We start from the raw sequence: 110318 nt of genomic DNA, 5'->3' as shown, positions 1-110318 counted from the left end.
GTGCGCTGGGCCGGCGGCTCGACGATCGGGTCGGCCGCCACGTACCCGGGCAGGTAGGGGCCGTCGTACCCGCTCCGCTCGACGAGCGTGTGCCGGGTCTCGCCGTACGTGGCGATCGCCGCGATCACCACCGTGCCGTGCTCGTCCTTCAGTTCGTACGGCTCGGCGACCGAGGTGGCGCCGTGCGCGACGGCGTACGCGTGCGCGGCCCGCGCGTCCGGGACGGTCAGGGCGAGGTCGACGACGCCGTCGCCGTGGTCGTCCACGTGCCGGCCGAGGAAGTGGCCCCAGGGGGAGGTCGGCTTGATGACGGAGGTGAAGACGAACCGGGCGGAGCCGTTCTCCAGCACGTAGCTCGCGGTCTCCCGGCTGCCGTTCTCCGGTCCGGAGTAGGCGACCAGCCGCATGCCGAAGGCGGTCGAGTAGTAGTGCGCGGCCTGCTTGGCGTTGCCCACGGCGAAGACGACCGCGTCCATACCCTTGACCGGGAAGGGATCTGCCTGCCGTGCGGTGTCGGGAGTGTGGTGTGTGGTCTGCGTCATACTCGCAGGCTCTCCCGCATCCGCAAGGTGCGCAATAGTTTGCGTTTTGGCTGGGCACTCTGCCCAGTGAGAGGCCGGTACCGGCCCCCGATCTGTACAGGATGCCCATGCCCGGGAGGCGGATGTGACGATCGACCGGCTGGACGCCCGGCTCATCGCGCTGCTGGCACGCGAGCCGCGCATCGGCGTACTGGAGATGTCACGCAGGCTGGGCGTGGCCCGCGGCACGGCCCAGGCCCGCCTCGACCGGTTGCGGGAGCGGGGTGTCGTCCGCGGCTTCGGCCCCGAGGTCGACCCGGCCGCGCTCGGCTACCCGGTCACCGCGTTCGCCACGCTGGAGATCCGCCAGGGCCAGGGCGCCGACGTCCGCGCCCACCTGGCCGGCGTCCCCGAGGTACTCGAACTGCACACCACGACGGGCCGCGGCGACATGCTCTGCCGCCTGGTCGCCCGCTCGAACGCGGACCTCCAGCGCGTCATCGACCGCGTGGTAGCCCTGGACGGCATAGTCCGCGCCTCCACAGCCATCGTCATGGAGAACCCGGTCCCGTTGCGGATCATCCCCCTGGTGGAACAGGCGGCAGAGGACGCCCCGTAAGGGGCGCGTGTCAGGGGCGCGGGGAACTGCGCAATCTTTCGGGGGTCCGGGGGCCTGCCCCCCGGGGGGTCGGGATCGGGAAGGGGCGGCGGGGGCGAAAAAACCAGCCGAACCCCCCACCCACCCGTCTTCCCACCCCCACCCCCCGATGCCACCCTCGACCCATGAGCCGCACCGAAGCCGAACCCCACGAGGCCGAAGCGACCACGACCACCACCCTCCTCGCCCGCCTCCGCACCGCCCTCCCGCCGGAGGCGATCCTCACCGACCCTGACATCACCACCACCTACGCCCACGACATGGCGAGCTTCTGCCCCTCCGGCACCCCCGCCGCCGTCGTCCTCCCCCGCACCGTCGAACACGTCCAGCACATCCTGCGCACCGCCACCGAGTTGCGCGTCCCCGTCGTCCCGCAGGGCGCCCGTACCGGCCTGTCCGGCGCGGCCAACGCCACCGACGGCTGCCTCGTCCTGTCACTCGTGCGGATGGACCGCATCCTGGAGATCGACCCCGTCGACCGCATCGCCGTCGTCGAACCCGGCGTCGTCAACGCCGCACTCTCCCGCGCGGTCGGCGCGCACGGCCTGCACTACCCCCCGGACCCCTCCAGCTGGGAGACCTGCACCATCGGCGGCAACATCGGCACCGCCTCCGGCGGCCTGTGCTGCGTCAAGTACGGGGTGACCGCCGAGTACGTCCTCGGCCTGGACGTCGTCCTCGCCGACGGCCGTCTGCTGCGCACCGGCCGCCGCACCGCGAAGGGCGTTGCCGGCTACGACCTCACCCGCCTCTTCGTCGGCTCGGAGGGCTCGCTCGGCGTCGTCGTACGGGCCGTGCTGGCGCTGAAGCCGAAGCCGCCCGAGCAGCTCGCGCTCGCCGCCGAGTTCCCCTCCTCGGCCGCCGCGAGCGACGCGGTGTGCCGGATCATGGAGAGCGGCCACGTCCCGTCGCTCCTCGAACTGATGGACGCCACGACGGTCCGGGCGGTCAACGCGATGACCCGCATGGGCCTGCCGGAGTCGACGCGCGCACTGCTGCTCGCCGCGTTCGACACCCCCGACCCGGCGGCCGACCTCGCCGCCGTCGGCGCGCTGTGCGAGGCGGCGGGCGCGACCGCCGTGGTCCCGGCGGAGGACGCCGCCGAGTCCGAACTCCTGCTCCAGGCGCGGCGCCTGGCGCTCCCCGCGCTGGAGGCGGCGACGGGCCGGACGATGATCGACGACGTGTGCGTGCCCCGCTCCCGGCTCGGCGACATGATCGAGGGCGTCGAACGCATCGCGGAACGGCACCGCCTGACCATCGGCGTCTGCGCCCACGCGGGCGACGGAAACACCCACCCCGTGGTCTGCTTCGACGCCCGCGACCCCGACGAGACACGGCGGGCCCGCGCCTCGTTCGACGAGATCATGGCGCTCGGCCTGGAACTCGGCGGCACGATCACCGGGGAGCACGGGGTGGGCGTCCTGAAGAAGGAATGGCTGGCCCGCGAACTGGGGCCGGTCGGACTGGAGATGCAGCGCGGTATCAAGCAGGTCTTCGACCCGCTGGGCATCCTCAACCCCGGCAAACTGTTCTGACCACCACGCGCCGTTCGAGCTCCCCGCTCGCGTTCAAGCGGGCAGCTGGGACAGATCGTCGTCCAGCCCCGGCCGGTCGCCCTCGGAACCCGGCGGCACGATCCGCAGCGTCCGCTCCGGCCAGGCGGCCACCGGATCCGCCGGGGCCCGGAGCAGGGCGTCGCCGTCGGGGGAGGTGAGCGCGAACATCGGGGAACGGGACGCGGGGCGGCCGCCAGCCTCCGCCCGCGCGGGCCACACCCGCACATCGCCGTGGCCGGAGGGGCGGAAGATCCCGTCGACGAGGAGGTCCCGGGCGAAGGTCCGGCGGATCGGAGGAACGGAGCCGATGTGGAAGGTCAGGTGGACGGCGTACGGGTCCTCGCCGCGGTACGCGAACAGCGTGGCCACGGGGACGCTCCGCTCGGGGGAGAGGACCGGCCTCAGTGTCAACTCCCGCTCGATCCCGGTGAGATGCTCGTGCTGCCCCATGTATCGCTTCCCTTCTCCCCGTCGCGCCCGGCGCGTGCCTGCCGTACGCCCGTCTCACGCCTGCCCCGACCGGGGCCGCGCACGGGGGAGAGCGCCCGGAGGTGACGAGCATGACGCGGGTCGGGGGAGGAATATCCGACCGATGTGGTCCAGGTGTGGAAAGGGCGTGCGCGGTGTCGTCCGTTAAGGGCCGGGTCCAGCCGGACCGGGGTGTCATGTGCGTCGATTCTGATAGAGATGTGGAGGCCCCGATGACCCCCCGAGCAGATACCGGACCACGGACATGAGCGCCCCAACCCCGGCACCCGGCGACGACAGGCCCCGCGAGGGGTACTACCCGGACCCGTCCATCCCCGGCTACGTCCGGTACTGGAACGGTGCGACGTGGGTGCCGGGCACCAGCCGCCCGGCCCCGACGGACGGCGGCCCGCTCGCCCCGCCACCAGGCGCCGCGCCGGCGGTACCGGCTCAGGGGCCGGCTCCGACGCCGACTCCGGCCTCGGTGGAGGAGACGGGCCCGCACTTCTTCGACGAGGAGGACGCGGTCGGCGGCGGCCCCGCGGCCGGGCCGGCAGCCCTCTCCGCGCAGCCGCAGCCGAGTGCGCAGCCGCAGTCGCAGTCCGCCGACGGTCCCGCCGACGCGCGGCACGGGCGCCGTCCCGAGCCGGCCTCGGCGTGGGGGGCCGACCGGACCCACCAGTCAGGCTTCGGCGGCGACCGGGACCGCCAGGTCTCGTGGGGCGCCCCGGGGGCCGCCGATCCCCGTGTCCCGCACGCGTCCGCGCCCCCGGCCCAGCCGGGCGGCCGGTCGACCCGGGCGGACGGTACGGCGACGATCCCGCCCGCGGAACCCGAGCCGCAGCAGGGCACGATGGTGTTCCGTCGGCAGGCCGGCGGGGAGGGGCCGTCCGCCGAGTCGCCGGGGACCATGCGCTTCCGGCCGGTCCCCCCGCAGGCGGTGGCGGGGGAGGCGACGGGGCGACGGCCCCGACGCCGGCTCGGCCGCGGCGCGCCAGGCCCTCGGCCCGGACCCGAGCGCCCCGGCCGGACGAGTACCGCAGCAGGGCCAGGTGGCCGCGCCGACACCGGCCTTGCCTCCGGCCCCCACACCGGCCGCACCCGCCGCGGCCGTCCCCGCGCAGGGCCAGAACGCGCAGTCGACCTCTCAGTCTCCTCAGCCTTCTCAGCCCTCTTCGACCTCCCCGGTCACCACGGGCCCCGGCGGCGGACAACCCTCCTGGGCACAGCAGGTGCACCAACTGGCCGGCGGATCCGGCGGCCCGGCCGCCTCGGGCGGCACCGACGGCGAGCGGGTGACCCCCTGGAAACCGGTGGTCGAGGACCCCTTCCAGGCACTCGTCCGCGACCGCTCCCAGGCCCGCCCGGCGGCCCTGGGCAGACGACTGCTGGCCCGGCTGCTCGACACGGTGGTCGTCGGCGCGGTCACGGGCGCGGCGGCGGTACCCCTCGGAACGAAGGGGCTCGACCACGTCAACGACAAGATCGACGCGGCGAAGCAGTCCGGCGAGACGGTCACGGTCTGGCTGCTGGACGGCACGACGTCGGTGTACGCCGGGATCGTGCTGGCGGTACTCCTGGTGTTCGGCGCGCTGTACGAGGCGCTGCCGACGGCCAAGTGGGGCCGCACGCTGGGCAAGAAGCTGTGCGGGCTGCAGGTCCGGGACATCGAGGAACTCGAGCCCCCGACCTTCGGCGCGGCACTGCGCCGCTGGCTCGTCTACAGCGTTCTCGGCCTGCTGGTGGTCGGCATCGTGGGGGTCCTGTGGGGCCTGTTCGACCGCCCCTGGCGTCAGTGCTGGCACGACAAGGCCGCGCACACGTTCGTGGCGGGCTGACGGTCGCCCGCCCGTGGACGAGGTCGAAGTCGTCGTCGCCCATGCGGAGCGTGCGACGCTGCGCGTCGGTGACGTGTTCCTGAAGGTGGACGCCGATCAGGAGCGCATCGACGTCGAGGTCGAGGCAATGGCCCTGGCCCCGGTCCCGACCCCGGAGGTCCTGTGGCGCGAGCCGCCCGTGCTCGCGCTCGCCGCCGTTCCGGCTCCCGGAGCGCGAACGCCTGCCGCCGGGACGACAACTCGCCGCCGACCTCGGCCTGGCTCCCGGAACGGTGGCAAGGGCCTACCGCGAACTGGAGGCAGCATCGCTGATCACGAGCCGTCGCGGTGCGGGCACGCGGGTGGCGGCCACGCTTCCCGCCCCCGCCCCGAGCCCAGTCGCACCCCCCGAACTGGCCGAACTGGCAGGGCGTTTCATCGCCGAGGCACAGCGGCTCGGCGCGGACGGTAAAACCATGCTGGACGCGGTACGGGAAGCACTGGACCAACGGCCGCAGGACGGCGCAACGGTTGTCCGCGGCGCACGGCCTTCGTCGAGGAACTTCGAGGGAAAGACATGAGCCTCAAGCCATCCAGCGGAAAAAGCGCCGAGCTGGAGTGGATGACGAGCAGCCACAGCACACCTGACGGACCCGACTGCGTCGAGGTCGCCCCCCACGCCCTTCGCCGTTCTCGTCCGCGACTCCAAGAACCCCACCGGCCCCGCCTCCCCCTCACTTCCGCCGCCTGGGCGGTCTTCCCGCCGTATGCCGCCGGGCGCTGACAGGGCGAACGGCCGCCTGTTCCGGCGGGGCGGGAAGGCTGCGTGGTGCAGGGCGTGCCACCCGGTGGGGCGGGGGTGCGGGAGAATGGTGGGTATGGACCAACTCGGTGACGCGTTGCGGACGTGGCGGGACCGGCTGGATCCCGCGGCGGTGGGGTTCGCGCACGGTTCGCCCCGTCGGGTCCCCGGTCTGCGGCGGGCGGAGCTGGCGACGCTGGCCGGCATCTCGGTCGAGTACGTCGTCCGGCTGGAGCAGGGGCGGGTGGCGACGCCGTCGGCGCAGGTCTGCTCGGCCCTGGCGCGTGCCCTGCGACTGTCCGACGACGAGCACGCTCACCTCTTGCGCATGGCGGGGCACGCGGCGAGTTCGAGCCGGGTTCCGCGCATGGTCCCGGAAAGCCTGTACCGGATCGTGGACCAGCTCGCCGGCAACCCGCTGGCGATCTATGACGCCACCTGGCAGCTGCTGCACTGGAATCCCCTGTTCGCGGCCACGTTCGGCGATCCCACGGTCCGCGGTGTGGGCGACCGCAACGTCCTGGTCTGGCAGTTCCTGGGCGAGCTGCCCCGGATCCGGCAGACGGCGGCCGAGCGGACGGCGTTCGAGGAGTCCCTCGTCGCCGACCTGCGCGCGACGACGAGCAGGTACCCCGACGATCCCGACCTCGCGGCGCTGGTGTCGAGGCTGAACCTCAGTCCGCGGTTCCGTGAGCTGTGGAGCCGGCGAGAAGTGGGCGGTCACCAGAGTGCGCACAAACTCGTCGAGCACCCGGATGTCGGAGACATCGCCCTGACCTCCGACATCCTCAACACCCAGGACACGAACCTCCGCCTCGTGGTGTTCACGCCGCAGCCGGACACCGATGCCCGCGGCAAGCTCGAGTTCCTCGCGGCCATCGGGGTCCAGAAAATGTCTTCTCAGGCGTCCCCGTAGGGGTCCCGGACGGTCCCCGTAGGGGCCCGGCCGGCCGGGCCGCCGGGTGGTACGCGCGGTACCAGCACGTTCCGTGGCTCCCGCCCGCCCTCCCCGAGACCCAGCATGGAGTGCGTGAACAGCGCACGACCGTGCTGTCCGGAGCAGGAGGAGCCGCAATGACCACCACCTTCGTCACCGGGGCGAACAAGTCCCTCGGTTTCGAGACCGCCCGTCGCCTCGTCGAGGCGGGACACACCGTCCTCCTCGGGGCCCGCGACCCCGAGCGCGGCCGGGCCGCGGCCGAGTCGCTCGGCGCCCGGTTCGTCCGGATCGACGTGACCGACGACGCCTCGGTCCGGGCCGCGGCCGCGGATGTCGCCGCGCGGGAGGGAGCGATCGACGTCCTGGTCAACAACGCCGGCGTTCTCGGCAAGGTCGGCCCCGTCGAGGAGTACACCGCGTCCGACATGAGCGCCGTGCTCGACGTGAACGTCGTCGGGGTCGTGCGCGTCACGCACGCCTTCCTCCCGCTGCTGCGCAAGTCCCCGCACCCCGTCATCGTCAACGTGTCCAGCGGGATGGGCTCCTTCGGCCTGACCCAGGACCCGGCGCGGGTCGAGTCGCAGTACGCGCTGCCCCTCTACTCCGCCTCGAAGGCCGCGGTCACGATGCTGACGACGCAGTACGCCAGGGAACTGAAGGACGTGAAGGTCAACGCCGCGGACCCCGGGCAGACCGCGACCGACTTCACCGGCGGTCTCGGACACAGCGTCGCCGACGGCGCGGAGCCCATCGTCACCCTCGCGACGATCGGCCCGGACGGGCCGACGGGACAGTTCATCGACCGGTCCGGCAACCTCCCGTGGTGAGGCCCTGACGAGGACGTTCCCGCCCCGTCCCCCGGACGGGCCCCCGCCGGATGCGTGCCCCCGCCCCGCGCGGTCGACTCGTCCCCATGAGCACCGAACCGCCGCCGCCCCCCGACGACGACCCGCTCCGAAAACGCCCGTACGGCAATCCGCCCCCGTCCGGCGGCAGCCCCTACGACCACCCCGGCGGCACACCGCCCCCATCCGGCGGCAGCCCGTACGACCACCCCGGCGGCAGCCCGTACGACGCGCCCGGGCAAGGGCCCCCGGGTCACCCCGGTTCGCCGTACGGGGCGTACGGGGGTGGTCCCTACGGGCCCGCCCCCGACCCGCTCGCCGGGATGCCGCCCCTCGCCGACAGCGGCAGACGCGTCCTCGCCCGCGTCATCGACCTCGTCCTCGTCGGCGTCGTGGTCTGGCTGCTCTCCTATGCGTTCCACACCACCGAGTACGACTACGACATGGGCGGCGGCACCGTCGACTACGGCAGGTCCGTCGGGCAGTCCGTCATCGCCGCCGTGCTCTACATGGCGTACGACACCGTCATGATCAGCCGCACCGGCCAGACCCTCGGCAAGCGGTGGCTCCACCTCCGGGTCGCCGACCTCGGCACCGGCGCCACGCCGTCGGTGTCCGCCAACCTCGTCCGGGCGGCGGTGCTGTGGCTGCCGTTCGCGTTCTGCTGCGCGTGCGTGTGGACGGCGATCTCCGGTGGCTACAGCTTCTTCGACCGTCCCTACAAGCAGGGACTGCACGACAAGGCGGCGAAGACGGTGGTGGTCAGCACCAGGTGATGCGGGTACGGCGGTGGTGGTCAGTGATGCCGGTCAGTGGTGCCGGTCAGTGATACGGATCGGGAGACGCCGGTCGGGCGACGGCCCGGTGCCACCCCGCCTCACGGCTCGGCGTGCTCCCGTACCGCCCCGGCCCCCGTACGCGCGCCGGCGGCCGAACGCACGGCCTCCGCCTCCGGGGATCGGCCGGCCCTCCTGGCCGACGGCGCCGGTGCCGGCACCGTCACTGCCACCAGCAGCCCGAGGACCAGCGCCGCGGCCGCGATCACGGCGATCCCGAGCACGGAACTCGCCTGCGACAGCAGCAACATGGCGAGCGTGGAGAAGAGCACCGTGCAGGATCCGTAGACGAGTTGTGCTGCGGTCGGACGAGGCATGGTCAGTCCTCGGGGTGGGGTTCTCCCCCCGGTGCCTCTCGCGCTGGGGGAGATGGCGGACAACGGTTGTGGTGGTGAGGCGGCGGAACGGACGAGGACGCACCGCCGGTCACGCTGGGAATCGCAGGGCGACAACGGTGTCGGTCCTGACGATCGGTCACGAGCAAGGCGCTTCGCCCATCGAGTTCCGCCCATCGACTCTCTTCCGCTGGCATGCCCCGGTGGAACGTGCGGTAAGCGTCGCCTTACCCCAGGGGCCGGTGCACAGGGGGCGCACGGAGTCATGGACTATGCCAACACGCCGATGCCACGCGCCCGTCGACAGCGAGCGATCATCCGGCGGACACCTACGGACCACCCGTCCGTATAACGGAAGCAACCTCCGCATAATGCAATTGACCTGTGCAAGTCAAGGTCTGTCTTTTTCGGCCAACGTCCGGTCAAATGTTCGTCACTTGACTACACGCGTATACCGCGCGCGGGCTCTCGACGGGAACCCCCGTCCCCCAAGGCCCCCCTTCCGCGCGCCGGACGCGTCAGGGGAGGACATCAAGTGACACGCAGACCCTGGACGTATCGAGCGGCGACGACACTTGTCGCGCTCGCGACCGCGACGGCGACGTACTCCACGTTCGCCGTCGCCCAGGCCGCCGACAAGGCACCGGCCGCGTCACCGGGCACCACCGTCGACCGGCACGACCCGCAGCCGGTCGACGCCCGTGCGCACGACCTCGACGGACCGCTGAGCAAGACCCAGAAGGCCCAGCGCGCCGAGGCGCTCGACCAGGTCATATCCGGCGACGCCACGGTCAAGGACCGCAACGGCTCGCAGGTCGTGCAGCTCCACGGCCGCAAGGGCGACAGCAAGTACGTCGAACTGGGCCGGGAGAAGACCGACAAGATCTTCACCATCCTGGTCGAGTTCGGCGACAAGGTCGACAGCCGCTACGGCGGCACCGCCGGCCCGCTGCACAACCAGATCGCCGCGCCGGACCGCCGCACGGACAACAGCACCGCCTGGCAGGCCGACTACAACCAGGCGCACTTCCAGGACCTCTACTTCGGCACCGGCAAGAACACCGAGTCGCTGAAGAAGTACTACGAGAAGCAGTCCTCGGGCCGCTACTCGGTCGACGGCGAGGTCACCGACTGGGTCAAGGTCCCCTACAACGAGGCCCGCTACGGCTCCAACTCCTGCGACCAGTGCGCCTGGAACGCGGTCCAGGACGGCGTCAACGCCTGGGTCGCCGACCAGGAGGCCCAGGGCCGCAGCGCCGCCGCGATCAAGACGGACCTGGCCCAGTACGACCAGTGGGACCGTTACGACTACGACGGCGACGGCGACTTCAACGAGCCCGACGGCTACATCGACCACTTCCAGCTCGTGCACGCCGGTGAGGACGAGTCCGCGGGCGGCGGCGCGCAGGGCAAGGACGCCATCTGGGCCCACCGCTGGTACGCCTTCGGCACCGACGCCGGCGCCACCGGTCCGGCCGGCAACCAGCTCGGCGGCACCCAGATCGGCGACACCGGCATCTGGGTCGGCGACTACACCATCCAGCCGGAGAACGGCGGACTCGGCGTCTTCGCCCACGAGTACGGCCACGACCTCGGCCTGCCGGACGAGTACGACACCAGCGGCAGCACCGATGAGAACTCCACCGGCTTCTGGACCCTGATGTCCTCCGGTTCCTGGCTCGGCACCGGCAAGCAGGCCATCGGCGACCTGCCCGGCGACATGAACGCCTGGGACAAGCTGCAGCTCGGCTGGCTGGACTACGCGACCGCCAAGGCGGCCACCAAGTCCCGGCACACCCTGGGCCTGGCCGAGTACAACACCAAGAACAAGCAGGCACTCGTGGTCACGCTGCCCGACCGGGCGGTCAAGACCGAGGTGGTCCCGCCCGCGCAGGGCTCGACCCAGTGGTGGAGCGGCCAGGGCAACGACCTGCACAACTCGCTGACCCGCAGCGTCGACCTCACCGGCAAGTCCGCCGCGTCCCTCACCCTCGACGGCTGGTGGGACATCGAGAGCGGCTACGACTACCTGTACACCGAGGTCTCCACCGACGGCTCCAAGTGGACGCCCATCGACGGCACCCTGGCCGACGGCGCCGCCATCCCGCGTGACGCCAGCGACAAGCCGGCCCTCACCGGCTCCGTCGACGCCTACCAGAAGCTGACCTTCCCGCTGGACGCCTACGCCGGCCAGAAGATCCAGCTCCGCTTCCGCTACCAGACCGACGGCGGCGCGGCCCTGAAGGGCTTCGCGGCCGACGAGATCACGGTCACGGCCGACGGTGCGACCCTCTTCTCCGACAACGCCGAGTCCGCGGACGCCGCCTGGACCGCCGACGGCTTCTCCCGCATCGGCGCGGACTTCACCAAGGACTACGCGCAGTACTACGTCGCCGAGAACCGCCAGTACGTGTCGTACGACACCACGCTGAAGACCGGCCCGTACAACTTCGGCTTCTCGCGCACCCGTCCGGACTGGGTGGAGCACTACCCGTACCAGAACGGCCTGTTGATCTGGAAGTGGGACACCTCCCAGCCCGACAACAACACCACCCAGCACCCGGGCACCGGCCTCATCCTCCCGGTCGACGCCCACCCGAAGGCGCTGAAGTGGAACGACGGCACCCTGATGCGCAACCGCGTCCAGGCGTACGACTCCACCTTCACCACCGAGCGCACCGACGCGATCACGCTGCACTCCGCGGACAAGGCGACGAAGATCGCCTCCCAGAAGGGCGTGCGGGTGTTCGACGACGGGGCGAGCACGTACTACGACACCGCCAACCCGACCGGCGGCGTCAAGATCACTGACACCCACACGACGATCCGGATCGTCCGGGCCCCGCACGACGGCTCGACGATCACGGTCGAGGTGGGCCGCTCCTCCAAGTAAACGAGCGTTAGTGCAGGTCAGAGTATGATCGGCCGTGACCCCTTGGCGGGTCGCGGCCGATCGTGTTTAGGTGCCTGCTGTGAGCCGCTTATTGACGCCGGGTTCCGTGGAGGTGCGACCGCATGGCCGCAGGAGGTTTCTGCAAGCTGCCGAACGGCCATGTGGTCGTGGCCCTGAACCTGCCGGGGGCTTCGGTGGGTGCCGTGCCGGGTGCCCCCGTGCCCGGTGTGCCCGGTGGGGTGCGGGTGCTGGTGCATGCGGTGAACCGGGCGCGGGCGTTGACGCGGTTGCGGAATCTGGGGATGCGGGCGGTGTATCTGCGGGGGAATTCGGCGCCGCCGACGCCGGACGAGATCACGGCGGTGCTGCATCATCCGGATGGGTTGGTGTGGCGTACGACGCCGGGGGTCGGCCTGCCGTCTCCCGAACTCTGGCACCCCATCCGGGCGCTGCTGCGGCAGCCCGCGGTGCGGGTGTAAGGGGGTTCCCCGAGGGTTTTCTCGCCCCCCGGGGACGGGAATGGGTAGGGGCGGCGGGGGCGAAGAAAAACCCGTCAGGCCACCACCGGCTTGCCTGTCAGCGTGACGCCCGCCGCGCGGAGCTCGTCCAGCGCGCGCTCCGTCGTCTCGGCGGCGACCCCCGCCGTCAGGTCCAGCAGCACCTGCGTCCGGAACCCCTCCCGCACCGCGTCCAGCGCCGTCGCCCGCACACAGTGATCCGTGGCGATCCCCACCACGTCCACCTCGTCGACCTCCCGCTCGCGCAACCACTCGGCGAGCCCCGTGCCGTTCTCGTCGGCGCCTTCGAACCCGCTGTACGCCGCCGCGTACGCGCCCTTGTCGAAGACCGTGTCGATCGCCCCCGAGGCGACGGCGGGCGCGAAGTTCGGGTGGAAGCCCACCCCCTCCGTGCCCGCCACGCAGTGCGCGGGCCAGGAGTGGACGAAGTCGGGGTTGTCGGCGAAGTGGCCGCCCGGCGCGATGTGGTGGTCACGGGTGGCCACCACGTGCCGGTACCCGGCCGGGGCCTGGGCGATCAGCTCGGTGATCGCGGCGGCCACATCGGCGCCGCCGGCCACCGCGAGGCTGCCGCCCTCACAGAAGTCGTTCTGCACGTCTACGACGATCAGCGCGCGGCGCATGGTCGGTGTCCTTCGGGTCGACGGGAATGTTCCGAGGGTAGAGACTCCGGGGTCGCGAGGGGAGGGGGCGCGGCCATCTCGCTCACCGCGTCACCCCGTCACCGCCGCACCCCGCCACCTCGTCACACGTATGCGGTCGGGATGACGGCGTCCCCGCGCGAGAGCTGGGTCGCCGACAGCGGCAGCCCCGCCCGCGCGGCCGCGTGCCGGTCCCGTACGGCGTCCAGCGGCTCGCGCCCGACGACCTGCCCGCCCCTGACCAGCTCCACCAGGAGCTGCCGGTCGGCCAGCTCGGGCGGCACCGGCCCGGTGCCGATCACCTCGGCCTCGGCCACCCCGTGCGCGTCCAGGCGCCGGGCGGCCCACTTGCGGCCGCCGATGGAAGTCTTGCCGCCGCTGGACTTCTTCGCCACCGGCACCAGCGGCGCCCTCGCGTCGTCCGACTCGGCGCGCGCCACCAGCTTGTAGACCATCGACGCCGTCGGGTGGCCGGAGCCGGTCACGAGCTGCGTACCGACGCCGTACCCGTCGACGGGGGCGGCGGCCAACGAGGCGATGGCGTACTCGTCCAGGTCCGAGGTGACGATGATCCGCGTGTCGTGGGCGCCCAGCTCGTCGAGCTGCTGCCGCACCCGGTGCGCGACGAGGAGCAGGTCGCCGGAGTCGATGCGCACCGCGCCCAGCTCGGGCCCTGCCACCTCGACCGCCAGCCGTACGGCCTCGGTGACGTCGTAGGTGTCCACGAGCAGCGTGGTGCCCCGGCCGAGGGAGTCGACCTGGGCGCGGAAGGCGTCGCGCTCGTTGTCGTGGAGCAGGGTGAAGGCGTGCGCGGAGGTACCGACGGTCGGGATGTCGTAACGGAAGCCGGCCGCGAGGTCGGAGGTGGTGGCGAAGCCGCCGACGTACGCGGCGCGGGAGGCGGCCACGGCGGCGAGTTCGTGGGTGCGCCGGGCGCCCATCTCGATCAGCGGGCGGTCCCCGGCGGCCGAGGCCATCCGGGAGGCGGCGGCGGCGATCGCGGAGTCGTGGTTGAGGATGGAGAGGATCACGGTCTCGAGGAGCACGCACTCGGCGAAGGAGCCCTCCACCCGCATGATCGGCGAGCCGGGGAAGTACACCTCGCCCTCGGGGTAGCCCCAGATGTCACCGGAGAAGCGGTAGCCGGCCAGCCATTCGAGGGTCTTTTCGTCCACGATCCGGCGCTCGCGCAGGAAACGCAGGACGTCCGCGTCGAAGCGGAAGTTCTCGACCGCGTCCAGTACGCGTCCGGTGCCCGCCACGACGCCGTAGCGGCGCCCTTCGGGCAGCCGCCGGGTGAAGACCTCGAACACCGACCGCCGGTCCGCGGTGCCGGCCTCCAGTGCGGCCTGCAGCATCGTCAGCTCGTAGTGATCCGTGAAGAGCGCCGTCGAGGGGACGTCCACCGGCAGCCCTAGGTCCGCTGTGTTCATGGCAGATGATCGTACCCTCATCTCGTCAGTCTGACGATTTGGGTCGTGGCCGGGCTCCTGTCCGGCTCGTTTATGCGTGTGACCCCCTGTGGTGGCAGCATGGGGCGTGTGACGGCTGCCGCACCCCTAGAGATCGAAAAGACCGAGTCGGCGGAGGAGACGTTCGCCGTACCCGAGCCCGACCTGCCCTGGGTGACGATCGTCCACAACGACCCGGTCAACCTCATGAGCTATGTGACGTACGTCTTCCAGACGTACTTCGGCTACTCCAAGGACAAGGCCACCAAACTCATGCTCGACGTCCACCACAAGGGCCGGGCGGTGGTCTCCAGCGGGTCCCGCGAGGAGATGGAACGCGACGTGCAGGCCATGCACGGCTACGGTCTGTGGGCCACGCTGCAACAGGACCGCAAGTAGCGCGCTCCCTGACTCTCCCGCGTCTCCCCCTCCCCGCCCTGACGACACGCTCCAGTGAACGGACCCTGACGGACTCCATGCCCGGACACTTCGAACCGCTCCCCGGCGGCGGCGCGACCGTCGCGCTCGACGAGGTCGAGATCTCCATCATCCGGTCGCTGGCGGTCCAGCTCCTGGAACTGATCGGGCCCGGTCCGGCCGAGGACGACTCGGCGGACCCGCTCGCCGAACTGTTCGCCGAGGGACCGAGCGAGCCGCCGTCCGACCCCGTGCTCAAGCGGCTCTTCCCGGACGCCTACTCCGACCCGGAGGGCGAGCCGGCCTCGGCCGCCGCGGCGGAGGAGCGACGGGCGTACTCGTCGGAGTTCCGCCGGTTCACCGAGAACGACCTGCGGGCGGGCAAGCGGGACAACGCGCTGGTGGTCGTGCGGACGCTCGACCGGTTGACGGTCGCCGAGGGACGGGCGGTGCTGGAGCTGACGCCGGGCGAGTCGCAGCAGTGGCTGCGCGCGCTCAACGATCTGCGGCTGGCGATCGGGGCGCGGCTGGAGATCACGGACGAGGACGACGCGGACCTGCTCTACCACCTCTCCGACGAGGACCCCCGCAAGCCGATGGTGATGGCCTACCTGTGGCTCGGCGGCCTCCAGGAAACCCTGGTCACGACGCTGCTCCCGTAAGCGTTCCCCCCGCCCCCGCCGGCCACCCTCCGTTCGCTCAGCGGCGCCTCAAATCCGGATAACGATCACGTCAACGCGTGCGCCCGTTTCGCCCGCTCCGCTTCCCTTACGCCCGTTCTCCCTGTGCGCCGCGCCACATCCGCCCTGCTCGATCACAATCGCAACCGTGATAGATCTTCACGACCGCCCGGCAGGCACACCCACGCCCGCCGGGGGCGCAGCCGCCCGGCCGACCGCCGGCACGGCACCGCTCCATCGCATCCGGGGGGATCGAGAACCGACCACGGCCGACGCCAGGCCGAGATCGACATGGAGAAAGGGCGCACCACACATGACTTCCGCGCAGGTCGACAAGAGCCACGGCGAAGGTGATCGCAGTCGCGACGCGACGACAGCGGCGGCAGCGGGGGCGGCACCCGGCGGCGCCCCCGAGGAGGGCTACGAGCGCGGACTCGGCAGCCGCCAGGTCCAGATGATCGCCATCGGCGGAGCGATCGGCGTCGGTCTCTTCCTCAAGGCCGGCGCCAACATCGAGAAGGCCGGCCCCAGCCTCATCCTGATGTACGCGCTCGCCGGCGCGATCATCTTCTTCATCATGCGGGCCCTGGGCGAACTCCTCCTCTACCGCCCCGTCTCCGGCTCCTTCGCCGATTACGCCCGCGAATTCCTGGGCCCCTTCTTCGGCTACTTCACCGGCTGGACGTACTGGCTGATGTGGGTGGTCACCGGCATGGCCGAGCTGACCGCCGCCGCCATCTACGTCAACTACTGGTGGCCCCAGATCCCCCAGTGGGTGACGGCCCTGGTCTTCCTCGTCGTCCTGTTCGTGGCCAACCTGATCTCGGTCAAACTGTTCGGCGAGATCGAGTTCTGGTTCTCGATGGTGAAGGTCACCGCGCTCATCGGCATGATCGTGATCGGCGTGGGCGTGCTCACCTTCGGCTTCAGCTCCGCCGGCGACACCGCCGCCGTCTCCAACCTCTGGGAGTACGACGGCTTCTTCCCCAAGGGCATCGGCTCCTCCCTGATGACCCTGCAGGGCGTGATGTTCGCCTACCTCGCCGTCGAGCTGGTCGGCGTCACCGCGGGTGAGTCGGAGAACCCGGAGAAGACGCTCCCCAAGGCGATCAACACCCTGCCCTGGCGCATCGCCCTGTTCTACGTCGGCGCCCTCGCCGTCATCCTCTCCGTGGTGAAGTGGACCGAGTTCGGGGAAGGCGTCAGCCCCTTCGTGAAGGCGTTCGCGGTCATCGGCATCCCGGCCGGCGCCGGCATCGTCAACTTCGTCGTTCTCACCGCCGCGCTGTCCTCCTGCAACTCCGGCATGTATTCCACCGGCCGCATGCTGCGCACCCTCGCCGACAACGGCGAGGCCCCCCGCGTCTTCCAGCGGCTGTCCGCCACCCGCACCCCCGCCCTCGGCATCACCGTCTCGACCGCCTTCATGGCCATCGGCGTGGTCCTCAACTACGTCGTTCCGGAGAAGGCGTTCGGCTACGTCACCTCCGTCGCCACCGCCGCCGGCATCTGGACCTGGCTGATGATCCTCGTCAGCCACGTCCGCTACCGCCGGGCCGTGGACGCCGGCCGGCTGCCCGCCTCCTCCTTCCCGGCGCCGGGCGGCGCGGTGTTCTCCTACGTCGCCATCGCGTTCCTGCTCTTCGTCACCGGCCTGATCGCCTACGACAAGGACTCCAGGATCTGTCTCTACGTGATGGCCGTCTGGGCCGTCGCCCTCGGCATCGGCTGGGCCGTGCTCAAGGCCCGCCGCCCCGAGGTCACCGCCCGCCGCGAACCGGCGCTCGAGGAGATCGGCTGAGCCGGGACCTCCACGGGACGGAACCCGGATCGGAACAGGTCTGTCCGGCATGCGGGCCGTCGCGTACCACCCCTCGGTACGCGGCGGCCCGTTGCCTATGCTGGCCGCATGCTGACCCTCACCCAGGAGCTCCACGACCGGATCGTGGCCCACGCCCGCCAGGACCACCCCGACGAGGCATGCGGCGTGGTCGCCGGGCCCGCCGGCTCCGGCCGGCCCGAGCGGTTCGTCCCCATGCTGAACGCCGCCCGCTCGCCCACCTTCTACGAGTTCGACTCCGGCGACCTGCTCAAGCTCTACCGCGAGATGGACGACCGCGACGAGGAACCCGTGATCGTCTACCACTCGCACACCGCCACCGAGGCCTACCCCTCGCGCACCGACATCTCCTACGCCAACGAGCCGCACGCGCACTACGTCCTGGTCTCCACCGCGGACACCGACGGCGCCGGCGAGTTCCAGTTCCGCTCGTTCCGCATCGTGGAGGGCGAGGTCACGGAGGAGGAGGTCGAGGTCGTGGCGGCCTACTGAGACCGCCCGCGGACCCGGGCATCCCGGTCGAACCCGACCAGGTCTCACCCCTCGGTCGAATATCGTCCGCACTCCGAGATCACACTCCGGGCACCAGGGCGGGAATCGATACGATGACCCCATGGTTCTGAACGACGTGAGCGACAAGACGCCGAGCCTGCTGCTCGTGGCGCGGCTGCACGTCGATCTGTGCAGGCTGAACAGCGCCATCTGTTGACATTCCCTGCCGCCGTACGGCCGTGAGCCCGCGGCGCGGCACCGCCGCGCGCCCACCGACCCCACTCTCCCGACAGGAGCCGCACCATGGCCATCGAGGTCCGCATCCCGACCATCCTCCGCACGTACACCGACGGCCAGAAGGCCGTGGAGGCCGCCGGGGACACCCTCGCCGCACTCTTCACCGACCTCGACGCCCGCCACCCGGGCATCCAGGCCCGCATCGTGGACGGCGAGCAGCTCCGCCGCTTCGTCAACGTCTATCTCAACGACGAGGACGTCCGCTTCCTCGACGGCATCAACACCAAGGTCACCGACGGCGACAACGTGACGATCCTGCCGGCCGTGGCCGGCGGCATGCGCTGATCGGCCGCCGGTCCCCATGCGCTACGACTCCCCGCTGGCCGCGGTGGGCAACACCCCTCTGGTGCGCCTGCCGCGGCTCTCGCCGTCCGCCGACGTCCGCATCTGGGCCAAGCTCGAGGACCGCAACCCGACGGGTTCGGTCAAGGACCGGCCCGCCCTGCACATGATCGAACAGGCCGAGAAGGACGGCCGGCTCACCCCCGGCTGCACCATCCTCGAGCCGACCTCCGGCAACACCGGCATCTCGCTCGCCATGGCGGCCAAGCTCAAGGGCTACCGCATGGTGTGCGTGATGCCGGAGAACACCTCACAGGAGCGCCGGGACCTGCTCGGCATGTGGGGCGCGGAGATCATCTCCTCCCCGGCGGCCGGCGGCTCCAACACCGCGGTCCGCGTCGCCAAGGAACTCTCCGCCGAGCACCCCGACTGGGTCATGCTCTACCAGTACGGCAACCCCGACAACGCGGGCGCCCACTACGCCACCACCGGCCCCGAGATCCTCGCCGACCTGCCCTCCATCACCCACTTCGTCGCCGGACTCGGCACCACCGGCACGCTGATGGGCGTCGGCCGCTTCCTGCGCGAGCAGAAGCCGGACGTGAGGATCGTCGCCGCCGAACCGCGCTACGACGACCTCGTCTACGGGCTGCGCAACCTCGACGAGGGGTTCGTGCCGGAGCTGTACGACGCGTCGGTGCTCACCACCCGCTACTCGGTCGGCTCCGCCGACGCCGTCACCCGCACCCGCGAGCTGCTCCAGCAGGAGGGCATCTTCGCGGGCGTCTCCACGGGCGCGGCGCTGCACGCGGCGATCGGCGTCGGGAAGAAGGCGATGGCGGCGGGCGAATCCGCCGACATCGCCTTCGTCGTCGCCGACGGCGGCTGGAAGTACCTCTCGACGGGCGTCTACACGGCGGAGACGACCGAGGCGGCGATCGAGACGCTGCACGGCCAGCTCTGGGCGTAACGGCTCGCATCGGGCGGGGGCCGTCCGCCCCCGCCCGTGCACAGCTCGGCGTGTTACGGCGTGCAGACCTTCGTCAGCTCGCCCGCCGCGTCCGTCACCGGGCTGACGTCCGGCGTCTCGTCGCCGTTGCGGACGGCCGTGCGGACGTTCGACACGGCGTCCCGCAGGTCGTCGACCGCCTTGTTGACGTCCGCGTCGTCCGTCTTGTCGCCGATCTTGTCCAGGTTCTTCTCGATCGCGTCGAGCGACGTGTCGGTCTGGGTCGGGTCGTTCGCGGCGTTCTCCACGGCCTGCTGCAGGTCGGTGACACTGTCGGCGATGGCGTCGGCGGTCTGGACACAGTCCAGGGCCTTGTTCACCGCGTCGCAGCCGACCGCCGCCGGGACGGCGACGAGTACGGCGGCGACGGCGAACATTGCGGTACGACGGCGGTGGCGCGCGGCCATGGAGGGTCCTCCCCGTAAGCGTGAGTTCGCACATGCCCGCACATGTGCGAACGGGCGCACGGCCGACGACCGTACGCCCGTACCGTTAAGAACGCACCCGGTCAGTCGGCGGTTGCCTCCAGGACCGCGCGCTGGGCCGCGGCCAGGTCCCCGCACCCCGCGACCGCGAGGTCCAGCAGCGCGTTCAGCTCCTTGCGGTCGAACGGCTCCGCCTCCGCCGTGCCCTGCACCTCGACGAAGCGGCCGTCACCGGTGCAGACCACGTTCATGTCGGTGTCGGCGCGGACGTCCTCCTCGTAGCGGAGGTCGAGGAGCGGGACGCCGCCGACGATGCCGACGGAGACCGCGGAGACGGTGTCGGTCAGGGGCTGCCGGCCGGCCTTGACCAGTTTCCGGCCGCGCGCCCAGGCGACCGCGTCGGCCAGCGCCACGTACGCGCCGGTGATCGCGGCGGTACGGGTGCCGCCGTCGGCCTGGAGGACGTCGCAGTCCAGGACGATGGTGTTCTCGCCGAGCGCCTTGTAGTCGATGACCGCGCGCAGGGAGCGGCCGATGAGCCGGGAGATCTCGTGCGTACGGCCGCCGATCCGGCCGCGGACCGACTCGCGGTCGCCGCGGGTGTTGGTGGCGCGCGGGAGCATCGAGTACTCGGCGGTCACCCAGCCCTCGCCGCTGCCCTTGCGCCAGCGCGGCACGCCCTCCGTGAAGGAGGCGGTGCACAGCACTCTGGTGTCGCCGAAGGCGACGAGTACGGAGCCTTCGGCGTGCTTGCTCCAGCCGCGCTCGAGGGAAACGGGACGGAGCTGTTCGGGCGCACGGCCGTCGATACGAGACATGGGAGGAGCCTAGCGGCAGCCGGGCGGGTGCCCCGGCGCGGTGAGCACCCGGCGGGTGCGGTGGGGGGCAGCCCCCGCCGCCCCTGCCCTCCCCCGAGCTCTCGACTGCGTCCGAGCAGGGGGACTCCCATCGTCCCTCCAAGGGGCTTCGCCCCTTGGACCGCGGGGGTGCGTTGTCGGCCGGCCGTCGGTGGGGGCCGGCCGCGCAGTTCCCCCCAGCGCCCCTTGATGGGGGGCGCCCCTCTGCACGGGGCGTCCCGTACCGCTTACATCAGGTCTTCGATGTCCGCCGCGATCGGGTCCGCGTCCGTGCCGATGACGACCTGGATCGCGGTGCCCATCTTCACCACTCCGTGGGCTCCCGCCGCCTTCAGCGCCGCCTCGTTCACCAGTGACGGGTCGACCACCTCGGTCCGAAGGCGCGTGATGCAGCCCTCGATCTCCTCGATGTTCTCGATACCGCCGAGCCCGGCGACGATCTTCTCAGCCTTGGTGGCCATGTCCACTCCCTGCGTGCGCTGGCACTGATGCGGCGTACTGGTCTACACCACGCGGACCACGGTAGCCGAACCAGGGGGCGGGCGGCGGGCCCCGGGGGCCGCACGGAGCATGACGGAGGGTGACGTCCCGGCAGCGCAAATCGCGGGTTCCTTATGCGGACCTCATCTGCTACAACAGGTCTACACCACTCAGTGGTGTAGACCACCACCGATGGAGGAACGTATGACCACCGCCACCGCGACGGCGGTCCCGGCGAAGAAGCGGGGATCGGGCCTGTTCCAGGGCCTGCAGAAGGTCGGTCGCAGCCTACAGCTTCCGATCGCAGTACTGCCGGCCGCGGGCATCCTGCTGCGTCTGGGTCAACCGGACGTGCACGACAAGTTGCATCTGCCCGACAAGGTGACGGCGGTGTTCGCCACCGCGGGCGGCGCCCTCTTCGACAACCTGCCGATGCTGTTCTGCATCGGCGTCGCGATCGGCTTCGCCAAGAAGTCGGACGGCTCGACCGCGCTCGCCGCCCTCGTCGGCTTCCTGGTCTACAGCAACGTCCTCAAGGCCTTCCCGGTCACCGACGCCAAGGTCACCAAGGGTGCGGACGTCGCGGCGACGTACAACAACCCCGGAGTGCTCGGCGGCATCCTGATGGGTCTGCTGGCCGCCGTGCTGTGGCAGCGCTACCACCGCAAGAAGCTGGTGGACTGGCTCGGCTTCTTCAACGGCCGCCGGCTGGTGCCGATCATCATGGCCTTCGTCGGCACGCTCATGGGCGTCTTCTTCGGCCTGATCTGGAAGCCGATCGGCGAGGGCATCTCCGACTTCGGCGAGTGGATCACCGGCCTCGGCGCCTTCGGCGCGGGCCTGTTCGGTCTGATCAACCGTGCGCTGATCCCGGTGGGCATGCACCAGTTCGTGAACGCCGTCTCCTGGTTCCAGGTCGGCGACTACAAGAACGCGGCCGGCGACGTCGTCCACGGCGACCTCACCCGCTTCTTCGCCGGTGACCCGACCGCCGGGCAGTTCATGTCCGGCTTCTTCCCGATCATGATGTTCGGTCTGCCGGCCGCCGCGCTCGCCATGGCGCACACCGCCCGACCCGAGCGCCGCAAGGCCGTGATGGGCATGATGGTCTCGCTCGCCCTGACCTCGTTCGTGACCGGCGTGACCGAGCCGATCGAGTTCGCGTTCATGTTCATCGCCCCGGTGCTGTACGTGATCCACGCGGTGCTGACCGCCCTGTCGATGGCGATCACCTGGGCGCTGGGGGTCCATGCGGGCTTCACGTTCTCCGCGGGCTTCATCGACTACGCCCTCAACTGGAACCTGGCCACCAAACCATGGCTGATCATCCCGATCGGCCTGGTGTTCGCGGTGATCTACTACGTTGTCTTCCGGTTCGCCATCGTCAAGTTCGACCTCAAGACCCCGGGCCGTGAACCCGAGGAGGAGGTCGAGGATCTCACCAAGGCGTGAGGCCCGGCCGCACGGCACGACGACGCCGTACGCGTACGGCATGACGCGGGCCCCGGAACCCTGTCGCAGGGTTCCGGGGCCCGTCCGTGTGCGGGGTCGGCCGGCCTCGGAACGCGTACGCCGGGCCGTCAGATCTCGTACGTCGCCCCCGGCGCCGCCAGTTCCGCCGGGCCGGCGAAGACCTCGCGGGCGTCGGTGAGATTGACCTGCGGGTCGGTCCACGGGGGGATGTGGGTGAGGACCAGTCTGCGGGCGCCCGCCCGGGCCGCGCTCTCGCCGGCCTCACGGCCGTTGAGGTGCAGGTCCGGGATGCTCTCCTTGCCGTGCGTGAACGCCGCTTCGCACAGGAACAGGTCCGTGTCGCGGGCGAGTTCGTCCAGCGCCTCGCTGACACCGGTGTCCCCGGAGTACGTCAGCGAGTGTCCACCGTGCTCGACCCGGATGCCGTACGCCTCCACGGGGTGCCGCACCCGCTCGGTGTGCACGGTGAAGGGGCCGACGTCGAACGTGCCCGGCTTGACCGTGTGGAAGTCGAACACCTCGCTCATCGAGGAGGCGGACGGGGTGTCGGCGTAGGCCGTGGTCAGCCGCTGCTCGGTGCCCTCGGGGCCGTAGACCGGCAGCGGGGCGCAGCGGCCGCCGTCGTGGCGGTAGTAGCGCGCGACGAAGTACGCGCACATGTCTATGCAGTGGTCGGCGTGCAGATGACTGAGGAAGATCGCGTCGAGGTCGTAGAGACCGCAGTGGCGCTGCAACTCGCCAAGGGCGCCGTTGCCCATGTCGAGGAGCAGCCGGAAGCCGTCGGCCTCTACGAGGTAGCTCGAACAGGCCGAATCCACGGAAGGGAACGACCCCGAGCAGCCGACGACGGTGAGCTTCATGAAGCTGGAACCTCCGCGTGGCGTGGCGTGCGGGAAGGGGGACGGTACGGGGGTCGTGCGGTCCGTCGAGGGTAAGGCGCGAAGGGGCGGGTCGCTCCTCCGCCAGGGGCCGTTGTGGGCGAACTCACCTGTGGTGTCACGCGTTCGGCTGGAACCGAGGCGCGGGGCTGACGACCGGGCGGGGGCGGAGCCGACGACGTACCGTCATGTGCATGGACACGTCCTGGTGGCTGGCGCTCGCGGCGGTGGTGCTGCTGGCCTTCGTCGCGACACTGGTGGACGGGTGGGGGCGCCGGGGCCGGCGCCGTCCGCCCCGGAGCGCGCGGCCCGGCAGCCGCGGGGCGGCCGGGGAACGGCCGCGCCCGGCGGAGATCTGGTGGGCCGACATGCCGTACGACGACGGCGAGGGCGACCGGCCCTGCCTGGTGCTGGCGGTACGCGGGGACCGGGCGGTGGTGGCCCGGATCACGAGCCGGTACCGGGAGGAACGGACCGGGGTCATCCCACTGCCGCCGGGAACGGTGGGGGACCCCCACGAACCCCCGAGCTTCCTGGAGACGGACGACCTGCGCGACGTTCCGCTGTGGGACTTCCGACGCCGGGTCGGAGCCGTCGGCCCCGCGCTCTGGGACCAGGTCCGCTACCTGGCGGGCTGACCGCCCGGCGGGCCGACCGCCCGGAGGTGCCCGGCCGACCGGGCGCCGGGCCCGGCCCGGCCCGGCCCGGCCCCGGAGATACTGGCCCCATGACCCGCCTGATCCTCGCCACCCGCAACGCCGGGAAGATCACCGAGCTGCACGCCATCCTCGCCGATGCCGGACTGCCGCACGAACTGGTCGGCGCCGACGCCTTCCCCGAGATCCCCGACGTCAAGGAGACCGGCGTCACCTTCGCCGAGAACGCGTTGCTCAAGGCGCACGCCCTGGCCCGCGCCACCGGACTCCCGGCGGTCGCCGACGACTCCGGGCTGTGCGTGGACGTCCTCGGCGGCGCCCCCGGCATCTTCTCCGCCCGCTGGGCCGGCCGGCACGGTGACGACAAGGCGAACCTGGACCTCCTCCTGGCCCAGCTCGGCGACATCGACGACCGTCACCGCGGCGCCCACTTCGCGTGCGCGGCCGCCCTCGCCCTCCCCGACGGCACCGAACGCGTGGTCGAGGGCCGACTCCGCGGCACTCTCCGCCACACCCCCGTCGGCACCAACGGCTTCGGCTACGACCCGATCCTCCAGCCCGACGGCGACACCCGCACCTGCGCCGAACTGACCCCCGCCGAGAAGAACACCATCAGCCACCGGGGCCAGGCCTTCCGCGCCCTGGTCCCGGCAGTACGGGAACTGCTGGGCTGACTCTTCCGGAGCTGTCGATATGCACAGGGCCCGGTTCGCCTGAGCGAACCGGGCCCTGCCTGCCGGTGCGGTCGGTGGGATTCGAACCCACATGGGATTACTCCCGCGGGCATCTAAAGCCCGAGCGTATGCCATTTCGCCACGACCGCCCCAAAACGGACATTCATTTTGGCGGGTGTCCGCAGTTCTCAGTGTAGAGCCAAGTCGCCGCGCGTCGTCGGGCGCCCTTTCTTCTGGCGGCACCATGTCGGTGTCAGCGAATGGCAGTTCGGGCACAGGTAACGCAGGTTGCTCGCTCGATTGTCTTTCCAGTCGCCGTTGATGTGATCGATGTGGAGGGTGAGTGGTGTGCCCAGCCACTCACCGGTGTTCTCGCACGAAGCGCACTGGTACGGAACTCCGATCTCCTCCAGTGCCGCGTGCAGACGTACCCGGTTGGTCCGTCCGGCTCCGTCGGGGAGGATCACCAGTACGTTCTCCGCCTTGCGGGCGGGCTTGACGACTACGGACGTGCCCCAGGCTCGACGCCTGAAGTGCCTCGTGTCGAGGTCGAACCGGGCTGCCGCTCGGCGAACGCGGCGGTGGTTGGTGTCGTTCACTTCCAGGTTCAGGGCGCGCATGACGTCGGCGTAGCTGGATGCTTCCCGTACTGCTTCCCGCAGTTGGTCTTGAGGGATCGACAGCCGGGCATTTCGGAAGTGCGACGTTTCCACGTGCCGTTCTCGCAGCGCCCGGCTCAGCGCAGCCCGGGACTGACCGTCATCAGGGATTCCCAGTGTCCTGGCGGCTTCGCGAACGCTTTTCGAGGAAGCGGCTGCTCGGTGCAGTTCGTCGTCGGTGAAGAGCGGTAAGTCTGCCCGCGCGCGGTTGATGTTCGGGAAGTGACTGATGTCGATACCCGCCGCGTCGATGCGGCGGCGGATGTGCGCGAGAGTGCCGGGCGCCGGTGTCGCGCCGAGCTTGAGGGCGGTCTCTCGCAATGTGGTGGACGACGCGGCGGCTCCAGCGATCGCGGTGTCCGCGTACAGACGCCACCGACTGCGTTGCGAGAAGTGGCTGGTATCGATGCCGAGGGCGGCGACCTTGTGCTGGAGTACACGCCGCTGCCCGCCGCTCGTTCCCAGCCCCAGGTGTCGCATGAGTTCGTTCCATGTCCGACATTCGCGTACCGCCGCGCTCAGGGTTTCACGATCGTAGGATCGCTTGACGTTGCTGCCCGTCATGCCCCCTCCGTTTTCGGCTGCGTGTTCATTTCCCGTACGGAGTAACGAGTGAGGAGCCGAGGGGGCACGCGGGTGTCTTGCGGTCGCACGCCGAAGGGGCCGGTGACGGTTGTCGCCGGCCCCTTTTGTGGTTGTCGGGCTACAGGTACAGCCCCGTCGAGTCCTCCGTGCCCTCGAAGCGGTCGGCGGCTACCGCGTGGAGGTCGCGTTCGCGCATGAGGACGTAGGCGGTGCCGCGGACCTCGACCTCGGCGCGGTCCTCGGGGTCGTACAGGACGCGGTCGCCCGCCTCGACGGTGCGCACGTTCTGCCCGACCGCGACGACCTCGGCCCAGGCCAGGCGCCGGCCGACGGCCGCCGTCGCGGGGATCAGGATGCCGCCGCCCGAGCGGCGCTCGCCCTCGGCGGTGTCCTGCCGTACCAGAACCCGGTCGTGCAGCATCCGGATGGGCAGCTTGTCGTGGTTGTCGGGCTGGGTCTTCTCGCTCACGTCCCCGAACCTACCTGTCCCGCGCGCCGAAGTCCGCAGCCGGGTCAGCGTCCCCGGCGCCCGCGCGGCGGCGGGGACTGGTCCCGGCGCAGGCCGAGGACGACGAGGCCGACGACACCGGCCACCACCAGCGCGGCCGGCACGATGCGCTCCAGACGCGGGGCGCCGTCCTCGTCGACGAACTGGGCCTTCACGCCGTCGACGGCGCGGTTCACGCCGACGTAGGCGCGGCCGAGGGTGTGGTCGACCTGTGCGGTGACCTTCGCCTTCGCGTCGCCGACGATCGTCTTCGGGTGGACCCGGACGCCGATCTCGTCGAGCGTCTCGGCCAGGGTTTCGCGGCGGCGCCTGATGTCCGCCTCGATCTGTGCCGGAGTCCTGGTGTCCGGCGTGCTCGGCGTGTCCGCCACCGCGCTTCCTCCGTGGTCGTTGCGACGCCCGCTGGGTCCGCTGGGGTCCGCTGGGTCTGATTGGCCTGATGAGTCTGCTGATCGACAGTCTGTCAGCTTCCGGGCGAACGCACCCCACGGCACCCCCGGTATGCGGGGCGCCGGGGCGATTAGGCTCGGAGCCGCAGCACCCGTCACCCCATCTGCCCCGCCCTTCGTGAGGTACCCATGAGCGAGCGACTCCAGCCCGGCGACACCGCCCCCGCCTTCACCCTGCCGGACGCCGACGGCAACGAGGTCTCCCTCGCGGACCACAAGGGCCGCAAGGTCATCGTCTACTTCTACCCAGCCGCGCTCACCCCCGGCTGCACCAAGCAGGCGTGCGACTTCACGGACAACCTGGAGCTGCTCGCCGGCGCGGGGTACGACGTCCTCGGCATCTCGCCGGACAAGCCGGAGAAGCTCGCGAAGTTCCGCGAGAAGGAGTCCCTGAAGGTGACCCTCCTGGCCGATCCGGACAAGCGGGTCCTGGAGGCGTACGGCGCCTTCGGCGAGAAGAAGCTGTACGGCAAGACGGTGGTCGGGGCCATCCGTTCCACGGTCGTCGTGGACGAGGAGGGCAAGGTCGAGCGCGCCCTCTACAACGTCAAGGCGACCGGTCACGTGGCGAAGATCATCAAGGATCTGGCGATCTGAGTCGGGTCCCGCCGTGCGGGCGGGTCCCTCCACACAGGTGCGGGGGTGGCGGGGGTGTGAAGCCCCCGCCACCCCCGCCCCGGGGTCCGGTGTCGGTCCTACTCGCGTCGCTCGTTCGTGAGCTGCGGGATCAGCCCGCCGTCGCCCTGTCCGGGGCCGCCCGCGCCGCCTCCGCCGCCGGCGCCCGCGTCGGTGCCCGTGGACGTTCCCGTGCCGCCCGCGTCGGAGGTCCCGGCGTCGGTTCCGCCGGCGCCCCCCGCCCCGGCGCCCGCCGTCTGCGACCCGGTTCCGCCGTTCGCCGCGCCGCCGCCCGCGTCGGCGCCGGGGTTCCCCGCGCCGCCGTCGCCGGTACCGCCGTCCGCCGGGGTGCCGCCCGCGTCGCCGCCGGGGGTCTCGTGTCCGCCCGTGCCGCCGTCGGCGCCCGTGCCGCCGGTGACCTCCGGGCTGCCGGAGGACGACGGGTCACCGCTCGCCCCGTTGCTCGGCTCGACGGTCTGCTCGGCCCCGTGCTGCAGCTTGAGGTCGAAATTCTTGACCGGCCTGCCCTTCAGCGCCGCCTTGGTGAACTGCGCCCAGATCTGCGCGGGCGCGCCGCCGCCGTTGACGCGGGGCAGGCCCATCGCGCCGTACAGCGACTTGTGCGCGCCGGTGTCCGGGTCCTGGCCCATCACCGAGACGACCGTGGCGAGGTCGGGGGTGTAGCCGGCGAACCAGGCGGCCTGGTCCTCCTCGGCCGTACCGGTCTTGCCCGCCGCCGGGCGGCCCGCCTGCAGTGCGGCGGTCGCCGTACCGGACTGGACGACGCCGCGCAGCACCTGCGTGGTGGTGTCGGCCGAGGTGCGGTCGACGGCCTGCTTGGCGCCGCTGTCCGGCAGCTTCACCTGCTCCGTACCGTCCCTGGTGATCTTCTCGACGAGCGTGTACGTGCCGTGCTTGCCGTGGTTGGCGAGCGTGGCGTACGCCTCGGTCATGTCGAGCACGCTGGCGGTGGCCGTGCCGAGCGCGATCGACGGGTACGGCTGGAGGTCGGGGGTGTCGGCCGGCAGGCCGAGGGCCACCGCCGTCTTCTTCACGACGGACGGGCCGACGTCGACCGCCATCTGCGCGTACACCGCGTTCACCGACTTGTCGGTGGCCTGGCGCACGGAGATCTTGCCGTAACTGACGTTGTCCTCGTTCTCCGGCGCGTACGCCCCGCCGCTCCAGCCCTGCACGGCCCGCTTGTCCGTGCCGTCGTACACCGTGTTCGGGGTGATGGTGGCGCCGCCCTGGGTGCGCGAGCCGTTCTCCACGGCCGAGGTGAACACGAACGGCTTGAAGGTGGAGCCGACCTGGTAGTCCCGGCGGGTGGCGTTGTTGTAGTACTGCTTCGTGTAGTCGATGCCGCCGTACATCGCGACCACCTTGCCGGTGGCGGGGTCGATGGCGACGCCGCCGGCCCGCACGTACCTGTCGACCTTGCGGTTCTTCTTGTCGAGCTTGGCGGTCACCTGGTCGTCGACGGCCTTGATGAAGGCGTTCTGCTTGGGCTTCTGCAGGGTCGTGGTGATGCGGTAGCCGCCGGCGGAGAGGGTTTCCTCGTCGAGGATGTGGTTCTCGGTGAGGTAGTCGTTGACGGCCTTGACGAGGTAGCCGCGCTGTCCGGACATGCCGGCGGCGATCACGGTCTGCTTCGGCTGCGGGAACTCCGCACCGGCCCGCTCGGTCTTGCTCAGCCAGCCCTTGGCGACCATGCCGTCCAGGACGTAGTCCCAGCGGGCCTTGGCGGCGCCCTTGTTCTCGGGGTGCGCGACGACGTCGTACTCGCTCGGCGCGTTGAGGAGGGCGGCGAGGTAGGCGCCCTGCTCGGCGGTCAGGTCCTTGGCGTCGACGCCGTAGTAGGCCTGTGCGGCGGCCTGGATGCCGTAGGCGTTGCGGCCGAAGAAGCTGGTGTTGAGGTAGCCCTCGAGGATCTCGTCCTTGCTCTTCTCCCGGTCCAGCTTGATCGAGATGAAGAACTCCTTGGCCTTGCGGGTGACCGTCTGTTCCTGCGCCAGGTAGTAGTTCTTCACGTACTGCTGGGTGATCGTGGAACCGGACTGCTTGCCCTTGCCGGTGGCGGTGTTCCAGGCGGCGCGGAGCGTCGCCTTGGGGTCGATCGCGGCTTCGGTGTAGAAGTCGCGGTCCTCGGCGGCGAGGGCGGCGTGCTGGGCTTTCTTGGAGATCTGGGAGAGGTTGACGTTCTCGCGGTTGACCTTGCCGTCGCGGGCGAGCTGGCTGCCGTCGGCGTAGAGGTAGACGTTGCTCTGCTTGACGGCGGCGGTGTTCGCCGCGGGGATCTTGACCACGTGGTAGCCGTAGAAGAAGGCGCCCAGCAGGGCGATGCAGAGGAGCAGGAACCCGCCGAGGACCATGCGCCAGGTGGGCAGCAGACGCCGCAACCCGGTGCGCTTGGCCTTGCGCGCCGCCTTCTTCGCGGCGCGGCGTTCCTTGCGGTTCGCGGGCGGGGCGGTGCCGTCGGCGGCCGTGGCGCCGCCGGCGGCGAAGGCGGTGGTGAGGTCACCGTCCTCGGCGTCCGCGCCGGGGCGTCCGGGGGGTGTGACGGTGCGCAGCTGCATGGTCCCGTCGGCGGGCGTGACCGGGCCGGCGGCGCCCGCGGCGGGCCGGAGGGTCGGGGCGCCGGGCCTGCGACGGCGGGGGGTGCCGCCGTTGGAGGTGGGGCCGTCGGGGGTGCCGGGCGGGTCGCCGGGGGTGGTGGCGGCCTTGGCGGCGGCCGCCGCGCCGGCACCGGCCGCGCCGCCTGCCGCGGCTCCCGTCGCTCCCGTAGCTCCTGCGGCTCCCGTCGCACCGGGGCGTGACAGCTTGCCGCCGGTGCCCCGTGGGGAACGGGACGGCGACTTCCCGGTCCCGTCGGCCCCGCCCGCGGCGTCGACGGCACGGAGCTGCATGGTCTCGCCCGCGGCGGCGGGTGGGGTGGTGGGCGCGGCGGTGGGCCGCTTGCCCTCGCGGCCGCCGCGGTCGCCGGCGGTGGTGGGCGACGCCCCGGCGCCACTGGGCCCGGAGGGACGGCCACCCTTCTTCGGGGCTCCCGTACCGGGCCCGCGTCCGGTTCCCGTTCCCGTGGCGGGATTCGAGGGGGCCGCGGTGGTGCCCGTCGCGTCTGCTTTTCGGCTGGAAATCGATTCCCGGGAGTCCTGCCGCCCCGCCGACGCCGCGCGCCGGGCGCCGGAACCGGAACGTTCGGCCGGGCGGGTGTCCGGGCGTTCGGCCGGGCGGGTGGCCGGGGCCGAGCCGGTCCTGCCGGGTGCGGCGGCAGCCCGGTGGTCGGCTCCCGCGGCGGTACGTGAGCCGGCTCCGTCGCCGGAGCCGGAGCCCTTCCCGGCACCGGAGCCCTTGCCGGACCCGGATTCCTGACCGGAGTCGGAGCCCTCGCCATCACCGGAACCGGAACCGGAACCCGAACCGGAGCCCTTGCCGGAACCGGCGCCCGAGCCCTTGCCGGAACCGGAATCCGTGCTCGCGCCCGTGGTGTCGGGCTTCTCGGCCTTCGGCCGTTCCGCCGCCGGTGGGGGAGCGGCCTGGTGGGACCGCTGTGACGCGGGGCCCGGAGCGGGCGGCTCCGGCTTCCGGGGCGGTTCGCCCTGGGCGCTCTGCTGCCGCTGCGACTCGTCGCTCATCTGTGTGCCGGACTCCTGTTTCGCGTCGTACGTTCCCGTACGCCCTCTATCGCCCTCTAATGCCTTCTGCGCCCCCACTCGGTGAAGACTCTCGTGCCGAGTGTTCCGTTCCCGTCTCCGGGAGTGCGTTCCCTCACGGGAACGCGGGGCACCGCGCGTCAACGGGACGGGGTCGCTGCGCTTCCGCCCGGTGCGCGTCTTTCGAGGGAGTATCTCCGAGTATCCCGTGTCCGTGACGGGTGTGGTCACCGACACGGTCGCCGCATCGATCTTGGCACACACCGGCGGGACCGCGTGGGCCGAGCACCGTCATCCGGGTGGCCGGGAATCGGCGCTCGGGAACGGGCGGCCGGGAATCGGCGGCCGGGAGGAACGGTACGCGGCCGCGACACCGCTCGGGCGCGGCACGCACCCGGACCCGCCGGCTCGGGCACGCACCGGTGCCGGCACGGACACCGGCGCCGGCTCTCGCGCAGTGCGGTTGCCGTGCGTAGGCTGCCCGCATGACCGACGAACTCCCGGAACTGCGGGCCTCCGACGCCGATCGGGAGCGGGTCGCCGAGCGCCTGCGGGACGCCGTCGCGGAAGGCCGGCTCGACATGTCCGAGTTCGAGGAGCGGCTCGACGCCGCCTACCGGGCCCGTACGTACGGGGAGTTGGCGCCCCTCACCGTGGACCTGCCGGCGCCGGGCGGTGCGGCCGCCACCGTCGACATGACCAAGCGTTCGCGCGGGGACGGCAGTTGGGACGACCGGATCGTCGGCGGGGAAGACGGCACCTCGCAGTGGGGTGTGGCCGTCCTGTCCGGGTTCCAGCGCAGGGGGCGCTGGACCGTGCCCCGGCGGTTCCGCTCCTTCGCCTTCTGGGGCGGTGGTGAGATCGACCTCCGCGAGGCCTGCTTCGCCGACCGCGAGGTCGTGATCACCTGTGTGGCGATCATGGGCGGCGTCAACGTCGTCGTGCCGCCGGGTGTCGAGGTCGTCGTCCGCGGCGTCGGAGTGATGGGCGGCTTCGACCACCGTGAGCAGGGCACCCCGGCCGAGCCCGGCGCCCCGCGCGTGGTGGTGACGGGCTTCGCGTTCTGGGGCGGCGTGGGCGTGGAGCGCAAGCTGACCAAGGCGGAACGTCAGCGGGTGCGGGAGGAGCGGCGCAGGGAACGCCTGGAGCGCCGGGACAGCCGCCGGGGCGCGCGGAAGGAACTGCGGCGAGGGGAGTAGTCCCGAGCGCGCCCCGGAGCGCACCACCGGAGTGCACCCGCTGGAGTGCACCCACCGGAGTGCACCCCCCTCACAGCGCGGCCCGCCCCTACAGCGAAGCTCGTGCCGCGCCCTTCAGCAGGGCGAGGTCGAAGGCCTCGGCCATCCGGCGGTAGCCCGCGTCGCTGGGGTGCAGGTGGTCGCCCGAGTCGTAGGCAGGCCGCAGCCGGCGCGGCGCGTACGGGTCGCGCAGTGCCGCGTCGAAGTCGGCGTACGCGTCGTACACCCGTCCGGCCCGGATCTCCGCGTTGACCGCCCGCCGGGTCGCCTCCCGCGCCGCCGAGTCCCCGTGGTGCCCGCCGAACGGCATGAGCGTCGCCCCGACGGCCTTCAGCCCTCGCGCGTGCGCCTGCGCGACCAGCGTCCGCAGTCCCTCGACGATCTGCGGGGCGGTCGTGGGCTCCGGTGCGTGCAGGATGTCGTTGACGCCGAGGTCGATCACGACGGCCTTCACGTCCGTGCGGTTCAGGACGTCCCGGGCGAACCGGTTCAGCCCGCTGGGGTTCTCGGCGGGCCGCCCGTGTCCGTCGGTCAGTACCCGGTTCCCGCTGATGCCTTCGTTGACGACGCTGTAGTGCGGCACGTCCCGTCCGGCCGCGACCGCCGTGCGCAGCCGCTCGGCGAGCACGTCGGTCCAGCGCCGGTCCGCGCCGACGGTCGAGGTCAGCCCGTCGGTGAGTGAATCGCCGAACACGACGACCGTGCCGTCGGACTCGTTGCTCATCACGTCCAGCGCGGTGACGTAGCGCCAGTACGGCGTCCGCTCGGTGTACGCCGCCGCCGTCGGGTCCGCCGTACGGTTCCCCCGGGCGGCGTACGAGATCTGCCGGGCCCTCGGGTGGTAGGTGACCGGCCCGGAGGGCGTGGGGGAGTACGTCGTGACCAGCAGGTCGCCGCCGCGCGGCACGGTGAGCCGTACGGCGTCGCTGACCGTCTGCCCACCGGGCGGGACGACGACGGTGGGAGCGCCGTCGAAGGTGAGCCGGCGCATGGTGCCGGGCCGGGCGGCGGCGCTGTCCGCGGTGTCGGCGACGGCGATCGTGACGTGCGTGAGGGTGAGCGGGCGTTGGCCGTAGAGGTTCGAGAAGGTGACGCGGGCGCTCGTGCCGCCGACGGAGGTGTGGATGACGTTGCGCACCGAGCGCCCGGCTAGCCCCGTGGTCTCGGTGCCGGGCTCGCCGCCGGCCGGGGCCGCCGACCAGGCGCCCACCCACGTGCCGACGGACGCGGGGGCGGCGGAGTCGTGCGGGGCGGAGTCCCGCGGGACGCGGCCGTCGGCGACGGTGGTCCCGGGCCGGCCGTCGTCCGGGCCGGTGCTCACGTACAGGGCCGCCGGTACTACGGCGACCGCCGCGACGAGCGCGGCGAGCAAGGCACAACCGTGACGCCTGGTCATGCGGTGCGGGTCTCCTCGGGAAGCGGGAGCCCGGGGCTCCGATGCGGTGACTCCATGATGCGTCATGGGGCGAGGGACGCCCGGCGGCCCCTTCGCGCATCCGTCGCCCGGGGATACAGACGCCGGGAACCGCCGTTCCGTTCCCCGAGTCGGTCAGGAAGGGACAATTGTGCGAGGGATCACCGGAGGGTGTACCGAAGGGGTGTGACCGGAAAGGTGTGACCGGAGGAGGGCGACCGGACGGCCGGAACGGGAACGCGGCGGGAGGCGGGCGGAAGTGGTGGAGCCGGTGGAGCCAGTGGAACGGGTGAAGCGGCCGGAAGGGTCGGAGCGGGTGCCGCGGTCGGAGCAGATGGAGCAGTCGGAGCACTCGGGGCAGGCGGAACAGATGGAGCAGGACGACGGGAAAGAGACGGGGGCCCGGCCCGCGGGCGCGCCCCCCGGCCGGGCGGGAGGCGCGTCGCCGGTCCGGGCCATGAACGTCTTCAGCGCGGCCGACGAGGAGAAGCGGCGCGGCGTACGCCGGATGAAGGCGAGCGCGACCGCGCTGCTGGCGTTCGTCGCACTGGTGTACGTCCTCACCACCTGGGCGGAGCACACGGGCGCCGGCGCCTGGACGGGATACGTGGCCGCCGCGGCCGAGGCCGGGATGGTCGGCGCGCTCGCCGACTGGTTCGCCGTCACCGCCCTCTTCCGTCACCCGCTCGGCCTGCCCATCCCGCACACGGCGATCATCCCGACCAAGAAGGACCAGCTCGGGGTCTCGCTGGGCGAGTTCGTGGGCGAGAACTTCCTCTCCGAGGACGTCGTACGGGGCCGGTTGCGCGCCGTCGGCATCGGCAGCCGGCTGGGCGCCTGGCTCGCGGTGCCCGAGCACGCCGACCGGGTCACCGCCGAGCTCGCCACGGCACTGCGCGGGGCGCTGACCGTCCTGCGGGACTCCGATGTGCAGGCGGTGGTGGGGGAGGCGATCACCCGGCGGGCGAACGCGCAGGAGATCGCGCCGGGGATGGGCAAGATGCTGGAGCGGATCGTCGCCGACGGGGGCCACCGCCGCAGCGTCGATGTGATCGTCTCCCGTGCCCACGACTGGCTCGTGCTGCACGGAGACTCCGTGATGGACGCGGTGCAGGGGGGCGCCCCCGGGTGGACGCCCCGGTTCGTGGACCGCAAGGTCGGCGAGCGCGTCTACAAGGAACTGCTGCGTTTCGTCACCGAGATGCGGGACATGCCGGCGCACCCCGCGCGGGGCGCGCTCGACCGGTTCCTCACGGACTTCGCGTCCGACCTGCAGTCGGACACGGAGACGCGGGCGCGGGTGGAGCGGCTGAAGGGGGAGGTGCTGGGCCGCGGGGAGGTGCAGGACCTGATCGCGTCCGCGTGGTCCGCGGTCCGCGCGATGATCGTCTCGGCGGCGGAGGACGAGCGCAGCGAGCTGCGGCTGCGGGTGCGGGCGTCGCTGCTGTCGCTGGGGGCGCGGATGGAGGGCGAGGCGAAGGTGCGGGAGAAGGTCGACGGGTGGGTCGAGGGGGCGGCGGTGTACGTCGTGACGACGTACCGCCGGGAGATCACCTCGCTGATCACGGACACCGTGGCCGGGTGGGACGCGGAGCACACGACGCGGAAGATCGAGGCCAACATCGGCCGCGACCTGCAGTTCATCCGCATCAACGGCACGGTGGTGGGCTCCCTGGCGGGCCTCCTCATCTACACGGTGTCGCGCGCGCTGGGCGCGTGACCCCTCCGGCGGGGGCCGGGACGTTCCCCTCCCGCCCGCGCCGAAGGGGGTACACCCCCGGCGGGGACCTGGGCGCGGGCCGTGACGTGCGCGGGAGCCGCACGTTGTGCCGGTCACAGGCGGTACGCGTGCCGGCTTGCGTTCAGGGCACACGGGAAGCGTCGCCCGACAGAAGAGGGAGCCATGTCCGGAGAAGAGCCGTCCGCGTCGTCGCCGTCCTCCGTGCCCGCCACCACCGGCACCATCACCACATCCGTCCCCTCCCGCCTGGACCGGCTCCCCTGGTCCCGCTGGCACTGGATGATCGTGATCGGCCTGGGCACCGTATGGATCCTGGACGGCCTGGAAGTCACGATCGTCGGCAACATCGCGAGCCGTCTGTCCGAGAGCGGCAGCGGGCTCGACATCACGTCCTCCCAGATCACCGGCCTCGCCGCCGCGCTCTACGTGGCCGGTGCCTGCGTCGGCGCCCTCGTCTTCGGCTGGCTCACCGACCGCTTCGGCCGCAAGAAGCTCTTCATGGTGACGCTCGTCGTCTACCTCGCCGCCACCGCTCTGACCGCGCTCTCGTTCAGCCCCTGGTGGTTCTTCACCTTCCGCTTCCTCACCGGTTTCGGCATCGGCGGCGAGTACGCGGCGATCAACAGCGCGATCGACGAGCTGATCCCGTCCAAGTACCGCGGGCGCGTGGACCTCATCATCAACGGCAGCTACTGGGTCGGTGCGATCGGCGGCTCCCTGCTGTCCATCATCGCGCTGGACACGTCGATCTTCGCCAAGGACGTCGGCTGGCGGCTCACCTTCGCCCTCGGCGTCGTCCTCGGCCTGGTGATCCTGCTGGTGCGCCGGCACGTGCCGGAGAGCCCCCGCTGGCAGTTCATCCACGGCCAGGGCGAGGAGGCCGAGGCGCTCGTCGGCGACGTCGAGCGCCAGGTCGAGGAGGAGAAGGGCGAGCAACTCCCGCCGCCGCGCAGCGAGATCACCATCCACCAGCGCAAGAGCGTCGGCTTCGGCGTCATCGCCAAGACGGTCTTCGGCCGCTACCCGCGCCGCGCGACCCTCGGCCTCGCCCTCTTCATCGGCCAGGCGTTCCTCTACAACGCCATCACCTTCGGCTTCGGCGCCATCCTCACCACGTTCTTCGACGTGCCCTCGGGCAGCACCGGTTACTACTTCGCCGTCATCGCGGCCGGCAACTTCCTCGGCCCGCTGCTGCTCGGCAAGCTGTTCGACACGGTCGGCCGGCGCATCATGATCTCCTCGACGTACATCCTCTCCGGCCTCCTCCTGTTCGGCACGGCATGGCTGTTCGACAACGGCTCGCTCAGCGCGAAGACCCTGACGGCCTGCTGGTGCGTGGTCCTGTTCTTCGCCTCCGCGGGCGCGTCCAGCGCGTACCTGACGGTCTCGGAGATCTTCCCGATGGAGACCCGCGCGATGGCCATCGCCTTCTTCTACGCCATCGGAACGGCCGCGGGCGGCATCACCGGCCCGCTCGTCTTCGCCGACCTCACCGAGTCCGGCCACGTCGGCGACACGGTCCTCGCCTTCCAGATCGGCGCGGCCCTGATGTGCGCGGCGGGCCTGGTCGCGGCGTTCCTGGCGGTCAAGGCCGAGGGCCGCTCGCTGGAGGACATCGCCACCCCGCTGTCGGCGGTCCCCCAGGAGGCCGCCGGCTGAGTACCCGTGCCGTGCCCGCGGCCTCGTGTACCTGAGTATCCGTACTCTGTCGGTTCCCGCGGCCCCGCGGTCATTCTCGTACGCATGACCGAAAAGCTGCTGTCCCCGCTACGGAACCGCCCCGCGCCCGAGCGCCTGCTGACCCGGCTGCTGGGGGCCGGCGTCGCCGCGGCGGCCTATCTGCTGTGTCTGCCCTGGGACCTGCGCAACCGCGCGAAGTCCCCGGGCTCCCTCACGGAGACGACCCCGGTGACCGTCGCCGGGGTCGCCGCCCTGGTCGTCGTGCTGGCCGCGCTCGCCGCCTACTTCGGCCACCGCGACAGCCTCGGCTGGACCGTGCCGGTGGTGGCGGCCCCGCCCGCCGTCCTGCTGCTCCTGTCCTTCCGCGCCCACCCCGAGCCCGACGCCTCGGCATGGCCGCTGGCCTGGGCGTTCTTCACGGTGATCGGCACGGTGGGCGTCCTGGTCACGGCAGCGGTGGCGCGCAGCCTCCGCCCGGAGTGCCCGGAGGAGTGGCTGCTGACCGCCCGCTGAACCCCCGGGTCAGGCGCCCGTGGTGGAGCCGGGCCGCACGATCATCAGGACGGTCACCGTGGCCCACAGCAGGTTGAAGATCCCGGTGACCATGGCGAGCCGCACGACGGCCCGCTCGGTCACGACGGCCCGCTCGGTCGCGACGGCGCGCTCGGTCGCGACGGCGCCGTCCCCGTCGAACCCGGCGAGGAGCGCTTCCTGCCGGGGCAGTACGAGCGCGCCGAGGACCACCGCGGCGACCACCGTGAGGACGATGGACACGATCAGCCAGGTGTCCCCGAGCACCCCCATGTTGCTCGCCGTGGCGAACCCGAACACGGGCACGGCCACGGCGACGACCGCGTAGACCCGGCAGATCCGGTGCAACAACCGCAGCGTGTGCACCTCACCCCCCGGCTCGGCGAGCACACGGCGGACGACGGGCGGAAACATGCTCGCGGCAACGGTGACGGGCCCGATGGCCACGATCGCGACGATGACGTGCACGGCGAGAAGGAACTTGGTCACCCGCCGAACCTAGGCCGCCCGTTCGATCATGCACCAGCGGCAGGATTGCCACACCTCAACGACTTCTCGCCACGGCCCGACAGGGGCGCGGGGAACTGCGGGACCAGCCCCCCACCGACCCGCGGTCGACAACGCACCCCCGGGGTCCAAGGGGCGAAGCTCCTTGAGGGACGGGGAGGGTAAGGGCGGCGGGGGCGAAATCACCCGACCGACCTCCCATCCGCTCCCGCCTCAACCCCAGCCCCCTCGGCACCCCCTGGCGAGAACCGACCCCCCACCCCCATTCCCGCCACCCCGCCCCGCCCCCGCTACCCTCCCCCCATGCACACCGTCGCCGTCCTCGCCCTGGACCAGGTGATCCCCTTCGACCTCACCGCCCCCATGGAGGCCTTCACCCGGACCCGCCTCCCCGACGGCCGCCCCGGCTACCGCCTCAAGGTGTGCGCCCCCACCGAGGAAGTGAACGCCGGCGCGTTCACCCTCCGCGTCCACCACGGCCTCGAGGCCCTCACCGACGCCGACACGATCCTGCTCCCCGGCCAGGAGGACCTCACCCTCCCGCTCCCACCCGCCGTACGCGAAGCGCTCCGCACCGCCGCCGCCCGCGGCACCCGCATCGCCTCCGTCTGCACCGGCGCCTTCGTCCTCGCGGCCACCGGCCTGCTCGACGGCCGCCGCGCCACCACCCACTGGGTGGCCGCCGCCGCCCTCGCCGAGCGCCACCCGGCCGTCACCGTCGACCCGGACGTCCTCTACGTCGACGAGGGCCAGTTCCTCACCTCGGCGGGCGCCGCCGCCGCACTCGACCTGTGCCTGCACATGATCCGCAAGGACTACGGCTCGGCGGTCGCCGCCGATGCGGCCCGCCTCTCCGTCATGCCGCTCGAACGCGAGGGCGGCCAGGCCCAGTTCATCGTCCACCCGCACCCGCCGGTCCCGGCCGGGGCCACCATGGAGCCGTTGCTCGCCTGGCTGGAGGAGCACGCCGACCAGGACCTCACCCTGGACGACATCGCCGCCAGGGCCGGCACCAGCACCCGTACGCTCAACCGGCGCTTCCGGGAGCAGACGGGCACCACGCCACTGCAGTGGCTGCACCGGGCGCGCATCCGCCGCGCCCAGTACCTGCTGGAGAACACCACGTACCCGGTCGAACGCATCGCCCACCAGGCGGGTTTCGGGAGCCCGACGGCCTTCCGTGACCGCTTCAAGCGTGTCGTCGGCACGAGCCCGTACGCCTACCGCCGGGCGTTCCGCGGCGACGCGGCGGACGACACCGCACGCGTCGTACCGGTCCCGGTGTCGGCCCCGGCCCCGGCCCCGGCCCTGGCCCCGGCCCTGGCCCCGGCCCCGGCCCTGGCCCCGGCCCCGGTCCTGGTCCCCGCCCCGGCGGGCGGCACCGCGCGCTGAGGCGGGCCGCGTCGCCGCGCTCAGCCCCTGCGGTCGGCCACGGCCCATGAGGCCAGCGCGACGGCGCCGGCGACGCCGAGGACGGAGGGCCAGGCGCCCACCTTCTTGGCGAGCGGATGCGAACCGGCGAACGCGGCCACGTACGCGGCGCCCAGCGCCCCCGCGGCCTTCCCTCCGGCCGCCTGGCGCCACCGCAGCGCGGCCGCCGTCCCCGCGGCGGCGAGCACCACCCCGCCGAGCTCCCGCCTTCCGGTCCACCGCGCCACGCCGAACCCGCCGACCAGCCCGGTCGCGGCGAGCGCCGCGCTGGGAATCCTCGCCACCATGTGCCTCCTCGTGCCCATGCCGCATGCGCGGTTCCCGCATGCCTGAACGCCTCCGAGGCTAACCCGCGCCACGGCCGCGCCACGGAGCGCCCCCGGGGCGACCCGGCGACCGGGTGACCGGACGACCGGACGACGGGACGACCGGACGACCGGAACACGCAGGTAAGCGCCTCGGAGCCGCTGCATGAGCGACCGGCCATGACCCAAGTTGAGTCACCACTTGTCAAATATTCTCCCGTCGGCTATATAGAAAGTCGTAGGGCATCGCACCCAGGAAGCGAGAGAAGGAGTGACCCGTGATGCTCATGCGCACCGATCCCTTCCGTGACATCGACCGCCTCGCGCAGCAGGTCTTCGGCTCCGCAGGCCGTCCCGCCGGAATGCAGATGGACGCCTACCGGACCGGCAACGACGTGATCGTCCACTTCGACCTGCCGGGCATCGACCCCGAGACCGTCGAACTGGACATCGAACGCAACGTCCTCAGCGTCCGCGTCGAGCGGCGTTCCCCCGCCCCCGAGGACGCCGAGGTCATCGCCGCCGAACGGCCCACCGGCACCTTCACCCGGCAGCTCTGCCTCGGCGACACCCTCGACACCGAGCGCATCGACGCCTCCTACGACAGCGGCGTCCTGACGCTCCGCATCCCGGTCGCCGAGCAGGCCAAGCCGCGCCGCATCCAGATCGCCGGCGGCCCGCGCAAGCAGCTCGACACCTGAGGACACGGCTCGCTCCCCCTGAGGGGGCACCCCTGGGGGGCCGGGCCCGGCCCCCCAGGTCACCTTGGCCCTCCCGTCCCGCCCCCCCTCGCGGCCGTGGGCCGTCTCACATCACACCCGTCACGCTCATGTCCGGGCGAAACCCGGGAAGACGCGCAGCGACAACCGAACACGGAGGAGAACCCGCAGCATGACCACGCCGACCACGCTGACCACCGTCCCCGCGCAGACCGTCGCCCACTCCGAGCCCGCGCCCGCCCCGTCGGCTCCGTCGACCACCACGGCCCCCGCTCCGGCGATGGCGCGCCGTACGTGGGAGCAACTGATCGACGCGGTAGGGGAATCCGGCCAGTACGCCACGGCGAAGGAGGCGGAGCGCGTCACCCGCACCGTGCTCTCCGCGCTCGGCGGACATGTGACCGGCGAGGAGCGGGTCGCCCTCGTCCGCCACCTCCCCGAGCGGGCGGCCCGGCTGGTCGCCGCGCAGATCCCGGTGACCAGCCCGCTGACGGCCGCCGAGTTCGTGGACTACGTCGCCGCCCGCATCGACGGCGCCACCCCGGCCACCGCCCGCTGGGACGTCAGCTCCGTCCTCGCCGTGCTGCCGCAGGTGGCGGGCGAGGACATCGTCGACCGCGTCCTGGCCGGACTCCCCTCGGGCTACGCCCTGCTGTTCGGCCGCCCCGAGCTGCTGCCGGCGGCTTGAGCCGTCGTCGACCCCCGATGACCGTGACCGGCCGTCATCAGGCAGAGCGTGCCGGGCAGAGCGTGCCAGGTGGGACCTGCCAGGTGGGGCCCGTCGGGTAGGACCTGTCGGGTAGGGCCCGCCAAGTAGCGTCTCCCGCGCGGGACTTGTTGTGCAGGCCCCACCCGGCTGGGGCCCTGCCGGGCGGACCTGGTACGGCCTGCTGTACCCGCACTCCGGGCGCGCACGGGAGTGAGCCGGAGGGGCGTCGCTGGTGTGCTTGAGGCATCGCTTCAGCCACCTCCGAAGGGACCAGCGGTGAGCCCCTCAGTCTCCTCCCACAGCATCGACGCCCCCGCGCCCACGACCGGCGGCGCCCCCGCGGGCGCCGCTCCGGGAACCACCCCGGGCGGTCTGCGCGGGCACCTCCGCCGTCGGCCCCTGACCTGGTTCTTCACCCTCGCGTTCGCCCTCAGTTGGGTGACCTGGACGCCCTACATCCTCTCCGAGAACGGTCTCGGCGTCTGGCACTTCTCCTTCCCGTCCGCCCTCGGCACCACCCAGCTGCTGGGCGTGCTGCCCGGCGCGTACCTCGGTCCGATCCTGTCGGCGTTCCTCGTCACCGCCCTCGCGGACGGCCGGGACGGACTGCGGGTCTGGTTCGGCCGGTTCACCAAGTGGCGGATCAGCCGGCGCTGGTACGCGGCGGTCATCCTCAGCGTGCCCGTCGCACTGACCGTCACCTCCGCCGCTCTCGGCGGCCGGGGCCCCGTCCTGCCGTCCGCCGCGCTCCTCGTCGCGTACCTCCCCGGCCTGATCCTGCAGATGCTCACCACCGGTATCGCCGAGGAGCCGGGCTGGCGCGACTTCGCGACCCCGCGCCTGCAGCGCCGGTACGGCCCGCTCGTCGGCACCCTGATCCTCGGCCCGCTGTGGGGCGCCTGGCACCTGCCGCTGTTCCTGAGCGACTGGGGCGGCGGGCCGGACGTGGGCTGGGCCGAACCGCTCGAGTTCATGCTCACCACGTTCGCCTTCAGCTTCGTGATGACCTGGTTCTTCAACCACACCCGCGAGAGCCTGCCGCTGGTGATGCTGTTGCACACCGGCGTCAACAACTACTTCTCCCTCGCCTGGTCGGACATGTTCCCGTGGCTGCGCTCGACGACGCACGTGTTGCTCATCGCCTCCGCCGCGGCGGCCGCCGTCCTGCTGATCGCGACCCGGGGCCGGCTGGGATACGAACCCGAACGGGCCGGGCTCGAACCGGCCGAGCCCGGCACGCCGCGGGTATGACCGCCGGGGCCCGCGTCACCCGCATCGCCCACGGGCGTACGCGTCTCCCCGCCCACGCGTCTCCCCGCTTATGCGCCCGCGCCGCGGGCGGCGTCGGCGGACGGGGAGGCCCGGGAGGGCAGGAGACCCGGACCCGGGAGCGCACGCCAGGGCGCTACGCCTCCTCGATACGAACCCCCGTACCACCGACCCGGACACGCGGGTCGCCCGCCCGCAACGTCACCGTGAGTTCGCCGGGACGCCCCAGGTCCTCACCCTGCCGCAGGGTGAGGACCGCGTCGTCGGGCACCAGGCCGAACTGCCGCGCGTACGCCCCGAACGCGGCGGCCGCGGCCCCGGTCGCCGGGTCCTCGACGACTCCGCCGACGGGGAACGGATCGCGGACGTGGAAGACCGCGGCCGACTCCCGCCACACCAACTGCACGGTGGTCAGGTCCAGTCGGTGCATCAGGGCTTCGAGGCGCGCGAAGTCGTAATCGAGAGCCGCGAGGCGCGCACGGGTCCCCGCCGCGAGCACCAGATGGCGGGCCCCGGCGAACGCGACACGGGGCGGGAAGGCCGGATCGAGGTCGGCGGCCGCCCAGTCCAGCGCGGCCAGTGCCTCCGCGAGATCGGCCCCGTCGACCTCCTCGACGTACGGCTCGACGCTGGTGAGCGTGGCCCGCAGCGCCCCGCCCTCCTCGACCACCTCCACCGGTACGGTCCCGGCGGGCGTGGTGAACACCAACTCCCCGGGCCCGGTCCGCTCGGCGAGCGCGAGGGCGGCCGCGACGGTCGCGTGCCCGCAGAACGGCACCTCGGCCTTCGGGCTGAAGTACCGGACGCCGTACGCCCGTTCCTCCCGCCCCGGGCTGAGGAACGCGGACTCCGAGTACCCCAGGTGAGCGGCGACGGCGAGCATGGCGCCGTCGTCCATACCGGAGGCGTCGAGCACGACGCCGGCGGGGTTCCCGCCGCCTGGATCACTGGAGAAGGCGGTGTACCGCAACACCTCGGGCCCTGCCGCACTCGTCGTCATGCGAACCGCAACACGGACGCGGACCGCGGCTATTCCTCGCGGTACGCGGGCGGGCCCGCAGCCCCGACCTTTCGACCCCCTTCGAAACGATGGTGGCCACCCACCCGCCGGACCTACGGTGCTGCACATCCACACGTGGGGACCGCCGCGGCGCACCTCGTCGCGGCGGGACACACACGACCCAGGGGGACCTTCATGCCCAGCCACACTCTGCGCAACGGGCTTTTCGCCGTGCTGGCCGCGGTCGGACTGCTCACCGGCGCCACCCAGGCCGCCTCGGCGCAGCCCGGTTCGGACACGGCGACCGCGGCGCCGCAGTCCGCGTCATTGGTCTACATGAACACGGTGGTCAGCCAGTGGTCGCACTTCACACCGGACTGGCACGACTCCTCCCACGCGGGCACCTTGTACGCGGGCAGCAACTATTTCTTCTGCTACACGTACGGCCTCACCTACACGGGCAACGGCCACACGAGCTCGGTCTGGCTCAAGACGGACGACGACTTCGGCAACCACAACGTGTGGGTGAGTGACGTCTACCTCGACACCGAAGGGTTCCGCAACGACATCCTCTGGCTGGACAAGTGCTGACTGCGGGGCCTCCCGCCGGTCCCGGTCCGCGCCCGGCGTCGGTCGTCCTGAACCGGCCGTGGGGGACCCGTCCGTGACCGTGCGCAGTGGACCCGTCAGTGTCCTGTCTCTGGCGTGACCGGGGGCCGCGCTCCGCGCCACTCACCGGCGGAGCCCGGCCCCCGATCCGGGCCCTTACGCCCTTACGCCCCTACGTCCTTACGCCCGCACGCCCTTACGCTTTGGCGGCCGGCCAACCGCCGTAGGGCACGGTGATCAGTTCCATCGCATGCCCGGCCGGATCCATGAAGTAGACGCCACGGCCACCGTCGTTGTGGTTGATCGCGCCGGGCCGCGAGCGGTGCGGATCGGCGTAGTGCTCGATGCCGCGCTGCCGGATCCGCGCGTACGCCGCGTCGAACACCTCCTCGGAGACGAGGAAGGCGTAGTGCTGAGGTGCGACCTGCTGCTCGGGAACGGTGGCGAAGTCCAGCGTGACGCCGTTGTTCAGCTCCACGGCGACGAACGGCCCCCACTCGCCGCTGATCTCGAGCCCCAACAGCTCCGCGAAGAACTCGGCGGACTCCCGGTTGTTCCGGGCATGGACGATCGTGTGATTCAACTCGACGGACAAAGAATGCCTCCGAAGGCATCTCCCGGCACCTCCATGCCTCACCCGACCGGTGACCGACACGCGATGCCGCCACCGATCCTAGACATCGCCGCCGTCCCCGCGGCCCACCTCCCCGGCCGCCCCACCGTGAGAGGCCGCCGTATCAAATGATTGGTGGGCCCACGGGAGCCGCTGTTACCCTCCCGATGACCGTGCCGAACAAGAAGGAGGTGGTACCCGTGAACGTATCGATGTGGGTGCTCTCCTCCGGAGTCACGGTCGGGCGATAGGTCGTCGCCCGGGAGCGCCGTTCTCAGCGCATTCCCGGAAGGCACGACCATGAACTTCACGTCCGAACACCGCCTCGACGACGCCGATACCGGCGCCGCCGGCATCACCGACACCGCCGTCGTCGAGCGCGAGTTCACCCTCGGGGACATCCCCGGCATCCTGTGGACGCCCGCGTCCGCGACCGACGCCGCACCCGTCCCGCTGATCCTGCTCGGCCACCCGTCGCTCGGGCTGCCCACGATGTACCCCCGCCTGGTGGCACGGGCCCGGCACGCCGCGGCGGACGGTTTCGCCTCGGCCGCCATCGAGCTCCCCGGCTGCGGTGACCGGCCCCGCCTGCCCGCCCTGGAGCAGGCCCGCGCCGGTCTGCGCCGGGCCATGGAGGCCGGCGAACCGATCGGCGACGACATCCTCGACGCCCTCGTCCTTCCGCTCGTCGAGCAGGCCGTCCCGGAAACGCGGACCGCCCTGGACGCCCTGCTCGCGCTGCCCGAGATCGACGGCCCGGTCGGGTACTCGGGCGGGGTGATCTCCCTCGCGACCCGGCTGGCGGTGGTCGAGCCACGCATCGAGGCAGCCGTGCTCTTCGCGGGCAGCCTCCTGCCGCGCGCCACGTTCGACGACGCCCGTCAGGTCACCATCCCGCTGCACGTCCTGCTGCAGTGGGACGACGAACGCAACGACCGACAGGCCTCCCTGGACCTGTTCGACGCCTTCGGCTCCAAGGAGAAGTCCCTGCACGCCCACATGGGCGGCCACACGGGCGTCCCGCAGCACGCGGGGGAGGCGGCGTCCCACTTCTTCACCCGCCACCTGAAGTGAGACCGGGCCTCCGGACCGGCGACGAACGGTAGCCGGTCCGGAGGCCTGAACGCCGCCCGTCGGGGGCGGGGTCCCGACCCCGCATCGAGGGGCGGCGCACGGCGGGTGGTGGACGGCGTGCGGCGGGTGCTCGCCACGCACCCGATCACGCCCCCGATGACGGCTCCGCCAGCTCCCGCACCATGGTCGCGAAGTCGTCGTACGGCTCGGGGTCCATACCGTCCCCGGGCCACCACTCGTACGCGGTCCACTCACCGTCCTCCCGGACGCTGTCCGCGTGCAGCAGCCACCAGCACCCACTGCCACCATCGTCGTGGGCGATCATCACGCATCGCCTGAGTATGGCGAGGTGCTCCTGGAACCAGTCCAGGTCCCACGCTTCGAGGAGGTCACCGTCGATGTCGGCGAGCCAGCCGATCTCGTCGGTCCCGAACACGTCGACGGGCCCCAGGTACTCCCAACCGTCGCTGACCTTCAGGAAGTTGCGGAAGGTGGGAGGGAACCGCACCCCGAGCCGTTCCTCGACGGCCACGATCGCCGCCTCGCCCGCCGGTTCCGTACCGGCCCAGCCGGCGTCCAGCCGCTCCTGGCTGATGACCTGCCGGTCCTCCTCGATCGCCGTACGGAGGTCGGCCGAGTCGAAGAGCCTGGCGTTGTAGGCACGGAGCCACGCGTGCCATTCCGCGGTGGTCAGGGGAGAGGGCGTCGTCATGAGTGTGCGCTCCGTCGTCTCGTACGGTGAGGTCGGTCCTGCCTGACACAGGCTCACACCTCCCACTGACAACCGGCGGCCGTCGAGTCACCGAGGCCGCGCGCACCTCCCGCCCGCTGCCGAGACGGAGGACGGCAGGCGCGCCCCTGACACGCGGGAACACGACAGCGGCGCCGCAGGCCGGGGGTGCGGGCGTGTACGTCGGCTCCCACTCCTGCCGCCGCCCTTCCAGCCCCTGCCCGGCGCCGAGTTCCTTCGCCGGTCCGGCGGCCGAGGCGAGCCCGGACCGCCGGTGACCGGCAGCCGGAAGGGACCCCGGACCACCGGCCTGAACGGGACCGGCCGGTGTCGTCGAACCGGCAGCCGGACGACAGGCGGCACCGGCCGGAACGCGGAACGCCGCTCATCGCGGAACGCCGCTCATCGCGGACGGGTCCCCGCCCCGGCAGGCCGGGACCGGGGCCCGGGGACGTTCAGATGCCCACGTAGTTCTCGGCGAAGTGATCCTGGTGGCTGCGCCGATCCCGCAGGCTCATCAGCCGCGCGTGCTGCAACCGACGCAGGAAGACGGCGTCCTCGTCGTCCCCCGCGGGGCCGTGCAGGAGGTTGATCATCCAGTGCGAGAACTCCTGCGCGTGCCAGATGCGTGGCAGGCAGGCATCGGAGTACCCGACGAGCCCGCGCTGGTCGTCCCTGGTCAGCGCGTCGGTCAGTGCCGCGGCCAGGGTCCGCGCGGTCATGATGGCGAGGTTGGCCCCCTTGGCGGCCGAAGGGCTGATCAGGCCGGCGGCGTCGCCCGCCAGGAACAGCCGCCCGTACTGCATGGGGACGCTGACCGCCGAACTCAGGTCCACGGTCGCCCGTTCCAGAATCGGACCCTCGCGCAGCGGCCCGTACTCCTCGGTGCGCATCCTGGTCCCCAGCTCGTCCCAGATCCGCGCGTCGCTCCAGTCCTCGGGGTCCTCCCCACGGGGTACCTGGAGGTAGAACCGGGTGACCGTGGCGGTGCGCGCCATGTGCCCCGCGAACCCGCGGTCGTGCACCGCGTAGGTCACCGCTTCCATGCTCGGCGGCGCCTGCGCCAGCAGCGCCAGCCACGTCACGCCGTGATAGCGGCGGAAGGCCTCGGCCGCCCCGGTCGGCAACTCCCGCAGTGCGGCGCCGCGTTGGCCGTCGCACCCGGCCACGTACTCCCCGGAGAGGCGGTACGTGTCACCGTCCGGGCCCAGGCAGTCGACCGACGGGCTGTCGCCGTCGATGCCGTGCATCCCGGTGACCGTCGTACCGAACCGGATGTCCCCGCCCCGGTCCAGGAACTCGGCGATCAGGTCGGTCACCAGCAACTGCTGCGGGTACACGGTGTGCACCTGCCGCTGCCCCAGCTCGCCGTAGTTCAGCTCGAACTGCCCGTGCTCGCCACGGAACGCGCACGTTCCGTGGGACTGCCCCTTCGCGAGCAGTCCGCCGGCCAGTCCGTTCTCGTCCAGGACCCGGACGCTGGCCGGTGCGAGAAACCCCGCCCGGCCGCGCTGCTCCACGTGGACGCGGGCCTGCCGCTCCACGATCACACAGCTTATGTCCGCGGCCCGCAGCATGTTCCCGAGCACCAGGCCGGCGGGCCCGGCTCCGACGATCACTACCTGAACCCGTTGGGATAACGACAACGTGAACTCCCCCGTACGCCGTACGCCATATGTCATATCAATCGCTGTCACCGTAGCCGTGGCCCCGTGAGGGCCAAGTAAAAGCGGGAAGCCGGGGAAGCCGGGAAGCCGGGGAAGCCGGGAAGCCGGGGATGCCGGGGAAGCGGGCAGCAGGACAGCCCTACAGAAACATCCTCGACTCTTCCCGCACCATGGTGGCGAAGTCGTCGTACGGCTCGGGAAGCGCGGCCTCGCCGGCCGACCAGTCGTACGCGGTGCACTCACCGTCCTCCCCGGCACTGTCCACGTGCAGCAGCCACCAGCAGCCGGTGCCGCCGTCGTCCTGGCCTATCACCACGCACCGCTTGAGGACGGTGAGGTACTCCTCGAAGTCCTCGGGGCCCGCCCACGCGTCGATGAGGCCGTCGTCGAGGTCGGCGAACCAGCCGATCCGCTCGAGCGGGAGCAGATGGACAGGCCCGACACGCTCGAAACCGTCGCTGACCTTGAGGAAGTTCCGGTACGAGGGAGGCAGCCGCACCCCGAGCCGCTCCTCGGCGGCGACGATCGCCTCCTCGCCCACCGGCTCGGCACCGGCCCAGCCGGCCTCCCACCGCTCCGGGCTGACGACCTGCCGGTCCTCCTCGATCGCCGCACGGACGCGGGCCGACTCGAAGATGCCGGTGTTGTGTTCGTCGAGGAACGCGCGCCATTCCTCGACGGTCAAGGGAGTGGGGGGTGCCATGGCTGAACTCCGGTGCTCACTCGGACGATCGGGGTCCCGGACAGCCTCACACAGCGCACTGACAACGAGGGATCGTCCGGACCGGCCGGCGCAGGGCGTCGAGTACGGGCTCGAGTACGGGCCCGAGTACGGGCGGCGCGAGCGTGTCCGGGTGGCCGGTGTCGTGCGCCCGGACCGGAGACCGGCCCCCGGGCGAACTCCGTTGTGGGGCCCGGGCCCCCGACCGTAGGGTCCCCACATGTCCCTACGTCTCCGTATGCGCCAGGCCCTCCCCGAAGCGATGCGCGCCCGCGACAAGGCGGCGGTGAGCGCCCTGCGCGTCACACTCGCCGCACTGGACAACGCGGAAGCGGTACCCGTCGACGAAGCCGACGCGCACGGCCCGGCCATCGAACAGTCCCCGACCGGCGCCGGCACCACCGAGGCACCACGCCGCGAACTGAGCGAGCACGAGATGGCGACCATCGTCCGCGCCGAGGCCGACGAACGCCTGGAAGCCGCAGCCCAACTCACGTCCCCCGCCCACGCCCCCCGAGCAACCCGCCTCCGCACGGAGGCCGAGGTCCTGCTCCGCCTTCTCGACGAGCGCGACGGCGCCCCGTAACACACGACGGCCGCCCCGTAACACACGACGGCCGCGCCGCAACCACGGCACTCGCGCTGGGCGGCCAGGTGTGACGGGCCGCGTCGCGCATGTGTCACGTGCCGTGGCCACGGCGGCGGTTGAGTCTGCCGGTCAGAGATCGAGGAGGGCGAGGCGGATGGCTCGTTCGACGTGGGCGGCGGCGTTGGCGTGGCCCTGGGCGTTGGGATGGACCAGGGTGACCCGCTTGCTGAGGGGGGCGCAGTTCAGCAGGGTGCCGGGGAGCTTGGCGGGCCAGTAGTCGGCGGCGTCGCCGCAGATTCCCTCGACCCACTTGGTGTCCGCGGGCTGGCAGGCGTCGTGGCCCACGCTGGAGGAGTACACGTCGACGTAGCGGTCGCCGAAGAACGAGGTGACCTGCTGGATCGTGTTGTTCAGCGGCTCGAGGACGTTCTCGCGGAGCCAGTCGATGTCCGCGTGCTTGATCGCGCCCAGCTCGGTGAGGGACGCGCGGTTGCAGTCACTGCCCTGCTCCGGCAGGACGGCCGGATAGCCGACGGTGATCACCTTGGCCTTGGGCGCGGCCTCGTGCACCCTGGCCAGCATCTCGACGTACTCGTCCTGGACCCTGGCGAGCTTGTCCCGGATGCTCTCCTCCCCGTCGGGAGGACTGGTGTAGTACTCGCGGCACGACTTGCCGGGCGTCACGCCCAGTTCGAGACACTTGAGGAGCATGCCGCCGAAGGGCAGGCTGTTGCCGCCGACGCCGACGGTGACGACATCGGTCCCGTCGTTGAGGTCCGCCCGCTTGATCTGCGGGTCCACCGCGGGCCAGCCTCCGGCGGGGGGCTCGACCGGGCTGATCGGTGTCTGCCTGGTGCTGCCGATGTCGGTGATGACGGCGTTGCCGCAGCTGACGTTGGTCAGGTGGACGTACTTGCCCGGCGGGAACTCGTCGAGCTCCCGCTCCACGATGCCGGGGTAGGCGTCGCTGGTGCGGTCACAGCCGTCCCGCGACGCGTCGCCGAGCGGGGGCTGCGGCTCACCGACGAACCCGCCCGCGGTGTACGAGTCACCCAGCGCGGCCCACTCGTACTGATCGGCCGCCCCGGCGGAGCCCGCGGGCACCAGCACGGACACCGCCAGCGCGAGCCCCACGGCCAGCGCCCCCGTCCGCTGACGGTGGACAAGGCGCCGCATGACTCCCCTACGACGGACTGGCAGGGCGAGGGCTGCCAACCGCCCCATAGACGTCGAACGCATCCGAACTCTCCGTTCACTCCAAGTAGTCGCGTGACTACGGAACGAAGGTAAGCGAGCACATGCGACGACTGGTCGGCTCCACCGGCCAAACCACCCGAGCGTATTGCTCCGAAGCTCCGCCCCACGCCGAGTGCGCCGGTGGCCACCCCCTCCACTCGGGGTCCCGGTGGTAATGGCCGCGGAAACAACGGATATGAGTTCGTGCCCCGTTGAGCTGGGATGACGTTTCGGTTCGGCCGACTGGACACGGTGGGTGGATCTATGGATACCCCGGCGGTCGACCACCCGCGCCATCCGCGACCAACCAGAACGAGCCCTCCTCATCCTGGGCACCACCCCCGCGCCCGACCTGAACGGAACTTGATCAAGCCCTGTCGTGAATCCCCTTGCCGGGTCGGGATAAGCGGGGTACGGTCCGTTTGTGTTCCACGTGAAGAGTCCGCTTCCACGGAAGGGAACCTCGTGAGCTACCTGCCCAATGGGGCGATCGTCCTGCCGGCCGGCGAGGGTCGGCCGATCCCCGGCGACGGCCTGCTGATCCCCGACTTGCTCGGCAAGGTCGCCGCCGACCAGGGCTCAGGCTCCATCGCCGTGATGGAGGGGACGGCGGAGCCCGGCTTCGGGCCCCCTCTTCATATCCATCACAACAGCGAGGAGCTTTTCTATCTCCTCCAGGGCCGGATGGACTTCCAACTCGGCGACCAGCGGGTGAGCGGCACGCCGGGCACGCTCGTCATGGTGCCGCGCGGAACGGCCCACGCGCCCCGAGTGGTGGGACACGAGCAGGCCAGGTTCCTGGTCGTGTTCGCGCCCGCCGGCCCGGACGGGCTGTTCTACGAGATCGCCGCACTCGCTCAGGAAAACGGCGGGGTCATCAATGACAATGACCCGCGCATCGAGGGGCTTGCGGTCAAGTACGACACCGAGCACATAGGGCCCCCGCTGCAGTAAGCAACGAGAGCACCCCACCCATACAACCAACGAGCCTTTCAGCGATCCCTCCGCGCCGGGGATTGCGCTGGAGCCGTGCCGCAAAGCCGTGTTCGGCATCGGCCCCCGGCGGTGGGCTTCGGCGGCCTGGTGCTGGTGCTCTGCGAAGCCCTACGGGCCGGCCGTGTCTGTGTCGTACCGCCACGCTTCCGGGCGGCGACTCCTCGGCCTGACGGCTCGGTCCGACGACTTCCCGGCCCGAGCATCCATGGACCCCGAAAACCCCAACCGGCGAAAGCCCGCCACGACGCCGGGAGCGCCGAACGACCACCCGCCACGTGTGCCTCGCTCAGCCCCGGACCGGCACCAGCCACGCCATCTCGTAGACGGCGAGAAACCCCCAGCCCCCCGGCAGTTGAACACGGCGGCCCACCAGTTGCTTCAGGGGCGGAGGTACGGCGGGCCCCTTTCCTTACCAAGACGGAGGACGGCGGGCAGGCCTTTGACGTGCGAGAGCGCGAGGGCGATGTTGCGGATCTGGATAACGTCATTCAGAACTGAATAGTTCCGCTATTCTGTCCAGCACTGGATCGGAGCACATCAGCTCTGACGCAACCCAGTCAGCACTGCAGGCTTCTCATTCACCCCTGGGGGTACCCTGTGCGGGCGGCGCGGCGAATGACCCGGATCGAGACCGTGAACAAGAAGACGGGCGAAGTGCACGACTTCACCGTCCACTCGTCGGTCTCCACCGCACATGCCCTCTGGTTCAGGGGAGGAGGCTTCACCACGATGGGATACGCGGCACACAACGCCCTGGCCGACGCCGATCTCAGCGCCAGCGCGTACAGGCTGTTCCACAAGATGTGCGCCATCCAGAACCGCAAGGACCACGGCCTCGTCCTCGTCGAGAGCCAGACGAAGTTCGCGGAACAGGTGGGGATGTCGCAGGCCTCCGTCTCCCGCGGCCTGAAGCAGCTCGCCTCTCAGGGGTTCATCTATCCCGACGGCCGCAACTGGCGCATCCGCCCCGACTTCGTCTTCAACGGCAACGGGGCGGCGCAGGGCCAGGCCGTCCAGAAGATCCCCGCCGGCGCCCCGGACCCGTACGCCGGTCCGCGCACGGACCTGACGGTCATCGAGGGCGGAAACGACGACGGGGCCGACGGACCCGACGACGGGGCCTGAGACCCTGTGTCCCGACGGGGCCGGAAGCCCGGGCCCCGTCCGGATTCCAAGCCTCAGACGCTGCACACGCCGTCGTCCGGGGTCACCGCGATGATCGCCACCGTCGGAGGCGGGGGCGCGGGCGTGTACACGTAGGCCACGGCCAGCCCCGGCACCTCACCCCTGGGCTCGATCCTCGTCTTGCGCACCTCGACGCCGTCCTGTCGGGACGGCCCGAGCAGCACACCGAGCCGGGGCACCAGCTCCAACTCCTCCCGGAGCCCTTCCAGCGCCTGCTCCGCGCCGAGTTCCTTCGCCCGTTCGGCAGCTCGCACCGTCACGGCTGCTACGACACCGCTCACTGCTCCCCGGCCTCCTGCTTCAGTCGTGCCGCGAGCTCGATGCCCTCCTGGACGGCGGTGTCGAAATCGGGGTCCTGGTACAGGCGGATCCTGCCGCGATAGTCGACGATCACCGCCGCCACAGCCTTGAGGTCGGTCTCCGACGACGCCTCCAGGGCGCGCTGCATGTCGGCCTCGAACGACTCCCGGTCACCGGGGAACCCGTGCCCGGACCGCAGGGCGGCTCTTATGTCACCGATGGTCCTCAACGGCAGGGAGGCGGGAACGGCTGTCTCCGCACGCTGTGCGCCCATGATCGTCTGCTCCTCGGTTCCGCTGTTCTACGTGGAGTGTCCTACAGGTCCGGTCTCGGCGCCGACCTCACCGGGAGCCGCGCCGCAGCCCGAGTCCGACGCGTGCGGTGTTGCCGGCGCGAACGGCTCGCGGCACCTACAAATCGCCCACACGTGCCAGCTTGCTTCCAGAGATTGATGCCAGGAAGTTGGCCCAAGCCCGTTGGCGGACCCCGATGACAAGCTCGTCTCCGAGCTTCGAGTCGCGTATGTGCATGCTGTCGTCGACATGCGCACACTCCACGCACTCGGTGGCGTTGCCGCCGCTGTACGACGACTTGAACCATGCGAGTTCGTGGGGGGCGGGAGAGGGACCAGGCATCTACAACTCCTTGCGCGCGCGGTGGATCAGGGCGGAGGAGGCCTCCATGTCCAACGCTTGTGCGCGGAGGTACTCGAACGCAAGTCTGTATCGCTCCAGTTCCTCGTCCGTCTCCATGAAGAGCGAGCCGGTGTGGAAGTCGACGTAGACCACGTCGAGGGTGGGCTCGGTGCCGCCGATGATCACGAAGCTGCCGAGGGCGGCACAGTGGGCCCCCTTGGCGAACGGCAGCACTTGCAGCGTGATGTGAGGGGACTCGTTCGCTTCAAGCAGCCGGCCGAGCTGTTCCTGCATCGTCTCCGGCGATCCGACGACCCGGCGGATCACCGACTCGTCGAGGATCGCCCACAGACGAGGCGGCTTCGGCCGGGTGAGGATCTCCTGCCGCTTCATGCGGATGTCCACCAGCCGCTCGATCTCGGATGGCTGGAGCGGGATCTCGTTCGCCTTCTGCAAAGCGGTGCTGTACGCGCGGGTCTGGAGCAGGCCAGGAACGTAGACGCAGGAGAAGTGGTCCTCGCGTACGGCCTCGTCCTCAAGGGTGAGCAGCAGGTTCATGCTTTCCGGGATCGAGTCGGCGAACGAGCTCCACCACCCCTGCTGCTTGGCGTCCTTGGCCATCCGTACGACGGCCTCACGCTCGGCGTCGGTCGCTCCGTACTCACGGCACAGCGCGTCGACGACGATCCACTTCACCGGACCCGCCTGCGTCTCGTACCGGCTGACCGTTGCCTTCGACACCCCGACCAGCGCACCGGCCTCCTCAAGCGTCATTCCCTTGCGGGCGCGCAACTTGCGGAGCATCGCGCCGAGTTGGCGACGGCGTGTGGTGGTCCTTACGGACATGGGATTCCTCCAGCGCATAGCCCGGGCAGCCGCTCGGGGCCTGAACAGGCTAGGCAGCGCGGCAGCCCGATCACTACGGGATTCACTCGATAGAGACTCGTGAGAAGTTACACAGCGAGACTTCTCTGTGCCATTCTCGGTGGCGGACAGCTACGCAGTGCAGCCGTACGGACACGGTGGGCGCAGCAGGTGCGTGGCGCGGGAGGGAGAGTTGCTCATGCCCGGTATCGACACCAGGGACCGTCAGCACCGCTGTGTTCTGCCTTTCGAGGCCCTGCCGGAACAGGTACATCTGCTGCGGCAGGCCGCTGCCGCGCAGCTCGGGCAGTGGGGTGTGCCGACCGCCGGCGACGAGACGCAGCTCGTCGTCACGGAACTGGCGACGAACGTCATCAAGCACGTGGGAGAGGGAGCGCCGGCGACCCTGATCCTTGAGTGGAAGCGCGAGCGGCTGCGCGTCGAGATGCACGACAAGAGCCAGTCGTTGCCCGCCATGCGTACCGCGGACTGCGACGCGGAGTGCGGTCGCGGTCTGCACATGCTCGCCGCGATGGCGGTGGACTGGGGCACCGTCGTCACGGCGCTCGGCAAAGCGGTGTGGTGCGAGATCAAGCTGGGTTCGGAGGCCGCGTGCCTGCGGATGGAGCGCGCCGTCGAGGCGTTGGAGTCCTACCAGGAGCGCATCGGGGCCGCACTACGGGGCCGACGAGGCGATGTGGTCCTGGAGGAGTCAGCCGTCGAGCTGATCGCCGACCTGCTGCACTGGACGTCCGCGCGCGGCCTGGACCCGGACGACGTGCTGGACCGGGCGCAGATGCACTACGAAGCCGAGTCGGAAGCGGCCTGATCGGGCGTAAGGGCATCGCCGCCTCGCACTGGCCGGCCGCATGTCGCAGTCCGGGGCAGGCACTCCGCGGCTGTTCAGCGGAACTCGTGCACCAACCGGATCTCGCCGACGATGTGAGCGTTGAACTCCTCAAGCTCCTCGGCCGGTACCCAAAGTTCAAGGATGGTCTTTCCGCCCGCCTGCTGGACCGGGTACTTGCTCAGGAAGTCAGACTCGACGTCGAACCGGGTGACGAAGCCGGCACCGTCATGCTTGACGTTCCAGTCCCGTGCGATCTTCACGGCGTAGTCCTCGTTGAGAACCGGGTAGAAGATCGGCTGCTCGGGGAGCCGAGGCGGCCATGCGCGCCAGTTCAGCTCGCGCACCAGCTCCAGTTCCTTGGGGCCCGTGGGACGCCACAGTGTCGTCGTCGCTCGCTGGCTGGTCACAGAGGTCGCTCTCTCAAGGGATAACCGCCGGTGCGGCTATCCGGGGCTCAACGGTACCGAGAGCCTGAGCACGGTGACCATCGCGTTTCGCTCTTGCCCTCTGTGCCGGCAGTCAGCCCAGTGCCGCGTGCAGTACCGCGCCGGCATCGTCAGGCGCTCCCTGCTCGTGAAGGGAGAGCGCCACGTTCAGCACGTCGTCACGGTCCTGGTCGCGACCGTATACGTGGATCAAGTTGTCGGCGAGGTCGTCATGTTGCTGCTGGCGAAGCAGCAGCAACAGCCCCGCCGTCTCCAGGGGATTGAGAACTTCGTCGGCGGAGCGGCGCAGCAGCCTGAGTGCGGCTCCCGCCCGGCCGCCCGCGTCGAGCTCTGCCGCACGTGAGGCAAGGTTGCGCACGGCGGCAATGTCCCGCCGCATCCGCTGCCGGTCCCCCCTGCGGCGGGGGACCGGCAGCGGACCCGACGCCGTCTGCGCTGTCAGGCGCGCTTGCAAGCCGGCTTCGCTGGCCTTGAGGTCCGCTACCGCCGCCTTGAGCTCTGCGACCTCATGCCGGAGGGCCGCACGCTCGGATTCCGCTTCTTGCAGCTGTCCATGCAGAGAGTCGATCTCGGCCGCCATTTCATTGCTGCTGCGGCGCCGTTCCGCTTCCGCTTGCTTGCGAAGCAGTACTAGCTCGTCGAAAGTTATGCCGACGGGGTGCTCATCGCCAGCGTCGAGGCACGCTTCCCTGTACAGGCCCTTGGTTGTTTTCAGGTCTGGTACGAGTTGTCCGCTCAGATACCGGGACAAAGAGCTCTCGTCGCAGGGGATGCGGGCGGCTGCCTTTGCCTGGGTCAGCCGCTTCCCGGCACGTCTGGCCGCATCGTCTGGGAGCAGGTGTCGGCAGAGTGCCTGCAAGGCCTCGGCGAGATTCCGCATGTGAGGGGGCACCTCGCTGCGGAGTTCCTTGTCTGTCCAGGCGGCTCTACCTGCCGCGACTCCATCGCGTGCCACGTTGCGCTCCTTTTATCTCCGTTGCAGACGAGTCGTCAGGAACAGCCGACGAGCCGTCAACCCCCGTGTCCCGATGCCGTCAGTGTGCCTGCCGTCGCAGGAGATTCTCTTGCTGATTTCGGAGCAAGCGTTCTAGGGCTGGACGTGCATTCGGGTCGTGGTGGAAGACTGGAGATCGTTGGAACCGCCAGCTTGTGGGGGGCGTATTCCATTTGCATGCCGTTTGTCCTTGATGTGTGCATTCAAGGCGGTATGCAATGCGGGCGAACTGGAGGCGCTAATGACGCTGCCGTCGTGGCAGAAGGAGATGGACGGGGACCGGAGGGTGGGAAGCATGGTGCGTGCAGCGCTGTGGCTTCTGACTGAGGTGGGGGAAGGCAGCATTTTCACGAAGTCCGAGCTGCGTTCCGCCTTCCCGGACGTCGCACAGATCGACCGGCGGATCAGGGATCTGCGTGACCGCGGCTGGCGCATCGACACGAGCCGCGACGACCCGTCGCTCAAGCAGGATGAGCAGCGCTTCGTCTCCCGCGGTGCGGATGTCTGGATTCCGGGTCAGGCGAAGGGGCCCAAGCACAAGAACGGACTTACGGCGGCACAACGGCAGAAGACGCTTGAGGGGGACAGCTACCTCTGCCGCTCCTGTGGAATCGCGGCCGGTGAGGAGTACGGGGACGACCTCACGCAGGCCGTACTCAACATCGCCCGCCGCAAGGTGCTGCTGGCTGACGGGACGGAGCAGTACCAGCTCGTCACCGAATGCAAGCGCTGTGGTTCGGGCAGCACCGACCGCGAGGTGGACTTGGTGGCGCTCCTTGAGCTTGTCGAGGACTTGTCCTCGATGGAACGGAGGATTTTGGCCGGCTGGATCGCGGCCGACCAGCGGACGCCGGAACCGATCGACAAGCTGTGGGGCCTTTACCGGACTCTGCCCGAAGAGGCCCGGAAGGCAGTCGCCAGTGCGCTCGACGACGCCGGCGCGCCCGGTGACGCGGACAGCTGAGCGACAGCGAAGACGAACGACGAACACGGACACAACAGAGGGACGGGGAAGCAATGCAGCGGGAGTTCCCGCCGCCGCCGCGCGCGGCCGAGTTCAGCGAGAAGATCAAGAAGAAGGTCGAAGAGGCCAAGGCCGCCGGCGGAACGAGGGAGACCGTCAGGGTCGACTGGAACGGACAGCACGCCAACGTGGAAGTGATCGACCTTCCGCTTGACGGGCTGTACCTCAACCCGGGAACGCACAGGATCCGCGCGCAGCGCAGTCACAACGCGGACTCTGACGAGACGCTCGACAAGGACCCCTGGAGCCGGGACAGCCAGGACTACCTCACGTTCCTCCTCAAGGCGTCGCCCACCGATCCCAACGTACGCGATCCCGACTTCGACAAGCTCGAGGAGAGCCTGAAGCAGTTCGGACAGAACGATCCGGGGCTCGTTACGCATCAGGGCGTGCTGGTGAACGGCAACACGAGGGCTGTCGCGCTGCGGGAACTCCGCGAGCAGACGATGCGCGTGGGCGTGCTTCCCGAGTCGTTCACCTGGGCGGACATCAACGCGGTCGAGCTGTCGCTCCAGCTGCGTATGGACCACCGCCGCGACTACACCTACATCAACCGGCTTCTCGCCATGGAGGAGCAGGCGTCGCTGGGCAGGACCCCCGAGCAGATCGCCAAGGACTTCCGGATCCAGGTGAAGACGTACCACCAGGAGCGGTGGATCCTCAGCACGATCAAGGAACTGATCGACCGCAGTAAGAGCGGCGGGGGCGTAGCGCTGCGGCTGGTTGACTGGGAGGGGGCCCAGGAGCGGCTGAAGGAACTCCACCGGCTGTACGTGAAGCTGGAAAGCGTCGACAGGGACCAGGCGGAAGTCCTCAAGGAGTGGCGGCTGGCGGCGATCCTTCTCGACTTCTCCAAGACGGACGTCCGGCACATCGACGAGGACTTCCTGAAGGAGGACTACCTGGCCAACACTCTCCCCGCCCCTCTCAGGACTGAGGCGTCCGGCACGGGAGGTGAGGACGCCGTGTCCATCCCCGGACTGGGGCTGACGGTCCCGGGCGCCTCCTCGGCTGTCTCGGAGGCCCGAGCGCTCAACGATCAGCTCCTCAGGGCCGCCGCTGCCGTGCGCAGTAAGGGAACGGGCTTGGCCGACAGCGACAAGGAGAAGGAACAGACCGTTCTCGATGGCGCCAAGAAGGCGTTCGACGAGGCGATCGAGTCCGCGGGACGCAGCGCACGGCTGCGCAAGCGCAAGCAGCTCGCGCCGGCCCGGCTGGCGGAGGCAAGTGCGAGCATCGACCAGTGCGTGATGGACCTGGTGCAGGCCCGCACCTCCCGGAGCCTGGACGAAGAGGTCTTTGACGAAGCGGTGTTGAAGCTGCGGTCGAGCCTGCGCAAGCTCGCGCAGCAGGCCGGCCGCGGGCTGCCCACTCCCGGTGACGGGGTGGCCTGGCTGCTCAGGGCCGTGTCCTCGGAGGACCCGCAGTGACAGACTCGACCGTAACCTCCCTGCGTCTCGGGTTCGACGAGACGCGGACCCAGGTCATCCTGAGGACTACTGACGAATACAGTCAGGACCTCGTCCAGCTGGCCGCCAGTTTCCGTACGGGTGGCCAGCTGGGCCCCCTCAGCGTGTCGGTCGCTCTCGACGAGCTGCTGGCCAATCTGGGGGCTCTCAGCGGGTGGCCGCACCACGCGGGGGTCGAGTGGGCGCCGGAGTTGCGCGACCTCGTGGCCGGCGTCGTACAGGACGCCAACACGGTAAAGGCGCGGCTCGCCGGTACCGAACCGCCCGGCGAGGTCGCTCCGGACCAGGTGCCGCAGCTGCTCGGAGACACCTGGCAGGCGGAACTCAGCGAGTTCCAGCGGCGTGACATCGCCAAGCTGCTTTCACTCCAGCACGGGGCGAACTTCAGTGTGCCGGGCGCGGGGAAGACCCGAGTGGGTCTGGCGGTGTACGCGGCACAGAAGGAGCAGGGGAAGGTGAGCCGGCTTCTGGTGGTCTGCCCGAAGTCGGCCTACGAATCCTGGCGCTACGAGACGGCGGTGTGCTTCCGGTACCCACTGCGCACACACGTGCTCGACGGATCGATGGACCAGTGGACCGAGGTGCTGATCGTCAACTACGAGCGGCTGGACCGTTCGCTGCCCAGGCTCGCCAACTGGCTGAAAGCCGCGCCCTCCATGATCCTCCTTGATGAGGCACACAGGATGAAGCTCGGGGCCCGGGGCACGTACGGCGCCGCCTGCATGGCGCTGGGACCCCTCGCGACGCGGCGGATGATCCTCACGGGAACGCCAGCCCCGAACGGTTCCAAGGATCTGGAAAACCTGCTGGGCTTCGTGTGGCCCGGCCACGGGCAGCGCACGGTGGTCCAGGCCGTGGCCGGCGGTGACCTGGCCTATGCCAGCTCCGTGCTGCGCCCTCTGTTCACGAGGACGACCAAGCAGGAGCTGGGCCTGCCGCCTATGCAACTGCGGATGCGTTACGTCGACATGCCGCCGCTGCACAAGGAGATCTACGCCTCTCTGGTCGGCGGCATGAACAACGGCACAGCGAGGGACGACCTCAGCGCGCTGGGCAAGACGGCGCTCCGGCTGCTGATGGCGGCGACGAGCCCGGCTCTGCTCCTTGAGGGCGGCAGCCGGTATGAGCCCCTGGCGTATCAGCTCCCGCCACTGGACATCCCTCAGGGCAGCTCCCTGTACTCGCTGATGCAGAACCTGCCGGACTACGAACTGTCGCCGAAGTACAAAGAGGCGGTGACGATCGTTGCCGAGAACGCTGCCCGGGGCCGCAAGACTCTGGTTTGGACGACGTTCGTCCGCAGTCTGACCACCTTGGAACGGATGCTGGAGAAGTACGGTCCCGCAGTGGTCTACGGAGGCACGGTGGACCGGGAAGAGCAGCTGCGCCGCTTCCGCGAGGATCCGAGCTGCATGGTGCTGATCTCCAACCCCGCGACCCTCGGCGAGGGGATAAGCCTCCACCACGTCTGCCACGACGCCGTCTACGTTGACCGCGACTTCATGGCAGGACGTTTCTTGCAGAGCCTGGACCGGATTCATCGCCTTGGCCTGGCGCCGGACACGGACACGCGGGTCACGGTTCTCGCGGCGCGGGACACCGTCGACCAGGTCGTGGAGGTACGGCTCGACCAGAAGCTTGAGTTCATGGGGCGCATCCTGGACGACCCGACGGTGCAGCAGCTCGCCGATCTCGAAGAGGAACCGTCCGTAGCGGCGGGGCTGGCCCCGAGTGACATCGAGGTCTTGCTCCGGCACATGGGCACTAGGTAGGTTCTGTGCTTTGGTCTCCCCGGCTCGGCTTGATCTGGCTGGGCCGGGCATCAGCTGGGTCCGCTCACAGGGTTGCCCCCGCGAGCACGCGGAATGGGAGACTCTTGGTATCAAGAGACCGATGATTACGCACGGTCGCTTGGAGCCACCCGTGAGTGATACCAGGAGGAGCGCCATGCGCGCCAACGGCCGGAAGCGCCCGCAGTTCGCCTCGCCACTGACCTCGATCGAGATCTGCGCGGGGGCCGGCGGGCAAGCCGTTGGGCTGCACAACGCCGGCTTTGACCACCTTTCCCTCGTCGAGTGGGAGCCGAGCGCCGTCGAGACATTGAGCGCGAACGTGGCTGGGTGGCCCGGCTGGAATGCGCAGCGGGCTAATAGTCTACGCCCAACGGATGTCAAGGAATTCCTGAAGTCCAAGGAATATGAAAACCTGAACCTGGATCCAGGTGACCTTGATTTGCTCGCGGGAGGAGTCCCGTGCCCTCCGTTCTCCCTAGCCGGAAAACAGCTCGGAAAAGACGATGAACGTGACCTATTTCCAGCCGCTCTGGAAATCATCGACAGGCTCCGCCCTAAGGCGGTGATGATCGAGAACGTGCGGGGCATTTTGGAGCCTCCGGAAGTTTTCATCAGCTACCGCGCGGAGATTCTGGAGAGCCTTAAGGACCTTGGTTACTCTGTCCCGCGGATGAAGCGGGGGTGGACCCCCGCCCGCCAGGATGCAGAGATGCGGAAGGTCTGGCGCCGGTTGGACGCCAAGGATTTCGGTGTTCCTCAATTGCGCCCCAGGGCGATTCTCGTGGCAATCCATGAAAAATATCTCCCTGGCGACGGGGCAGATTTCTCTTGGCCCGCCCGCTTGGATGAAGATGAAGCCACCGTGGCACGGGCGCTTGAAAAGACCATGAAGGAGCGCTGCCGCGACTTCTGGGACAAGAACAAGTGGGGCGAGCCGGCTGGACCGGGGGACCGGACCGGGAAGAACGTCTTCGATGACTGGCTGGAGGACGCGGAGAAGGCGGCAGCCGCAGGCCGGGGTGTGGCGCCGACTCTGGTAGGTGGCTCACGGAAGCACGGCGGAGCTGATCTCGGACCCACCCGGGCCAAGCGTGCGTGGGAGGCTCTGGGCGTCAATGCCATGGGCGTCGCCAACGACCGGGGAGAGTGCGATCCCGAGCGTGACCTCTTCCGGGATGCCGGGCCGATGCTGACCGTCGAACAGGCTGCCATCATCCAGGGGTTCCCGCGTGGCTGGAAATTCCAGGGTAAGAAGACCGCGCGTTACCGTCAGGTGGGAAACGCGTTCCCGCCGCCGGTGGCGGAGGCTGTCGGCAGGGCAATTGCGGCCATTCTGCGACCTGAGCACCGTGAAGAGCTTCTGAACGACTACGTCATGGATTCCGGCCTCGGGACCCCGGGGCCGGAATCAGTCGGACAGATGGAAATCTCCGTTTCGCGGAGCAGCCAGTCCGGTGCGCCGCGAAAGAACGGTGTCAGTGATCTTCTGAGCGCATGAGTCTGACGGCTCGTGCTCCCAGAAGCGGAGCACGAGCCAACCGGCCTCGCCCAGCCTGCGGTCGGTGTCCCGGTCGCGCTCGACATTGCGCAGAACCTTTTCCGACCAGTAACCGGAGTTCGTCTTCGGGGGCACGTAATGCTCGGGGCAGCCGTGCCAGTAGCAGCCGTCTATGAAGACGGCGACCTTCGTCGGGCGGAACACCAGGTCCGCCGTTCGGCGAAGATCCGAGAGAGGGCGGGCGGCGATGCGGTAACGCAGCCCTTTGGCGTGCACCAGGCGCCGGATCAGTCGCTCGGGCTTCGTATCCCGGCTACGGATCGCCTGCATGTTGCGGCGCCGGGCCGCAGACGAAGCCCAGGACCCTTCTGGCGCTTCCCACGCGAGATCTTCTGGCACACCGGAGAGGGTAGCCCTGCGGTTGTCCGGGACGCACATGCTCGGCTCAGGGTCTCGGGCGCTGCCCTCGTCCCAGCCCATGCGCGGTTTTTCCGGCCGGAGGCGGGCGGCATCGCCGATGGGCTGGGCGGCTGTTTACCGCCGCCCACTCTTCCCACCCCGCAGCGACGACAGCACCAATCTCCCGTACCGCGTGGTCAGCACCCCCGCCGTAGCCGCCACGGACAAGCCGAGGGCGGTGAACAGGTGGGACAGCGAGTGATCGTCCAGGACCTGGAGGATGCCCAGGGCCGTGCCCAGGGGGAGGCCCAGGATGGTCAGGACGCCCAACGCGCCGCTGATCTGCTGGCTCTCCTGGGTCTGGACCAGGCGGCTGTAGTCGGCGGCCTCGGCGAGGATCTCTGCGAAGCGGGCCGGCAGGCGGTGCTGGTTCTGAAAGGCGAGGAGGAGTTCGTTGGCCGGGCCGTGGGCTGTCAGGTGCTGGCGCCAGTAGCCGCTGCGGAAAAAGGCGATGTTGCGTTCCAGTGCGGCGACACGGCGGGCCAGGCGGCGTGGAGTGGTGAACACGTCCGAGAGCTCGTCGGTGAGTTCGTCGATGTGGTCGCGCTGGAGTGAGCCAAGGAGCAGCGCGTCGAGGTAGACGGTGCGGGAATGCAACGCGCCGAACTCGTAGAAATCGCCCTCGCCGGAATCGGTGCGGTGCCCGAGGAATGCGGCGCCCTGTCGTAGGACCAGGGCGCTCCAGTCGGCGGAGATTCGTACGGCGTCCTGAAGTTGTACTGCGGCAGTCTCCGGGGCCAGGGGGAAGTCCTGGGGGGTGGAGCGGGAAGCCAGTTGCCACAGCCAGCGGTCGGCCGTAGCGGGCAGTTCTCCCTCGGGGCCGACGCGGAGGGTGGGCGTGTGCTCAGCCGTCGGGGTCAGGAAGGCGATGGTGTACGGGTGAGTGAGGGCGAAGGGCGCAGCGGGGTCTCGAACATCGGCGATGCCGGCGAGGAGCTCGGCGGGGTCGAAGGGGCCGGTGAGCCCGGGGGACGGATCGGCTTCGGTGACCGGCCGCCGTGCGCTCATGGCCCGCAGTACCGGCAGGAGCGGTCGCTCCACGGTGAAGTGCAGGACGGCCAGAGCGTGTCCGGGATCGCGGGCGGTGGCCGCGCGGAGCAGCTCTGTGCCGAGCAGGCGCAGTCCGTCCTGCTTGACGTCCAGCGGCAGGTGCCAGCGGCGAGGCTGTCCGGGCGCGCCGTAGAGGACACGCGCGGAGGCGGGCGCGAAGTAGGTGGACCTGGTCGCTGCGTCCGTGCGGCGGTTGCCGAGTTCGAACGGGAACGGGCCCTCGGGCCAGCCGGGAGCATGGTGCAGCCGGGCGGGCAGTACGACGGTCAGTTCCTGCCGAGCCCCCGTCACGTCGGTGAGGGGTGGTGCCGGGCTGGGCGCGGTCACCGGTAGAACTCGGCCGGATCGGGCTGGTCGAGACGGATGACGAATTCCGCCCGGTCCGGACTTTGGGGGCTGATGTGGAAGCGGACGCGTTCGCCGGTACGGATGGTGCGGAATCCCTCGGTCACGATCTGCCGGTAGTCGAAGCTGTAGTACCGCTCCTGCTCGGTGTCCCGGACCACGTAGGTATCGACCGTGCCACTTGCCCCGCCGCCGCTCGGCCGCCGGTTGACGATGGTCCCGTATCGCGGTCCGCCGCTGCCGCCGAAGCCGGGTTCGCCATTGTGGTCGTCGTTCATGCTGTCGTCCCCTCCGCTCGGGCGGTAGCGATCACTGTCCGTGCCGTGGCGGGTACGGCAGCCGGGTCGATGTCCTGCACGCAGCGGAAACCCACCGCGTTGCTTCCGCCGCGCTTGCGGTAGACGCCCTTGCTGCTGGTCTGCACCGCGCGCATCGGGTTGTCGTAGCTTCCACCGCAGATGACGGCTTCGGCGGCGTCGTCCAGGGTGGTGGAGGTCCACTCCCAGCAGTTGCCCACCATGTCCAGGACACCGAACGGGGAGCGGTTGCCGGGCCGGTCGTCGGCCGGTGTGGCACCGGCCCGGCGGACGGCGTCGCCCGCGAAGTCCCGGTACCACGCCTGATAGGTCACGACGGGGTGGCCGACCCACGCGTCGGCACAGTTGACGCGGCTGCTGTCCGGGGTGTCGCCCCAGGGGAAGAGCCGCCCGTCGGTGCCGCGTGCCGCCGCCTCCCATTCGAGGGAGGTCGGCAGCCGTTTTCCTTCGAACGCGGCGAAGGCGTAGGCGCTCCACCAACTGACGCAGATCGCCGGATGGTCGTCGAAGCGCGGATTCTCGTAATAGTCGGGGTGACGCAGCCGGTCGGTCCAAGGACGGTGGGTTACATCGGCCGGCTGGTCCGGGTGGTCCCACTGGGAGGTGCCGTCCGCCTCCAGCGCTTCCAGGAAGCGCCGGTACCGGGCGGCGGTCACGGCCCGGCGGTCGAAACGCACGGGACGCTCGATGCGGCGGATCAGCAGCCGCTCGGCCGGGCCGACAAGATACGCCCCGGTGGGCAGTACGCAGTCCTCGCGCACCGGACTGCCGTACTCGCCGTCCCCTCCGGCGCCGGACGGGTTGGCGAGGAAGGCGCGTACCTGTTCCGTCAGAAAGGCGCCGTCGGGAAGGTTTGCCGCAGCCGCAAGGTGAGCCGGGTCAGCGAGATACCGGGCGGCCAGCAACTCCTGGTAGGCGCTGTGAACGAACGCGACGTGGTCCGGTCCCGCAGGCCGCAGCAGCGGGCCGAGGACGCAGGTCGCCGGATCCAGGCGCCCCTCGGTGAAGGCGTCGGTGCCCAGCTCACGGTGCAGGTCGAGCAGGGAGAAGACGGTGCGGTCCGCGAGGAACGCCCGCCCGAGCGTGGCGGGAAGCCGCTGCTCCAGTTCAGGAAGCCCCTGCTCGGTCAGAGTACGAGTGAGGTGGGTGCCGAGGATGTCCGCGAGGGGCTGCTCCGGTGGCAGGCCGAGTTCCGCGGTGAGACGCCTTTCCAGTGGGGTGGCCGCCGGCTCGGCAAGGCGTACGACGTGGAAGTGCGGCACACGGGACGGGTCCACGCCGTTCGCGTACATCTGCTCAACGAGCTGTTCGGAACGGCCGGCGCCGCTGTCGAGGAGCTGCCGTACCTGCGGCGAGTCCGCCAGGAAGGAGACCCGGGAACTCAGGACGACCGCCGACTCTGCCGACAGTACGGCCGAGAGGTCGGTGAACAGGCGCAGAAAGCCGGCGGGACTCGGCTCCGCGACACCTTCGTCGACCGCGTCCAGTACGCACAGGGCACTTCCGGAGCGGATCAGGTAGAGGAAGAGGTCGTACGCGCGGGAGCGGTCCGACGCCATGGCCGGTGCCAGGATGCGAGCGGCGTACTCGGAGAACGGCTCGTCCTTCGGCTTGAGTCCGAGGTCGAAGTAGAAGCGGAAGCGACGGACTCCCGGGTCGGCAGCCAGGGCGCGCAGGAGCGTGCTCTTTCCGCTGCCCGGTCGGCCGGTGACCAGGACGTTGGCGCTTCCGCGTGACAGACGGGCCACTACCTCCGCTGCGTCACCGGATTCCGTCACCGATGACTCACCGGTGTGCGGGTCAGTGGTGAGGACGGTCGCGGCAACGGGTGTGCGCTGCGCGTGCGCCGTGTCCAGGGCTGTGCTTTCGGCTAGCTCGGCGAGATGAGTGTCGAGGTTGACGATGGTGTCGACGAAGCCGTCGTACCGCACGATCCTGAAGTCCGTGCCCAGCAGTTGGTGCAGGTCACCGGCTGTTCCCCCGTCGTCGTCCACTACGACGAATCGGGTCAGCTTGGGCAACCGCGTGCGGAGCAGTTCACCGCCGTGGGAGGTGAGAACCGTCCCGAGGTCGTCGGCATCCCGCGAGATCATCAACTCCACGTATTCCAGCCGCATCCCCGACTCGCGGCAGAACAAGAGGTAGACGGTGTCCGGGCTGAGTACGAACCGCTTGGCCTGGCGGTAGCCGAGGGTGACGTGGAGTCCGGCGAGGAACTCGCAGCGGCGCGCCACCTCGGGGGCCACGTCGGGTTCGCCCCCGAGCAGGGCCGCGCTTCCTGTGTTGGTGAACCAGATCAGGACGTCGACGAGCCGGCGGACCGCGAGCAGCCCGTCCTCGTCACTGATGTCGTAACCGTCGTGTGTGGAACGGTTGCGCAGGCGCCGGATGTCGTCGAGCGCATCCAGCACCGTGCTGCTACGGATGTACGGGCGGCAGCGCTTCACCAGGTCGTTCAGCGCCTTGGTGGAGGGATCGCCCTCCACGCCGTGATGCCGCCACAGCTCCTTGAGGAGCTTTTCGGTCAGCTTTCCGACCAGCGCGACGGCGTTCTCGGGATAGCCGTCGTTCAGGGACCGTAACGGGCGCTCAAGATCCAGTCCGAGACGGTCGGCGATCCGGGAATGGTCGACGAGTTCCCGTCGCAGGCGCTTCAGTCGTTCGTCGACGACGGTGCTCACGCGCTCGCCTCCACTCGCTGGCCCAGGACGAATGCGAAGCGGTCGGGGAAAGCCAGTACGGGTTCCGGATGGGCGGCTCGCATCTCTTCGATGCCTTCCTCGATCTCATCGTCACTGAAAGTGGAGAGCAGGGACATGTAGCGAGCGCGGACCATGCCGAGGTATCTGTCCCGGTCGATGCGGAGCTCGTGCTCGACGTGGTCGAGCCGGGTCTCCAGCCCGGCCTGGCACAGGTGTTCCTGGATGTCGGCCGGGTCCGGCTGCAGTTCCTCGAAGCGGTCGAGGGCCGCCTTGAACAAGGGGTACCGAATAGTGGCCGGGAGCATGACCACAAGCAGCCGGCCCCCAGGGGCCAGCCGGTCGGCGAGGCCACGCAGTGTGCGCGCCTGGTCGGTCACGTGGTGCACCGACTCCTTCAACCACATTGCGTCGAGTGCCTCGTACGGCAGCCGGGTGTGGCCTTCAGCGATGTCCTCTGCGGAAGCGACGACCGGCGTGAGCTCCGGTGGAGGCGGTGTGCCGAGTCCTCGGAGCATTGCTTCGGAGGGTTCGACGCACAGGATGGGGTGACGAGGCCGGAGTTGCCATGCAAGTTCCCTGGCGAACAGGCCCGTGCCGGAGCCGATGTCGGCGATCCGGTCGGTGGGGCTGAGCCGCAGTGCCTCGGCGATCCGGCCGGACATCCACGGGACGTACTCCGGGCCGTAGACCCAGTGTTCGTCATACTCGGCTGCGAGCTGGTCGTAATGCCCTTGTACGTCGCGCCGTCCCACGGTTTCCCTCGCACATTGCTCGACTGTGCCGCCAACGGCCGTCACTTTCGTGAAGGTTATCGCGGGTGCCGGCAAGGCGACAGCGCGTTACGAGACAGTGGCAGGGGGCTTGGCGCGACGGTGAGCCGATGGTGCGCTCCTTGTACGCCGTTGATGCGGGCGCCGAGTCGCAGGGCGCCCAAGGCCGCCCGGTGTTCGTATGTTGGCGGTTGCGGGGTAAGCGTCAAGAGCGCCCTTCGGCGTCGGCTGCGCCGATTTCGCTGCGCTGCACTCTTGACTCTCACCCCTCCACCGCGGGGAGCCGTATGGCCGGGCGGCCCGGAGACGGGGCGGCGGGGACGGTGGGTGTGTGGTGCTCGCCGTAGCCGGGTGTCAGTGAGGGGGGAGGTGTTTGCGCCCCGGCCCTGTGTACGGCGATTTGGACTCACTTGGATCGGGTGGTTCTGCTGGGCCGGGTGAGTGTGTCAAGCGGGGGGAGGTCGACCGTGGTCGGCCAGAGGCCCTGTTCGGACAGGTGGAGGACGAGGGCCGCGATGTTCCAGGCGTCGTCCTCGCCCCGGTGGTGACGGCCTTCGAGTCGCCGCCCGGCGATCTCCAGAGCCTGTGCCATGCCGGGGCGTTTGCGCAGGCCGTATGCCTCGGTGAAGACCACCTTGGCGTTGGTGTGGTGGCGGCCGAAGGGGTAGGGCGTTCCTGTCGCCTGGCACTGTCGGGTGAACTGGTGGCGGTCGTGGTCGCCCCAGCTGATCCACGGTCGGGTGCCTGCGTGGTGCTCGGTCGCCAGCATTTGGCACGCCTCGGCGAAGCCGACCCCCTGGTCGACTTCGTGGGCGGTGAGGCCGGTCAGCTCCGTGCAGAACTCGCTGACCGTGGATCGGACGGGCCTCACCAGAATCCGGTGCCGGGCGAGGCGCTCACCGGCCTTCAGGTCGATGACGGTCAGTCCGACCTCGATGATCTCGCTGACCGCGCCGGGCGGCCGGGAACCCGCCCAACAGGTCGCTTCGACGTCCACGACATGGCGCACCGGCTGTGCTGGTCGCAGTGGCGACGACGCCACCAAGCCCGGGCCAAGACCGCCCACTACCGGCGCCAGGACGCCCAGCCAGCATGAAGACCAAGATCTACGGCTGGAGTAAGCCGCGTGATCAACGACTTTGCCCGGGCCCTGGTAACAACCCTGGGGCGGTGTCAGCACCTCTTTGTATGATGATCTGAACTTGACGCGAGTTCGTCCGACGGGAAGACCCACGGACACACGGGGGTGAAGACGCGTGATCAAGCCCGAGCAGATACCGCAGTTCACGGGCGACCTGTTCCAACTGGAGCTGGCGCATCAGGGGCTGAAGACGGACGCGGGCAATGTCCGCACGACCGGCAGCGACGTGCACGCGAAGTTCCAGGGTCTGTCGGCGTACTACACGGCTCCGGAGGCGGAACAGCTCTTCGCGTCGACGAAGCCGGTGAAGGACCGCGCGGACGACTTCGCGACGGGCCTGGAGACGGTCTCGTCGGCCCTGTCCTCGTACGCGACGGAGATCCGTCCGCTGGTGTCGAAGCTGGTGGAGCTGAAGACGAAGGCGACGACGTTCGTCAACTCGGTCAAGGACGACGACGACTGGGAGTACGACGGGGACAAGATCGAGGAGCACAACGGGATCCGCGACGAGATCACGACGACGGTCGCGGCGTTCTGGGCGGCGGAGCGCACCTGCCACAACAAGATCACGGGGATCTTCGGCGGCACGCAGATGGTGGCGGGCGACGGATCGGACCGCAAGGACCAGTACGGCTTCAACGCGGACGACCTGAAGGGCGCGAAGCTTCCCTGGGGCGACCCGATGGAGGAGAAGCACCACGCCTGGGAGATCGGCCACTGGGTGAAGTCGTTCGTGTGGGACGGCCTCATCGTGGACGGTGTGTGGGGCACGATCAAGGGCCTGGGCACGCTGGTCGGCTTCGGCGGCTGGGACGCGATGGGCCAGGCATGGAAAGGCCTGGCCCAGTTGGCCACGGGCCTGGCGATCGCCTCCATCCCCGGTGTGGGCACCGCGTTCTGGGCCCTGCCCGACGACAAACTCCCCGCCTGGATCCGCGACTCCCGTACGGCGGTGAAGGAGACGGGCAAGGCGCTGGTGGCGTGGGACGAGTGGGGCAAGAACCCCGCGCGTGCGGCCGGCGCCGTCACCTTCAACGTCCTGACGACGGTCTTCACGGGCGGCGCGGGTACGGCGGCGTCGGGCGCGGGCAAGGCGGGCGCGATCGCCAAGGCGCTCTCCGTCGCCGGCAAGGCGGGCAAGGTCATCGACCCGATGACGTACGTCATGAAGGGCGCCGGCGCGGGCCTGTCGAAGATCGGTGACATCAGCAAGGCCCTGAAGGGCATCGGCAACATCGAAATCCCCAAGCTCCCGGAGAACGCGATTACCCTGCCGGAGGGCGCCCTGAAGCTCCCCGACGGCACGTTCCACCTCCCGGAAGGGGCGGCGATCCCGGAGGGCGCGGTCAAGCTGCCCGACGGCAACTTCAAACTCCCCGACGACGTGCCCGCGCTGCCCGAGGGCACGACCAAGCTCCCGACCGAGCCGGGCGCCCCGGCCCGCTACTGGGACCCGGAGGGCAACCTCCTGGACGAACACGGCAACGTCCTGCAGAAGACCGCCGACGGCCCCGGCGACATCGTCGACCAGCCCAACCTGGACGACCTGGGCGAGAACGGCCCGGCGAAGTCCGGCGCGGACAACCCACACACCCCGACCCCCATCAAGGAACCGGCCCTGGTCGGCGCCGGCGCCCACACCGCCGAACAGGCCGGCCAGCACATCAAACTGGGCAGCGGCCTGGACGACATCGGCCGCGTCGGCGACGACGCGACGCACACCCCGGTGATCCACGCCGGCGGCGAGCCCCCCGTCGTCCATGCCGGTGAGCACCTCCCCGGCGGGCACGCGGGCGACAACCTCCCCGGCGGCACGGCCGACCACCTCCCCACCAACGAACTGGACAACCCGGTCCACACCGGCCACAACGACACCTCGGGCACCCACCACCCCGACGCCCCGGGCCACACGGACGACGTCACGACCCCGCACCACGACGGTCCGGGCACACACGGCCACGACGCGGAGCCGCCCGCAAGTGGAGGCGGCGCGGACGATGTGGGCCGTGTCGGTGACGACGTACCCGATCATCCAGGCGAGCCCGACGACGCTTCGCACCGGACCGAACACCAGCCGGACGACGGCACCGGTTCCAGCTCACATGAAGAACCCCACGAGTTGACAGCCGAGGAGCGGAAACGGCTCCAGGACGAACATGTCTGGAAGGCCAACCACGACCCTGAATGGCGCGAGGAGAACTACGACGCCCGGGGACACCGCCTGGACAAGAGCAAGATCGTCGACGGCGTCGAGCTGCCGATCCTCAAGCAGTTGCCGGACGGCAGTTTCATAGCCAAGCACGACCTGCCCCACGGTCCGTCGGAGACAAAGGTTCGGCAGGAAGCCGTTCGGGCTCGACACTGTTCACCCCTCACAACTCCCGGATCTCGACAAGATCGCGAAAGATCGCGTTGCCGGAATGGAGCTCACGAGGGCGGAGAAGATACATCTGGACCATCCTTCCCCGGAGACGGAGGCCGCGCTCAAGGAAGCGCAGGATGCCTATCGGGATCAGGTCGGCGACGTACCGAACAACAGCAAGCTGGGCGAGAAACTGGGCGAGTCGGCGGCAAGGCAGCACGTCATCCCGAATCTGTTCCCGAAGGCAGACTGGGTCGATCTGCCCAGAACACCCAACGGCGCCAACATGTTCGACGATCTTTACAAACTCGATGACGACGGGAAATACGCCATCGTCGAGGAAAAGGCGCCGTCTGCAAGCCTCGACTGGCGCGACGGTGCCGGCGACATGGGCCAGGGCATGCGGGTCAAGCAGGGCACGAAACAGTACGTACACACCATCCTCACCCTGATGTGGAAGAGAGGCGGAGAGGACCGGATCATCGCCGACAAGCTCTTCGACGCCCTGGAGGATGGAAAGCTGCAGTACGTACTGGTCCAGGCGAACAAGAACAGTGGCTCCTACGCTGGTGCCGTACTGGAGCACTTCAAGATCTAGGACAGGAGAGTCCCAGTGGTTACGCGCGTCCTACGGCACGACTTCCCCCTGGAAGGTTTTCGGGACGACGTGCAGTCCCTGGTCACGAGTACGAACCGGGTGATCGACCGGCTCGAACGATCCGAGATGTCCCGGTCCCGGGCTCTGGAGACCACACTGACCGTGGCGAAGTCCCTGTGCGCGGATGATCCCGAGGCCACGAAATTCTCGACGTGGGAGGCGTGGATCACCGCGATGCAGGTCGGCTCGGCCCTCTTCGCCGCCGGCACTGCCACCGAAGGGCCCGTTCCGTGCCGCATCGGAGTCGACGGCGACATGAGGAACCTGCCGGCCACCGGACCTCAGCCCTATCTGCACGCAGGTGCCTGGCTCACCTCGTGGTACCTGGCCACCATCTGCCGTGACAACAGTCGTCTTGAGCAACTCGCACACGTGCCCGTGTCGTTCCTGCGCGCCTCCGGTGCCGAGTTCGACACGTACGTCTACGACTGGGTGGAGGCCCTGCAGAATTTCTGGAACGGCCGGGCCGACCTCATGTGGGAGAAGGTTACGGCAGCTGTGAAGGGTACTGACCCCGCACGTGTCCGGATCGCCGACCAGGAACTGCTCTTGAAAATCCTCTACCCGCCGCTCGAACTCTTCCACTTGTACCAGCGCCAGGAAACCGAGCGGTTCAACGAAACACTCGCCAACGCTCTCCAGTGGCACAAGGAGTACTGGACAGCCGACGAGGAGCGGAGCCGCAGCAGTGACGGGTTGGTGGCCCTGGGGCCACTGGCGCTCGCCTGCATGACCCGTGACGCCGATATGCCGATCGAGGTCGAATCCGAGTACCTGCCCAGGGAACTCCTGAATTTCGGCTGGGTGGGCGAGGTAGAGTCGTGACCTCATGCGCACCGTCCGTCGACGCAGGCGTACGCCTCCACCCCTGAGACGAACATGTCTACTACTGTGCAGGGCGCCCAAGGGCCACCCGGCGATTCGCAGGGTGGCAGTTGCGGGGTGAGGGTCAAGAGCGCCCTTCGGGCGCCGACTGCGCCGATTTCGCTGCGCTGCACTCTTGACTGTCACCCCTCCACCGCGGGGAGCCGTATGGCCGGGCGGCCCGGAAGCGGGGCGGCGGGGGCGGCGGGGTGGTGGCGCTCGTCGTTGCCCGGGTGGCTGTGGGTGGGGGCGTGTTGGGCTGGGGTTCGCCGGGTTTCGGGTGCCGGGGGTCAGGCGTCGTGGCGTCCCGGGGGTGCCGACAGGCCGTTGATGAGGAGCGTGCAGACGGACTGCAGTGCCGGTTCCGTTTCGGGGGCGTGCCAGTCGGGGGCGTGGGCCGGGTGGTGGTAGGCCATGGTGGCGTTGAAGAGGGTGTGGGCCGCTGCGGTGGGGTCGGTGGGGGTGAAGTCGCCGGTGCGGACGCCGTCGGTGATGATGCCGCGCAGTTGCCCGATGAGGTCGGCCACGTGGTCGGTGGCCGCGGCTCTGTGTTCGGCCACCAGGATGCTGAAGGTGGCGAAGAGTTCCGGGTCCTCGGATGTCATGTCGCGCTTGCAGGTGAAGAGTGTGGTGAGCCAGGCGCGTAGGCGTTCGGGAGGTGGCAGGCGGGTGTCCGTCGCCAGGGGCTCGAGGCCCTCGTGTGCGCGGCTGATCCAGCGCCGGGTGACGGCTTCCCGCAGCGCCGTCTTGGACGGGAAGTGCCGGTAGACGCTGGCGTGGCTGACGCCCAGGGCCCGTGCCACGTCCCGCACCGTGGCCTTCTCGGGGCCGTGGCGGCGCAGCACGCTCTCGGTGGCGGTCAGTATGGCCTCGGCGTCCAGTGTCCGCGTGGTGCTCATCGCCGGCCGCCGCCGTGCACGGGCGTGTTCGACATCCTCATGACGCCCAGATTCTCATGCGCCCGGTCCGGGCTCCGGGGTGGTCGGGGATCGTCACCGGGCCGGGCGCTTTCCGCGTCGCTTCACCGAGGGCGCGGTGGGTGTGCGGGTCAGGGGACGAGTACGAGCTTGCCGGGGGCGTGTCCCGCGAGTCCGGCCTTGTGTGCCTGTGCGGCCTCGGCGAGGGGGAAGACGGTGTCGACGACGACGCGGAGGGTGCCGGATCCGGCGCGGTGGACGAGGTCGGCGCGGGCGGCCGCCCGGACTTCGGTGCCGGCGTCCTGGCCCGGGCCGTAGCCGATCAGCTTGATGCCGGCCTCGACGCGCCGGTCGGGCCCGGTGAGCGAGACGATCCGGTTCCGGTCGGCCACGAGTTCCAGCGAGACGTCCAGTGCCTCTTCGGTGCCGGCGAAGTCGGCGGCGGCGTCGACACCCTGCGGTGCGGCGGTGCGTACCCGGTCGGCGAGCCCGGGGCCGTAGGCGACGGGGGTGGCGCCGAGCTCGGTCAGCAGCGCGTGGTTGCGCGGGGCGGCGGTGGCGATCACCGTCGCCCCCCGGGCGGCGGCGAGTTGCACGGCCATCAGGCCGACCCCGCCGGAACCGCCGTGCAGGAGCACCGTGTCACCGGCGTCCACCGCGACCGCGTGCAGGGCGTGCGCCGCGGTGGTGCCGGTCAGCAGGAGCGATCCCGCCTCCGGCCAGCCGAGTCCGGCGGGCTTGGGGAGGATCGAGCTCGCGGGGGCCGTGACGTAGTCGGCGTAGGCCTCCGTCACGGGGAACACGATGACCTCGTCGCCGACCCGCACGCCGGACACCTCGGACCCGACCTCGGTGACGACGCCGGCGCACTCCAGCCCGAGCGAGGGCAGGGAGGCGGTGACCCCGGCGGACTCCTTGAGGTCCTCGTCCACGGCGTGGAACGTGCCGCTGTAGAGCTTCCAGTCGACCGGGTTGACCCCGGCGGCCCGCACCTCGACGACCACGGTGTCGGCCGCCGCGCGGGGGACGGGCACCTCGGTCACGGTGAGTACGTCGGGAGTGCCGTAGGCGGTCGGGCGCACGATCCTGGGCATGGCTGAACTCCGGTTCCGGTGCTGGTGGTTGGGGGGCCCGCGCGTCCGCCCGGCGAGGTCGAGGTCGAGGTCGAGGTTCGGGGCCGGGGTCGAGGGGCGTGGTCGAGGTTCGGGGCCGGGGTCGAGGGGCGTGGTCGAGGTTCGAGGCCGGGGTCGAGGGGCGTGGTCGAGGTTCGAGGCCGGGGCGAGGGCCGGGCCAGGGCGGGTGCGGGTGCGGCCTGGCGGCCGTCGGGAGCGGTGCGTACGTCCGGTCCCGCAACTCAGTATTCGTCCGGTTCGGACATGACGTCCAGTGCATCATTGGCAGATAGTGATTGCGCTGCACGCACTCATGGGGAGGGGCGGCCGTGACGGAGGAGCTGGATCTCAACCTGCTGCGCGTGTTCGACGCGCTGATGGACACCGGCAGCGTCGCCGAGGCCGCCGGGCGGCTGCACCTGTCCGCGCCCGCGACCAGCAGGGCGCTGAGCCGGCTGCGGCGCGCCATGGGCGACCCCATCCTCGTCCGGGCCGGGCAGCGACTCGTCCCCACGCCCTTCGCGCAGCGGTCGGCGCCGCGGGTCAAGGCGCTGCTCGAGGCCGCCGCGGAGCTGCGGGCCGACACCGCCGGCCGCGACCCCCGGTCCTGGCAGCGGGCCTTCTCCATCCGCATCAACGACGGGCTCGCCCCGGTCCTCGCGCCCCGGTTGACCCGGCGGGTCACCGCGGACGCCCCGGGAGTCCTCCTGCGGTTCGTGGCCCAGGAGTCCAAGGAGCCCGACCTCCTGCGCGACGGCTCGATCGACCTCGACATCTGCGTGGCGGGCCCGCCGCCCCCGGACGTCCACACCTCGACGCTGCTCACCGACCGCTTCGTCGCCGTCGTCGCCGCCGATTCCGCGCTGGGGCGCGCGGCCCGGCTCACCGTCGACGACCTGTGCGCCCGTCCGCACATCTCCGCCTCGCGGCGCGGCCTCGCCCGGGGGCCGCTCGACGACGCGCTGGAGCGGGCGGGGCGTGCCCGCCGCGTCGCGGCGGTCGTCCCCTCCTACGCCGTCGGCGCCCTCATGGCCCTGGAGGGCGACTTCATCTGCCTCGTGCCGCGGATCACGGCCGCCCACCTGGTGCAACGGGGCGTTCCGCTGCGCCTCCACGAGGTGCCCTTCGACCTTCCCGCCGCCGACGTCCAACTCCGCTGGCACCGCCGCGTCGACGAGGACCCGGCCTCGCGGTGGCTCCGCGAGCGTGTGCACGGTGCGGTTCGGGCTCTTGCCGCCGAGCCGGGGGGAGTGGCGGGCGGAGCGGCGGGCGGTGTGGCGGGCTGAGTGGTGGTCAGGGGGGTGCGGGCGCGGGGTTTCAGAAGACCGCGAGCGGGTTCACCGGTACGCCGGTCAGGCCGTGGATGCGCGGGGGCGCGACCGTGAGGAGGAAGGCGTAGCGGCCCAGTTCCGCGCAGGTGGCGGCGAGTTCGTCCACCTCGGCGGCGTCGATCAGGGGCATGCCCAGCAGGGGCAGGCCGACTCCGTGCAGCGGGGCGGGGCAGGCGGGGTCCAGCGCGGGGTGCGCGTCGCCGATGTCGCCGGCGTAGAGGGAGACGCCGCGTGCGTGCATCCAGCGCACGGCGTCCAGGCTCATGCCGGGCATCGGGCGGGCGGGATCGGGTGTCATGTCCCAGCCGCAGTGCACCACCAGGGCGTCTCCCGGTTCCAGCCGTACGCCCTGGCGCTCCTCGGCGGCGTCGAGATCGCGGGAGGTGACCGCGTGGCCGCTGGGCAGCGGGCCGTCGGCCGCCAGGTCGAGCAGGACGCCGCGGGTGGCGATCCCGTCGGCGAACGCCGTGGTGGAGCCGTGCCGCGCACCGGCCGGCGTCACGCTCTCGGCCAGGGGGCGCCCCGGGTAGACCTGGCCGTCGCGCGGCATGTGCGCCAGTGCGTCGAGGTGCGTCGAGCGGGGGTGGTGGTTGGTGACGATCATGATCTCGGCCGTCGCCATCGCGGGGGAGCCGGTGTACACCAGCACCTGCTGGACCGGGGAGGCGTCCTGGGTGGAGGGCGCGAACGGGCCGCTGAGGAGCGGGGTCGGCCGGATCGGCACCGCCAGTGAGACCGTACGGCCCGTGCGGACCTCCGCGGCGCCTCTGGCCCGGGCCTCGTCGGTGATCAGGTTGAGCGTGCCGCGTTCGTCGTCCTCGCCCCAGCGGCCCCGGTTGCTCGGCAGGTCCTGGGCGTCGCCGCTCGGGGCGGCCGTCGTGTCTCGTGTTTCCATGCGGGCGACCGTACAACGGTGGGGGTACGGATTTCATAAAGCGTACTCCGTACGCATGGGCTCAACGGGCGGGAGCGTGCGCCCTGTTGGGGCCATGGGCAGACGGCGCGGTTGCGGTTGGTCAGGTCGGGCAGGTCGGTTTCAGGGGGTGCCGAGGGTCGCGTGGAGGAGTGTGAGCACGCCTACGGCCACCCCGAACGTCGTGAACGCCGCGCACCACACCAGGTTCGTCGTGGGCGAGTACGCCTTCGCCGTCCGGACGACCACCGCGCGACGGGGGTCCCTCGGGTCGTAGCGGAGGTGTACGCGGGTGCCGCGGTGCAGGGCGTGCGGGGAGGCGTGGTTGAGGGGGACCTCGCGGTAGGTGTGGGTCGCGGGGGCGCCGGGACGGTCCGGCGGCGGGGCCTCGTAGCGGATCTGTGGCGGGTGGTACGACGGGCCCACCCGGCGGGCGTCGTTGGCCACCTCGCCCCGCGTGCGTATGCCGGGGACGCCGAGCAGGCGCAGGGAGCGGCGGGCGCGCAGGGTGGCGCGGGTGCCGTGGGCGCCGATCGCTGTCCACAGTGCGGCGAGGAGGAGGGAGGCGGACAGGCAGGGGAGGCTCACGCCCGGCCTCCTTCTCTCTCCCTCCCTCCGGCCCTTCCCGTTCGGTGTTGTGCCGCGTCGGTCCGGCCCTTACGCATTGGCCCCGTGGCAGGTCTCGTACGGGGTGTCCGAGGCGCACCAGCAGGTGGTGCCGCGCTGCGGGGGCCACTCCGTGGCCCGGCCGCGGGCCGCCAGGGTCGTCGCGTACTGGGGGAGCAGGGCCGGGTCCGACGGGGAGGACGCCTCGGAGGCCGCGAACGCCTCGTAGGAGGGGACCGTGCCCCGGACGATGCCCAGGTTGGGGGTGCCGGAGGACGCCAGTTCGCGCAGCGAGCGCTCTGTCGTCGCCAGGTGCTCCTCGTGCGAGGGGTACTCCGCCGCCAGCGCCGGGTACGCCGCGAGGAGTTCCGTCAGCTCCTCCTTCGGCCAGTGCAGGACCGCCACCGGGAACGGGCGGGACAACGCCTGGCGGTACGCGCCCAGTTCCGCGCGCAGGCGGGAGATCTCCGCCTCCAGCTCCGCCGGGTTGTCCGAGCCGAGCGACCAGACCCGCTTGGGGTCGTGCAGCTCGTCGAGGGAGACCGGGAGGTCGTGCAGGGTGTCCGCCAGCAGGTCCCACTCGTCGTGCGCCGCGCCCAGCATGCGGCGCACCCGGTGGCGGCCGAAGAGGAGGGGGTGCGCGGACTGCGGGGGCTCCGCCTCCCGCGCGATCAGCAGGGTGGCGCCCTCGGTGAACGTCTCCTGCGCCGCTTCCAGTTCGTCGTGCTGCTCCAGGGACTCCGCGACGATCACCCACGCGGCCGGGTCGCGCGGGGCGGCGGCGCGGACGCCGTCGATGATGGCGCGGGCCTCGGCCTCGTGGCCGTACTCCCACAGGTTCGACGCCTTCAGGGCGCGTACGAGGTGGGGGTTCTCCAGGGGGTGGGAGGAGGCGAGCAGGCGGTCGTAGAGCGCGGTGGCGCCGGGGCGGTCGCCGGACAGTTCCCGGTGGGCGGCTGCCTGCAGCAGCAGGGCCTCCGCGTCCTCGGGGTACAGACCGGCGGTCCGCTCCAGGCGGGCCGCCTCCGCGGGGTGGTCGACGTTCTCGGCAGGCGTGTCGGGGCGCATGCGGACACGGTACTGCCGGGGGGTGACATTGGAGAGGGGGGTGGGGTGGCCTCCCTCTCCTTGCCGTACACGGGGCTCCGCCCCTTGGTCCCGGGGGCGCCTATGGGGCGGGGGAGTGGGAAGCGCCTTCCAGCTCGGGGGTTTTTGCCTCGGCGGGTGCGGGTGCGGTGCGGGTGCGTCGTGGTTGATCGCGCAGTTCCCCGCGCCCCTTCGGGGGGCGCCCCCACACGCGCGCCCTACTTCAGCGTCGCCACCGTTGCCGCGCCCGCGCCCGCCAGGACCACCGAGACCAGCATCGCCACGTCCGCCCCGTGGGGCAGCGAACCCGACGAGGTGACCAGGGCGATGGTCAGCGCGACGCCCGCGCAGGAGCCGATGTAGCGGCACGTCTGCTGGGCGCCCGAGCCCATCGCCGCGCGGTCCGGGGGGACCGAGTCGACCGAGACGAGCGGGAGCGCGGCGTTGAGCAGCCCGCTGCCCACGCCGCTCACCACCAGGCCGGGCAGCAGCCGGGTCCAGGAGCCCGCGCCGAACGCGCCCAGCATGGTCAGGACGCCGACCGCGTGCAGCACGAAGCCGAGGGCGAGCTGGTGGCGCGCGGCGATCCGGCCCGAGAGCCGCTTCGCCTGGAGCGCGACCGCGAACGACAGCCCGGACCAGAGCAGGATCAGCCACGCCGAGTCCAGCACCGACAGGCCCAGGCCCCGCTGGAGCAGTGCGGGCAGGTAGCTGAACATGCCGATCACCGACAGGCCCGTGAACAGCCCGGCCGCCGACGAGCCGAGGAAGCGCGGCCGGCGCAGCAGGGACAGGTCGATCATCGGCTTGCGGGAACGGCGTTCGATCAGGGCGAAGGCGGTGAGCAGTACGACCGTCGCGGCCAGCAGCAGCCACACCGGTGCGCGCAGCCAGCCGTCGCGGCCCAGGGTGAGCGCGGCGACCAGGGCGACCAGGGCGAGGCTGAAGACGGCGGCGCCGGGCAGGTCAGGGCGGCCGCCGCGCGGGGCGCGGGACTCGGTGAGTGTCCGGGGGCCGAGGGCGGCGATCACCAGCGCGGCGGCGCCGAGGACGCCGTAGACGAGCCGCCAGCCGGGCAGCACTCCGGCGAGCAGCGGGCCCAGTGCGATGCCGCCGCTGACGAACGCGCCCCACACGCCCGTCGCGTGCAGCCGTTCGCGCGGGGTCGGGAAGGCGTGGACGAGGAGGCCGAGGCTGCTCGCCAGCAGGGCGGCGCTGGCCGCACCCTGGGCCACGCGGGCCAGTGTGAACAGCCAGGTGGAACCGGCGAACGCGCCCAGCGCGGTGGTGATGCCGAGGGCGAGGGTGCCGGCCAGGAAGACCCGGCGGCGACCGTAGTCGTCGGCCAGGCTCCCCGCGACCAGCAGCAGCGCGGCGAGCCCCAGCGGGGTGCCGTTGAGCAGCCACGCCTGCGCCGACAGGGAGGTGTGCAGGGCGGCCGCGGTGTCGGGCAGCGTCACCAGCGGCGTGGTGTACGTCATCAGCGCGACGGCGGTGGCGGCGCTGGTCAGGGCCAGGGTGGCTGTCGGGCGAGGGGCGGCGGGGGCCTCGGCGGCGGGAGGTGTGCGGGGAGCGGGAACGGCGGGGGCGGACGCCTGGTCCACCGCGCCGGACGCGGGGCGGTCCAACTGGGGCATGAAGGCCTGTCCTTGGAGGTCGGGTGCGTGGGTCGGTCGGGGCGTCCCCCCGGCCCGGGTGGAGAAGTGAGCCCGGGTGGAGAAGTGAGTAAGTTCAATGAGCGAACCTTCAATGCCCGCAACCCTAGCACGGGTCGGTTCGTTCATCGAACCAACAAGGGGAAAAGGTGGTTACAGTGGGGGCATGGCACTGGGCAAGGACTACGCGTCGCAGGACTGCTCCATCGCCGCGGCGCTGGAGGTCGTCGGTGAGCGGTGGACGCTGCTTCTCCTGCGCGACGCGTTCTTCGGCGTGCGGCGGTACAACGACTTCCTCGTCCACCTCGGCATCCCGCGCGCCGTCCTCGCCACGCGGCTGCAGACACTGACCGCCCACGGCATCCTCGAGAAGCGGCGGTACCAGGAGTCGCCGCCGCGCGACGAGTACGTGCTCACCGCGCGCGGCCTCGCGCTGTGGCCCACGCTGCGGGCGCTCGGCCTGTGGGGGCGGCAGCACGTCACGATGATCCAGCGGCGCGTCTTCCGGCACGCCGTGTGCGGCACGGACCAGGAACTCGGCCCGTACGGCGAGTGTCCCGCCTGCGCGGTCGTCGTACCCGTCGAGGACGTCGAGATGCTGCCGGGCCCGGGCATCGACACCGACCCCGCCGACCCCATCAGCCGCATCCTGCTCCGCCCCCGACGGCTCCTGGACCCCGTCGTGACGGAGCCCGCACCGGCCGGCGATCGGGTATAACGAAGGGCAGGCGAACAGCGGAACGAGCAACGGCACGGGGAAGGGGGGCCTGGTGATGTCCGGCACCCGTGCGCGTCTGCGGCCCGTCGCCGCGCTGCTGTTCCCGCTGTTCCTCGTGCTCCTCCAGGCCGCCGTGCTCGACGCCGGCGGGCTGCCCGCCGCCGCCGCCCTCGCCGCAGTGGGTGCCGCGCTCGTCACCTGCGCGGTCCTCGCCGCACGCTGCGTGCCCGCCGTGCCGCCCACCCGGGTGCGTACGGCCCTGCGCGACCGCGCGCACCGTACGGCGTTCCTGCCGCAGCGGGACCCCGACGCCTCCGGCCGTACCCGGCCCCGGGCACCCGGACGCGCCCTCGCGGCGACCGCGTAGGGAACACCGAACCCCGGCACACCGTGCTGCCCGGGTCCGCCGTGCCCCGGCGCGGGTCGTCATGCCGACACGCACCTCACATCCGGCACGACGAGAGCCCCGGAGGGTTCCCCATGTCCACCTTCATGTCCGCCGACATGCCCACCTCCATGTCCCCTTCGCTGTCCGCTTCGATGTCCGCCTTCGCGGGGGTCGTCGAGCACTTCGCCGACCTGCTGCAGCCGCTGTTCCACGGGTCGGCCACGGCCGCCGCCGTCGTCCTGTTCACCGCGCTCGTACGACTCCTCGTCCATCCGCTCTCCCGGGCCGCCGCGCGCGGTCAGCGGGCCGGGGCGGCGCTGCGGCCGCGCATCGCCGAGCTGCGCGTGCGGTACCGCGGCGACCCGAAGGCGTTCCAGAAAGCGGTGCTCGAGCTGCATGCCCGCGAACGGGTCTCGCCGCTGGCCGGATGCCTGCCCGGTCTCCTCCAGGCGCCCGCCTTCTTCCTCCTCTACCACCTCTTTTCCAGCTCCTCGATCGGCGACGACGCCAACGGGCTGCTCAGCCACCGGCTGCTGGACGCCCCCCTCGGCGGACGGTGGGCGGACGCACTCGCGCACGGCGGGCCGTTCGGGGCGCAGGGGCTGGTGTACGTCGGGGTGTTCGCCGTTGTCGCGGCGGTCGCGTGCTTCAGCTACCGGCGCACGAAGCGGGCGATGTCGGTGAGTGCGGGTGCGGGTGCCGGTACGGGGGCGGGTGTCGCAGGTGCGGTGAGCAGGGCGACGCCGTTCCTCCCCTTCTTCACCCTCGTCACCGTGGCCGTCGTCCCGCTCGCCGCCGCGCTGTACATCGTGACCAGTACGACGTGGAGCGCGCTCGAACGGGCGGCGCTGTACCGGGACGTTCCGTCCACCCTGGTCAGGGGATGAGCGGGGCGTCCGTACGATGCCGGGCCGTGTGCGGCGGCCCGGCGAGGCCGAGGGCGACCGGTAGCCGGGCGTAGCGTCGTCGTATCGCGCGACCGCCCGCGTTCCTGCGGCAGCGGGGAGGAGCGCCACAGTGAGGCGGCGGTCACAGCCGGACCGTGACTCCCTCGTGGGCCGAGCGGCGGGCTGCTTCCAGGACGTCCAGGGCGGCGGCCGCTTCGAGCGCCGTGACCGGGTTCTCGCCGGTGCCGCGGAGGGCGGCGGCGACGGCCGCGTAGTACGCCGGATAGTCGCCCGGGAGCGTCGGCTCGGGGCGGCCGCCGCCGGTCGCCGGGGACTCGCCGCTGCCGACGCGGCCCCACGCCTCCTCCGGTTCCGTGCCCCACGGCTCGGTCGTCGCGCCGGGGCGGGCGCCCTCGCGCAGGGCCGCCTCCTGCGGGTCGAGGCCGTACTTGACGTAGCCGGCCTTCGAGCCGAGGACACGGAAGCGGGGGCCGAGCTGGGGGGTGGTGGCGGAGACGTAGAGATGGGAGCGGACGCCGCTCGTGTGCGTGAGCGCGAGGAAGGTGTCGTCGTCCGCCCGCGCGCCCTCGCGGCGGACGTCGGACTCCGCGTAGACCGTGGCGACGGGGCCGAAGAGGCGCAGGGCCTGGTCGACGACGTGACTGCCGAGGTCGTAGAGCAGACCGCCGATCTCCGCCGGGTCGCCGGACTCGCGCCAGCCGCCCTTGAGCTGCGGGCGCCAGCGTTCGAAGCGGGACTCGAAGCGGGTGACGTCGCCGAGCGTGCCCGCGGCGAGGAGCCCCGCGAGGGTGAGGAAGTCGTTGTCCCAGCGGCGGTTCTGGAAGACGGAGAGCAGCAGACCGCGCTCCTCCGCGAGGGCGGCCAGGGTGCGGGCCTCGGCGGCCGTGGCCGCGATCGGCTTGTCGACGACCACGGGGAGACCGGCGTTCAGGGCGGCGGTCGCGAGCGGGACGTGGGTGCGGTTGGGGGAGGCGATGACGACGAGGTCGAGTTCGTCGGCGCGGGACCACAGCTCGTCGGGGGCGGCGGCGAAACGGAGGGCGTCGCCGTGCTCGGCGCGGGCCTGCTCCCGGCGCTCGGGGTCGCGGGTGACCACCGTGTCGAGGGCGAGGCCGGGGGTGGCGGCGACGAGGGGGGCGTGGAAGACGGAGCCGGCGAGGCCGTAGCCGATGAGGGCGGTGCGCAGGGGTGCGTGAGGTTCGTGGGTGGCGCGGGTCATGGGATCACCTTGGCAGATGGGGGTTCGGGCGGGGTCGTTCACCCCCGCCGCCCCCACCCTTCCCGTCCCTTCAAGGGGCGTTGCCCCTTGGACCCCGGGGGCGCCTTGTCGGCCGACGGCCGGTGGGGCCGGTCGCGCAGCTCCCCGCGTTCCCGCAGGGCGCGGTTCCCGCGGCCCCGTGCGGGGTGCTGCCCCCACTCGGGGGAAAATGTGATCGATAGGCTGGAGGGACATGGTTGGGCCTATGGCGGGAGATATCGACATGGCAGAGCGCAAGCCCATTGAGTCGTGGCTCACCGACATGGACGGGGTGCTCATCCACGAGGGGGTGCCGATCCCCGGGGCCGACGCCTTCGTAAAGAAGCTGCGGGAGTCCGGGCGGCCCTTCCTCGTGCTCACCAACAACTCCATCTACACCCCCCGTGACCTGCACGCCCGCCTGCGGCGCATGGGGCTGGACGTGCCGCTGGAGAACATCTGGACCTCCGCCCTGGCCACCGCCAAGTTCCTCGACGACCAGCGGCCCGGAGGCACGGCGTACGTCCTCGGCGAGGCGGGACTGACCACCGCGCTGCACGACATCGGGTACGTCCTCACCGATCACGAGCCCGACTACGTCGTCCTCGGCGAGACCCGCACGTACTCCTTCGAGGCCATGACCAAGGCGGTCCGGCTGATCAACGACGGCGCCCGCTTCATCTGCACCAACCCCGACGAGACCGGCCCCTCCGCCGAGGGCCCGCTGCCCGCGACCGGTGCCGTGGCCGCGCTGATCACCAAGGCCACCGGGAAGAACCCGTACTTCGCGGGCAAGCCCAACCCGCTCATGATGCGCACCGGACTCAACGCCATCGGCGCGCACTCCGAGACCAGCGCCATGATCGGCGACCGGATGGACACCGACGTGCTCGCGGGCATGGAGGCCGGGATGCGGACGTTCCTGGTGCTCACCGGGCTGACCCGGCCGCACCAGGTCGAGGACTACCCGTACCGGCCTTCGGAGATCGTGGACTCGATCGCGGACCTGGTGGACCTGATCTGATCGGACCCGCCCCGACCTGCCCCTCCCCGACCCGCCCCGCTCGGCCCCGACCCGACCCGCCCCGCCCCGCTCGGCGGACACGCGGTCCGAGGGGGCAGGGCTCAAACCTCGTGTCACTCGTTCGGCGGAGTGGGCGTGGTCTCCGGATGCGGGGCGGGGGGTGGCGGGGGAATCTCCAGATGTCTGGAGGTTCACGATGAGTTCGGTTTCGGTCGCTGTGCGTGCCGGGGTTCTCGTGGTCGGCGCGGCCGCCCTCGTGTCGGGGCCGGTGGCGCCCGCCGCGTACGGCGCCGGGAGCGGTGACGGTGGCCGGGCCGCGCCATTCGCCGGTGCCGCGGCCCCCGGTCCCGCCGCTGTCGGTCCTGCCGCTCCCGCCCCCGCTCCGGCCTCGCCCGTCGCGCCCGTGCCCGCCGGGGGCGGGTACGCGGCGCGTGTCGCCGGCTCCCGGTCCGCGCCCCGGAGCGGGGAGACCGGCCCCAGCCCGCGACAGTTCGCCGCCGGACTGCTGCTCGCCGGGGTCGCCGTTGCCTCGGCGGTGCCGGCGGCGCGGGTCCGCCGGCCGGGCAGGGGCTGAGTGCCGTGCGCGTACACCGTGGACGTACCCCGGGCGCCGGGCCGGGCGCCGGGCGGATCGTCGCCGGGGTGACCTGGGCGCTGGTGCTCCTCGGGCTGTGGCTGTGGGGGCAGGCGCTGACCGACCTCCGGCTCGGGGTGTCGGCGCCGACCACCGGTGACGTGGCCGCCGTCGGCCGGCCGGTCGACGTCACGCTGCCGCCCCCCGCCCGCCCGCTGACCGCGGCGGCCCCGCGACGGCTGGAGATCCCCGCGCTGGACGTCCACGCACCGGTTCTGCCGCGCGGGCTGGACGGCCAGGGGGCCATCGTGCCGCCGCCCTTCGCGCAGCCCGACGCCGTCGGCTGGTACGAGGACGGGGCGCGGCCCGGCGCCGTCGGCACCGCGCTGATCGTGGGGCACGTCGACACCGAGACACGGCCGGCCGTCTTCTACCGGCTGAGCACACTGCGGCCCGGGCAGCGGATCCGGGTCCTACGGGAGGACGACCGGGTCGCCGAGTTCACCGTCGAGGGCGTCCAGGTGCTGGCCCGCGACCACTTCGACGCCCACGCGGCGTACGGGCCGCACAGGGCCGGCCGCGCCGAACTGCGGCTGATCACGTGCGGCGGCACGTACGACGAGGCGAGCCGCACCTACACGGCCGACGTGGTGGTGTCGGCGTACCTCACCGGGATCGTCACCTGAGGAACCCCGGCCCAGGGACTCCGGCTCAGGGACTCCGGCTCAGGGACTCCGGCTCAAGGACGCGTGTCCGCCTCCAGGGGCGTCACCGGCGCCGTCGGCGCCTCGTCCGTCACGGTTCCGCCGTTCTGCTCCGCGTCCTGCGTCGCCGCCCACGTGCCGAGCAGCCGCAGCGCCTGGGCCGAGGGCGAGCCCGGCTCCACCGCGTAGGCGTACAGCCAGCGCTCCCCGTCCTGCAGCCGCAGCGCCTCCACGTGCGTGACGAGCTCCCCCACGACGGGGTGGCGGAACCGCTTGGTGCCGCGGCACCGCACCTCCACCTCGTGCTCGGCCCACCAGCCGCGGAACTCGGCGCTTGTCACGGACAGTTCCCCGACCAGGCTGTGCAGCCTCGGGTCGCGCGGGTGACGGCCCGCGGCCTCCCGCAGCACCCCCACGCTCACCCGCGCGATCATCTCCCACTCGACGAGCAGTTCGCGCGCCGACGGGTCCAGGAAGAGCCAGCGCAGATGACTGGACGACGTTGACGGCATCGGCTCGAGCCCCACCAGCAACGCCCGCCCCATGCGGTTCATCGCGTGCACGTCCCCGCGCGCGTCGACGACCATCGCCGGCGTCGGCAGGCTGTCCAGCATCAGCCGCATGCCCTCGTCCAGGGGCGGAAGCGGAGGGGCCTCGGGCGCGGGCGTGGCGACGGTCGACCGTACGAGGTTGTGCAGGTACAGCCGCTCGACGTCGGCCAGCCGCAGCGCCCGGGCGAGCGCGTCGAGCACCTGGTCGGACGGCTGCAGTCGGCGGCGGCCCTGCTCCAGGCGGGAGTAGTAGTCGACGCTCACGCCGGCCAGCATCGCGACCTCCTCGCGCCGCAGCCCCGGTACCCGGCGGCGCCCGCCGGTCTCGATGCCCACGTCCTCGGGCCGCACCCGGGCCCGCCGGGTGCGCAGGAACTCCCGCAGCTCGCCGTTGTTCGCCATGCCTCCACGGTACGGTCCGGGCGCGGCGGGGAGGGGACTTCGGGCGGCGGCGAGGGTAGGTCTGCCAGACCGAGGTTGCGGCTGCCACTGGTCGCGGCGGCGACCGCGTCCGACAGTCGAGGCATGAACCAGATCGACCAGAACAGTCAGGTCACCCAGAACAGTCAGGTCAACCAGAACAGCCAGGTCGACCAGATCAACCAGCACAGCCAGGGCGGTCGGATCAGTCAGACCTCCCCCCTCGGCGACCGGACCGTACGGCGCATCGGCTTCGGTGCGATGCAGCTCGCGGGGCCCTGGGTGTTCGGCCCGCCCAAGGACCCCGACGCGGCCCGTGCCGTGCTGCGCCGTGCGGTCGAGCTCGGCGTCAACCACATCGACACCGCGCAGGTCTACGGGCCCGACGTCGTCAACGAACTCCTCGCCGACGTGCTGCACCCCTACCCGGAGGACCTCGTCATCGCCACGAAGGTGGGCGGGGCCCGGGACGCGGAGGGCGGATGGGTGCGGGCCTCCCGCCCGGACCAGCTGCGGCGGACCGTCGAGCAGGACCTGCGCACCCTGCGGGTCGAGCGGCTCGACCTGGTGAACATGCGGCGCGGGGTCGGGGGCGGCGGCCCGGACCCCGTACCGCTCGCCGAGCAGCTCGGCACCCTGACCGAGCTGCGCGACGAGGGCAAGCTCGACCTCATCGGCCTCTCGACCGTCTCGGCCGAGGACCTGGCGGCCGCGCTCGCGGTCACCCCGATCGCCGAGGTGCAGAACGCCTACAGCATCGCCAACCGCACGGACGAGGCCGTCCTCGACCTGTGCCGCGCGCACCGCATCGCGTTCGTGCCCTACTACCCGCTCGGTTCGGCGTTCACGGGCGGCCCGGAGGCGCTGGCCGCCGACCCGGCGATCGCGGCGGTGGCCGCCCGGCACGGCGTCTCGGCCTCGCAGATCGCGCTCGCCTGGCTGCTCGCCCACTACGACCGCATGCTGCTGATCCCCGGCACCGGTTCGGTGGCCCACCTGGAGGAGAACCTGGCGGTCGACGGCATCCGGCTGGACGCCACCGACCTCGCCGGACTGGAAGCGGTCGCCCACGTGAGCGCACCGGGCTTCTGACCGGTACGCGTCGGCAGGACGGGGGGCGGAGGGGAGACCGTCCGCCCCTCCTCAGGCCGGCGGTTCCGCCGCGGACTGCCAGGCCGCCTCGATCATGTCGAAGAGTTCGTCCACCGCCGCCCGCGGATCCGCCGTCCCCCGCGCCAGCCACTGCGCGTCGACCACGAACCACGCGAGCGCCCGGCAGGCCGTCTCGGACCGGGAGCGTGACATGCCGGGCTCGGCGAGGACGGCCGCCGCCAGCGACCGTGCGTAGCGCAGCTTCATCGCCTGCTCGTACGTGCGCAGGGCGGGCGACTCGTCGATCATGCGCCAGAGGGGCGCGGCGCCGTCCCCGGTGCAGTGCCGGACCAGCGCGTGGACCTCCCGGCGCAGCGCCGCGAGCAGCGGCTCGCCCGGTGCGCGGTCGGTGACCGCCAGGGTGAGGCGCCGCTCGAAGTCCTCCTCCTGGTCGAACACCAGCGCCTCTTTCGAGGCGAAGTGGGAGAAGAGCGTGGTGACGGCCACATCGGCCTCGGCGGCCACGTCCCGGATGCCCACCGCCTCGTACCCGTGCTCCATGAAGAGGCGCAGCGCGGTGTCGGCGATCCGCCGGCGGGTCGCGGCCTTCTTGCGCTCACGGCGTCCGGTCGGGGTCGGCACTGCGGCGGTCATGGGCGGGATGCTATCAGCTCCAAAAGACTAACGGTTATCTAAAGCTATCAACTGCAAAACCCTAACGGTTAGTGCTACGTTCGGCCGCATGAAGAAAGTGAGCTTCACCGAGTACGGCGGTCCGGACGTCCTGCGACTTGTCGATGCCGAGGAGCCCCATGCGGGCCCCGGGCGGATACGTGTCGCCGTGTGCGCGGCGGGGGTGAACCCCGTCGACTGGCGGATCAGGGAAGGCCAGTTCCGGGAGATGCGCCCGCTGGCCCTGCCCGCCGGGACCGGATTCGACGCCGCGGGCGTGGTGGACGAGGTCGGCGACGGCCTCGAAGGGGAGGTGGCGGTGGGCGATCGCGTGTTCGGCATCGGGTCGGACACGTACGCGGAGTTCGCGGTGCTGTCGCACTGGGCCCGGATGCCCGCAGGGCTGACGTTCGAGGAGGCGGCCGGATACCCCTCCGTGACGGAGACCGCGCTGCGCATCATCCGTCAGGTGGGTGTGCGCCCCGGGCAGACGCTGCTGGTCAGCGGCGCGGCCGGGGGAGTCGGGTCGGCGGTGCTGCAGATCGCCCGTGAGCGCGGCATCGCGGTGATCGGCACGGCCGGGGCCGCGAACCAGGACTACCTGCGGGAGCTGGGCGCCCGTGCGACGACGTACGGCGACGGCTGGGTCGAGCGGGTGCGGCGGCTCGGCGACGTCGACGCGGCGCTCGACCTGGCGGGCTCGGGCGTGCTGCGGGACCTCGTCGCCCTGACCGGGGACCCGGACAAGGTGATCACCATCGCCGACCGCGGGGAGGTGGAGGCGGGCGTGCGGTTCTCCGGGAAGGAGGAGAACGTGCCGGAGGCGCTGGCCGAGGCCGCCGAGCTGATCGCGCGAGGACGGCTGCGCATCCCCGTGGCGAAGGTCTACACGCTCGCGGAGGCGGCGCGGGCCCAGGCCGACAGCCGGGCCGGCCACACCCGCGGCCGTCGGGTCGTCCGGGTCTGACCGCAGCCCCGCGATTGCCAAGCGGAACGTTGTTCCGTAATGTAGTCGGAACAACGTTCCGCTTAACTGTCGCCCGAAGGGTGCACCATGCTTCTTGTCACCGGAGGCCTCGGCTTCATCGGGTCCCACACCGTGCGCGCACTGCTCGACCAGGGCGAGGAGTGCCTCGTGGTCCAACGCCACGCCCGCCCGCTCCCCTCCTTCCTCGACGCGAAGGGGGTGACCGTGGAACAGGCGGACGTCACCGATCGCGAGTCCCTGCTCGGGCTCGGCCGACGGCACACCGTCACGGGTATCGTGCACCTGGCGGGTTCGTACCCCTGGCCGCCCATGCCCGAGGGGGCGGTCGAGGCCACCCGGCGGTCGCTCGACGGGCTGCTGAACATCGTGCAGGCGGCCGAGGAGTGGGGCGTGCGCCGTCTCGGCCTCGCCAGCACCATCGGCGTCTACGGCGGCATCGACCACGGCCGCCCGCTGCGCGAGGACGCTCCGCTGGCGATGAGCGCGGCCGTCTCGATCCCCACCTTCAAGAAGGTCGGCGAACTGCTGGGCGGATTCCTCGACGGTCACTCGGACGTCGACATCGTCGACTACCGCATCTCCGGGACCTGGGGCCCGCTCGGACACGCCGACCCGTTCTTCGCCGCACCCGCCCTCGTCCACGCCGCCGCCCACGGCACGGCGCCGGACCTGTCCGGACTCATGGGTCCCGCCTCCGCCGACGACGGGCTCGACCTGAACTACGTCAAGGACACCGGTCGGGCCATCGCCCTCCTCCAGCTCGCGGACAGGCTCAACCACCGTACGTACAACGTGGGTTCGGGGCGGGCCACGACCAACGCCGAGATCGTCGAGGCGATCAGGAAGGTGGTCCCGGACGCCCGGGTCGACGTCCCCGCCGGGGGCGGCGGGCCGCACATGGTCCTCGACATCGACCGGCTGCGGCAGGACACCGGGTACCGGCCCGAGTACGACACCGAGCGGGCGGCCGCCGACTACCTCGCCTGGCTGCGCGCGGGCAACGCGCGCTGAGCCGACCGGGCGCGTGCCTGCCGGGGCATACGGAAAGGCCCCCCGCTCCCACGGGGGGCCTTTCCGGTCGTGCGCCGCCAGGGACTCGAACCCCGGACCCGCTGATTAAGAGTCAGCTGCTCTAACCAACTGAGCTAGCGGCGCCCGCTGACCCCGAAAACTTTACCGGACGCCGCGGGGTGCTCCGGACCACCGGCGGGCGCGTACGCCGTTCGCCCGGTGGACGTGCGGTTCGTCCGGACCGCCGGAACACTGGCCGTGGTGCGGAGAGGGCATGTCCGCGGCACCGGAACTCGTCCTTCCGGCAGCCGGGCGGACCGCGCGGACGCGGAGCGCACCCCGTACGGCGCAACTTCCGGCGCGGAGGCTTGGAGGGCATCGATGAGTACGACGACTTCCCGGACGGAGGGGCCCGCGCGGCACGGACGGGTCATCCATGGCGAGTCCACCCTGGAGATCCCCGTCCATCTGCTCTTCCGGGACGATCCCGGGGGCGCGGCGCCGGTGGAGGCGCCGGAGGCGTCCGGGCCGGCCGGGGCGGCCACGGGCGGGCCGGTCCGGGCGGTGTTCGCGGCGTCGGGGGTGCGGCCCCGATCGCTGCCGTCGGCGTCCTCGGTGGCGGCGGTGTCGCCGGCACCCCCGGTGGCAGCGGTCCCGTCGGCCGGTGAGGACGGGCGGCCGGTCCGGCTGCGACCCGGCGCGCTCGGTGTGCTGGCCGGGGTCTGCGGGGCGACGGGGTGCGTGCTCACGTCCTGGTGGGCCGGTGTGCTCCCACCGCTCGCCGGTCCGGTCTGGCCCGCGGGGACGGGGCTCGGGCCCGCGCAGTGGGCGGCGTACGCAGGGGCGGGGGCGCTCGGTGCCGTCGGCCTCGTGGGGCTCGCGCGCGGGCGCGCGGGGCGGGCCCGGGTACGGCGCCGAGTCGGCCCGCGGCTGCGGCACTGGCGCAGCGAGCCGGTGCCGGTGTGCGACGCGAACGGGCTGGAGCTGTCGGTGTCGGTCCTGGTGACCTGGCGGCTCCGCGGCTCCGCGCGGGCGCTGCGCGGAGCCGAGGGGCGCCGGCGGTACCTGGCGGAGTGCGTCGAGGCGGCGCTGGCCCGGCTGGTGCCGCAGGTCCCGGTGGGCGGCTCGGCCGCGCGGGGCGGGGTGACCCTGCGGGACGCCGGGGCGCTGGGGGACGCGCTGACCAGGTGGGTGGCGCAGGACGTGGAGGAGGTGGGCCTGGAGGTGCGCGCGGTGCGGGTGACGCGGATCGCCTACGTGGCGGAGATCGCGGAGTGGCTGCGAGGGCGGAGGATGGCGGAACTGGAGGGCTGACGCGAGGGCCGGCGCGAGGGAGGACGAGTGAGGGGAGGACGCGTGAGGGGGAGGGGAGCGAGAGGGCCGGCGTGATCGGCAAGCGCGAGGACTCGGCGCGATCGGCAGTACGAAAGAGGCCCCCCGCCGTGGGCGAGGGGCCTCTCTTCGGTGCGCCGCCAGGGACTCGAACCCCGGACCCGCTGATTAAGAGTCAGCTGCTCTAACCAACTGAGCTAGCGGCGCATGACTCCCGCCTTCACGCTCACGCGTTCCGGCGACGGAGAAAATAGTACCTGGTCCGCGGGGGTGCTGCCGACCAGGACCCGGGCGGCGGACCCGCTCGGTCGTCAGATCGTCAGGGAGAGCAGAACCGGCACCGCGCCCCGGTTCAGACGTTCCGCCGCCTGGAGCAGCCGGTGCGCCTGCTCTGCCGGGAGCGACAGGGCCAGGCAGCCCACCCTGGAACCCACGGTGATCGGCACCGCCGCGCAGACCGTGCCGACGGCGTACTCCTGGAGGTCGAGGGCCAAAACCGTCGGCGGCTGGGCGGCGAGCCGGGAGAGCAGCGCGCGCTCGCTGGTGATGGTCCGCGAGGTGAGCCGGGCCGGCCGGTGCCGGGCGAGGTGGTCGCGGCGGCCGCCCACGTCGAGCTGGCCGAGCAGGCTCTTGCCGATCGCGCCGGCGTGGGCTGCGGAGCGGAAGTCGACCCACTCGTGCACCGCCGGCGCGGACGCACTCTGCGCGCACTGGGTGACGTGGACCTCGCCGTCGAGGTAACGGCTGACGTAGATCGCCGCGCCGGCACAGTCGCGCAGCCGGTCCAGGGTGTGCTGGAGCTTCTCGCGCACCGCCCGGTCGCGGCCGTGTGCGGCGCCCAGCCGGCGGAGCGCGGCGCCGGTGACGTAGGCGCCGTCGGCGGTCCGGACGACGTAGGCCTCCTCGCTGAGCATGCGCAACAGCGCGCTCAGCCGGTCTCCGGTCAGGCCTGTGCGGCGGGCCAGTTCCGCGGCGGTGACCCCGGCGGGGCGCCGGGAGACGGACTCCAGGACGCGCAGCGCGTCCTGGGCCGAACGGTACGGGGCGGTCGGTTCCTGGGTGGTCGGTTCCTGGGTCGGCGCCACGGCTCCCCCTGCGCTTCGGGCCATTCTCCGGACGGTCGGCTGCCGTCCACGACAGGGCCGAACGGGGGGTCGGGAAGCGGACGACGCCGAAGTCCGTGGGGGCGCGCGGGTCCCCGTACGGGTTCCGTACGAGGGACCCGTACGAGGGACCCGTACGAGGACCCGGGCGGGACACGGTCACAGCACCGCGCTGAGGAATTCCCTCGTACGCGCGTGCTCGGGTTCGCCGAAGATCCTGTCCGGCGGGCCCGACTCGATGACACGGCCGGAGTCGAACATCAGCACCTGGTCGGAGATGTCCCGCGCGAAGCCCATCTCGTGCGTCACGCAGAGCATCGTGATGTCCGTGGAGCGCGCGATGTCACGCAGCACGTCCAGCACGCCCGCGACCAGCTCCGGGTCGAGCGCGGAGGTCACCTCGTCGAGCAGCAGCACCTGCGGCCGCATGGCCAGCGCCCGCGCGATCGCCACCCGCTGCTGCTGCCCGCCGGACAGCCGGGTCGGGTAGGCGTCCGCCTTGTCGGACAGGCCCACCAGCTCCAGCAGCTCCCGCGCCCGCGCCTCGGCCTCGTCCTTGGACATGCCGAGCACGGTCACCGGGGCCTCGGTGATGTTCCGCAGCACGCTCATGTTCGGGAACAGGTTGAAGTGCTGGAACACCATGCCGATGTTCTTGCGGACCTCGCGTATGTGCTTCTCGCGGGCCGGGACGAGCCTGCCGTTCCGTTCCTCGTGGGTGAGGCAGTCGCCGTTGACCGTGATCGTGCCCTCGTCGGGGCGGGTCAGGGTCATCAGCAGGCGCAGGATCGTCGTCTTGCCGGAGCCGGACGGGCCGATCAGCGTCACGTGCCGGCCGGAGTCGACCGAGAAGTCGAGCCGGTCGAGGACGGTGTTGTCGCCGAAGCGCTTGGTGACCTGGTCGAACCGGATCAGCTCGCCGCCGTCGACCGGCGGGTTGGCGTGCGCGTCGGGTTCCTTCATCAGGGGGGTGTCAGCGGACAAGACGTCGCTCCAGGGCTCGCAGGAGGAGGGAGGCGGGGTAGGAGATGAGGATGAAGGCCACGCCGATCACGGTCAGCGGCTCGGTGAACTGGAAGTGCTCCTGGGAGAACAGCCGCGCCTGGCCGAGCATCTCCAGGACGGTGATCGCCATGAGCAGCGGCGTGTCCTTGAGCATCGAGATCACGTAGTTGCCCAGCGCGGGCACCACCCGGCGGATCGCCTGCGGCAGGATCACCGCGGTCCACGTGCGGCGCAGCGGCAGGTTCAGCGCGGTGGCCGCCTCCCACTGCCCGAGGGGGACGGCCTCGATGCCGGCCCGGTACACCTGCATGGTGTACGTCGAGTAGTGCAGGCCGATCGCGACGACCCCGGTGGTCAGCGCGGAGAAGGTCAGGCCCCACTCGGGCAGCACGTAGAACAGGAAGAAGAGCTGCACCAGCAGCGGGGTGTTGCGGATGAACTCCGTGACCACCCCGACCGGCCAGCGCACCCAGCGGGTCGGCGTGCGCATCAGAAGCGCCCACACCAGCCCCAGGGCGAACGAGATCAGCGAGCCGAGGGCGAGGGACTTCAGGGTGACCAGCAGCCCGTCCCAGAAATGCGGCATGAAGTCGGCGACGGCGCCCCAGTCCCACGTCACGAGTCACCTCCGACCCCGGCGCGCACGCCGGCGGTACCTGTAGTTCCTGTACCGGTCGGCGTGGACACGCCCGAGGCGCCCGCTGTGTCGCGTCTCAGCGCGAACCGCGACGGCCGCGTCGGCCCCTGCCCGAGTCCGGCCTTCAGATTCCGTTCGAGCCGGCGCATGACGCGCGTGAGCAGGAAGGCGATCACGAAGTAGATGACCAGGATGTACGTGTAGATCTCCGCGCTCTCCTGCAGCGCGAGCCGCACCAGCTTGGCGCTGAACGTCAGATCGCCCATGCCCATGACGGACACCAGCGCAGTGCCCTTGAGCAGCTCGATCAGCAGGTTGGAGAAGGGCGGGATCATCTCCGGCACGGCCTGCGGCAGCAGGATCTTGCGCGTCCGCTGCCAGGGTGTGAAGTTGAGCGCCACGCCGCCCTCGCGCTGCGCCGGGTCGACGGCGGTCAGGGCGCCGCGCACGATCTCGGCGCCGTACGCCCCGTAGGTCAGGCCGAGCGCGAGCGTGCCGGCCCACAGGGGCACGAGCTGCCAGCCGAACGCGGGCGGCAGTACGAAGAACACCCAGAAGATCATGATGAGCGCGGAGGTCCCGCGGAACACCTCGGTGTAGAAGCCCGCGAGGAAGCGGACGATCCACAGCCGGTGGGTGCGGGCGATGCCGACGACGAAGGAGACGCCGGTGGCCAGCAGCGCGCTGAGGAAGAGGAGCTGGACCGTGACCCAGATGCCCTTCAGGACGAGTTCCCACAGACCGGAGGTCATCGGCCGCAGAGCTCCTTCGCGGTCATGCCGGTCATCTCGTCCTTCGTGAAGCCGAACGGCTTGATGATCCGGAGCAGTTCACCGCTCTCCTTGAGCTTGCGCAGCTCCGCGTTGAAGGCGTCGCGCAGCCTGGTCTCGGTGGGCCGGAAGGCGAATCCGCCGCCGTCGACGTGCGGTTTGCCGTCGACGAGCGGTTTGAAGGCCTCGGTCGCCTCGGCCTTGCGGGACTTCCGCACGACCTGGCGGGCGGTGACCGCCGTCGCCGCGAACACGTCGGCGCGGCCCGCCTCCACGGCGTTCATCCCGGCCACCTGGTCCGGGACGATCAGGATGTCGCTCTCCTTGTAACCGGCCCCCACCGCGTAGGCGATCTCCGCGTATCCGGTGCCGGTGGCGAACTTCGCCTTCTTCTTCACGACGTCCTGGTAGTTGTGCAGCCCCTTGGGGTTGCCCTTGCGGACGACGAAGGAGTCCAGCATCTGGTAGTCGGGATCGGCGAAGATCACCTGCTCGCAGCGTTCGGGGTTGATGTACATCCCCGCGGAGACGACGTCGAACTGCTGCGAGTTCAGTCCCGGGATCAGCGAGCCGAACTCCGTCGGCACGGCCTGGACGCGGTCGACGCCGAGGCGTTTGAAGATCACTCTGGCCAGCTCCGGTGCCTCGCCGGTCAGGTCGCCGTTCTTGTCGATGTAGCCGAAGGGGATCTCACCGGCGATTCCCAGCCGAACGACCCCCTGGGCTCTCAGTCGGTCCAGGAGTTCGCCTCCGCCGCTGGTCGAGGCCGTCGCGACCCGGCTGCAACCGGCGGCGACCGGCACGACGAGGCCGGCGGCACCGGCGAGCAGCGTCCGCCTACTGGGCCGGGGTATGCGTGCACTGTGCAAAGGTGGGGAGGCCATGGGCCCGCCGCTACCCAAGCGCAAGAAAGTCATGCGTACGAATTTTTTATGGCGCGGGTTGATCGGTGGACGGGGGAACTCGGCGGGGACGCCAGGGGGCGCCCCGTAAGGGGCGCGGGGCCGTACTGAATCTGGGGCTACCGCTACCGCTACCGCTACCGCTACCGCCGCGCAGGCGCGAGAAGCTCTCACCCGCGCTCTCCCGGGGTCAAAGGGGCGGAGCCCCTTGTGGTGACGGGAAGGGCCGGGGCGCGGGGGTGAAAACTCCCCCCGCGCCCCGGAGGATGCGCCCTCAACCCCGGGGTACCCGTACAACCCACACCACCACAGAAAGGTCGGGCATGACCGCACTCGGACTCCTCTACCCGGGCCACTCCGCCGAGGACGACTACCCCCGCATCGAGCAACTACTGGGCAGCGACATCCGAGTCGACCTCGTGCACACGGAGATCGGCGAGGACGCCCACCACGTGGACGCCCTCCGCGAACTCGGCTCCCCCGAACACCTCGCCGCCGGCGTCGAACGCCTCCGCCTCTCCGGCGCCGAGGCCGTCGTCCTCGCCTCCACCAGCGCGAGCTTCGTCCACGGCTGGGACGGCGCCCGCGACCAGGTCCGCAACCTCGCCCGCGCCGCCGGCCTGCCCGCCTCCGCGACCTCCTTCGGGTTCGTCCGCGCGGTCCAGGAGGTCGGCGCGCACCGCGTCGCCGTCGCGGCGACCTACCCCGAGGACGTGGCCGCACTGTTCGCTGAGTTCCTGGGCGCGGCGGGCGTCGAGGTCGTCGCCGTACGGGGTGCGGGCGTCGAAACGGCGGCGGAGGTGGCCCGCTGGGGTCCGGAGGACGTCCTTCGCCTGGCCCGTGAGAGCGACCACCCCCAGGCACAGGCGGTCCTGCTGCCGAACACCGCGCTGCACACGGCGGCGTGTGTGAGGGAACTGGAGGAGGCTCTCGGCAAGCCGGTGCTCACGGCGAACCAGGTCACCGTGTGGGAGGGACTGCGGCTGGCGGACCGGCGGGTGAACGCGCCGAGGATGGGGGCGCTGTTCACGCGGGAGCCGATCGTGCAGGTGTGAGGGGGCGGGTTTTTCCGCCCCCGCCGCCCCTACCCTTCCCGTCCCTACAAGGGGCTCCGCCCCTTCGACCCCGGGAGAGCTCGGGAGAGCTTGGGAGAGCTCGGGTGGACGAGGTTCGTGGGAGCCCCGCCCCTTGACGGGCACGCTCCGCGGCCCCGCGTGGAATAACCGGGGACCCCCTCCTGTTACGCCCACGGCCACAGCGTGACGCGTACGCGTACGAGCAGCAGGAGGTACCCGGTGACGGACGGAACGGCGGCGGACCGAACGGCGGTGAACCGACCGGCGGAGGACACCGCCGCGGACGACGCGGCGGCGGACGGGATCCGCGGCAGCGTGCACGGCACGGCCCCCGTACCCCTCTCCGTGCTCGACCTGGTCACCGTCGGCGCCGGGCGCACCGCCACCGACGCGCTGCGCACCGGCGTCGCCCTCGCCCGGCTCGCGGAGTCCCGCGGGTACCACCGCTACTGGGTCGCCGAGCACCACTCCATGCCCGGCGTGGCCTCCTCCTCGCCCGCCGTGATCCTCGCCCACCTGGCCGCCCACACCGAGCGCATCCGCCTCGGCTCCGGCGGCGTCATGCTGCCCAACCATGCCCCGCTCGTCATCGCCGAGCAGTTCGGCACGCTGGAGGCGCTCGCCCCGGGCCGCGTCGACCTCGGCCTCGGCCGCGCCCCCGGCACCGACGGGGCCACCGCCGCCGCGCTGCGCCGCACCGGCCGGGTCAACGAGGGCGCGGACGACTTCCCGCAGCAGCTCATGGAACTGACCCGCTTCCTCGACGACGACTTCCCCGACGGCCACCCCTACAGCCGTATCCACGCCGTGCCCGGCCCCGTGCAGGCGACCTCGCCCGGCGGCGTGCAGTCCCCGCACCGGCCGCCGGTCTGGCTGCTCGGCTCCTCCGGCTTCAGCGCGCGGCTCGCCGGCACGCTCGGACTGCCGTTCGCGTTCGCCCACCACTTCTCCGCGCAGAACACCGTGCCCGCGCTCGACCTCTACCGCGAGACGTTCCGGCCGAGCGAGGTCCTGGCGGAGCCGTACGCGCTGATCGGCGTCTCCGCGCTCGCCACGGACGACGAGAAGGAGGCCCGCCGCCAGGTGCTGGCCGCCGCCCTCAACATGGTCCGGCTGCGCACCGGCCGTCCCGGCCTCGTGCCCACGCCCGAGGAGGCGGAAGGCTACGACTTCAGCCCGATGGAGCGGGAGTTCGTCGACTCCTGGAACGCCAACGTCGTGCACGGCACCGCCGACGAGGTCGTCGCCGGTCTGAACGACCTCCAGAAGCGCACCGGCGCCGACGAGTTGATGCTCACCGCCAACGCCCACGGCGGCGACGTGCGGGTGCGGTCCTACGAGCTGATCGCCGACGCCTACGGACTGCCGACGACCGCCACCGCCTGACGACCGCGGGCACCGACAGGCTCGCGCGGGCACCGACGCGCGGGCGGACCCTACGTGTTGCCCCCCGCCGGCGGTGCCCCGGCCGCCGCCGTCGTCGTGAGCAGGGCGGAGATGCGGTCCGGGGGCACCGGGCGGGAGTACAGCCAGCCCTGCCCGGTGTCGCAGCCGATGGCGCGCAGCCGGGCGGCCTGCGCAGAGGTCTCCACGCACTCGGCGATCACCGTCAGACCGAGCCGGTGGGCGAGCTGCACCATCGCCTCGACGATCACCTCGTCGGCGGGACTGGCCGCCGGTTCGCCGGCCCCGGGATCCGGAGCGCCGGTGCCCGCCTCCGTGCCGATGCCCGCGCCGGGCGCCTCGTACTGGAACCCGCGGACGAAGGAACCGTCCAGCTTCAGGACGTTGACGGGAAGCCGGCTGAGGTAGGCGAGGTTGGAGTATCCGGTGCCGAAGTCGTCGATGGCGATGCGTACGCCCATGTCGCTGAGGGCTTCGAGGGCCTCGAGCGGCCGGCCGGCCGAGCCCGTCAGCGCCGACTCGGTCAGTTCGAGCTGGAGCAGGTGCGGGGGCAGTCCGGTCTCCGCGAGCGTGTGCGCCACGTCGGCCACCAGGTCCGAGTCCCAGATCTGGCGCACCGCCACATTGACGCTGACGAACAGCGGGGGCGCGTCCGGGTGGTCGAGCTGCCAGCGGCGGGCCTGCCGGCAGGCCGTGTTCAGCACCCAGCGGCCGAGCTGGACGATCGAACCGTCCTCCTCCGCCAGCGAGATGAACCGATTCGGCGCCAGCGCGCCGAACTGCGGGTGGTGCCAGCGCACCAGCGCCTCGACCCCGCGCACACGGCCGTCCGTCATGCTGACGAGCGGCTGGTACTCCAGCGCGAACTCGCCCTGCTCGATGCCCGGTCGCAGGGTGGAGGAGAGGGCCTGGCGGGTCATCCGGTGCGCGTTGCGCTCCGGGTCGAACAGGGTCCAGCGTGCCCTGCCGTCGGCCTTCGCCCAGTACAGCGTCGTGTCCGCGTCCTGCATGAGGGCGGTGGCGGTGGTTCCGGCGGTACGGCGCTCGACGACGCCGATCGAGGCGGAGACGGACACCCGGCGGTCCGCCAGTTCGAAGGGCGCGCGCAACGCGTCGAGCGCCGACTCGGCGAGCTCGGCGAGCTGGTCGGTGCCGGTCGAGTCCTCCACGAGCAGCGCGAACTCGTCACCTCCGAGCCGCGCGACGAGCGGCGCGCCGGCCGCGCGGCCCGCCTCCGCCCACGCGGACTCCGCCCTCACGCCGTCGTCGGCGTCGGTGTCGTCCCCCGCCCGGTCGTCCCCCGCCCGGTCGGCGCCGGGACGGTCGGCGCCGGGACGGCCGCGGGCCGCCTCGGCGGCGCAGCGGGTCAAGCGTTCGGCGACCGCTGTGAGGAGACGGTCGCCGAGGCGGTGGCCCAGGGTGTCGTTGACCGCCTTGAAGCCGTCGAGGTCCAGGTAGCACAGGCCGATCCGGCCGGTGCCCCCGGCGCCACCGCCCTCGTACGCCTCAGCGTCCAGCGCGGCCGTCAGGCGTTCGAAGAACAGCGTGCGGTTGGGCAGCCGGGTCACCGGGTCGTGCATCTGCAAGTGCCGCATCCGGGCCTGGAGTTCGCGGCGGGCGCTGATGTCCGTGACCGACAGCAGGACCGCCCGCCGGGCCGGCGGCAACGGGCTGACGGTCACCTGGACCCAGAGGGAGTGGCCGTCGGGATGCTTGAGCCGGCGCGTGCAGCGCAGCCGGGACTGCCGGCCGCGCAGTACCTCGAGGTAGGTGTGCCGGATGCGGGCGTCGGAGCCGAGATCGACGAGGTCGGCGGCGGCCCGCCCGGTGAGACCGTCGTCGGCACCGGCACCGGCCCGCCCGGCGGGACGCCCGGCGTCCGCGTCGTCGCCGGCCCGGGCGTCAGTTCGGTCTCCGGCCCGGTCGCCGGTCCCGTCGCCGCTCGTGGCGTCGGTCCGGCGTCCGGTGCGGGGCCCGTCGTCGCTCCCCGCCCGCGCGTCGGACGAGGCCCTGCCCAGCAGGGCCACCAGCGCCCTGTTGGCGGTGACCACCCGTCCCTCACGGTCGACGACCGCCATCGCCAGCGGCGCCTCGGCGAACGCGGCGGCGGATCCGCCGTCGTCACAATCCGTGACGCCGGTCCGGCCGGTGTCTGCCGCGGGTGCCGGTACTTCGGACGTTCCGCTCACCGCTCGCTCCCGCAGTGCATTCGTTCATCGTACGGATCTCGCAGGAAAGTGTGCCGATCATAGAGGCTGTCCCCCCTCCCTTCCAGCCGCCGGCCGGTGTTCGCTGGGGCCCGTGACGCCTGGGGGATCGTTTCTGCTCACCGTTGGCCCGGTTCGTTCACATGCCGACTGCATGTGACGTTCCGTGAGTGCGGGGTGTGTGGGAGCACGAGCCGGGCGTGCGTGCGAAAGAGCGCCCGAACGGACGCCCCGTGCGCCGGGAGGGCAAGCGGGCGCAAGCCGACGCCCTCGCTCTGACCTCACTCGTCCGGTGCAGGCAAACAGGCAGAAATACGACTAATCGTCACAGGCTGGGTGCGACTCCCCCTCGTACCCGGAGGTCGCCTTGCCGCGCCTGCTGCCCCTCGTGGGGCCCCTGAAGGGACTCGTCCGTGACGGGGCGCCCCGTCTGCGCAGCACCGCGGCCGTCTTCACCTCGATGACCGCGCTCGCCGCGATGTCTCTGGTCACCGGGCCCGCCCTCGCCGAGGCCGGACCCGCTCCCTGCGCGCTGCGGCGCACCGAGGCGCACCACTCCGAGGGACTCGACTCCTGGAACGCCGACTACCCGCGGCCCACCCGCCCCTTCGACGCGGTCATGGTGTTCCTCTCCTTCCCCGACGGGGGCCCGGAGACCACCCCCGCCGAGCTGGCGGACGACTACTTCCCCGCCACCGACCGTTTCTTCGCCCGCGCCTCCTACGGCCGGTTCTCCCTGCGCACGCACCCGCTGCGGCAGTGGATCCGGATGCCGCACCCCTCCACCGCGTACGCCATAAGCCGGGACTGGAGCCCCGGTCGCCGGGCCGCCTACCTGCGCGACGCACTGGCCGCGGCCGACCGGCACGTGGACTTCTCGCGCTACGACGTCGTCTACTTCGTCGCCGACCCCGACGCGCCCGGCGTCGACTCCGACGCCACCAAGGTGGTGAACCTCGACCGGCCGCTGCGGGCCGACGGCAAGGACATCCGCCGGGTCGTCACCGTGTTCGAACGGCACCCGCCGGACCGGCTCGTGCTCGCCCACGAGACAGGGCACGTCTTCGACCTCCCCGACCTTTACCACCGGCCGGTCGACGGCAGGGGCGACTGGGACACGTACGTCGGTGACTGGGACCTGATGGGCAGCCAGTTCGGACTCGCGCCGGACCTCTTCGCCTGGCACAAGTGGAAGCTGGGCTGGCTGGACCCGCGCCAGGTGGTCTGCGTGAAGGGGCCGGGCAGCACCCGGCTGACCCTGGAACCGGTGGACGCCGGGCCGGCGCCGGGGGACGCGGGGGCTCCCGCGGCCTCCGACGCGACCGGAGCCGTCGGGACGTCTGATCTGTCGGCCGACGCGACGGGAGCCGCCGGGGCGCCCGGCGTGGCCGGGACCGCCGGGGCCCCCGCGTCGGTGCCCGTCTCGGTGCCCGGCATCGGGGTGCGTCCGCTCGCCGTCGCGGGACGCGGGACGAAGCTCGCGGTGGTGCGCACCGGCCGCGACCGTGTGCTGGCCGTCGAGGCCCGCGACCCGGTCGGCAACGACGCCGCCGCCTGCACCCGGGGCATCCTCGTCTACCGGATCCGCAACGGGGCGGAGTCCGGGGACGGCCCCGTCCAGGTCGTCGACGCCCATCCGCACACGGAGGCCTGCCGGAACGAGTCGGTCTACCCGCCGCTCGCCGACGCCCCGGTCTTCACCGGGGAGACCTTCACGGTGCCGGGGGAGGGCGTACGGGTGACGGTGGAGGGGCGCACAGCGTCCGGGGAGTGGACGGTCGACATCACGACCGGGACGGAGTGAACCGCCGGACGGCGGGGCAACGGGACACGCGAAAGAGGCCCCTCGCTGAGCGAGGAGCCTCTTTCCGTCGTGTGCGCCGCCAGGGACTCGAACCCCGGACCCGCTGATTAAGAGTCAGCTGCTCTAACCAACTGAGCTAGCGGCGCCTGCTGACGTCGTAGACCTTAGCACCCTGATCGGCACGGGGAAAAATCGAAATCCCCACCGCCGCCGAGGCCGCGGCACGTGCCGACCGCACCGCCGCCCACCGCACGGCCTCGGCCCCCGGGAGCCACGGCCGGCGGGTGTCCGGGGCGACCAGCCAGCGCGAGGCCGGCCGCCCGGCGCCCGGCGCGGGACGCAGGGCGGGCACGGTCACGGCGTCGCCCCTGCCGTGGCAGAGCAGCGGCGGCACCGCACCGCCGCCGCGCCGCTCGACGGCTTCCTCGGCCTCCGCCGCGGCGAGCAGCCGCGGCAGAAGACGGGCGGTGCCGGGGGCGGTGAACAGCAGCGTCCGCCCGCGGTGGACGGCCACGGGGCCGGAACCGGACCCCTCCTCCCACATCCGGTCGAGCAGACCGCGGCCGAAGACGGCGGGCACGTTCACGACGTCGAAGACGGTCCCGCAGGGCAGGACGAGGGGCGCGTCGGGCCGCTCCCGCCAGAGCGCGAGCGTGCTGCAGGGGCACGGGTCGGCAGAGGCCAGCCAGGCGGCGCCCTCCGCGGTGACCCCCGCGACGTCGGACCGGTCCGGGTACGGGTGGATGCTCATGGCGTCCATCTGTACCCCGCGCGACGCCCCCGCCCCGGTCGGTTGCCGGAATCGGGTACGAGGGGGACGGGCCGGGGGTACCGTACGCCCGGCCCGGGGCCCGCACGGGGCCGTCCGGCGCGGCGCGACCCGTACTGCCCGCACCACGAGCCGCACCACGAGCCGTACGGCGACCCGTACGACGACGGTGCCGCGCGCGGTTCAGCCCAGGTCCGCCGGGCCGTTGGCCTCCACGCCCCGCAGCAGGTCCTGGCCGAACTCCACCATCTTCTTGGCGTAGTCCTCGGTCCACTCCGCCCGCTCGGCGATCGCCGCCGGCGTCAGCCGGTCGAACCGGCGCGGGTCCGCGAGCTGTGCCGCCGCGATCGCCTGGTACTCCAGCGCCCGGTCGGCGGCGGCGCGGAACGCCTGTGTCAGCTCGGTGGCCCGGGACAGCAGGGCGCGCGGGTCGTCCATCGACTCCAGATCGAAGAAATGTTCGGGGTCGGCCGTGGCCTCCGCCGGTTCGAAGAGCAGGGACGCGGGGCGTAGCCGCGATTCGCTCCGGCGCGGCGTGTGCTCCGCCATGACTTCTCCTCCTCGTACGTCGGATCCCCGCCCGGTAGGGAGAGGGGGCCACCGTCCATTGTCTCGTGGGCGCGCAAGAGGGCGGGGACCGCCAGGGAGGGCCCCCGCCCACCCCATGTTCAATGCGGGCGCGGGCGCGGGTGTTCCCGCGCCCCGGGGCGACCGTCCCCCCCGGCCGCACGGTCCGCGCCGCCGCGGCCCGGACGCACACCGGACAGCCCTGGATCGGCTCCGCGAGACGGCCGGCGTGGACGTTCGTCAGTCCCGGGAAGGCGGTGCGTACGGCACGCGGTGGGTGGCGAGGTGGTCCCAGGTGGTCATCATGGCGTCCCAGCCGTCCGGGAACTTGACCGTGACGCCGAGCTGGACCGGCTCCGTGGAGGGGTGGGCGTCGAGGAGGTCGGGGACACCGGCGCGGCAGACCACGACGCAGGCGTGCCGGTGGCGGGAGGTGAGGACGCACAGGCGGCCCGTCTCCAGGTGGAACGCCGTCGCGTCGGGGCGGCCGGAGAGCGGGTGCAGCACGACCGTCACGTCGAACTCGCGGCCCTGGAGCCGGTTGGCCGTGTCCACGGTGACGTCCGCGACCCCCAGCTCCGCCAGCGCCGCGCGCACGGCCGCCGCCTGGTCACGGTGGGCGGTGCCGACCGCGATCCGGTCGGCGGTCAGCGGCACCGGCTCCGCCGCCCGCTCCGAGACCGACGCGCCCTCCCGGTCCAGCAGCCGGCGCACGACCAGCGCGAGCGCCCCTACCGCCTCCGGGTCCGTGCGCGGGGTGTGCCGGGGCGGCAGCTCCAGCAGGCCCCAGCCGGCGCGCGCCGCCTCGTCGATCACCGCGTCCGGGCCCGAGCCGTCGGACGGCACGCCGAACGCGAGCCGCCGGTCCCCGGGGCCGGTGCCGCTGCGGAACGGCGTGTACGGGTAGAACGCGTCGGACACCAGCGGCGCCGCCGAGGCCGGGAGCCGCCAGGACACCGGGAGCCGGTGCTGCGGCAGCTCGGGGTTGTGCGCGAGCAGCGTGCTCACCGCCGACGCCGACGGGTCGTACGACAGCCCGGCCCACTGCTCCGCCCCGACGATCGCGAACGGGTCGAGCTGCCCCGGATCGCCGACGAACAGGGCCCGTTCGAACAGCCCGGCCACGGCCAGCAGCGCGTCGGAGCGCATCTGGTACGCCTCGTCGACGATCGCGTGCCGCCACGGTTCGACGTTTTTGACGTGGGCCCATTTCGCGGCGGTGGACAGCACGATGTCCAGGCCCGCGAGGTCGGCCGCCTTCGCGGACTTGCGGACGCCGGGAAGCTCGTCGAGCGACTTGTCGTACGGGTCGGCGTCGCTGCTGTGCAGCCGGCCCACCGCCGCGTCCGGGTTCTTCTCGGCGAGGCGCACGACCAGGTCGTCGACCTGGGCGTTGGTCTGCGCGATCACCATGAGCGGGCGCCCGGCGGCGGCCAGTTCGAGGGCCGCGCGGACGACGAGCGTGGACTTCCCGGCCCCGGGCGGCGAGTCGACGACGACGCCGCGGTGGGTGCCGTGCAGCGTGTCGCGCAGGATCGCGTCGGTGGCCCGCGCGGCCTCGGCGCCCGGATCGAAGCCGTGGTCGAAGCCGGGGGCCGGGCCGACGAGGTGGGCGCCGGCGTCGGCCGTGTCGTGCGCCGTCGTCACAGGATGTCCTCCTCGGTCACCGTGTCCGGTCGCTGCGCCGTCGTGGCCGCGGACTCGCCCGGCGGGCCGCCGTGCGTCCACGGGGTGTCCTCCGGGTCCGGCAGCTTCGCTCCGCCGCGCTGCTCGTGTTCGAACAGGGTGAAGCAGAGCCGGTCGCCCTTCTCGGGCACCGACCCCTCCTCGGGCTCCCGCCCCCGGCCCATCTTGTCCAGCACGCGCAGCGTGACGAGCACCTCGGCCGTCCCCTCCTCCTCCGCGAGGCCCACGAACTCCGCGGTCTGCGGCTTGCCGCCCAGCGAGCGGTACACCTTGGCGCGCTCCCCGAGGTGCGGCCGGTCGTCCGTGCGGACGGTCACCAGCGGGCGCGGGCTCGGCCGCCTGCTCTCGCTGTACGCCCGTACCACCTCGACGACCTCACCGGCGAACGCCTCCCCGGCCAGCCGCCGCCCGGCCATGACCAGCGGGTCGTCCAGCGCCTCCTGGGCGTCGAGCCGGGCCTGCTCGCGCTCGCGCGCGGCCAGCTTGTTCGCGGCGGTGACCGCGTCGTCCAGTCGCGGCTGCGGGGGCTCCCCGGCCAGCACGCGGTCGCGGTGGCCGGTGAACGACCAGCGGTCCCGGGTCCAGCGGTCGGCGACGTGCGCGCCCTCCGGGAGCGCCCGCAGCACATCGAGGCCGTGCCACACCGTGTCCCAGGTGGGCCGCGTGCGGCTCTCCACCAGGGCGCGGATCTCCCGCTCGGCGGCGGTGAGTTCGCCGAGCCGGTCGTCCGCCTCCAGGCCGTCCTCGGCGGCGGCCAGCCGGATGCGGGCGCGGTCGTAGCGCTCGATGGCAGGAGCGAGCAGTCTGTTGTCGAAGGCGGGGTCGGTGGCGGGTCCCGCGGGCGGGTGCAGGAGCTGCCCGTCGGCGCCCCGGGCGAGCTCCGCGCGCAGGGCGGCCTCGGCGCCGCTCGTCCCCTCCGGCGGGGCCATCCAGGCGAGCAGTGCGCCCAGGTGCTGGTCCTCCAGGTTGCTCTGGCCCGTCGCCCAGTGCCGGGACAGCACTTCGGTGAGGGCGAGCAGCAGGGAGGAGCCGGGAACCCTGGCCCGCTCCCCGAAGTGCGTGAGCCAGCGGCCCAGCAGCGGCACGCGGGGCGGCGCGGGGTGCGGGGCCTCCGGGTCCTGCTCGGCGGTGCGGCGGAACCGCATGGAGCGGCCCAGCAGCCGTACGAAGTCGACGCCCGCCCGGCTCGGCACGACGAGCTGGGGCGCGTCCGCGCACAGCTCGACCTCGACCTTGACCCGCTTGCCGCTCTCCGGGTCGGTCTCGGTGCGCTCGGCGGGCTCCACGGTGTCCGCGAAGGAGTCGATGTACGGCAGGACGACGTCGGCCAGTTCGGCGAGGAACGCGAAGCGCAGGTCACGGTCGCGGGGCTGGGGCACGACGAGCAGTCGCGGCGCGTCCCGTTCGGTGCCGACGAGCGCTCCGAGCGGGGCACCGGCCTCACCGGCGGTGGTCAACGGCACGAACACCAGCGGCCGCGCGGACACGTGCCGGTGCCGCACGGTCGCCAGCGCCTGCGCCCGCCCGCTCCGCACGGCCTCCAGCCTGGCCAGTGTGGACATCAGCGACATGCGGCTCCCCCCGACCCCGACCCCGGCCCCGACGCCCGTACCGATACGGATACCGATGCCGACGCCAGCGCCTCCGCCCGCAGGTCCGCCGCACGGCGCAACGCGGCGACCGCCGGATCCGCGGGGTCCCCCGCCTCGCCGTGCGCCGCCGCGAGCACCTCGTCGACCGTCGACAGGCCGCCCAGCTCCGCCCGCGCGGCCCGGCCGAGCGCCGTCACCGCACCCGCCCCGCGCGCACGCTCCCGGCAGTGGAACGCCAGCTCGCACGTGGAAAGGCACTCCGGGGCGTACGTCGCCGGCACCGACTCCACGGCCGCGGTCAGCCGCTCCGGCGGCAGGTCGAGGCCGAAACACGTGCCCTCCGGGAGCGCCTCGGCGATCTCCTCGATGCGGGTGAGCCGGGCGAGCTGCCGTCGGGTCACCGACCGCTGCTTGCGCACGTCGACCGCGGAGGCCGTGGCCAGGTTGGAGAAGTCCTTCGGGCAGACCAGCAGGATCCGGTGGCGCACCGCGGGCGCCGGATCCTGCCGCGCCGCGACCTCCTCCAGCGCCAGCACGTACACCGCGGACTGCCGCGCGGCGGCCCCCACCTTGGCGGGGTCGGCCGAGCCGTCCAGCATCGGGAAGGACTTGATCTCCACGACCGTCCAGGACCCGTCGGGATGGACGACCACCGCGTCCGGCTCCAGGAAGGCGGGGGAGCCGGCCACGTCGAGTGCGAGCATCGGGTGGTCGAGCAGCGTCCAGCCGCCCGCCTCGACGGCCTCCCGCAGCGCCAGCGCCGTACGCTCCGTGCGTCCGGCCGGGCCGACCGCGGTCAGGTCCGGCACGGACGAGGTCTCCGGGGGCGGGGCGGCCGGGTCCAGCTTCTCGTGCACCAGCCGGAGCAGCTCCGCGCCACCGTCCGCCTTGACCCGCTTCTCGAACGCGTTGCCCCGCGTGAGGGCGAACTGCGACTGTCCGAAGGAGGACGGGGCACCCAGCGCGTCCGCCAGCGCCGCCTTGTCCACCCCCGCGCCGTCGAGCAGCGCGCGCCGGTCGCAGCCGGGGTTGGCGGCCAGCGCGGCGAGCGCGCGGGCGTCGAGCGCCTTGGGCTGCGGTGGGGGCTCGCCCGGCACGGGAAAGGCCGGGCCCCGCAGCTCAGCCAGCATTCCCCAAACTCTCGGCTGCGCTCGAGTAGGGGAGACCCCTACCCGCGGCGCCGTCCCCCGCGTCCGCGGGGGCGGCACCCGGTTCGGCTCCCGGCCCGTGGCGGGTTTCGCGCTGTCGGGGAATTCGCTCACCCGCGGAAGTCTGGCATCCGCCACTGACAATCGGGGAACCGCCGCCGCGCACGGCCGCGGCGACCGGCGCCAGCCGCGCGGCGAGAACCGTGCGCAGCACCGCGGCGAGCCGCATCACCGGCCCGGCCAGCAGCAGCCCGACGCCCATCACGACGGCCCCGGCGACCGCGTCGAGCAGGTAGTGGTTGGCGGTGCCCATGACCACGATCGTGGTGAGCAGCGGATAGGCGACACCCGCGACCCTCGCCACGGGCGTGCGGCCGTGGCGCCACAGCATGACCCCGCACCACAGCGCCCAGCCCACGTGCAGGCTCGGCATCGCCGCGTACTGGTTCGTCATGCCGCCCATGCCGCGCGGCGCGCTCGCCTCGCCGCCCCACCAGCCGTACGAGCTGTACTGCGCCATCGTGTCCACGAACCCGTGGGCGGGGTGCAGCAGTCGGGGCGGGCAGGTCGGCAGCAGCGTGAAGCCGATCAGACCGAGGAACGTGGACGTCATCAGCCAGGTGCGGACCCTGCGGTACTGCTCCGCGTGCGCGCGGAACATCCACACGAGGATCGCGGGGGTGACGAT

General features: G+C 71.5%; 110 protein-coding genes, 4 tRNA genes and 2 pseudogenes (2 of these 116 only partly in view). 57 read left to right on the top strand and 59 right to left on the bottom strand.

Translation table 11 applies throughout. The annotated features are described in order from the left end of the window. Positions 1–542 carry the start of a 4-hydroxyphenylpyruvate dioxygenase gene (hppD, locus tag QFZ64_RS13760; protein ID WP_307065515.1) on the bottom strand. It extends 604 nt beyond the left edge of the window, so 542 of the gene's 1146 nt are visible here — the first part of the coding sequence; it begins with the start codon at positions 540–542; its stop codon lies off the left edge, out of view. A gap of 124 nt (positions 543–666) precedes the next feature. On the opposite strand from hppD, the gene QFZ64_RS13755 reads away from it, so the two are divergent. Beyond that, the gene (locus QFZ64_RS13755) at positions 667–1140 is read left to right on the top strand and encodes an Lrp/AsnC family transcriptional regulator (RefSeq protein WP_307065513.1); all 474 of its coding nucleotides are present in this window, start codon (positions 667–669) and stop codon (positions 1138–1140) included. A 164-nt stretch (positions 1141–1304) separates the two neighbouring features. After that, entirely contained in the window at positions 1305–2717 is a 1413-nt protein-coding gene (locus tag QFZ64_RS13750) for an FAD-binding oxidoreductase (RefSeq protein ID WP_307065512.1), read from the top strand. A gap of 33 nt (positions 2718–2750) precedes the next feature. Here the strand turns inward: QFZ64_RS13750 and QFZ64_RS13745 are convergent, their stop codons facing one another. Continuing rightward, complete coding sequence (locus QFZ64_RS13745) at positions 2751–3188, bottom strand: SsgA family sporulation/cell division regulator (RefSeq protein WP_307065510.1); 438 nt, start codon at positions 3186–3188, stop codon at positions 2751–2753. Positions 3189–3471: 283 nt separating this feature from the next. Here QFZ64_RS13745 and QFZ64_RS35350 point away from each other — a divergent pair. The 7 genes and pseudogenes from QFZ64_RS35350 to QFZ64_RS13710 form a co-directional block, all read left to right on the top strand. Continuing rightward, a pseudogene (locus QFZ64_RS35350) lies at positions 3472–3564 on the top strand (DUF2510 domain-containing protein); the annotation flags it as partial. An 874-nt stretch (positions 3565–4438) separates the two neighbouring features. After that, positions 4439–5044 carry an RDD family protein gene (locus QFZ64_RS35345; RefSeq protein ID WP_373430602.1) on the top strand — a complete coding sequence of 202 codons (606 nt, stop codon included), beginning with the start codon at positions 4439–4441 and terminating at the stop codon, positions 5042–5044. A gap of 95 nt (positions 5045–5139) precedes the next feature. Continuing rightward, a complete protein-coding gene (locus QFZ64_RS13730) occupies positions 5140–5604 on the top strand; it encodes a GntR family transcriptional regulator (protein ID WP_373430740.1) in 465 nt (154 codons plus the stop codon). After that, a complete protein-coding gene (locus QFZ64_RS13725; RefSeq protein WP_307065508.1) occupies positions 5601–5807 on the top strand; it encodes a DUF397 domain-containing protein in 207 nt (68 codons plus the stop codon). The genes QFZ64_RS13730 and QFZ64_RS13725 overlap by 4 nt, the downstream gene beginning before the upstream one ends. Before the next feature lie 94 nt (positions 5808–5901). Continuing rightward, positions 5902–6741 (top strand): helix-turn-helix transcriptional regulator, encoded by an 840-nt coding sequence (locus tag QFZ64_RS13720; protein WP_307065505.1) that lies wholly within the window; start codon positions 5902–5904, stop codon positions 6739–6741. A gap of 158 nt (positions 6742–6899) precedes the next feature. Next, positions 6900–7592: an SDR family NAD(P)-dependent oxidoreductase gene (locus tag QFZ64_RS13715; protein ID WP_307065503.1), complete on the top strand. Its 693-nt coding sequence runs from the start codon at positions 6900–6902 to the stop codon at positions 7590–7592. A gap of 86 nt (positions 7593–7678) precedes the next feature. Then, positions 7679–8386: an RDD family protein gene (locus QFZ64_RS13710; RefSeq protein ID WP_307065501.1), complete on the top strand. Its 708-nt coding sequence runs from the start codon at positions 7679–7681 to the stop codon at positions 8384–8386. A gap of 101 nt (positions 8387–8487) precedes the next feature. Here the strand turns inward: QFZ64_RS13710 and QFZ64_RS13705 are convergent, their stop codons facing one another. Further along, positions 8488–8763, bottom strand: a complete 276-nt coding sequence (locus tag QFZ64_RS13705) for a hypothetical protein (RefSeq protein ID WP_307065499.1) — start codon at positions 8761–8763, stop codon at positions 8488–8490. A 553-nt stretch (positions 8764–9316) separates the two neighbouring features. On the opposite strand from QFZ64_RS13705, the gene QFZ64_RS13700 reads away from it, so the two are divergent. Together QFZ64_RS13700 and QFZ64_RS13695 are read left to right on the top strand one after the other, a co-directional pair. Next, positions 9317–11674, top strand: coding sequence for an immune inhibitor A domain-containing protein (locus QFZ64_RS13700; protein WP_307065498.1), 2358 nt, complete (start codon positions 9317–9319; stop codon positions 11672–11674). Between the two features lie 122 nt (positions 11675–11796). Then, positions 11797–12153, top strand: coding sequence for a hypothetical protein (locus QFZ64_RS13695; RefSeq protein ID WP_307065496.1), 357 nt, complete (start codon positions 11797–11799; stop codon positions 12151–12153). Between the two features lie 74 nt (positions 12154–12227). On the opposite strand, the gene QFZ64_RS13690 is transcribed toward QFZ64_RS13695, so the two are convergent. Further along, positions 12228–12815: a nicotinamidase gene (locus tag QFZ64_RS13690; RefSeq protein ID WP_307065494.1), complete on the bottom strand. Its 588-nt coding sequence runs from the start codon at positions 12813–12815 to the stop codon at positions 12228–12230. A 122-nt stretch (positions 12816–12937) separates the two neighbouring features. Beyond that, entirely contained in the window at positions 12938–14266 is a 1329-nt protein-coding gene (locus QFZ64_RS13685; protein ID WP_307065492.1) for a nicotinate phosphoribosyltransferase, read from the bottom strand. Positions 14267–14365: 99 nt separating this feature from the next. Here QFZ64_RS13685 and clpS point away from each other — a divergent pair, with 99 nt between their 5' ends. The 7 genes from clpS (at position 14366) to QFZ64_RS13655 (ending at position 19262) form a co-directional block, all read left to right on the top strand. Continuing rightward, entirely contained in the window at positions 14366–14683 is a 318-nt protein-coding gene (gene clpS / locus QFZ64_RS13680) for an ATP-dependent Clp protease adapter ClpS (protein ID WP_030382794.1), read from the top strand. A gap of 77 nt (positions 14684–14760) precedes the next feature. Continuing rightward, a complete protein-coding gene (locus tag QFZ64_RS13675) occupies positions 14761–15363 on the top strand; it encodes a DUF2017 domain-containing protein (protein ID WP_307065489.1) in 603 nt (200 codons plus the stop codon). A gap of 331 nt (positions 15364–15694) precedes the next feature. Continuing rightward, on the top strand, positions 15695–17182 hold the full coding sequence (locus QFZ64_RS13670) for an amino acid permease (protein ID WP_307065486.1): 1488 nt from the start codon (positions 15695–15697) through the stop codon (positions 17180–17182). Positions 17183–17290: 108 nt separating this feature from the next. Beyond that, positions 17291–17713 (top strand): M67 family metallopeptidase, encoded by a 423-nt coding sequence (locus QFZ64_RS13665; protein WP_307065484.1) that lies wholly within the window; start codon positions 17291–17293, stop codon positions 17711–17713. Between the two features lie 121 nt (positions 17714–17834). Beyond that, a complete protein-coding gene (locus QFZ64_RS35340; protein WP_373430601.1) occupies positions 17835–17930 on the top strand; it encodes a putative leader peptide in 96 nt (31 codons plus the stop codon). A gap of 86 nt (positions 17931–18016) precedes the next feature. After that, the gene (locus QFZ64_RS13660; protein ID WP_307065482.1) at positions 18017–18295 is read left to right on the top strand and encodes a MoaD/ThiS family protein; all 279 of its coding nucleotides are present in this window, start codon (positions 18017–18019) and stop codon (positions 18293–18295) included. A 16-nt stretch (positions 18296–18311) separates the two neighbouring features. Further along, entirely contained in the window at positions 18312–19262 is a 951-nt protein-coding gene (locus QFZ64_RS13655; protein WP_307065480.1) for a PLP-dependent cysteine synthase family protein, read from the top strand. Between the two features lie 53 nt (positions 19263–19315). On the opposite strand, the gene QFZ64_RS13650 is transcribed toward QFZ64_RS13655, so the two are convergent. From QFZ64_RS13650 to QFZ64_RS13640, 3 genes and pseudogenes are all read right to left on the bottom strand, one after another. After that, positions 19316–19708: a hypothetical protein gene (locus QFZ64_RS13650; RefSeq protein WP_307065479.1), complete on the bottom strand. Its 393-nt coding sequence runs from the start codon at positions 19706–19708 to the stop codon at positions 19316–19318. Positions 19709–19809: 101 nt separating this feature from the next. Further along, a complete protein-coding gene (gene rph / locus QFZ64_RS13645) occupies positions 19810–20544 on the bottom strand; it encodes a ribonuclease PH (protein ID WP_307065477.1) in 735 nt (244 codons plus the stop codon). A gap of 266 nt (positions 20545–20810) precedes the next feature. Beyond that, positions 20811–21062 (bottom strand): annotated as a pseudogene (locus QFZ64_RS13640) (glucose PTS transporter subunit EIIB); the annotation flags it as partial. Positions 21063–21267: 205 nt separating this feature from the next. On the opposite strand from QFZ64_RS13640, the gene QFZ64_RS13635 reads away from it, so the two are divergent. Next, on the top strand, positions 21268–22515 hold the full coding sequence (locus QFZ64_RS13635; protein ID WP_307065476.1) for a PTS transporter subunit EIIC: 1248 nt from the start codon (positions 21268–21270) through the stop codon (positions 22513–22515). Positions 22516–22643: 128 nt separating this feature from the next. Here the strand turns inward: QFZ64_RS13635 and QFZ64_RS13630 are convergent, their stop codons facing one another. Beyond that, entirely contained in the window at positions 22644–23396 is a 753-nt protein-coding gene (locus tag QFZ64_RS13630) for an MBL fold metallo-hydrolase (protein WP_307065474.1), read from the bottom strand. Between the two features lie 212 nt (positions 23397–23608). Between QFZ64_RS13630 and QFZ64_RS13625 the strand changes: the two genes are divergently transcribed. Both QFZ64_RS13625 and rdgB read left to right on the top strand, forming a co-directional pair. Beyond that, positions 23609–24052 (top strand): type II toxin-antitoxin system PemK/MazF family toxin, encoded by a 444-nt coding sequence (locus QFZ64_RS13625; RefSeq protein WP_307065472.1) that lies wholly within the window; start codon positions 23609–23611, stop codon positions 24050–24052. 89 nt (positions 24053–24141) lie between these two features. Next, entirely contained in the window at positions 24142–24744 is a 603-nt protein-coding gene (rdgB, locus tag QFZ64_RS13620) for an RdgB/HAM1 family non-canonical purine NTP pyrophosphatase (RefSeq protein WP_307065470.1), read from the top strand. A 66-nt stretch (positions 24745–24810) separates the two neighbouring features. Here rdgB and QFZ64_RS13615 read toward each other — a convergent pair. From QFZ64_RS13615 to QFZ64_RS13600, 4 genes are all read right to left on the bottom strand, one after another. Further along, a tRNA-Leu gene (locus QFZ64_RS13615) sits at positions 24811–24893 on the bottom strand. 39 nt (positions 24894–24932) lie between these two features. Continuing rightward, on the bottom strand, positions 24933–25967 hold the full coding sequence (locus QFZ64_RS13610) for an HNH endonuclease signature motif containing protein (protein ID WP_307065468.1): 1035 nt from the start codon (positions 25965–25967) through the stop codon (positions 24933–24935). A gap of 139 nt (positions 25968–26106) precedes the next feature. Further along, positions 26107–26409 (bottom strand): co-chaperone GroES, encoded by a 303-nt coding sequence (locus tag QFZ64_RS13605; protein ID WP_373430739.1) that lies wholly within the window; start codon positions 26407–26409, stop codon positions 26107–26109. A gap of 92 nt (positions 26410–26501) precedes the next feature. Next, positions 26502–26867 (bottom strand): DUF3618 domain-containing protein, encoded by a 366-nt coding sequence (locus QFZ64_RS13600; protein ID WP_307065465.1) that lies wholly within the window; start codon positions 26865–26867, stop codon positions 26502–26504. Positions 26868–27074: 207 nt separating this feature from the next. On the opposite strand from QFZ64_RS13600, the gene bcp reads away from it, so the two are divergent. Further along, positions 27075–27542 (top strand): thioredoxin-dependent thiol peroxidase, encoded by a 468-nt coding sequence (gene bcp, locus QFZ64_RS13595; protein ID WP_307065463.1) that lies wholly within the window; start codon positions 27075–27077, stop codon positions 27540–27542. A gap of 98 nt (positions 27543–27640) precedes the next feature. Here bcp and QFZ64_RS13590 read toward each other — a convergent pair whose 3' ends face one another. Next, positions 27641–29935, bottom strand: a complete 2295-nt coding sequence (locus tag QFZ64_RS13590; protein WP_373430738.1) for a transglycosylase domain-containing protein — start codon at positions 29933–29935, stop codon at positions 27641–27643. Positions 29936–31701: 1766 nt separating this feature from the next. Between QFZ64_RS13590 and QFZ64_RS13585 the strand changes: the two genes are divergently transcribed. Beyond that, the gene (locus QFZ64_RS13585; RefSeq protein WP_307065461.1) at positions 31702–32415 is read left to right on the top strand and encodes a DUF1707 domain-containing protein; all 714 of its coding nucleotides are present in this window, start codon (positions 31702–31704) and stop codon (positions 32413–32415) included. An 88-nt stretch (positions 32416–32503) separates the two neighbouring features. On the opposite strand, the gene QFZ64_RS13580 is transcribed toward QFZ64_RS13585, so the two are convergent. Continuing rightward, the gene (locus QFZ64_RS13580) at positions 32504–33850 is read right to left on the bottom strand and encodes an SGNH/GDSL hydrolase family protein (protein WP_307065459.1); all 1347 of its coding nucleotides are present in this window, start codon (positions 33848–33850) and stop codon (positions 32504–32506) included. Positions 33851–34202: 352 nt separating this feature from the next. Between QFZ64_RS13580 and QFZ64_RS13575 the strand changes: the two genes are divergently transcribed. The 3 genes from QFZ64_RS13575 to QFZ64_RS13565 all read left to right on the top strand — a co-directional run bounded on the left by QFZ64_RS13575 (position 34203) and on the right by QFZ64_RS13565 (position 37802). Then, the gene (locus QFZ64_RS13575) at positions 34203–35588 is read left to right on the top strand and encodes a DUF445 domain-containing protein (RefSeq protein WP_307071687.1); all 1386 of its coding nucleotides are present in this window, start codon (positions 34203–34205) and stop codon (positions 35586–35588) included. Between the two features lie 183 nt (positions 35589–35771). Further along, positions 35772–37268, top strand: a complete 1497-nt coding sequence (locus QFZ64_RS13570) for an MFS transporter (RefSeq protein ID WP_307065457.1) — start codon at positions 35772–35774, stop codon at positions 37266–37268. 84 nt (positions 37269–37352) lie between these two features. Continuing rightward, positions 37353–37802 (top strand): hypothetical protein, encoded by a 450-nt coding sequence (locus QFZ64_RS13565; RefSeq protein WP_307065455.1) that lies wholly within the window; start codon positions 37353–37355, stop codon positions 37800–37802. Positions 37803–37811: 9 nt separating this feature from the next. Here the strand turns inward: QFZ64_RS13565 and QFZ64_RS13560 are convergent, their stop codons facing one another. Next, entirely contained in the window at positions 37812–38309 is a 498-nt protein-coding gene (locus tag QFZ64_RS13560; RefSeq protein ID WP_307065453.1) for a hypothetical protein, read from the bottom strand. A gap of 321 nt (positions 38310–38630) precedes the next feature. Between QFZ64_RS13560 and QFZ64_RS13555 the strand changes: the two genes are divergently transcribed. Then, entirely contained in the window at positions 38631–39719 is a 1089-nt protein-coding gene (locus QFZ64_RS13555) for a GlxA family transcriptional regulator (RefSeq protein WP_307065451.1), read from the top strand. A gap of 20 nt (positions 39720–39739) precedes the next feature. Here QFZ64_RS13555 and QFZ64_RS13550 read toward each other — a convergent pair whose 3' ends face one another. Further along, a complete protein-coding gene (locus QFZ64_RS13550) occupies positions 39740–40045 on the bottom strand; it encodes a hypothetical protein (protein ID WP_373430599.1) in 306 nt (101 codons plus the stop codon). Positions 40046–40344: 299 nt separating this feature from the next. Between QFZ64_RS13550 and QFZ64_RS13545 the strand changes: the two genes are divergently transcribed. The 3 genes from QFZ64_RS13545 to QFZ64_RS13535 all read left to right on the top strand — a co-directional run bounded on the left by QFZ64_RS13545 (position 40345) and on the right by QFZ64_RS13535 (position 42742). Next, positions 40345–40764, top strand: a complete 420-nt coding sequence (locus QFZ64_RS13545; RefSeq protein ID WP_307071685.1) for an Hsp20/alpha crystallin family protein — start codon at positions 40345–40347, stop codon at positions 40762–40764. Positions 40765–40954: 190 nt separating this feature from the next. After that, positions 40955–41470, top strand: a complete 516-nt coding sequence (locus QFZ64_RS13540; RefSeq protein WP_307065449.1) for a DUF2267 domain-containing protein — start codon at positions 40955–40957, stop codon at positions 41468–41470. A gap of 297 nt (positions 41471–41767) precedes the next feature. Continuing rightward, positions 41768–42742, top strand: coding sequence for a CPBP family intramembrane glutamic endopeptidase (locus QFZ64_RS13535; RefSeq protein ID WP_307065447.1), 975 nt, complete (start codon positions 41768–41770; stop codon positions 42740–42742). A 154-nt stretch (positions 42743–42896) separates the two neighbouring features. Here QFZ64_RS13535 and QFZ64_RS13530 read toward each other — a convergent pair whose 3' ends face one another. Beyond that, on the bottom strand, positions 42897–43760 hold the full coding sequence (locus tag QFZ64_RS13530) for a PhzF family phenazine biosynthesis protein (RefSeq protein WP_307065446.1): 864 nt from the start codon (positions 43758–43760) through the stop codon (positions 42897–42899). A gap of 195 nt (positions 43761–43955) precedes the next feature. Here QFZ64_RS13530 and QFZ64_RS13525 point away from each other — a divergent pair, with 195 nt between their 5' ends. Beyond that, entirely contained in the window at positions 43956–44351 is a 396-nt protein-coding gene (locus QFZ64_RS13525) for a hypothetical protein (RefSeq protein ID WP_307065444.1), read from the top strand. Between the two features lie 214 nt (positions 44352–44565). On the opposite strand, the gene QFZ64_RS13520 is transcribed toward QFZ64_RS13525, so the two are convergent. Beyond that, positions 44566–44964 carry a VOC family protein gene (locus QFZ64_RS13520; protein WP_307065442.1) on the bottom strand — a complete coding sequence of 133 codons (399 nt, stop codon included), beginning with the start codon at positions 44962–44964 and terminating at the stop codon, positions 44566–44568. Positions 44965–45282: 318 nt separating this feature from the next. Between QFZ64_RS13520 and QFZ64_RS13515 the strand changes: the two genes are divergently transcribed. Beyond that, complete coding sequence (locus tag QFZ64_RS13515) at positions 45283–46056, top strand: alpha/beta hydrolase (RefSeq protein ID WP_307065440.1); 774 nt, start codon at positions 45283–45285, stop codon at positions 46054–46056. A gap of 145 nt (positions 46057–46201) precedes the next feature. Here the strand turns inward: QFZ64_RS13515 and QFZ64_RS13510 are convergent, their stop codons facing one another. From QFZ64_RS13510 to QFZ64_RS13500, 3 genes are all read right to left on the bottom strand, one after another. Then, positions 46202–46768, bottom strand: a complete 567-nt coding sequence (locus QFZ64_RS13510) for an SMI1/KNR4 family protein (RefSeq protein ID WP_307065438.1) — start codon at positions 46766–46768, stop codon at positions 46202–46204. A 473-nt stretch (positions 46769–47241) separates the two neighbouring features. Then, positions 47242–48468 (bottom strand): 4-hydroxybenzoate 3-monooxygenase, encoded by a 1227-nt coding sequence (locus QFZ64_RS13505; RefSeq protein ID WP_307065436.1) that lies wholly within the window; start codon positions 48466–48468, stop codon positions 47242–47244. Between the two features lie 124 nt (positions 48469–48592). After that, on the bottom strand, positions 48593–49156 hold the full coding sequence (locus QFZ64_RS13500) for an SMI1/KNR4 family protein (protein ID WP_307065435.1): 564 nt from the start codon (positions 49154–49156) through the stop codon (positions 48593–48595). A 280-nt stretch (positions 49157–49436) separates the two neighbouring features. Between QFZ64_RS13500 and QFZ64_RS13495 the strand changes: the two genes are divergently transcribed. Next, a complete protein-coding gene (locus QFZ64_RS13495) occupies positions 49437–49760 on the top strand; it encodes a hypothetical protein (RefSeq protein WP_307071684.1) in 324 nt (107 codons plus the stop codon). A 132-nt stretch (positions 49761–49892) separates the two neighbouring features. Here the strand turns inward: QFZ64_RS13495 and QFZ64_RS13490 are convergent, their stop codons facing one another. Further along, positions 49893–50939 carry an SGNH/GDSL hydrolase family protein gene (locus QFZ64_RS13490; RefSeq protein ID WP_307065433.1) on the bottom strand — a complete coding sequence of 349 codons (1047 nt, stop codon included), beginning with the start codon at positions 50937–50939 and terminating at the stop codon, positions 49893–49895. A gap of 525 nt (positions 50940–51464) precedes the next feature. Here QFZ64_RS13490 and QFZ64_RS13485 point away from each other — a divergent pair. Continuing rightward, positions 51465–51953: a cupin domain-containing protein gene (locus QFZ64_RS13485; protein ID WP_307065431.1), complete on the top strand. Its 489-nt coding sequence runs from the start codon at positions 51465–51467 to the stop codon at positions 51951–51953. A 657-nt stretch (positions 51954–52610) separates the two neighbouring features. Next, the gene (locus QFZ64_RS13480; RefSeq protein ID WP_307065429.1) at positions 52611–53120 is read left to right on the top strand and encodes a hypothetical protein; all 510 of its coding nucleotides are present in this window, start codon (positions 52611–52613) and stop codon (positions 53118–53120) included. Between the two features lie 53 nt (positions 53121–53173). On the opposite strand, the gene QFZ64_RS13475 is transcribed toward QFZ64_RS13480, so the two are convergent. The 4 genes from QFZ64_RS13475 to QFZ64_RS13460 all read right to left on the bottom strand — a co-directional run bounded on the left by QFZ64_RS13475 (position 53174) and on the right by QFZ64_RS13460 (position 54961). Further along, complete coding sequence (locus QFZ64_RS13475; protein WP_307065427.1) at positions 53174–53440, bottom strand: hypothetical protein; 267 nt, start codon at positions 53438–53440, stop codon at positions 53174–53176. A 17-nt stretch (positions 53441–53457) separates the two neighbouring features. Beyond that, positions 53458–53754 (bottom strand): DUF6247 family protein, encoded by a 297-nt coding sequence (locus QFZ64_RS13470; protein WP_307065425.1) that lies wholly within the window; start codon positions 53752–53754, stop codon positions 53458–53460. 136 nt (positions 53755–53890) lie between these two features. Further along, positions 53891–54115: a DUF397 domain-containing protein gene (locus QFZ64_RS13465; RefSeq protein ID WP_307065424.1), complete on the bottom strand. Its 225-nt coding sequence runs from the start codon at positions 54113–54115 to the stop codon at positions 53891–53893. After that, on the bottom strand, positions 54116–54961 hold the full coding sequence (locus tag QFZ64_RS13460; RefSeq protein ID WP_307065423.1) for a helix-turn-helix transcriptional regulator: 846 nt from the start codon (positions 54959–54961) through the stop codon (positions 54116–54118). A gap of 217 nt (positions 54962–55178) precedes the next feature. On the opposite strand from QFZ64_RS13460, the gene QFZ64_RS13455 reads away from it, so the two are divergent. Beyond that, complete coding sequence (locus tag QFZ64_RS13455) at positions 55179–55808, top strand: ATP-binding protein (protein WP_307065421.1); 630 nt, start codon at positions 55179–55181, stop codon at positions 55806–55808. Positions 55809–55882: 74 nt separating this feature from the next. Here the strand turns inward: QFZ64_RS13455 and QFZ64_RS13450 are convergent, their stop codons facing one another. After that, a complete protein-coding gene (locus QFZ64_RS13450; protein WP_307065419.1) occupies positions 55883–56236 on the bottom strand; it encodes a hypothetical protein in 354 nt (117 codons plus the stop codon). A 112-nt stretch (positions 56237–56348) separates the two neighbouring features. Continuing rightward, entirely contained in the window at positions 56349–57155 is an 807-nt protein-coding gene (locus QFZ64_RS13445; protein WP_307065417.1) for a hypothetical protein, read from the bottom strand. Positions 57156–57510: 355 nt separating this feature from the next. Between QFZ64_RS13445 and QFZ64_RS13440 the strand changes: the two genes are divergently transcribed. From QFZ64_RS13440 to QFZ64_RS13425, 4 genes are all read left to right on the top strand, one after another. Continuing rightward, positions 57511–58233 carry a hypothetical protein gene (locus tag QFZ64_RS13440; protein WP_307065415.1) on the top strand — a complete coding sequence of 241 codons (723 nt, stop codon included), beginning with the start codon at positions 57511–57513 and terminating at the stop codon, positions 58231–58233. A 53-nt stretch (positions 58234–58286) separates the two neighbouring features. Then, entirely contained in the window at positions 58287–59723 is a 1437-nt protein-coding gene (locus tag QFZ64_RS13435) for a hypothetical protein (RefSeq protein ID WP_307065413.1), read from the top strand. Further along, on the top strand, positions 59720–61534 hold the full coding sequence (locus QFZ64_RS13430; RefSeq protein ID WP_307065411.1) for a DEAD/DEAH box helicase: 1815 nt from the start codon (positions 59720–59722) through the stop codon (positions 61532–61534). The genes QFZ64_RS13435 and QFZ64_RS13430 overlap by 4 nt, the downstream gene beginning before the upstream one ends. A 175-nt stretch (positions 61535–61709) precedes the next feature. Next, complete coding sequence (locus QFZ64_RS13425; protein WP_307065409.1) at positions 61710–63053, top strand: DNA cytosine methyltransferase; 1344 nt, start codon at positions 61710–61712, stop codon at positions 63051–63053. On the opposite strand, the gene QFZ64_RS13420 is transcribed toward QFZ64_RS13425, so the two are convergent. The 6 genes from QFZ64_RS13420 to QFZ64_RS13395 form a co-directional block, all read right to left on the bottom strand. Further along, positions 62964–63452 (bottom strand): very short patch repair endonuclease, encoded by a 489-nt coding sequence (locus tag QFZ64_RS13420; RefSeq protein WP_307065405.1) that lies wholly within the window; start codon positions 63450–63452, stop codon positions 62964–62966. The two genes, QFZ64_RS13425 and QFZ64_RS13420, sit on opposite strands and share 90 nt — an antisense overlap. A gap of 135 nt (positions 63453–63587) precedes the next feature. Then, the gene (locus QFZ64_RS13415) at positions 63588–64889 is read right to left on the bottom strand and encodes a hypothetical protein (RefSeq protein WP_307065403.1); all 1302 of its coding nucleotides are present in this window, start codon (positions 64887–64889) and stop codon (positions 63588–63590) included. Beyond that, positions 64886–65185, bottom strand: a complete 300-nt coding sequence (locus QFZ64_RS13410) for a hypothetical protein (RefSeq protein WP_307065401.1) — start codon at positions 65183–65185, stop codon at positions 64886–64888. The genes QFZ64_RS13415 and QFZ64_RS13410 overlap by 4 nt, the downstream gene beginning before the upstream one ends. After that, on the bottom strand, positions 65182–67905 hold the full coding sequence (locus QFZ64_RS13405) for an SUMF1/EgtB/PvdO family nonheme iron enzyme (protein ID WP_307065398.1): 2724 nt from the start codon (positions 67903–67905) through the stop codon (positions 65182–65184). Before QFZ64_RS13405 ends, QFZ64_RS13410 begins: the two co-directional genes overlap by 4 nt. Beyond that, complete coding sequence (locus tag QFZ64_RS13400; protein ID WP_307065396.1) at positions 67902–68678, bottom strand: class I SAM-dependent methyltransferase; 777 nt, start codon at positions 68676–68678, stop codon at positions 67902–67904. The genes QFZ64_RS13405 and QFZ64_RS13400 overlap by 4 nt, the downstream gene beginning before the upstream one ends. A gap of 424 nt (positions 68679–69102) precedes the next feature. Next, positions 69103–69723: a 3'-5' exonuclease gene (locus tag QFZ64_RS13395; RefSeq protein WP_307071683.1), complete on the bottom strand. Its 621-nt coding sequence runs from the start codon at positions 69721–69723 to the stop codon at positions 69103–69105. A 229-nt stretch (positions 69724–69952) separates the two neighbouring features. On the opposite strand from QFZ64_RS13395, the gene QFZ64_RS13390 reads away from it, so the two are divergent. From QFZ64_RS13390 to QFZ64_RS13380, 3 genes are all read left to right on the top strand, one after another. Further along, positions 69953–72514: a hypothetical protein gene (locus tag QFZ64_RS13390; protein ID WP_307065393.1), complete on the top strand. Its 2562-nt coding sequence runs from the start codon at positions 69953–69955 to the stop codon at positions 72512–72514. After that, positions 72486–72797, top strand: a complete 312-nt coding sequence (locus QFZ64_RS13385; protein WP_307065390.1) for a hypothetical protein — start codon at positions 72486–72488, stop codon at positions 72795–72797. Before QFZ64_RS13390 ends, QFZ64_RS13385 begins: the two co-directional genes overlap by 29 nt. 69 nt (positions 72798–72866) lie before the next feature. After that, positions 72867–73682 (top strand): immunity 49 family protein, encoded by an 816-nt coding sequence (locus tag QFZ64_RS13380; RefSeq protein ID WP_307065388.1) that lies wholly within the window; start codon positions 72867–72869, stop codon positions 73680–73682. Positions 73683–74011: 329 nt separating this feature from the next. Here the strand turns inward: QFZ64_RS13380 and QFZ64_RS13375 are convergent, their stop codons facing one another. Together QFZ64_RS13375 and QFZ64_RS13370 are read right to left on the bottom strand one after the other, a co-directional pair. Beyond that, positions 74012–74620, bottom strand: a complete 609-nt coding sequence (locus QFZ64_RS13375) for a TetR family transcriptional regulator (protein WP_307065386.1) — start codon at positions 74618–74620, stop codon at positions 74012–74014. A gap of 149 nt (positions 74621–74769) precedes the next feature. Then, positions 74770–75732, bottom strand: coding sequence for an NADP-dependent oxidoreductase (locus QFZ64_RS13370; RefSeq protein WP_307065384.1), 963 nt, complete (start codon positions 75730–75732; stop codon positions 74770–74772). A 347-nt stretch (positions 75733–76079) separates the two neighbouring features. Here QFZ64_RS13370 and QFZ64_RS13365 point away from each other — a divergent pair, with 347 nt between their 5' ends. Further along, a complete protein-coding gene (locus QFZ64_RS13365; protein WP_307065382.1) occupies positions 76080–77036 on the top strand; it encodes a LysR family transcriptional regulator in 957 nt (318 codons plus the stop codon). A 31-nt stretch (positions 77037–77067) separates the two neighbouring features. Here QFZ64_RS13365 and QFZ64_RS13360 read toward each other — a convergent pair whose 3' ends face one another. The 4 genes from QFZ64_RS13360 to QFZ64_RS13345 form a co-directional block, all read right to left on the bottom strand. Next, positions 77068–77976 (bottom strand): cyclase family protein, encoded by a 909-nt coding sequence (locus QFZ64_RS13360; RefSeq protein WP_307065380.1) that lies wholly within the window; start codon positions 77974–77976, stop codon positions 77068–77070. Positions 77977–78117: 141 nt separating this feature from the next. Next, the gene (locus QFZ64_RS13355; RefSeq protein ID WP_307065377.1) at positions 78118–78582 is read right to left on the bottom strand and encodes a DUF3592 domain-containing protein; all 465 of its coding nucleotides are present in this window, start codon (positions 78580–78582) and stop codon (positions 78118–78120) included. Between the two features lie 69 nt (positions 78583–78651). Beyond that, positions 78652–79668 carry a hypothetical protein gene (locus tag QFZ64_RS13350; RefSeq protein WP_307065375.1) on the bottom strand — a complete coding sequence of 339 codons (1017 nt, stop codon included), beginning with the start codon at positions 79666–79668 and terminating at the stop codon, positions 78652–78654. A gap of 236 nt (positions 79669–79904) precedes the next feature. After that, complete coding sequence (locus tag QFZ64_RS13345; protein ID WP_307065372.1) at positions 79905–81323, bottom strand: MFS transporter; 1419 nt, start codon at positions 81321–81323, stop codon at positions 79905–79907. A gap of 184 nt (positions 81324–81507) precedes the next feature. On the opposite strand from QFZ64_RS13345, the gene QFZ64_RS13340 reads away from it, so the two are divergent. From QFZ64_RS13340 to yidC, 3 genes are all read left to right on the top strand, one after another. After that, the gene (locus QFZ64_RS13340; protein WP_307065369.1) at positions 81508–82059 is read left to right on the top strand and encodes a helix-turn-helix domain-containing protein; all 552 of its coding nucleotides are present in this window, start codon (positions 81508–81510) and stop codon (positions 82057–82059) included. 55 nt (positions 82060–82114) lie between these two features. After that, complete coding sequence (locus QFZ64_RS13335; protein ID WP_307065367.1) at positions 82115–82426, top strand: DUF6412 domain-containing protein; 312 nt, start codon at positions 82115–82117, stop codon at positions 82424–82426. A 173-nt stretch (positions 82427–82599) separates the two neighbouring features. Beyond that, positions 82600–83334, top strand: a complete 735-nt coding sequence (gene yidC / locus QFZ64_RS13330; RefSeq protein WP_307071682.1) for a membrane protein insertase YidC — start codon at positions 82600–82602, stop codon at positions 83332–83334. 142 nt (positions 83335–83476) lie between these two features. Here the strand turns inward: yidC and QFZ64_RS13325 are convergent, their stop codons facing one another. Then, positions 83477–84574, bottom strand: a complete 1098-nt coding sequence (locus tag QFZ64_RS13325; protein ID WP_307065365.1) for a Gfo/Idh/MocA family oxidoreductase — start codon at positions 84572–84574, stop codon at positions 83477–83479. Between the two features lie 262 nt (positions 84575–84836). Here QFZ64_RS13325 and QFZ64_RS13320 point away from each other — a divergent pair, with 262 nt between their 5' ends. The 3 genes from QFZ64_RS13320 to QFZ64_RS13310 all read left to right on the top strand — a co-directional run bounded on the left by QFZ64_RS13320 (position 84837) and on the right by QFZ64_RS13310 (position 86876). Further along, positions 84837–85616, top strand: a complete 780-nt coding sequence (locus tag QFZ64_RS13320) for an HAD-IIA family hydrolase (RefSeq protein WP_307065363.1) — start codon at positions 84837–84839, stop codon at positions 85614–85616. A gap of 196 nt (positions 85617–85812) precedes the next feature. After that, positions 85813–86190, top strand: coding sequence for a hypothetical protein (locus tag QFZ64_RS13315; protein ID WP_307065362.1), 378 nt, complete (start codon positions 85813–85815; stop codon positions 86188–86190). A 5-nt stretch (positions 86191–86195) separates the two neighbouring features. Then, on the top strand, positions 86196–86876 hold the full coding sequence (locus QFZ64_RS13310) for a class F sortase (RefSeq protein ID WP_307065360.1): 681 nt from the start codon (positions 86196–86198) through the stop codon (positions 86874–86876). 53 nt (positions 86877–86929) lie between these two features. On the opposite strand, the gene QFZ64_RS13305 is transcribed toward QFZ64_RS13310, so the two are convergent. Beyond that, complete coding sequence (locus QFZ64_RS13305) at positions 86930–87847, bottom strand: helix-turn-helix domain-containing protein (RefSeq protein ID WP_307065357.1); 918 nt, start codon at positions 87845–87847, stop codon at positions 86930–86932. A gap of 123 nt (positions 87848–87970) precedes the next feature. On the opposite strand from QFZ64_RS13305, the gene QFZ64_RS13300 reads away from it, so the two are divergent. Next, the gene (locus tag QFZ64_RS13300; RefSeq protein WP_307065356.1) at positions 87971–88957 is read left to right on the top strand and encodes an aldo/keto reductase; all 987 of its coding nucleotides are present in this window, start codon (positions 87971–87973) and stop codon (positions 88955–88957) included. A 51-nt stretch (positions 88958–89008) separates the two neighbouring features. Here QFZ64_RS13300 and QFZ64_RS13295 read toward each other — a convergent pair whose 3' ends face one another. After that, the gene (locus QFZ64_RS13295; RefSeq protein WP_307071681.1) at positions 89009–89599 is read right to left on the bottom strand and encodes a TetR/AcrR family transcriptional regulator; all 591 of its coding nucleotides are present in this window, start codon (positions 89597–89599) and stop codon (positions 89009–89011) included. Between the two features lie 100 nt (positions 89600–89699). On the opposite strand from QFZ64_RS13295, the gene QFZ64_RS13290 reads away from it, so the two are divergent. Together QFZ64_RS13290 and QFZ64_RS13285 are read left to right on the top strand one after the other, a co-directional pair. Next, positions 89700–90596: an NADP-dependent oxidoreductase gene (locus QFZ64_RS13290; RefSeq protein ID WP_307065354.1), complete on the top strand. Its 897-nt coding sequence runs from the start codon at positions 89700–89702 to the stop codon at positions 90594–90596. An 87-nt stretch (positions 90597–90683) separates the two neighbouring features. After that, a complete protein-coding gene (locus tag QFZ64_RS13285) occupies positions 90684–91628 on the top strand; it encodes an NAD(P)-dependent oxidoreductase (protein WP_307065352.1) in 945 nt (314 codons plus the stop codon). 70 nt (positions 91629–91698) lie between these two features. On the opposite strand, the gene QFZ64_RS13280 is transcribed toward QFZ64_RS13285, so the two are convergent. Continuing rightward, positions 91699–91772, bottom strand: a tRNA-Lys gene (locus QFZ64_RS13280). A 237-nt stretch (positions 91773–92009) separates the two neighbouring features. Between QFZ64_RS13280 and QFZ64_RS13275 the strand changes: the two genes are divergently transcribed. Then, positions 92010–92942 carry an SPFH domain-containing protein gene (locus QFZ64_RS13275; RefSeq protein ID WP_307065350.1) on the top strand — a complete coding sequence of 311 codons (933 nt, stop codon included), beginning with the start codon at positions 92010–92012 and terminating at the stop codon, positions 92940–92942. A 151-nt stretch (positions 92943–93093) separates the two neighbouring features. Here the strand turns inward: QFZ64_RS13275 and QFZ64_RS13270 are convergent. The 6 genes from QFZ64_RS13270 to ehuB all read right to left on the bottom strand — a co-directional run bounded on the left by QFZ64_RS13270 (position 93094) and on the right by ehuB (position 97359). Further along, positions 93094–93167 (bottom strand) — tRNA-Lys (locus QFZ64_RS13270). Positions 93168–93271: 104 nt separating this feature from the next. Next, on the bottom strand, positions 93272–94069 hold the full coding sequence (locus tag QFZ64_RS13265; RefSeq protein WP_307065348.1) for an IclR family transcriptional regulator: 798 nt from the start codon (positions 94067–94069) through the stop codon (positions 93272–93274). A gap of 153 nt (positions 94070–94222) precedes the next feature. Next, positions 94223–95026 carry an ectoine/hydroxyectoine ABC transporter ATP-binding protein EhuA gene (gene ehuA, locus QFZ64_RS13260; protein WP_307071680.1) on the bottom strand — a complete coding sequence of 268 codons (804 nt, stop codon included), beginning with the start codon at positions 95024–95026 and terminating at the stop codon, positions 94223–94225. A 10-nt stretch (positions 95027–95036) separates the two neighbouring features. Beyond that, positions 95037–95687 (bottom strand): ectoine/hydroxyectoine ABC transporter permease subunit EhuD, encoded by a 651-nt coding sequence (ehuD, locus tag QFZ64_RS13255; protein ID WP_307065346.1) that lies wholly within the window; start codon positions 95685–95687, stop codon positions 95037–95039. Next, positions 95684–96457 (bottom strand): ectoine/hydroxyectoine ABC transporter permease subunit EhuC, encoded by a 774-nt coding sequence (ehuC, locus tag QFZ64_RS13250; RefSeq protein WP_307065344.1) that lies wholly within the window; start codon positions 96455–96457, stop codon positions 95684–95686. Before ehuC ends, ehuD begins: the two co-directional genes overlap by 4 nt. Continuing rightward, a complete protein-coding gene (ehuB, locus tag QFZ64_RS13245; RefSeq protein ID WP_307065343.1) occupies positions 96454–97359 on the bottom strand; it encodes an ectoine/hydroxyectoine ABC transporter substrate-binding protein EhuB in 906 nt (301 codons plus the stop codon). Before ehuB ends, ehuC begins: the two co-directional genes overlap by 4 nt. A gap of 341 nt (positions 97360–97700) precedes the next feature. On the opposite strand from ehuB, the gene QFZ64_RS13240 reads away from it, so the two are divergent. Together QFZ64_RS13240 and QFZ64_RS13235 are read left to right on the top strand one after the other, a co-directional pair. Beyond that, entirely contained in the window at positions 97701–98432 is a 732-nt protein-coding gene (locus QFZ64_RS13240) for a decarboxylase (protein WP_307065341.1), read from the top strand. 273 nt (positions 98433–98705) lie between these two features. Next, entirely contained in the window at positions 98706–99839 is a 1134-nt protein-coding gene (locus tag QFZ64_RS13235) for an LLM class flavin-dependent oxidoreductase (protein WP_307071679.1), read from the top strand. Positions 99840–99889: 50 nt separating this feature from the next. Here QFZ64_RS13235 and QFZ64_RS13230 read toward each other — a convergent pair whose 3' ends face one another. Further along, positions 99890–102046 (bottom strand): bifunctional diguanylate cyclase/phosphodiesterase, encoded by a 2157-nt coding sequence (locus QFZ64_RS13230; RefSeq protein WP_307065339.1) that lies wholly within the window; start codon positions 102044–102046, stop codon positions 99890–99892. Between the two features lie 385 nt (positions 102047–102431). Here QFZ64_RS13230 and QFZ64_RS13225 point away from each other — a divergent pair, with 385 nt between their 5' ends. Beyond that, the gene (locus QFZ64_RS13225; RefSeq protein WP_307065337.1) at positions 102432–103868 is read left to right on the top strand and encodes a M6 family metalloprotease domain-containing protein; all 1437 of its coding nucleotides are present in this window, start codon (positions 102432–102434) and stop codon (positions 103866–103868) included. A gap of 72 nt (positions 103869–103940) precedes the next feature. Here QFZ64_RS13225 and QFZ64_RS13220 read toward each other — a convergent pair. The 7 genes from QFZ64_RS13220 to QFZ64_RS13190 all read right to left on the bottom strand — a co-directional run. Further along, positions 103941–104014, bottom strand: a tRNA-Lys gene (locus tag QFZ64_RS13220). Then, positions 104005–104619: a bifunctional DNA primase/polymerase gene (locus QFZ64_RS13215; protein ID WP_373430598.1), complete on the bottom strand. Its 615-nt coding sequence runs from the start codon at positions 104617–104619 to the stop codon at positions 104005–104007. Before QFZ64_RS13215 ends, QFZ64_RS13220 begins: the two co-directional genes overlap by 10 nt. A gap of 201 nt (positions 104620–104820) precedes the next feature. Next, positions 104821–105186 carry a hypothetical protein gene (locus QFZ64_RS13210; protein ID WP_307065333.1) on the bottom strand — a complete coding sequence of 122 codons (366 nt, stop codon included), beginning with the start codon at positions 105184–105186 and terminating at the stop codon, positions 104821–104823. A 258-nt stretch (positions 105187–105444) separates the two neighbouring features. Beyond that, a complete protein-coding gene (locus QFZ64_RS13205) occupies positions 105445–106740 on the bottom strand; it encodes an AAA family ATPase (RefSeq protein WP_307071678.1) in 1296 nt (431 codons plus the stop codon). 107 nt (positions 106741–106847) lie between these two features. Then, on the bottom strand, positions 106848–108461 hold the full coding sequence (locus tag QFZ64_RS13200) for a hypothetical protein (protein WP_307065331.1): 1614 nt from the start codon (positions 108459–108461) through the stop codon (positions 106848–106850). Further along, positions 108452–109690 carry a hypothetical protein gene (locus QFZ64_RS13195; RefSeq protein ID WP_373430736.1) on the bottom strand — a complete coding sequence of 413 codons (1239 nt, stop codon included), beginning with the start codon at positions 109688–109690 and terminating at the stop codon, positions 108452–108454. The genes QFZ64_RS13200 and QFZ64_RS13195 overlap by 10 nt, the downstream gene beginning before the upstream one ends. After that, positions 109602–110318, bottom strand: the 3' portion of a protein-coding gene (locus QFZ64_RS13190; protein WP_307065328.1) for a phosphatase PAP2 family protein. Its footprint extends 411 nt past the window's final position; the window shows 717 of its 1128 coding nt (coding positions 412–1128); its start codon lies off the right edge, out of view; the stop codon is at positions 109602–109604. The genes QFZ64_RS13195 and QFZ64_RS13190 overlap by 89 nt, the downstream gene beginning before the upstream one ends.

The organism is Streptomyces sp. B3I8 (assembly GCF_030816915.1).
GTDB lineage: Bacteria > Actinomycetota > Actinomycetes > Streptomycetales > Streptomycetaceae > Streptomyces.
The sequence above is the reverse complement of the archived record's forward strand: the minus strand, read 5'-3'. Positions and strand labels throughout refer to the sequence as shown.

Excerpts from the sequence above, each read along its gene's own strand:
- QFZ64_RS13440 (WP_307065415.1), top strand. The coding sequence starts at position 57,511 with ATGACGCTGCCGTCGTGGCAGAAGGAGATGGACGGGGACCGGAGGGTG.
- QFZ64_RS13635 (WP_307065476.1), top strand. The coding sequence starts at position 21,268 with ATGACCACCGCCACCGCGACGGCGGTCCCGGCGAAGAAGCGGGGATCG.
- QFZ64_RS13750 (WP_307065512.1), top strand. The coding sequence starts at position 1,305 with ATGAGCCGCACCGAAGCCGAACCCCACGAGGCCGAAGCGACCACGACC.
- QFZ64_RS13435 (WP_307065413.1), top strand. The coding sequence starts at position 58,287 with ATGCAGCGGGAGTTCCCGCCGCCGCCGCGCGCGGCCGAGTTCAGCGAG.
- QFZ64_RS13590 (WP_373430738.1), bottom strand. The coding sequence starts at position 29,935 with ATGGTCCTCGGCGGGTTCCTGCTCCTCTGCATCGCCCTGCTGGGCGCC.
- QFZ64_RS13455 (WP_307065421.1), top strand. The coding sequence starts at position 55,179 with ATGCCCGGTATCGACACCAGGGACCGTCAGCACCGCTGTGTTCTGCCT.
- QFZ64_RS13510 (WP_307065438.1), bottom strand. The coding sequence starts at position 46,768 with ATGACGACGCCCTCTCCCCTGACCACCGCGGAATGGCACGCGTGGCTC.
- QFZ64_RS13275 (WP_307065350.1), top strand. The coding sequence starts at position 92,010 with ATGAGTACGACGACTTCCCGGACGGAGGGGCCCGCGCGGCACGGACGG.
- QFZ64_RS13545 (WP_307071685.1), top strand. The coding sequence starts at position 40,345 with ATGCTCATGCGCACCGATCCCTTCCGTGACATCGACCGCCTCGCGCAG.
- QFZ64_RS13660 (WP_307065482.1), top strand. The coding sequence starts at position 18,017 with ATGGCCATCGAGGTCCGCATCCCGACCATCCTCCGCACGTACACCGAC.
- QFZ64_RS13710 (WP_307065501.1), top strand. The coding sequence starts at position 7,679 with ATGAGCACCGAACCGCCGCCGCCCCCCGACGACGACCCGCTCCGAAAA.
- QFZ64_RS13375 (WP_307065386.1), bottom strand. The coding sequence starts at position 74,620 with ATGAGCACCACGCGGACACTGGACGCCGAGGCCATACTGACCGCCACC.
- QFZ64_RS13565 (WP_307065455.1), top strand. The coding sequence starts at position 37,353 with ATGACCGAAAAGCTGCTGTCCCCGCTACGGAACCGCCCCGCGCCCGAG.
- QFZ64_RS13575 (WP_307071687.1), top strand. The coding sequence starts at position 34,203 with ATGGAGCAGTCGGAGCACTCGGGGCAGGCGGAACAGATGGAGCAGGAC.
- QFZ64_RS13315 (WP_307065362.1), top strand. The coding sequence starts at position 85,813 with ATGAGTTCGGTTTCGGTCGCTGTGCGTGCCGGGGTTCTCGTGGTCGGC.
- QFZ64_RS13335 (WP_307065367.1), top strand. The coding sequence starts at position 82,115 with ATGTCCGGCACCCGTGCGCGTCTGCGGCCCGTCGCCGCGCTGCTGTTC.
- QFZ64_RS13360 (WP_307065380.1), bottom strand. The coding sequence starts at position 77,976 with ATGGAAACACGAGACACGACGGCCGCCCCGAGCGGCGACGCCCAGGAC.
- QFZ64_RS13505 (WP_307065436.1), bottom strand. The coding sequence starts at position 48,468 with ATGACATATGGCGTACGGCGTACGGGGGAGTTCACGTTGTCGTTATCC.
- QFZ64_RS13725 (WP_307065508.1), top strand. The coding sequence starts at position 5,601 with ATGAGCCTCAAGCCATCCAGCGGAAAAAGCGCCGAGCTGGAGTGGATG.
- clpS (WP_030382794.1), top strand. The coding sequence starts at position 14,366 with ATGGGGCGTGTGACGGCTGCCGCACCCCTAGAGATCGAAAAGACCGAG.
- QFZ64_RS13690 (WP_307065494.1), bottom strand. The coding sequence starts at position 12,815 with ATGCGCCGCGCGCTGATCGTCGTAGACGTGCAGAACGACTTCTGTGAG.
- QFZ64_RS13655 (WP_307065480.1), top strand. The coding sequence starts at position 18,312 with ATGCGCTACGACTCCCCGCTGGCCGCGGTGGGCAACACCCCTCTGGTG.
- QFZ64_RS13290 (WP_307065354.1), top strand. The coding sequence starts at position 89,700 with ATGAAGAAAGTGAGCTTCACCGAGTACGGCGGTCCGGACGTCCTGCGA.
- QFZ64_RS13715 (WP_307065503.1), top strand. The coding sequence starts at position 6,900 with ATGACCACCACCTTCGTCACCGGGGCGAACAAGTCCCTCGGTTTCGAG.
- QFZ64_RS13570 (WP_307065457.1), top strand. The coding sequence starts at position 35,772 with ATGTCCGGAGAAGAGCCGTCCGCGTCGTCGCCGTCCTCCGTGCCCGCC.
- QFZ64_RS13285 (WP_307065352.1), top strand. The coding sequence starts at position 90,684 with ATGCTTCTTGTCACCGGAGGCCTCGGCTTCATCGGGTCCCACACCGTG.
- QFZ64_RS13720 (WP_307065505.1), top strand. The coding sequence starts at position 5,902 with ATGGACCAACTCGGTGACGCGTTGCGGACGTGGCGGGACCGGCTGGAT.
- rdgB (WP_307065470.1), top strand. The coding sequence starts at position 24,142 with ATGACCCGCCTGATCCTCGCCACCCGCAACGCCGGGAAGATCACCGAG.
- QFZ64_RS13540 (WP_307065449.1), top strand. The coding sequence starts at position 40,955 with ATGACCACGCCGACCACGCTGACCACCGTCCCCGCGCAGACCGTCGCC.
- QFZ64_RS13480 (WP_307065429.1), top strand. The coding sequence starts at position 52,611 with ATGACCCGGATCGAGACCGTGAACAAGAAGACGGGCGAAGTGCACGAC.
- QFZ64_RS13210 (WP_307065333.1), bottom strand. The coding sequence starts at position 105,186 with ATGGCGGAGCACACGCCGCGCCGGAGCGAATCGCGGCTACGCCCCGCG.
- QFZ64_RS13550 (WP_373430599.1), bottom strand. The coding sequence starts at position 40,045 with ATGGTGGCGAGGATTCCCAGCGCGGCGCTCGCCGCGACCGGGCTGGTC.
- QFZ64_RS13670 (WP_307065486.1), top strand. The coding sequence starts at position 15,695 with ATGACTTCCGCGCAGGTCGACAAGAGCCACGGCGAAGGTGATCGCAGT.
- QFZ64_RS13495 (WP_307071684.1), top strand. The coding sequence starts at position 49,437 with ATGCGCGCCCGCGACAAGGCGGCGGTGAGCGCCCTGCGCGTCACACTC.
- QFZ64_RS13610 (WP_307065468.1), bottom strand. The coding sequence starts at position 25,967 with ATGACGGGCAGCAACGTCAAGCGATCCTACGATCGTGAAACCCTGAGC.
- QFZ64_RS13665 (WP_307065484.1), top strand. The coding sequence starts at position 17,291 with ATGCTGACCCTCACCCAGGAGCTCCACGACCGGATCGTGGCCCACGCC.
- QFZ64_RS13625 (WP_307065472.1), top strand. The coding sequence starts at position 23,609 with ATGGACACGTCCTGGTGGCTGGCGCTCGCGGCGGTGGTGCTGCTGGCC.
- QFZ64_RS13695 (WP_307065496.1), top strand. The coding sequence starts at position 11,797 with ATGGCCGCAGGAGGTTTCTGCAAGCTGCCGAACGGCCATGTGGTCGTG.
- QFZ64_RS13240 (WP_307065341.1), top strand. The coding sequence starts at position 97,701 with ATGACCGCACTCGGACTCCTCTACCCGGGCCACTCCGCCGAGGACGAC.
- QFZ64_RS13530 (WP_307065446.1), bottom strand. The coding sequence starts at position 43,760 with ATGACGACGAGTGCGGCAGGGCCCGAGGTGTTGCGGTACACCGCCTTC.
- ehuC (WP_307065344.1), bottom strand. The coding sequence starts at position 96,457 with ATGACCTCCGGTCTGTGGGAACTCGTCCTGAAGGGCATCTGGGTCACG.
- QFZ64_RS13300 (WP_307065356.1), top strand. The coding sequence starts at position 87,971 with ATGAACCAGATCGACCAGAACAGTCAGGTCACCCAGAACAGTCAGGTC.
- QFZ64_RS13350 (WP_307065375.1), bottom strand. The coding sequence starts at position 79,668 with ATGCGCCCCGACACGCCTGCCGAGAACGTCGACCACCCCGCGGAGGCG.
- QFZ64_RS13305 (WP_307065357.1), bottom strand. The coding sequence starts at position 87,847 with ATGGCGAACAACGGCGAGCTGCGGGAGTTCCTGCGCACCCGGCGGGCC.
- QFZ64_RS13465 (WP_307065424.1), bottom strand. The coding sequence starts at position 54,115 with ATGCCTGGTCCCTCTCCCGCCCCCCACGAACTCGCATGGTTCAAGTCG.
- QFZ64_RS13345 (WP_307065372.1), bottom strand. The coding sequence starts at position 81,323 with ATGCCCCAGTTGGACCGCCCCGCGTCCGGCGCGGTGGACCAGGCGTCC.
- QFZ64_RS13410 (WP_307065401.1), bottom strand. The coding sequence starts at position 65,185 with ATGAACGACGACCACAATGGCGAACCCGGCTTCGGCGGCAGCGGCGGA.
- ehuB (WP_307065343.1), bottom strand. The coding sequence starts at position 97,359 with ATGGCCTCCCCACCTTTGCACAGTGCACGCATACCCCGGCCCAGTAGG.
- QFZ64_RS13425 (WP_307065409.1), top strand. The coding sequence starts at position 61,710 with ATGCGCGCCAACGGCCGGAAGCGCCCGCAGTTCGCCTCGCCACTGACC.
- QFZ64_RS13325 (WP_307065365.1), bottom strand. The coding sequence starts at position 84,574 with ATGACCCGCGCCACCCACGAACCTCACGCACCCCTGCGCACCGCCCTC.
- QFZ64_RS13685 (WP_307065492.1), bottom strand. The coding sequence starts at position 14,266 with ATGAACACAGCGGACCTAGGGCTGCCGGTGGACGTCCCCTCGACGGCG.
- QFZ64_RS13215 (WP_373430598.1), bottom strand. The coding sequence starts at position 104,619 with ATGAGCATCCACCCGTACCCGGACCGGTCCGACGTCGCGGGGGTCACC.
- QFZ64_RS13200 (WP_307065331.1), bottom strand. The coding sequence starts at position 108,461 with ATGTCGCTGATGTCCACACTGGCCAGGCTGGAGGCCGTGCGGAGCGGG.
- yidC (WP_307071682.1), top strand. The coding sequence starts at position 82,600 with ATGTCCGCCTTCGCGGGGGTCGTCGAGCACTTCGCCGACCTGCTGCAG.
- QFZ64_RS13580 (WP_307065459.1), bottom strand. The coding sequence starts at position 33,850 with ATGACCAGGCGTCACGGTTGTGCCTTGCTCGCCGCGCTCGTCGCGGCG.
- QFZ64_RS35340 (WP_373430601.1), top strand. The coding sequence starts at position 17,835 with ATGGTTCTGAACGACGTGAGCGACAAGACGCCGAGCCTGCTGCTCGTG.
- ehuA (WP_307071680.1), bottom strand. The coding sequence starts at position 95,026 with ATGAAGGAACCCGACGCGCACGCCAACCCGCCGGTCGACGGCGGCGAG.
- QFZ64_RS13745 (WP_307065510.1), bottom strand. The coding sequence starts at position 3,188 with ATGGGGCAGCACGAGCATCTCACCGGGATCGAGCGGGAGTTGACACTG.
- QFZ64_RS13555 (WP_307065451.1), top strand. The coding sequence starts at position 38,631 with ATGCACACCGTCGCCGTCCTCGCCCTGGACCAGGTGATCCCCTTCGAC.
- QFZ64_RS13490 (WP_307065433.1), bottom strand. The coding sequence starts at position 50,939 with ATGCGGCGCCTTGTCCACCGTCAGCGGACGGGGGCGCTGGCCGTGGGG.
- QFZ64_RS13605 (WP_373430739.1), bottom strand. The coding sequence starts at position 26,409 with ATGCTGCACGACCGGGTTCTGGTACGGCAGGACACCGCCGAGGGCGAG.
- QFZ64_RS13445 (WP_307065417.1), bottom strand. The coding sequence starts at position 57,155 with ATGCGGAATCTCGCCGAGGCCTTGCAGGCACTCTGCCGACACCTGCTC.
- QFZ64_RS13675 (WP_307065489.1), top strand. The coding sequence starts at position 14,761 with ATGCCCGGACACTTCGAACCGCTCCCCGGCGGCGGCGCGACCGTCGCG.
- QFZ64_RS13340 (WP_307065369.1), top strand. The coding sequence starts at position 81,508 with ATGGCACTGGGCAAGGACTACGCGTCGCAGGACTGCTCCATCGCCGCG.
- QFZ64_RS13705 (WP_307065499.1), bottom strand. The coding sequence starts at position 8,763 with ATGCCTCGTCCGACCGCAGCACAACTCGTCTACGGATCCTGCACGGTG.
- bcp (WP_307065463.1), top strand. The coding sequence starts at position 27,075 with ATGAGCGAGCGACTCCAGCCCGGCGACACCGCCCCCGCCTTCACCCTG.
- QFZ64_RS13460 (WP_307065423.1), bottom strand. The coding sequence starts at position 54,961 with ATGTCCGTAAGGACCACCACACGCCGTCGCCAACTCGGCGCGATGCTC.
- QFZ64_RS13470 (WP_307065425.1), bottom strand. The coding sequence starts at position 53,754 with ATGGGCGCACAGCGTGCGGAGACAGCCGTTCCCGCCTCCCTGCCGTTG.
- rph (WP_307065477.1), bottom strand. The coding sequence starts at position 20,544 with ATGTCTCGTATCGACGGCCGTGCGCCCGAACAGCTCCGTCCCGTTTCC.
- QFZ64_RS13515 (WP_307065440.1), top strand. The coding sequence starts at position 45,283 with ATGAACTTCACGTCCGAACACCGCCTCGACGACGCCGATACCGGCGCC.
- QFZ64_RS13500 (WP_307065435.1), bottom strand. The coding sequence starts at position 49,156 with ATGGCACCCCCCACTCCCTTGACCGTCGAGGAATGGCGCGCGTTCCTC.
- QFZ64_RS13525 (WP_307065444.1), top strand. The coding sequence starts at position 43,956 with ATGCCCAGCCACACTCTGCGCAACGGGCTTTTCGCCGTGCTGGCCGCG.
- QFZ64_RS13630 (WP_307065474.1), bottom strand. The coding sequence starts at position 23,396 with ATGAAGCTCACCGTCGTCGGCTGCTCGGGGTCGTTCCCTTCCGTGGAT.
- QFZ64_RS13370 (WP_307065384.1), bottom strand. The coding sequence starts at position 75,732 with ATGCCCAGGATCGTGCGCCCGACCGCCTACGGCACTCCCGACGTACTC.
- QFZ64_RS13320 (WP_307065363.1), top strand. The coding sequence starts at position 84,837 with ATGGCAGAGCGCAAGCCCATTGAGTCGTGGCTCACCGACATGGACGGG.
- QFZ64_RS13385 (WP_307065390.1), top strand. The coding sequence starts at position 72,486 with ATGTTCGACGATCTTTACAAACTCGATGACGACGGGAAATACGCCATC.
- QFZ64_RS13585 (WP_307065461.1), top strand. The coding sequence starts at position 31,702 with ATGACCGACGAACTCCCGGAACTGCGGGCCTCCGACGCCGATCGGGAG.
- QFZ64_RS13265 (WP_307065348.1), bottom strand. The coding sequence starts at position 94,069 with ATGGCCCGAAGCGCAGGGGGAGCCGTGGCGCCGACCCAGGAACCGACC.
- QFZ64_RS13650 (WP_307065479.1), bottom strand. The coding sequence starts at position 19,708 with ATGGCCGCGCGCCACCGCCGTCGTACCGCAATGTTCGCCGTCGCCGCC.